Raw genomic sequence first — 112400 nt, 5'->3', positions numbered from 1 at the left:
TAGAGCCAGTAGCCCAGCTCCGCCCGCCGGTGAGTCGGGTCGACATCGTTGTAACCGATGGCGCCGAGCGGTTCGCCCGTGTGCCGATCGCGAATGAGGTGCCAGGCGCCACGGCCGGTGCGGATCAGCTCGGCATACCAGGCCATCTGGGCCTGGCACGCCGTCAGGCTGTCGTAGCTGACGCCGTAGTAGGCGACGACCCGCCGATCCGACAGGCCGCGATAGATGTGGGGCAGATCGGCGTCGCTGACCGGATCCAGCCTGATGTGGGGTTGTTGCGTTGCTGTCATGGTGGCTCCTTGCGGCCAACCGGAGTTGGCCGCGAGTGTTGAGTCAAACAGGGATGGCTGGCAGAGCCGGTTGATGGCTCTGCTCATGATCCGACCAGCCCGAGCTGGTCGGTGAGCCTGGTCAGCTCGTCGCGCCACTGCTGCTGCAGGCGCGGGGTCTGGTGCCTGGGCTTGCGGGCCAGATCGGCGGCGAGCAGGGCATCGAGTTCATACCAGCGTGCCAGCAGCGCCTCTTCGTCATCCGCCGGGCTGGCCGGGACCTGCCCCATGGCGGGGGCGGCCAGGTTTGCCTTGTCTGCTGCCGGCGAGGGCGCATCGCCGAGCAACTCGGCATAGGCCCGCTCGGCGCTGTGAGCCTCCTGGATGAGGCCGTCCTTGATCAGCCAGAAGCGGTTGCAGCTGCGCTCGATCAGCTCCCTGTCGTGGGAGACCAGCAGCACGCCGCCCGGGAAGGCGGCAATGGCCTCGGCGAGCTCCTCCTTGCCCGCCAGATCCAGGTGGTTGGTGGGCTCGTCGAGCCAGAGCATGTGGTGGCTGCCGAGCGACAGGGCGAGAAACAGCAGCCGTGCCCGCTCGCCACCGCTCAAGGTGTGCACCTGCTGGCCGTGGCGGGCATAGGGGAAGCCCGCCCGGATCAGCGCCTGACGCCGGGTGGTCTCCGGCAGAGGGGCCAGCGGGTAGAGGGCGTCGCTCAGGGTGGCGCCGTCAGCCAGCTGCTGCAGGGACTGATCGTAATAGGCGATGCTGGCGCCGGGGTGGCAGTACCAGCCCGCCTGCGGGCTCTGCGCGGGCAGTTCGCGCCAGCACTGGCGCAGCAGGGAGGACTTGCCGGTGCCGTTGGCACCGAGCAGGGCGACCCTGTCCCCCGCCCGCAGCCAGAGCCCTTCTGCCCGCAGCAGCGGCGGCAATGCGGGTGCCGGCGCCACGTCGAGGGCCTCCAGCCGCAGCAGAGTGTCGGCGGGCAGGCTCAGTCCGCGCAGTTCGAGCCGCCAGGGGGCCAGCGCCGCCACCTGGCTCTGCTCCTCCTGCAGGCGGGCGATGCGTTTTTCCATGGATTTGGCCTGGCGCACCAGCTTCTCGTTGTCATGCTCCCGCCCCCAGATGGCGAGGCGTTTGCTGCTGGCGCTCAGGCGGTCGATCTCCTTCTGTTCGTCGGCCCGGCGTAGACGGGCCTGCTCGTCCTCGGCGGCCAGCGCCGCCCGGGCCTGGCTGCAGGGCAGGGCGAAGCGGTGCAACTGGCCATCGCGCAGGATCAGGGTCTGCTCGGTGACCCGGTCGAGCAGGCGACCGTCGTGGGAGACCAGCACGAAGGCGCCGCGCCAGCCCAGCAGAAACTGCTCTAGCCAGAGCAGGGCGGGCAGATCCAGGTGGTTGCTGGGCTCATCGAGCAGCAGCAGGTTGGGTTGGCGCAGCAGGGCACGGCCTATCTGCAGCCGGCTGTGCTGGCCGCCGCTCAGCGCACTGACCGGCAGCGCGGCCTGGACCTCCAGCTGCAGCTCGGCCAACAGCTTGTCCACCTGCCATTCGGCGCTCGGGTCGTTGCCCAGCGCATCCAGCAGCACGGCGCGGGTGTTGAGGGTTGAAAGCCTGGCCGGCAGTTGCTGGGCCACGAACTCGCAGCGACAGGCGGCAGCCTGTATGACCCGGCCGGCCTGGGGCGTGCGCTCGCCCGCCAGCAGCGCCAGCAACGTGCTCTTGCCGCAGCCGTTGGCACCGACCAGGCCAAGCCGGTCGCCCGCGCGGATGCCGAGTTCGAGGTGGTCAAATAACGGAAGGTGCCCCGCACTCATCTGCAGGGAATGGGTACTCATCAGGGTTGTCATGCTCTTGCTCTCTTAAATCGCGGGATCAAAAATCCCTGTCATCAGGAGCGCTGGCGACAACGGCAGAGTCGAGAAAGGTCTCGGTATGGAAGGGAGTCGGCTTTGCTCGAACCCGCTATCGCAGCGCGATGGTATGCAGGCAAGAGCACGCGAATGTGCCGAACAGGCGAGCCGAGAACATCGGACACGCTTGGATAACCATTTTTTACCTCCTTGTGTTTCGTGATGGCACGGTGCGGCGATTATAAGCGCAGAAAAAATAACCGTCTATCCATGGCGGTGCCCTGCGGGTGAGGCGGGAAGGCGCGTTGTCAGCGGCGGGACAAAAAAACGCCCCGCTGGGCGGGGCGTGGTGATGGGGGTCAGTCGCGCGGGGTCTTGAGCGCCTGGATCACATCTTCATTGGGGGCCAGCCCCTCCACATGGTTGAAGCTGTCCAGCCCCTCCTGCGGGTTGATGGTGAAGGCGTCGGCGCTCAGGTAGCTGCCGCTGCCGGCACTCTCGACCACGACGATGAGCTCGGGCTGCTTGTCGCCGTTGAGATCCAGCAGCTTGAGCTCCTTGATGCTGCCATCGCGCGGCAGCACCTTGCCGTCGATGAACTGATCCAGCGGGAACTGGGGGTTGGCGCCGGAGTAGAGGCGCACGTCGTAGCTGCCGGTGGAGGCAGGTTCACCGCGCCCTTCGCTGACGGTCACTACCTGGCCTGAGGGGAGCGTCAGCTGTTTGAAGAACCCGTCCGCCGCCTGGCTGGCGAGGGGCAGGGTGAGCAGGCCGAGTGTCATGAGCAAGGCTTTCATCGGTTTGACCCTTGTTACTGTGGCGGCGGTTGCCCGCCACCTGTGTCACTGTGCGAACCGGCCGGGAAGCCCCCGCCGGTTCGCGTCATCCGCCCCTCATCGGGGCGGTCATTACCAGATCTTGACCCGTTTGGCCGGGTCCAGATAGAGCTTGTCACCCGGCTGAATCTTGAACGCCTCGTAGAAGGCGGGGATGTTCGGCACCACGCCGTTGACCCGGTATTCCGGCGGCGAGTGGGGATCCGAGGCGAGCAGCATCTGCATCAGCTCGGGGCGATACATGCCCTTCCACACCTGGGCCCAGCCGAGGAAGAAGCGCTGCTCGCCGGTGAAGCCGTCCAGCACCGGGGCCTCCTTGCCATCCAGCGACAGCAGGTAGGCCTTGTGGGCGATGGTGAGGCCGCCCAGATCGCCGATGTTCTCCCCCAGGGTGAACTGGCCGTTGACGAACTGCCCCTTGATGGGCTCGAAGCGGTTGTACTGGGCCACCAGCCGGCTGGTGCGGAAGCGAAACTCCTTGAGATCCTGGGGAGTCCACCAGTCACGCATCACGCCGTCCCCGTCGGATTTGGCGCCCTGATCATCAAAACCGTGGCCCATCTCGTGACCGATCACCCCACCGATGGCGCCGTAGTTGACCGCATCATCCGCCGTCATGTCGAAGAAGGGGGGCTGCAGGATGGCGGCCGGGAAGACGATCTCGTTGTTGCTCGGGTTGTAGTAGGCGTTCACCGTCTGCGGCGACATGTGCCACTCGTCTCTGTCTACCGGCTTGCCGAGGCGCGCCAGGTTGTCGGCGTATTCGAAGGCGCGGGCCCGCTGCAGGTTGCCCACCAGATCGTCGGCACGGATCGCGATGGCGCTGTAGTCCTTCCACTTGTCCGGGTAGCCGATCTTGGGGCGGAACTTGGCGAGCTTCTCTTTGGCCTGGGCCTTGGTGGCCGGCGACATCCAGTCCAGCTCCTCGATACTCTGGCCGTAGGCGGTGCGCAGGTTCTCCACCAGCTGCTCCATGCGGGCCTTGGCCTGGGGCGGGAAGTAGCGCTCCACGTAGAGTTTGCCTACCGCCTCGCCCAGATGATCGTCCAGCACGCCGAGGGCCCGCTCCCAGGGGGCGCGCTGCTTGGGCGTGCCGCTCAGGGTGGTGCCGAAGAAGGCAAAGTTCTGGGCATCGGTCTGGCTGTCGAGGTAGGGGGCGTAATCGGTGATGAGGTGCCACTTGAGGTAGGCCTGCCAGTCGCCGACCGGGGTCTGCTGCATCACCTCGTTCAGGGCCGCGAGATAGGTGGGCTGGCCGATGATGAGGCTGCTCTGGCCGGCGAGACCGGCCTGGGTCAGGTAGGCATGCCAGTCGATGGCGGGAGCGAGGCGTTTGAGCTCGCTCTGGGGCCCCTTGTTGTAGTTCTTTTCCCGATCCCGCAGGGTGACGTTGTCCCACTGGATCCGGGCGAGTTTGCTCTCGAGGGCCAGGATGCGTTTGGCCTTGGCCCCCGCATCCGCCTCGCCGAAGCGGCCCAGCATGGTGGCGATGTGCTGCTCGTATTTCTGGCGCAGCGCCTGGCTGGCAGCATCCGTCTTGAGGTAATAATCCCGATCTGGCAGACCGAGCCCGGCCTGGTAGAGGTAGATCGCATAGCTGTCCGGCGCTTTGGCGTCGGCATCGACCCAGAAACCGAACGGGGCACCGCCGCCGTTGCGACCGCTCTGGGCGAAGGCCCGGGCCAGATCCTGCGGCGTGCGGATCTGCTCGATCTCGCTCAGCATCGGCATCAGCGGCGCCGTGCCCTTGGCGTTGCGGGTCGTCTGATCCAGGTAGCTCTGGTAAAGATCGTGGATCTGCTGGGCCGGTGTGCCGGCGGCGGCCTTGCTGTCCAGCCCTTCCACCAGCACCCGCACGTCCGCCAGGGATTTGTCGCGCAGCATGTAGAAGGCGCCGTCGGCGGGCCTGTCGTCCGGGATCTTGGCGGTGGAGAGCCAGTGGCCGTTCACGTAGCGAAAGAAGTCGTCACCGGGTTTGACGCTGGTGTCCATGTTGGCCAGCGCGAGGCCGGAGTGTTTGTCTGCGCCGTCCGGGGCCTGACTGCAGCCGGCCAGCAGGGCCAGCCCGACGAGGGCGGCCAGTATGCTTTTTTTGTTGTTCATTATGTTGGATTCCAATTCGGGTTATGCGGCTTCCTTGCCCACGCAGGGAGCGTCTCACTCTAGCAGCCGGGTTAGCGCTTGATAAGCCCGAGTCTGCTAAGATCGGCCTGGTCGTATTGGGGAAGCCTATGATTTCTCGTATTTATTCTCGTTTTTGTCAGACTCTGCCCGCGCCGGAAGGTTCCAGTGGTCTGCTGGTGGCCTTCAGCGGTGGGCTCGACTCCACCGTGCTGCTGGTGCTGGCGGCCCGCTTTGCCGGCGCCCACGGCCTTGCCCTGCGCGCGCTGCACGTCCATCACGGCCTGAGCCCAAATGCCGACGAGTGGGTGGCTCACTGCGAAACGGTGTGTCAGCAACTGGCGGTGCCGCTGCTGGTCGAGCGGGTGCAACTGCAGCGGGATAGTGGCGACAGCCTGGAGGCGCAGGCGCGGGAGGCCCGCTATCTGCATCTCGCCGCTCAGCTGGGGGAGGGGGAGTGGCTGCTCACCGCCCATCATCAGGACGATCAGCTGGAGACCCTGCTGCTGGCGCTCAAGCGCGGCGCCGGCCTGCGCGGGCTGGCGGGCATGGTGCCGAGCCAACCCTTTGCCGCTGGCCTGCTGCTGCGCCCCTTGCTCGAGGTGAGCCGGGCCGAGCTGGCCGATGCGGCGGCCAGCCTCCCCTATGGCTGGGTGGAGGATGAGAGCAACCAGGATGTGAGTTATGACCGCAACTTCCTGCGCCAACGGCTCATTCCCCAGCTCAAGGCCCGCTGGCCCGCCATGGCCCAGACCGCGGCGCGCAGCATGGCGCTGTGCGCCGAGCAGGAGGCGCTGCTGGAGGAGCTGGCAGAGGCCGACTGGCGGTTGGCGGCGGCAGGAGAGGCGCTGCAGATCGCGCCGCTGCTGGTCCTGTCAGGCACCCGGCGCAACAACCTGCTACGTTACTGGATCCGCCGCCAGGGGGGCGAGATGCCCTCCCGCGAGCAGCTCGGTCTGCTCTGGCAGGAGGTGGCGCTGGCACGGGAAGACGCCAATCCCCAGCTCAACTGGGGCGGGCAGAGCTGCCGCCGCTTTCAGGGCCGGCTTCATCTGGTGCGACCCGGGCTGCAGCCTCGCCATGAGCAGCTGACATTGGCTGTGGGGGAGACGCTGATCCTGCCGGACGGGCTGGGGGAGGTGCGCTTGCTGCCGCGGCTGGAAGGGGAGGGGCTGCGGCTGCCAAGGGCGGACGAGCCGCTGTCGGTGCGCTTCGGGGTGGCCGCCGGCAGCATGCTCAGGCCGGTAGGGCGTGGCGGCAGCCGGCGCCTCAAGAAGCTGCTGCAGGAGTACGGGGTTCCCTCCTGGCAGCGCGGCCGCATTCCCATCCTCTATTATGGCGAGCAGGTGGCGGCGGTGGGCGAGCTGTTCCTCTGTGACGGATTCATGACGCAGGGCGCCGGTCTGGCCTGGCACTGGCTGCCGGCGGCGGCCTGTCAGCCCCCGGCGTGACGCTCTCATTTGCCAACGCGGATAACGGACAAGGCCGGCATATGCCGGCCTTGTCGTATTCAGCGGCTGGTCGGTTCAGTCCAGCAGGCCGGCCTTGCCCGCCTTCTTGCGGGCATAGAGGTGGGCATCGGCGGCCTCGTACAGGCTGTGCACGTCCACCCCGGACTGCCAGCTGGCGGCTCCCAGGCTGCAGCCGACCGAGAAGGTACTGAGCTCCTTGTGAGTCAGCAGCATGTGCTGCAGACGCAGCCAGACCGGGCGCCAGGCCTCGGGCTCGGCGGGTTGCAGCAGCAGGGCGAACTCGTCGCCGCCGAGGCGAAACGCCTGATCCGTGCTGCGGATGCAGTGGGTCAGCAGTTGGGCGAAGCGGCTTAGCACCAGATCGCCGACCGGGTGGCCCCAGGTGTCGTTGATCTGCTTGAAGTTGTCGAGATCCAGCAGCACCAGCACCAGGCCGTGGGATTCCCGGCTGTGCTGCTCTACCGCCCGGCCGATGGCTTCGTCGAAGTAGGAGCGGTTGCCGAGCCCGGTCAGGTGATCGAGCCTGACCTGCAGCTCCAGCTGTGACAGGCGCAGGTAGAGGGGCAGGGGCAGGCAGAGCAGCTGGTGATACTGCTGCAGGATCCGCTGCTGGCTGCCGCTCAGGGCATGTTCCAGGGTGTAGTGCAACTGGCCGATCAGCTGGCCATGTTGGCCGCGCAGCTCGAACGGGTAGCTGTGCAGGGTCAGGCTGGCCTGGGGCGGATGCTGGATCAGGGTATGAGGTTGGCCGCAGTCGAAGTGCAGGCTGTGGATCCGGACAATTCTTGCCGCACGATCGGCAAAGGTTGCCAGCAGGCTGCCGAGGTCCATCTGCACCAACAACAACTCGAGCAACTGGTTGCGATCCTGACTGGCCAGCGGCGTGAGCCGCTCCATCTGGCGAACCCACTGCTCGATGCCATGTCCCAGACCATTCAATGATGATGTGTTTTCCACGGTACAGCCCTCAAACAACCTACTTCCTGACTCTTACTTGCAATCCTTGTGCCCAAAATATGTTCGATGCGAACAAGAGTGGCTGGCTAGGCTTAAGTAGATAAAAAGGGAGGAAATATTGTACGCAGATGTGTTGATCCTGCTGCTTGCCGCCGTCTTGTTGGTGGCGATTTTCCGGCGCCTCGGCCAGCCGGTGATCCTCGCTTACCTGCTTGCCGGGGTACTGCTCGGCCCCTATGGCGTCGCCGTGATCACCGGCCAGGCGATCATGCAGACCATCGCCGAGCTCGGCATCGTCTTTCTGATGTTCTCGCTCGGGCTCGAATTCTCGCTGCCCCGGCTCATCGCCATGCGCCGGCTGGTGATCGGGGTGGGCGGTCTGCAGGTGCTGCTCACCTCCCTGCTGTTTTTCGCCATCGCCTGGTGGTGGGGCCTGAGCCTGCCCCAGGCGCTGGTGGTATCGGGCACCTTGGCGCTCTCCTCCACCGCCGTGGTGATCAAGCAGCTGGGGGAGCAGAAGCAGCTGCACACCCGCCGCGCCCAGCTCGGGGTGAGCGTGCTGCTGTTTCAGGATCTGGCGGTGGTGCCGCTGTTGGTGATGATCCCCATCCTGGCCAGGCCCGAGATCCAGGGCAGCGCCCTGCTGGCGGAGATCGCCTGGGCCACCCTCAAGGGACTGTTTGCCCTGTTGAGCCTGCTGGCTGTGGGCAAGTGGCTGCTGCCGCTGCTGTTTCACGAGGTGGCGCGGGCCCGATCCGACGAGCTGTTCGTGCTGAGCGCCCTGCTGGTGGCGCTGCTGGCCGCCTCGCTGACCCAGTGGATGGGGCTCTCCATGGCGCTGGGGGCCTTTCTGGCGGGCATGATGCTGGGGGAGTCCCACTATCGCCATCAGCTGGAGGTGGACATCCGGCCGTTTCGGGACGTGCTGATGGGGCTCTTCTTCATCACCATCGGCATGACCATGGACTGGCAGCGGGTGGCGCAGGACTGGTGGTTGGTGGCCACCAGCGTGCTCTGCCTGATCCTGTTCAAGTCCCTGCTGGTGCTGCTGGCCGGCCGGCTGATGGGGGAGCGCAAGCGCGATGCCATGGCGGCGGGGATCATGCTGAGCCAGGTGGGGGAGTTCGGCTTCGTGCTGCTGGCGCTGGCCAACCACCACGGTCTGCTCGACCATCGGCTGGTCTCCCTGCTCATCGGCATCGGCGTTACCTCCATCGCCATGACGCCCTGGCTGGTGTTGCAGGCCCATCATCTGGCCCGCTCCCTCACCGATCCGGCCCTGCTCACCCGCTCCGAGGTGGCCCAGTCGGGACTTAGCAAGAGCCAGCACGTGATCATTGCGGGCTTTGGTCGGGCCGGTCAGACCTGCGCCCGTTTTCTCAAGCAGGAGGAGATCCCCTTCCTGGCGCTGGATCTCGACCCGGAGCGGGTGAGCGAGGCCAAGTCGGCGGGGGAGCAGGTGGCGTTCGGCGATGCCAGCCGCCGCGACATCCTGCTGGCCGCCGGCCTGCTGCGGGCCCGGCTGGTGATCATCACCTTTGACGATCACAAGCGGGTCGAGGCCATGCTGGCGCTGATCAGAGAGCTGGCGGGGGAGGTGAAGGTGCTGGTGCGCACCCGGGATGACAGCTTTCTGGAGGCGTTCAAGCGGGCGGGTGCCTTTGCGGTGATCCCCGAATCCCAGGAGGGGGCCCTGATGCTGGTCTCCCACTTGCTGCTCAACTGCGACATTCCCATCGGCCGGGTGATCCGGCGCATGGAGCACGAGCGCAGCAGCCAGTACCGCTTTTTGCACGGTTTCTACTGGGGGGATCAAAGCGCCGGCAATCTGGAAACGGATCAGCTGCTCGAGCGGCTGCACCCCGTGCTGCTGCACGAGCAGGCCTGGGCGGTGGGGCGCAGCGTGCAGGCCCTGGCGCTGGAGACGGTGCGGATCAAGGAGGTACAGCGCGGCGAGCTGCGGCTGGAACCCAAGCCAGAGCTGGTGCTGGCGACAGGGGATCGGCTGGTGCTGTTCGGCAATGGGGTGGCGGTGGAGCAGGCGGAGCAGCGCCTGCTGGAGGGGCGTTAGCCCTCCCTCAAGGTGTGTTCACCCTCGCCACAGGTGAGTGAACCGCTTGCTGGCGTGCCGGCTCCCCCTTCAAGGGCCCAATTCAAGCTTCGACCGGTACCGCCTCTTCTATCCCCAGAAACGCTTCGACCCGCCGGCGCTCGTTCAAGGTATCCAGGTAGCCCAGCTTGATCAGCTGCTGGCAGTAGCCGGGATAGAACATCAGGAAACTGGCCAGGCTGCTGGTCTCGTCCCCCGTCACCCCCAGTACCCGCAGCAGGCGGCGCAGGTGTACCGGCAGCTTGCGCAGATAGGCCAGCGCCAGCAGATCGAGATCCTGGCTCGGCTTGAGCACGCAGGTCTCCACCCGTTTGAGTTTCAACCGGTTGCGCTCCCGCTCCGGGATGAGATCCAGGGTCTGGTTGATGCGCCACAGCCGCTCCAGATCCGAGTTGAGGGTGTCGGTGAAGACGGTGTCCAGCAGGTGGCTGGCGATGTTGGAGCTGGTCAGGTGGCCATGGTGGAAGGTGGGGGCCGTGTGCGCCGGCGGATCCAGGGTGATCAGCAGGATCCGCTCCGCCCCCAGGTGGATGGCGGGGCTGAGCGGGCTCAACTGATGGATGGAGCCGTCGCCGTAGAACTTGTCGCCGATGTGGGTGGCCGGGAAGACGAACGGCAGCGCCGAGGAGGCGAGCAGGTGATCCGAGGTGAGCAGGGTGCGCAGCCCGCGCCGTCTGGCCCGCTCCCACGGCAGGTGCTCCGCTCGCCCCTGAAAGAAGGTGGTGGAGAGGCCGTCGTCGTAGTCGGAGGCGGTGATGGCCAGCGCCTCCAGACTGCCGTAGAGGATGTTGTCGTCGATGCGGTGATAGTCGATGAGCTGATCCAGCAGGCGGCGCAGCGGCGCGTTGTCGAACAGGTGAAAGGCGTGGTTGGTGTGGGGATTGATGAGCCCCGCCGAGCCCTCGTACATCAGCCGCCACAACAGGCGCCCCGGGTGAAAGTCAAAGATGTGGTGGGTCTCGAAGCGGCGCCAGACCCACTCCAGCTTGCGTACCCCCAGATGAAAGCAGGAGGCGTAGCAAGCCAGCGCGGTGACATTGATGGCGCCGGCCGAGGTGCCGCACAGGATGGGAAACGGAATGCCGAGATTGCGGGGATAGAACTCGGCGATCGCCTTGAGGGCGCCGACCTGATAGGCGGCGCGGGCACCACCACCGGTCAACAGAAGAGCTGTGTTGGGTTTGGCCATGATACTGCGCCTTATGCATGCCACTGGGGGTGTTGCCACCGAGCAATTTAACTATAAGACGCTGCATCAAATATAAAAACAGGCCTGCCAACCATTTTTTGCAGGCCCTTTTTGAGGCTGTTCAGTTGGCGCGGCGGACGGCGCTCAGCTGATCGAACGCGGCGAATGCGGGGGCACTGGCGAGGATGCGGCCATGGCCGAGTCCGCGGGTGCTCACCAGCCGGGTGCGGCCATCCTGGGTGGCGCGCAGGGAATCACCATGCGGGGCGAAGCGATCCTCCTCGTCGTGCACTATGATGGCGGGCCCGCTGCGGCCGGCGAGCCGCCCCAGCGGGTCGACCGTGCTCAAGGGGTGCTGGTACTCCTGTTCAATCTCCTTGACCACCGCATCGAACAGCCGGATGGAGTAGCCGGAGCGCGCCACCATGCCGTAGAGCTGGGGCACGTAGTCGAGCACCGGCGAGATGAGCAGCAGCGGCAGGGCATCCAGCTCGCGTCGGCGGCTGGAGAGGGTGACGGCGCCCCCCATGCTGTGGGCGATGACGCCCTGCAGCGGGCCGTACTCCGCCGTCATCTTTTCCACCAGTTCGTCGAAGGCGCGCACGAAGCGGGGCAGGTGGCCGGTATGGCCGGCGCTGTGGCCGTGGGCCGGGTGATCGTAGGCAATGGCCGTGAAGCCCTGGGCCGCGATGTGGCTCATCAGCGGGTAGAACTGGCCGGCGCTGCCTGACCAGCCGTGCATCAGCAGCCAGACCGGCCCCTGGCCGAGCCGGTAGCTCATCAGGGTGCCTTCGCTGGTGTGTACGGCCTGTTTGACCAGTCCGGCCGGTGCCGTGTCATCCCGCTGGTTGCGCTGGGGGGTGAGCAGCAGCTTGCTGGCGGTGCGCTTGGCATGAGCGGGGGCCAGGATGTGATGCAAGCGGGTGCCAAGGCCAAGCAACCATTTGCTCGGGCTGAAGCGGCGGGTGTTGAAGTAGATCTTGCTGCTCATGGTCATCCTGTGGTTTTTATGTGCGAACGGTCGTGCTTTTTTGTCGGTTTTAAAAAAGAGAGGTCAATCTATCAGCGCCAGCCATCCAGCAGCGTCTCCACCTCGGGCCAGAAGTGGCGGGCCGGATCCTGACACAGATCGAGGGCATTGAACACCTGATCCGCCAGATAGAGGCCATAGAGGCGATAGACGGCGCGCCAGGGATCCATGTCGCTGCGCCACTCGCCCTCGCTCTGTCCCTGCACCACCTGACGGGCCAGGTAGTCGAGCCAGAAGCGCACCAGCTGGCGGGCGGCCTGCTGCACCTCCCCCTCCTGGGCCGAGGTCCAGGCGTCGAGGAACATGCAGCGGCCGGCGAAGCACTGGTTCCAGGCCAGCCAGGCCTGCAGCAGGGCAGTCAGCTTCGCTCGCTGGCTGCCGTGCTGCTGCTGGCGCACCGGCTGGATCACCCGCTCCCGGAACACCTCGGCGGCGTACTCCAGCACGGCGATCTGCAGGTTGTCGCGGGACTGGAAGTGGGCAAACAGGCCGCTTTTCGACATCTCGCAGGCGCTGGCAAGGGAGCCGATGGTGAGGCTCTCCAGCCCCTGCTGGCTCGCCTGCTCGAACGCAGTCTGCAAAATGTTGTCGCGGGTCAGCCGGCCCTTGCTCATCGCACTCTCCTTCATTGACCGGAGCAGCATAAAGTACGACCGTGCTATTTGTCGAGCAACGAATCGGCCTGCAAGTGGGGATGAGGCGGACTCAGTCGCCCTTGATATCCATCTGCTGCAGGGCGATGACCGCCTGGGTGCGGTTCTTGACACCGAGTTTTCTGAAGATGGCGGTGATGTGGGCCTTGATGGTGGCCTCGGAGACGTTGAGCTCCCAGGCGATCTGCTTGTTGAGGCTGCCGTCACGCAGCATCACCAACACCTTGTACTGCTGGGGGGTGAGGCTGGCCAGCTTGCTGGCAAAATCGGTGCCCTCACTGGGCTCGGGGTGGAGCGAGATGCCGGCCGGCACCCAGTTGTCACCCCCGATCACCGTATTGAGGGCGTTGACCAGCTCCTTCATCGGCGCCGATTTGGGGATGAAGCCGAGCGCGCCAAGGCGCAGCACCTGCTGGATGATGGCGGGTTCTTCCGAAGCCGACACCACCACGATGGGCAGGTCGGGATACTGGCCGCGCAGGTGGGCGAGACCGGAGAAGCCGTTGGCCCCCGGCATCTTGAGATCGAGCAGCAGCAGGTCGACTTCCGGGTGCTCACCCAGCAGGTGGGCCAAGCTGTCGATGGAGTCCGCTTCCAGCAGCTGGGCATCGTCGATGGCCATGTGCACCGCTTGATAGAGGGCGCCCCGAAACAGGGGGTGGTCATCTGCGATGACGATGGTAAATTGGCTGTCCATTGCTCACATTGTTGCTAACTGATTGTTTTGGAAAATCAAACTAGCACCGCTCCCGGAGAGGGTCAAACCTGCCGGCGTGCAAATGTGAAGCGACCGTCGGATGTCGTGCCATTGGGGCAGATGGGATGGTCATGAACAACCCATGCAGGAGGCAATAGATGGGATCTCTGGTATTGACGGTGGGCACGGGCTCCACTTGGGCGATGCGGGCAGCGCTGGTGCTGGCCATGAGCGGGCTGGAGTGGCAGGAGCAGGTGTTCGACCTGGAGGATGCCAAGGAGCTGCAGCGGCTCAAGCGGCTGGCCCCCGCCGGCCTGGTGCCCTGGCTCGATCACGACGGCGTGCGGATACACGACTCGCTGGCCATCGCCGAGTACCTGCACGAGCTCTGCCCCGCGCGCCGGCTCTATCCAGAAGCGCGAGCCGAGCGGGCGCTGGCCCGCAGTCTCTGCGCCGAGCTGCACGCCGGTTTTCGCCAAATTCGCACCCTGCTGCCCTTCTTCCTCGGCGCCCCGACCCGCAGCGAACCGCCGGTGGAGGCCATCGGCGAGCTGGCCCGGCTGCAGACCATCTGGTCCCAGGCACGGGGCCCCTTCTATTTTGGCGAGGCGGGGATCCTCGATGCCTTCTATGCGGTGATGGCCTACCGGCTGGCGAGCTACGGCATCCAGCTGCCGGGGCTGGCGGGCGCCTATCAGCAGGCGCTGCTGGCCTGGCCGCTGTGGCAGCAGACCCTGGTCAAGGCGCGTCTGCAGTGGCCGGCGGCCGCTCATCAGCCGCAGTGAACCCGCGGGCATAACCGCTGTAAACAGCTTGTGTAAACAGAGAGGGGAGCCACTGGCTCCCCTCTCTGTTTGGGTTTGATTCCTTAAGCTGGATTACGGCTGGCGGCCGGCGAACACCACCACCACCTTGTCATCTCCCTTCTCCCGCACAAAGGCATAGGGGCTGTCGGCCAGTTTCTTGTGGCTGCCCGCCGCCACGGCCGGGTGGGCGGCGCGGAACTGGCCGAGCCGCTGCCAGTGCTTGACCAGCTCGGCCTTCTCGCCGCTGGCCAGCTCCTGCCAGTTCATGTCGGAACGCAGCGCCTGATCGAACACGCCGCCATCTTTGGCGAGCCCGCGGCCGGACTCATCGCCGTAGTAGATCTGGATGCCGCCCGGCAGCAGCATGAAGCTGCTGGCAACCCGGCGCTGCAACGGCACGTCCTGATAGTCGCCGAAGAACAGCTTGGTGTCGTGGGAGCTGATGTAGCTCAGCACGTTGAACTCGGGATCCTGATTGATGCGGCTGGCGTAGCTGGCATAGGTGGGCTCGGCGCTGGCCAGACACTGGGCCTGGGGCAGGGCGAACTCGCGCTGGTAGTCGAAGTTGATCAGCGAATCGAAGCCGTGTCGGTACCAGAAATCCTTGGCAACCCCGTGATCCCACACCTCACCCACCATGTAGAAGGGGAGGTCGTCGAGCTTCTTGGCCGAGTTGGCTGCCTTCCACTCCTTGAGTGCGGCAGTGCCCGCCTGTTTTAGCTTTGCCCACACCTCGGGCTCCAGATGCTTGACGGTGTCGGCCCGAAAACCGTCGATGCCAAAGCGGCGCACCCAGTCGGTGTGCCAGGCAATGAGATAGTCGCTCACGGTAGCGTTGGGCAGCGGCTTGGCTTTGGTATCTTTTTTCGCCGTCAGCAGCGGCGGCAGCCCCACCGGCTTGGTTGATTCGGTCAGGAAGTCCGGCAGCCCCGCCACCGAGCCGGTGACGTCGTCGGTGCCAGGTTGCGGATAACCGGGCAGACCGGCACGCACCCAGTCACCGCTCCACCACTTGTCCCACTTCGGCGACTGGTAGTCGATGAACTGGTTGTAGCCATGCCAGTTGAGGCCACCGCTCGGGCGCCACTGGTTCCAGACGGTCGGCAGCTTGTCTGTGTTCTGTGTGAGATCGGTGAGCCCAAAATCCTGCAGGTCGGCGAGGGTGGCGTAACCGGCGTGGTTCATCACCACGTCGAGGATGATGCGCATGCCGCGCTTGTGGGCCTCGTCCACCAGGGTCTTTAGACTCTCTTCGTCGCCGTAGTTGGGGTCAATTTTGGTGAAGTCGAGCGCCCAGTAGCCGTGATAGGCGTAGAAGGGGAAGTTGCCCTGCTCGCCGCCGCCGATGAAGCCGTGCACCTGCTCCACCATGGGGGTGATCCAGATGGCATTGATGCCGAGCTGCTTGATGTAATCGAGCTTGGCGGTCAACCCCTTGAAGTCGCCGCCGTGCCAGGTGGCCACTTCATCCTGACCATCCTTTTGGCGCCCGAAGCTGTGGTCGTTGGCGGGATCGCCGTTGTTGAAGCGGTCGGTCAGCAGGAAATAGACGCTCGCCTGATCCCAGCTGAACGGCGCTGGCTTGGCCGCCTTGACCGGCTCGAGCAGCAGCAGGCCACCGCTCTCTTTACTCGGCGTCAGGGTCAGCTTGCCACCCTTGACCACCCCTTGCTGGTCGGAGTAGGCGTCCCGCAGCTGGGTGCCGTCGGGCCAGACCCCTTTCAGGGATACGGTGACCGGGCCGCCATCCCAGCTGATGCAGGGCTCCGCTGGCGGCTGGCGTTTGAACTCGCTCTTCTTGGTGGCTCGCAGTACCTTGAGGCTGGGAGTATCCGGGTTGAAGGTGAACTGATAGTCCCCCGCCAGCATCACCCGCAGGTTGAAGTGCTGCCCCTTGCTGCACTTGTCCATGGGCTGGGCGGTGCCGAAGGGGAGAGGCTTGGCCTCGCTCGGGCCGAAGCTGGTGCCGCAGCTGTTGCCTGCGTCGCTGATGCGGATCTGGTGGCTCCCCTTGGTGAGCGGATGGGTCATCTGCACCGCCCCCTTGTCCAGTGTCAGCGGTGCGCCGACCGGCTGGTCATCCACGTAGAGGCGCACCTCTGCGGCCATGGCCTGATGGAGGAAGAGGGGGCTGGCCAGCAGGGCGAGCCAGAGGGAAGAAACCGAGGGAGTGCGACGCATAAGCCATTCCTTGCTGGGGTTAAGCGGACCAGATTGCCGTCAATGGGGCTCATTCTAGGAGGCATGAGGGCGGGCTTGGACAGGCAAACCGTCGATTTGTGACATCAGTTCAAATGGTTACGTTTTCAAGAATGGAAAAGTGTGAGCGGGGTGTCGCGCCCATAAAAAAAGCCGGTCGATAGACCGGCTTGTTGCATTGCCACCTTCGTCACACGGTGAAGAACTTGAAGTTGACGAAGGCCACCGCGATGAAGGAGGCCACCATGCCGCTCAGGCAGAGCACGGCCGGGCGAATGGCCGGCCAGCGATGGGTCAGCAGTATGATCGCCAGCATGGTCGGATAGAGGCCGAACATGTAGCGCGGCATGGCGTTGAGCCCTGTCATCAGCGGAATGGTGCAGCAGATGAACATCAGGGTCGCCTCGGCCCAGCGCTTCTGGCTGAACAGATAGAGGTTCAGAGCCCAGCCGAACATCACCATAATGGAGAGGTAGGATTTGCGTCCGCCCAGTTCGAAGCCGCTCAGCCACCAGTCCAGCGGGCTGTCCATGTAACGGCCCCAGGCCACCTGGATGTGCTTGAACGCCAGCGCGTCACCGGTGAGGTGATAGAGGTAGAACATGTAGGCGAACAGGCCGAGCGGGATCATCCAGAGGGTGAACACCACCTTGAAGGCGCGCTCGGTGAAGCGGAAGAACTCGCGCCAGCCGTAGGCCTGCAGCGCCAGGATCAGCACCGGGAACACCATCATCACCCCCAGGTTGCGGGTGGCGGAGATGAAGACGCCGAGCAGCGCCACCATCAGCCACTGCTGGCGATAGGCGAACAGGAACATGCCCAGCATCAGCGCCATGAACATCGACTCGGTATAGCCGGAGACGAAGTAGGCGGAGAAGGGGGAGAAGGCGAGCAGCCAGACGCCGAAGCGGGCGGTGTCGTCACCCAGCTTGAGCTGACGCAGCACCAGCAGCATCAGCGGCAGGCTGATGAAGAACGCCAGGTTGGCTACCAGCATCAGGCCGATCAGACTCTCGACGTTGAGCAGGTTGGAGATGGTGCCTGAGATCATCGGGTAGAGCGGCATGAAGGCCCAGTTGGCCGCATTGCCCTTGCTCAGCCAGCGCGGGTAGAGATCGTAGCCGTTCTCGATGATGCGCTGGAACCAGACGCAGTCGAACTGGCAATAGGCCTGCAGCGGGCCTATGTCGGGGGAGCCGTAGAGCTGCACGCCGAAATAGCCCATGCCGTAGAGGGCGGCCCGGCTCAGCACGAAGGCGGCGATGATAATCAGCCAGTCACGGCTGCTGATGGCCAGTGACGGGCGATAGGGGCCCGCATTGTCAGGGGTGATGGAGGTAGTCATGTCATTCATCAGGCAAATACCCAGATCCTGGAGAGGAGGTAGGTGAGCACGGTGACCGTCAGGGTGGCGATCACCACCGGCAACAGACCGGAAAGACCCGCAAACAGCAGACCGCTCAATATCAGGTTACGCACCGCCAGCGAGAAGAGGGCAACCAGCAAGAACTTGCTGGCGGCACCCTGCTTCTGGAAGGTGATGTAACGGTGACCGAAGAAGGAGAACCAGAAGGCGATGGCAAAGGCCAGCGTCGTCACCAGGTGCTCCGAGATGGTGGGCCAGGTGTGAAACAGGGTGATGGAGGTGCCCAGATCGACGAGGGTGGCCCCCCCGCCGACAAACCCGAAACGTACCAGCCGCCAGAATTCCTCGCGGGAGATCATTGAGACGCCTGCTCCTGCTGGTCATCAGCGGCTTTCGCAGCAGCAGCCTTCTTGCCGGCGCTCTTCTTGCTGCCGGTGGCGGCGTCCTGCTTCGGCTCTTCATCCTGCTTGGCATACTGGCCGTACACCCCTTCGATGAGGTAGACAGGGCGCTGCTTCACTTCCACGAACATGCGGCCGATGTACTCACCGATGATACCGAGCGACAGCAGCTGGATACCGCCGAGGAACAGCACCACCGACATCAGGGAGGCGTAACCCGGCACGTCGATGCCGAAGAAGACCACCTGAGTGACGATCTTGAGGATGTAGAGGAAGGCGACAAAGGAGACGCCGACGCCGACGTAGCTCCATACCCGCAGCGGCCAGCTGGAGAAACTCATCAGGCCGTCGAGGGCGAAGTTCCACAGCTTCCAGTAGTTGAACTTGGTCTCGCCGGCATGGCGGGCGGGGCGCTCGTAGGGCACACCGACGGCACGGAAACCGGCCCAGGCGAACAGCCCCTTCATGAAGCGGTTGCGCTCCGGCAGCTGCTTGATCGCCTCGACCACCTTGCGGTCGATCAGGCGGAAGTCACCGGCGTTCTCCGGCAGCTTGGTGCTGGTGGAGAGGGCGTTGAAGAAGCGGTAGAAGCCGCCGGCGGTGAGGCGCTTCATCGGGGTGTCGGCACTGCGATCCACCCGGATGCCGTAGACGGTGTCGTAGTCGCCGGTCTGCCACAGTTTGACGAATTCGAGAATGAGTGCGGGCGGATCCTGCAGATCCACGTCCATCGGCACCACGGCATCACCCTTGGCGTGATGCAGGCCGGCGGTCATGGCCGCTTCCTTGCCGAAGTTGCGGGCCAGGTTGACCAGGGTGACGCGCGGGTCGCGGGCGATGGCCTGTTCGACCACCTCACGGGTGCGGTCGCGGCTGCCGTCGTTGACGAATACTATTTCCAGCTGATCCTTGAGCGGCGCCAGTTCGTTATCTATCGCGTTGATGAAGGCATCTATGCTCTCTTCCTCGTTGTAAACGGGAACGATCAGAGAGAGTCGAAAATCGGCATGCGACATGAAAACTTCCTTATTTGGAAAATTATTTTATAAAACAGCGTATTGGAGAATACGTCTTATTGGGCGACGGTCAAGCGCACCGACTGGACATTGAGCGGAGTCGGGGCGGAGAGCGCCAGAAAGTTGGGACGCTTGGGGTCCGAGGTCAGCGACTCGCCCGGCAGGCTGAGACGGATCTCGTTGATGCCGGCCTTGGCCAGCTTGACGGTGGTGGTGAAATCGTGACCCAGTGCCACCTTGAGCAGAGCACCGGCCTGCGGGCTGTTGACCCGGGCCTGGATGGTCAGCTGTTCCGGCTGTGCCTGCTGCTTGGGCAGTACGAAGTAGAGGCCGCCCTGGCCGCTCAGTTCGGTGCCGTCCGCACTCGGTTTCTTGGCCCAGCCTTCGCTGGAGAGGAAACGGCTCGGTTTGGTCAGATTGAGCTCGTTGCCGGGTTGGTAGGTCATGCTGGAGTTGTGCTCCCAGAAGCGGGTCTTGCCTTCCAGGTAATAGAGCTTGTAGGCCAGGCTCACGTTGGGGTGGGCGGCCAAGTAAAGGGTATAAAGGTAGAAACCACTCAGCGCCATGATGGCGGTCAGAAAACCAAACTTTTTGTACGTCATATCACTCTCTGCGCCTCACGGTTTGTAGGCTGATTTCGCGCATATGCTAATCCAATTGCAAAAAAAGCATAGTGGATCACAAAAATATATTTGGTCACATATTAACCCCTTTTCGGCCGGTGTTCCAAATGTTGCTGTTCCCGCTTTTTACCTGCCCTGGCGAGCCGGAGATCCGGCGCAGGCCGGGGGCATTTCAGGCCCGGCTTCTACAAGCATAAACGAGGGTGCCGCTCACACGGCCGGGAGCCTGCATCGCTGTGGCAGGATCTGTCGCCATTTTGCCAAGGCCGATTTATGATGGCGTATCACGCAGTCAAGGATGACCCATGAAGCTGAAACTCTGCTGCTGGATGCTCTGCTTGCTGGCGCCGCTGGCCTCTGCAAACAGTCTGTGTCCCTCGCCCTTGCGGGTCGGTTTTGACAACTGGCCGCCTTATCACTATTACACCGGCACGGCGGCCGGGCAGAAGGAGCTGCGCGGCTTTGCCGTCGAGGCGCTCACCGCCATGCTCAAGCGGCTCGATTGCAAGGCCAGCTATGTGGAGATGCCCTGGAAGCGGGTGCTGCACGGTCTGTCACTGGGCTCGGTCGACATCGCCATGGAGGCTTATTTCAACGAGGATCGCGCCCACTATGCCTGGTTCTCCGATGCCTACAATCCGGGCCGCAGCGCGCTCTGGATCCGCAAGTCATCCTCCTACCCCGAAACCGATCTGGCCAGCTGGCTGGCCAGCGGCCATACCCTGGGCATCACCAAGGACTACTACTATGGGGCGGAGATCAGCGAGTTGCTGCGTCGTTATGCCGCCCAGGTGAGCGTGGTCAATGACGAGCAAAACTATGGCAAGCTGGTGCTGGGACGCATCGACGGCTTTCTCGGCGATGTGCTGGCCACCCCCTGGGGCCTGAAGGAGGAGGGGCTGAGCGATCTGATCGTCCCCCACACCATGGCCGTATATGAAGCGCCGACCTTCTTCATGTTCAGCAAGAAGCGGCTGTCACCCGAATTTGTCAGCGCGTTCAATCGCGAACTGGCTGAATTTAAAGCAACAAATGAGTATGACATTATCTGGCGGCGCTACGCGCCCGCCAGCTAGTAAAGTCGCGGGCATTCACGCATCATGAGCGCCTTGACCGCCGGGTCTGACAGGCTGAAGTGAACCGATCTTGAGGTAAGCATGGGGAAGAAGTATTGGCTGGCATTGGCAAACCTGATCTGGCTGGGCTGCTGGCCGGCGGCCATGGTACAGGCCAGCGAGGGCCAGGTGGTGGTGAGCAATGCTGCGATGCAGCACGACTGGTATCAGAACAGCACGGCGGAGCAGGCCAGGCGTGAGCTGGAGCTGCAGCTGCAGGAAGCCGTGCTGGCCCAGTTGCACCCGGATTTTTACACGCTCTGGAAGAAGTTGCAGGCCAAGCCGGCGGATCAGCGTGGTGCCCTCTATGACGAGGCGTTCGGCAAACTGGCCCGGTTCCAGCAGGCGTGGCGTGCCATGGATCTGGTCTCCCGCGAGCAGATGCAGACCCTCAAACTCAACCTCAGCAAGCCGCTGGCCCACGAGCCGGCCGGCGACAATCTGCTGGAGCAGGTCAGGCAGCTCAGACCCCAGGTCGCGGAATATGACGCGGTGCGCGAAGAAGTGCGCAAGCTGCTGGCGCTGCCCATGGCCAAGAAGTGGCCGACCCTGACCATGCCGACCCTGCGGGCCGGTGAAGTCTCCCCGGAGCTGGGCCAGATCCGCTCCATCCTCAACGAGCTGGGCGACACGGCCCCGCGCCATGATGACGCCACCTACGACGCCGAGACCCTGCAGGCCGTCAAGCAGTTCCAGCGCCGCCACGGCCTGACCGCCGACGGCATCATAGGCCGGCAGACCCGTAGCTGGCTCAATACCGGGCCCGAGGTGCGTGCCAGCCTGCTGCTGCGCAACCTGTGGCGACGTGACCTGGTGGATCAGCTCTCCGGCGCCCGTTACGTGCTGGTCAACATCCCCGACTATCGGCTGAGCGTGGTGGAGTCCGGCAACGAGGTATTCACCAGCCGGGTGATCGTGGGCAAGGAGCAGCGGGCGACCCCGATCCTCGCCAGCGAGATCCGCTCCATCGTGCTGAACCCGGCCTGGCACGTACCGCGCTCCATCCTGAGCAAGGACATTCTGCCCAAGCTGGGACGGGATCCCGCCTACCTCAATCGTGAGCAGTTCGAGGTGATCGACGGCGAGGGCAATCCGGTGCAGTTCACCGAAGAGGGCTGGCAGCAGGCGCTGGCGTCCGGCTTCCCCTACCGTCTGCGGCAAAAGCCGGGCGATCACAACGCGCTGGGTCGTTACAAGTTCTATCTGCCCAACAACGAGGCCATCTATCTGCACTCCACCCCGCGCAAGGCGCTGTTCGAGCAGGGCGCGCGCGCCTTCAGCTCAGGCTGCATCCGGGTGGAGCATGCCGACGATCTGGCCGAGCTGCTGCTGGCGGACTCCCGCTATCAGCCGGACAAGGTGGCCAGCATCCTGAAAGAGACCCAGACCAAATGGCTGCCGCTGACCACCCCGATCCCGGTGTTCACCGTCTACTGGAGCAGCTGGATCGACGAGGATGGACGTCAGCAACTGCGCAACGACATCTATGGATTTGATCGAGTCAGCTACCAGAGTCGCTTGCTGTGATCCTCGCCACAGAGTGAAAAGCCCGGCCTGCGCCGGGCTTTTTCATGGCCCCTTGCGGTTTGACAGCGGCCGGCTCGGCGGGTAGTTTCAAGCGCCTGTATCAAATTCATTCAACGGTTTCACCTCAACATAGCGATGGACGGACAAGGGATGCTTGATCAAGAGATAAGCCGACGTCGCCTGCTGCTGGGTGCCGGTTGCCTGCTGGGGGGCTCGCTGCTGTCCTTTCCCGCCACGGCGAGCCGCAGTACGGCAGGACGTGAACTCAGTTTCTTCAATCTCAATACCGGCGAGCGGGTGCGCGCCAGCTATTGGGAAGACGGCCGCTACCTGAAAGACGGGCTGGCCGAGCTCAACCACATCTTTCGCGACTACCGTCGCAACGAAGTGTTCAACATCGACCGCAAGCTGTTCGACCAGCTCTACCTGCTGCAGCACAAGCTGGGTCGCCACGGTGAAATCCAGCTCATCTCGGGCTATCGCTCGCCCGTGACCAATCGCCAGAAGCGCAGCCGCAGCCGCGCCGTGGCCAAGCACAGCTACCATACCCTGGGGCAGGCGGTGGATGTGCGCATTCCCGGAGTACAGCTGGCGCACCTGCGCAAGGCGGCGCTCCATCTCAAGGTGGGCGGCGTCGGTTACTACCCGAGCGACAACTTCGTGCACCTCGACACCGGGCCGGTGCGCAGCTGGTAACGGCCGGCTGCCTGCCACCGCTGCCCGGCGGGTGACTGGTCAGCGGGGTGGCCGAGCTGGTAGGCTCTGGACACCATGCAGAGGAGAACCAGATGAAACATATTTTGCTTGGCGGGCTGATTGCCCTGCTGCTGACCGGTTGCGGCAAGCTCAACCGTGAAAACTACGACAAGCTCAAGATGGGGATCAGCTACGCCGAGGCGAGCAGCATCCTCGGCAAGGCCGAGCGTTGTGACGATGCACTGGGAACCACCAGCTGCATCTGGGGTGACGAGGGCAAGAACATCAAGATCCGTTTCATCGCCGACAAGGCGACCTTCTTCAGCTCGGAAGGGATCAACTGAGGCAGCCACAGCCCGGTTGCCCATATAAAAAAGCGCCTGACCGGCGCTTTTTTGTTGGCTGCAATCCGTACCGGCTTGCCAGAAGCTGGCGCGCTCAGTGCGTGGCGTACTGGTAGTGGAAGGTAGGCAGCCCCCACTTGAAGCGCACTGCCAGGAGGCGCAGCACGAAACCGATGCCGATGGCGCCGAAGGCGGCCCAGTCGTTGGGCAGGCCCTGATCGAGCGCCAGGCAGTAGATGGCGGCCGTCACCAGCGAGATGGCGGCATAGAGCTCGCGGCGAAACACCAGCGGAATGCGCTGGCAGAGCAGGTCTCTGAGCACGCCGCCGAAGGCCCCCGTCACCACCGCCATGATGCAGGCGATCCCGGCGCCGTGGCCCATCTCCAGCGCCCTTGCCGCGCCGAAGATGGAAAAGACCACCAGCCCCAGGGCATCGAGCGCCATGAACAGCTTGCCGAGGTAGCGCATCAGCGGCGCCGAGATGACGCCGGCCATGGCCGCGCCGGCGACCAGCAGCACATACTCCGGGTGTTCGACCCAGAGCAGGGGGTAATGGCCCAGCAGCACGTCGCGAATGGTGCCGCCCCCGATGGCGGTCGCCGATGCAATGATCACCACGCCAAACAGATCCATCCGTCGCCGGCCCGCGGCCAGCGCGCCTGTCATCCCTTCGGCCACCAGGCCCAGCAAGAAGAGTGCATGTAACATGAGATATCCCAGGGTGCGAGAAAGCTCCGCATCCTATCAACTCGCGCTATAGGGGACAAGCAATGAAGGCTATGCATTATTTTTTATAATGCAAAAATGAAACGAGGCCCCCAAGGGAGCCCCGTTGTCACCACCAATCGGCTCAGCGTCTGAGCTGTTCGGCGCGGTAGTGATCGACCCACATGGCGGTGGCGCCGCAGATGGCCACCGGCATCACGAACAGGTTCACCACCGGGATGGCGGAGAAGAGGGTGACCAGGGCGCCGAAGCTCAGGCACTTGCCGCGCCGCTGCTTGAGGGCGTCGCGCATGGTAATGAAGTCGATCTTGTGGTTGTCGAACGGATAGTCGACGTACTGGATCGCCATCATCCAGGCGCTGAACAGGAACCAGAGCACCGGCGCCAGGGTCTGGCCCACCACCGGAATGAGGAACAGGATCAGGCAGCCGATGGCCTTGGGCAGGTAGTATTTGAGCTTGGTCCACTCGCGGCCGAAGGTGCGCGGCACGTCCTTGACGATGTCCAGCATGCCGGTATCGCTGACGGTCTCGCCGGTGAGGGCCTGTTCTACCTTCTCCGCCAGCAGGCCGTTGAAGGGCGCTGCTATCCAGTTGGCCACCGAGCTGAACAGGAAGGAGAAGACCACCAGGATGGTGATGAGGGCGATGGGCCAGAGCAGATAGTCCAGCCAGTCGAGCCAGCTCGGGATCTGCTGGTGCAGCCAGCCAAACAGGCCGTCCAGCTGCAGCAGCAGGGCGTAGAAGGCGCCGGCAAACAGCACGAAGTTGACCAGCAGGGGGATCAGCACGAAGGTGCGGATGCCGGGCTGGCGAATGAGCGAGAAGCCGCGCAGGAAGTAGTCTGCGCCGCTGATCGAGTCTTTTACCATACGGGGTGAGTGGCTCATCTGAGCTCCATCTGTTCATGGGAAACTGCCTGCATATTACAAACAAGCTTTTGATTTGGTAAAGTCGCCTGCCCGCCTCCTCTTTATTTCGTTACCCACATAGGCCGCCATGCGTCTGAAATTGATCAAACTCGCCGGTTTCAAGTCGTTTGTCGAGCCGACCCGCATCGAGCTCAACGCCGACATGACCGCCGTGGTGGGCCCCAACGGCTGCGGCAAATCCAACGTCATCGACGCCGTGCGCTGGGTGCTGGGGGAGAGCTCCGCCCGCCATCTGCGCGGCGAAAACATGACCGACGTCATCTTCAACGGCTCCGTCAACCGCAGCGCCCACGGCCGTGCCTCGGTGGAGCTGGTGTTCGACAACCCCCACAACCGGGTGCCCGGCGAGTTCGGCCGCTTTACCGAGATCTCGGTGCGCCGCGAAGTGCTGCGCGACGGCTCCAACCACTACCAGATCAATGGCCAGAAGTGCCGCCGCAAGGACGTGACCGACCTCTTTCTCGGCACCGGCCTTGGGCCCCGCAGCTACGCCATCATCGAACAGGGCACCGTCAGCCGGCTGGTGGAGTCCCGCCCGGCCGATCTCAAGCTGTTCATGGAAGAGGCCGCCGGGGTTTCCCGCTACAAGGAGCGGCGCCGCGAGACCGAGCAGCGCATCCGCCATACCCAGGAGAACCTGGAGCGCCTCGGCGACATCCGCGGCGAACTGGGCTCGCGCCTCGAGCATCTCAAGGCCCAGGCCGAGACCGCCGAGCGCTATAAGCAGCTCAAGAGCCGTTCGCGCGCCGCCCGCGCCGAGCTGATCGGCTCGGAACTGTGGGCGCTGGAGACGCGCCTCGGCGAGGCCAAGACCGAACTGGCCCAGACCGAGCAGGCGCTGGCGGCGCTCGATGCCAAGCGCACCGCCGACGAGGGGCGTCACGTCACCCTGTCGGTGGCCCGCCAGGAGGCGCAGGCCGAGCAGGCCAGCCGCCAGCAACAGATTTTTCTCGGCGGGCAGGCCATCGCCCGCCTCGAGCAGCAACAACTGCACCAGAGCGAGCTGGGCCGCGACTGGCAGGCGAGGCGGCAAGCCCTCGGCGAGCGTATCGAGGGGCTCAAGGCCCAGTTGGCCGGCCAGCTGGAACAGCTGAGCGAAAGCACGTTGCAGGGCGAGGTGGCGTCGGCGCGCCTCGAGCAGTGTGAGCAGTTGCTTACCGACCAGCAGAGCGTGCGGGCGGCGGCGACCGAGCGGCTCGAGCAGGCGCGCCAGCGTCAGCAGCAGTGGCAGCAGCAGCTGGGCCAGTTACAGGGACGGCTAAACCAGACCCGCGCCGAGGTGAACGGTCTGCAGGAGCTGCAGGCCAAGACCCGGCTGGCCCGTCTCAAGCTGGAAGATGAACAGGCCGGGCCCCTTGGCGGGGAAGGGGAGAACCTGCAACCGGCGCTTGATGCGCTGGCGGCGGAGCTCGCGCTCTCCCGCGCCCGCCATGAGCAGTCCGAAGCGGCGTGGCAGGCCGCCGTGGCCCGCCACGAAGCACTCAAGACAGAGCAGGGTCACCAGCAGGGCTTGCTGCGCGAGCTGGAGGCTCGCCTCGCCACCCTGGATCAGATCCTGGGGGAGCAGATGGCGGGCGCCACCCTGGCGGATCGGCTGCAGGTACCCCCCGAGTGGGCCCGAGGGCTGGACAAGGTGCTCGGCCGCTGGCTCACCGCCACCCCGGCGGATGAGTGCAATCTGACGCAATCCGGCCTCTGGATCGGCCCGGCCCAGCCGGCGGTTGCCGGTACCCTGGCGGCGCAGCTGGGCGGCGAGCACATTCCTTCCTTCCTCAATGCCATCTGGCTGGTGGAGAGCCGGGAAGCGGCATTGGCCCGCCAGCCGAGCCTGGCGGCCGGTGAGTCGCTGCTAACTCCTGCTGGCGACTGGTTTGGTACCAACTGGGCGGATCTGGGGGAGGGCATGGCCCTCGGTACCCTGGCGCTGCTCGGCGAACGTGAGCGGTTGCACACCGAGCAGGTCGCAGGCCGGGAGGCGCTGCGCCGGCGCGATGAGCAGCTTGCCGCCGCCGATGCGACGCGGGCCCAGCTGCACGGCGCCCATGAGCTGGCTCAGCGTACCCTGCGCGAGCAGGAGCAGCAGTGGCAGCAACTGCGCGAAGCCTGGAGCCTGCGCGAGGGGCAGCGGCAGGAGCGGTTGCTGCGCTTCGGCCAGCTGGGGGAAGAGCTGATCAGGCTCGACCAGGAGCAGGCCGAGGAGGCCAAGCGGCTGGCGTCGGCCGGGGAACGGCTTGAGCAGGGCGAGGCGGCCCTTGGCGAGTTGCAGGAGCAGGGCGAGGCGCTCGCCGAGGCGCTGTTGCTCGCCCAGGAGCAGGCAAGCGGGGCGGAGCGGGCGCTGGAGGAGGCGCGCCTGCGCCGGGAGCAGCAGCAGGCCGCCTGCCAGCGGCTGCAACTGGAGCAACAGAACCTGCGCCAGCTCATCGCCCTGCGCGAGCAGGAGCTGGCCCGTCTCGGGTTGGAGCTGGCCGAGCTCAAGGAGCCGGGGGCTGCGCCGGGTCAGGATCTGTCGCCCCTGCTGGCCGAGCAGCGCAATCTTGAGGCGCAGCAGCTTGCCTGTCATCAGCGGCTTGCGGAGCTGGAGCGTCAGCTGACCGAGCTGGAGCAGGCCAGAAGCGTCGATCACAAGCAGCTGGTGCAAATTCAGGAGAAGCTGGCGACCCTGCGCCTTGAGCGTGAACGCAACCTGACGCGCCGGCAGGGGTTGCACGAGCAGTTCGAAGAGCTGGGCGTGCGACTGGTGGATCTCGATCAGGCGGTGCTGATTGCCGCTGATCGCGGCAAGCTGCGCCAGGAGATCCAGACCCTGGAGGCACAGGTGGAGGCACTTGGCGCCATCAACCTGGCGGCCCTCGAGGAGTATGAAGAGGCGAAAACCCGCTCAAGCTACCTGGAAAACCAGTGCCAGGATCTGGAGCAGGCGCTGGAAACCTTGAGCCAAGCCATTAAAAGAATTGATAAAGAGACACAAATACGGTTCCGGGATACTTTCGATAAGGTCAATGAAGATTTAAAATCCCTCTTTCCGAAAGTGTTCGGGGGGGGCAGTGCCTGGCTTGAGCTCACCTCCGATGATCTTTTGGAGGCCGGAGTGAGCATCATGGCGAGACCTCCGGGTAAGAAGAATGCTACCATTGCCCTGCTTTCCGGGGGGGAGAAGGCGTTAACCGCACTTGCGCTGGTTTTTGCCATCTTCAGACTCAACCCAGCACCATTTTGTCTGCTGGATGAGGTGGATGCACCGCTCGATGAAGTGAACGTCGGTCGCTTCTGTTCTCTTGTCAAAGAGATGTCGAGCACAGTACAGTTCGTTTACATCAGTCATAATAAGGTCTCCATGGAGATGGCTGAGCAGCTGGTTGGCGTCACGATGCAAGAGCCCGGGGTTTCGCGCATAGTGTCGGTCGATATCGGTGAAGCCGTCGCTTTGGCTGAGCAAAACTAGAAAGAGAAGCAGCTAATGCAGGAATTGCGTTACATCTTGGTTGCCCTGGGCGGTATTGCCATCGCGGCATTGCTCATTCACGGGTTGTGGAGCAACAGAAAGAATCGTCAGGCACCGATCAAAGAGAAACCTCTGGGCCGGATGGAATCCAAATCACGGGATCGTGACAACGACGCCTTCGACAGCGATGGCATCGGTCAGGTGCGAGTGGTCAGCGGTGGCCGTCGTGCCGAGCCCAAACTCCACCATGATGAGCCCCGCCAGCCGGAAGTCAGCCGTCGTGCGCCCGCGCCCGCCTTCGATGATGAAGATGACGACGCCGATCTGCCGCCGCCCGTGGTACGCAAGCCTGCCGCCCGCCCCGTGCCGCCGCCCCCCGTCTATGAAGAAGACGAGGAGGAGTTCGAGGAGCCGGTTGCCGCAGCCGTCGAGGAAGTGCCTGCCGCGCCGGTGCGCAAGCCCGCCCAGGTCATTCGCCGTACCCCGGTCCACCGTTCCCGTCCCCAGCGCGAGCCGCTGCTGCAACCGCTGGACGAAGAGCCACTGGTCGAGCCCGCCTACGCGACCGCACCCACTTTCGGTGCCCGCGAGCCGGCTCCGGTCGCCGCTCCCGAATACCAGGCACAGCCCCGTCATGCAGCCCCCGAGCCAGCCTACGAGGAGCCCGTCTATGAAGAGCCGGTACGTGCCGCGCTGGTCGAGAAGATCTGGCAGGATGTCTATGTCATCAACCTGATGGGCCGTCCGGGTCATGATCTGCAAGGGGCCACCCTGCTCTCTTCCCTGCTGGCGTTGGGCTTCAAGTTTGGCGAGATGGACATCTTCCACCGTCACGAAGACCCGAACGGCAAGGGAGAAGTGCTCTTCTCCATGATCAACATGGTCAAGCCGGGCACCTTCAACCCGTATCGGATGGAGCAGTTCGCCACCCCGGGCGTGTCGCTCTTCATGCAGCTGCCGCTGCGCAGCAACGCTGCGTTTGCCTTCGAGGACATGCTGCAGGCCGCCGATCAGCTGGCCAGCGATCTCGATGCCATGCTGACGGATATGGATCGCAGCCCGCTGAGTGACGAAACCATCGCCCGTTACCGGCATGAGCTGGCCGCCTACGAGGCCAGTCGCGACTAATACGCCATGCGGGTCGAATGAATGAAAAGTGCGGTACCCAGGTGCCGCATTTTTATTGGTCCGCTGGCCGGTTTTTCCATCACACTTCGAGACTTTTTCATGAGCGACATCCTCTCCCGCCACCGTCAACTGTGTGAGCTGCTGATCGAGTACGGTCATCAGTACTATGTGCTGGACAACCCCACGGTGCCGGACGCCGAATACGATCGGCTGATGCGCGAGCTGATCGCGCTGGAAGCCGAGCATCCCGAGCTGAAGACGCCGGCCTCGCCGAGCGTGCGGGTGGGCGGCCAGCCGCTGACCGCCTTCAAGCAGGTGCGCCACGAGATCCCCATGCTGAGCCTGGACAACGTGTTCAGCGGCGAGGAGCTGCAGGCCTTCGAGCAGCGGATGCGCGATCGCCTCAAACGGGAGGTGAGCTTTACCTTCTGCTGCGAGCCCAAGCTGGACGGCCTGGCGGTGAGCCTGCTCTATGTGGCTGGCCAGCTGGTGCAGGCCGCCACCCGGGGCGATGGCACCACGGGTGAGGAGATCACCGAGAACGTGCGCACCATCAAGGCCATTCCCTTGTCCCTGCGTGGCGAGGGCTGGCCGGCCCGGCTGGAAGTGCGTGGCGAGGTGTTCATGCCCAAGGCGGGGTTCGAGGCGATGAACGCCAAGGCGCTGGCCGCCGGCGAGAAGGTGTTCGTCAACCCGCGCAATGCCGCCGCCGGCAGCCTGCGTCAGCTCGACTCGCGCATCACCGCCAGCCGCCCGCTGGCCTTCTACGCCTATGGCGTGGGGGTGGGTGGTGAGCAGCTCGGTGGCTCTCACTTCGGTCGCCTCAATCAGCTCAAAGAGTGGGGGCTGCCACTTAGTCCCGAGGTGAAGCTCAAAGAGGGGGCCGCCGGTTGCCAGGCGTTCCACGACGATATCCTGGCGCGCCGCGGCGAGCTCCCCTACGAGATCGACGGCGTGGTCTACAAGGTGGATGCGATTCCCCTGCAGGAGGAGCTCGGTTTTGTGGCGCGGGCACCGCGCTGGGCCACCGCCCACAAGTTCCCGGCCCAGGAGGAGATGACGGAGCTTGAGAACGTCGAGTTCCAGGTTGGCCGTACCGGCGCCGTGACCCCGGTGGCCAAGCTCAAACCGGTGTTCGTCGGTGGCGTCACCGTCTCCAACGCCACCCTGCACAATGCCGACGAGATTGAGCGCCTCGGCGTGATGATCGGCGACACCGTGATCGTGCGCCGGGCCGGGGACGTGATCCCGCAGATCGTGGCGGTGGTGGAGGCGCAGCGCCCGGCGGATGCCCGCGCGATCCTGTTCCCGACCGAGTGCCCGGTGTGCGGCTCGGCGGTGGAGCGGCTGGAGGGAGAGGCGGTGACCCGCTGCTCTGGCGGCCTGTTCTGCGAGGCGCAGCGCAAGGAGGCGATCAAGCACTTTGCCGCCCGTCGTGCCATGGACGTGGACGGCCTCGGCGACAAGATAGTGGAGCAGTTGGTGGACAAGGGGCTGGTGAAGACCCCGGCAGACTTGTTCAGCCTCAACGCCATTCAGCTGGCCGGGCTCGAGCGGATGGGGCAAAAGTCGGCCCTCAATCTGGTGGCGGCCATCGATGCGGCCCGCAGCACCACGCTGCCCCGCTTCCTGTTTGCGTTGGGGATCCGCGAAGTGGGGGAGGCGACCGCCTTGAACCTCGCCAACCACTTCCTCACCCTGGACGCCCTGCGCGCCGCCTCGGTGGAGCAGTTGCTGGAAGTGGCCGACGTGGGGGACATAGTGGCCAAGCACGTTTACTACTTCCTGCGCCAGCCTCACAACATCGAGGTGCTGGAGGCCCTGCTGGCGGCCGGCATCCACTGGCCGGCCATCGAGAAGAAAGAGGCCGCGGAGCAACCCTTTGCCGGCAAGACCTTCGTGCTGACCGGCACCCTCACTACCCTGTCGCGCAACGATGCCAAGGCGGCGCTGCAGGCGCTGGGGGCCAAGGTGGCGGGCTCGGTGTCGGCCAAGACCGATGTGCTGGTGGCGGGGGAGGCAGCAGGCTCCAAGCTGGCCAAGGCCCAGGAGCTCGGCATCACCGTCTGGAGTGAAGAAGAGCTGCAACAGGCGTTGCAGGGCTGAGTCGCTCACGCAGAAAGAGAAACAAAGAACCCGGCATGGCCGGGTTCTTTGTTATGGGGACTCTGATCAGCGCTCAATCACGCCAGAGGATCTTGTAGCGCCATTTGTCGGGCAGGGTGAGCTGCCAGCGGGCCAGCTCGCTCTTGCTGAACACATACTCGCCGCGCAGGGCGGCGCGCGGTGCCAGGGTTTTGGGCTGGGCGCCCGCCAGGATGGCGTTGACCAGCTCGGCCGCCTTGGCCCCCTGATCGCGGCCATCCAGCACCAGGCCACCGATGGCCTTGCCCTTGCCCACCGAAAACTCCCAGAAGCAGAACAGCGGCACCGGGCTGTGGGCGCTGGTCCACTCCAGCAACCTGTTCTCATCCACATGGCGGCCCTGCTCGTCGCTGAGGGTGTGGTAGAGGCCGATGAAGATGGCTTCATAACCACTCTGCTTGGCATTGAGCACGGCTTCCTGCCACAGGCTGTAATCGCCGATGAGCTGGCTGTTGACCCGGGTCTGGCCGACCCGCAGCTCGGTCTGGGTCTTGAACTCATCCTCGATGGCGGTGAGCGCCACGTTGCTCGAGTCAAACAGCACCAGTGCCTTCTTGATCCCCCCCATCAGCTGGCTCATCTCGCTGATGTTGCGTTTGAGCAGGGGGCGCTCCAGCACGCCGGTGATCTTGGGGTGGCCGACCAGCCCCTTGTGGCGCGGGTTCTCGTTCATGCCGAGAAACACTACCGGGGTGCCGAGGGAGGCGATGTCGCTGGCCAGGTAGTTGATGGCGTTGTCATCGCCGAGCACCACCAGATCCGGTTTCACCTGGCGATAGTAGGCGAGCGCCTGCTCAGCTATCTGATCAAACTCCTCGGCGGGGCGGCGCTTGGTATCCATGTAGAAGTGGCTGATGTGGTGGTCGCCCTTGAGGTTGGCGGCCAGGCTGGCGTTGTAGCTCTGATCCCACAGGTATTCGGTGGTAGCTGCTGATCACCAGAATTTCGGCCGCCCACAACCGCAACGGGAGGGCACACAGCAGCAGTAGCAGCAATAGCGGGTTGGTCATGTCGCTTCCCATGGAACAAGAGGAGTTGTCCTTCATTATGTCCATCTTGGTGCAAACCTGTCCCGGTCAATTACTGTCGGAAGGGAAATCTTTTTCCCTCTGGCCGGTATCGGGCGCCAGCCCGCATCAGGCTTGAATTGGGTCTTGTATGGGGCCGTTTGTGACTGGTCGGGAACTGCGCCACTCGCCTCAAAACCTGTTCTGGATCAAGAAATACGGTCACGCTTTGGTGCCTAATAGACACCACATATAGGGCTGCATTCGTTTTTAATCCCTATATGTTGTGTTATTAAGCTGTGTACAAGCTGTTCCTTTCTCATCGTCAGCCCTGGCTTGTCAAGCCTCGGCTGAATTTATTTGCGCCGAGGACGAGGCGTGGAGGAGGGGGCCAAACAAGGGTAAGCCGAGGGCGAGAGCCTGGCCTTTTTAACGGGGAAAATCCATGAAACCGGTTGTGATCAAACGTGATGGATGTCGCGCACCATTCAATGCCCAGCTGATTGCCGAGGCGGTGGGCCGAGCGGCAGAAGCGGTCAATCAGGCCAGTCCGGCGCTGGCCGAGCGCATTGCCGCCGCCGTCACCCAGGAGCTGGAAGGACGGGGGGAAGTGGACATCCACGAGATCCAGAACCGGGTCGAGAACCACCTGATGGCCTCCGACGACAAGGCCATCGCCCGTGCCTACATCGAATACCGTCACGACCGGGATCAGGCTCGCGAGGCCCGCGGCCGGCTGGCCCAGGAGATCCGCGGCCTGGTGGAGCAGACCAACGCGGCCCTGCTCAACGAGAACGCCAACAAGGACTCCAAGGTGATCCCGACCCAGCGTGACCTGCTGGCGGGCATCGTCGCCAAGCATTACGCCACCAGTCACATGCTGCCCCGCGATGTGGTGCAGGCCCACGAGAGCGGCGATCTGCACTTCCACGATCTCGACTACTCCCCCTTCTTCCCCATGTTCAACTGCATGTTGATCGATCTGAAGGGGATGCTGACCCACGGCTTCAAGATGGGCAACGCGGAGATCGACACTCCCAAGTCCATCAGCACCGCCACCGCGGTCACGGCCCAGATCATCGCCCAGGTGGCGAGCCACATCTATGGTGGCACCACCATCAACCGCATCGACGAAGTGCTGGCCCCCTATGTGACCATCAGCTGGGAGAAACACCGGGAAGTGGCGCTGGAGTGGGGTATCAGCGATGTGGACGCCTACGCCATGGCCCGTACCGAGAAGGAGTGTTACGACGCCTTCCAGTCGCTGGAGTACGAGGTCAACACCCTGCACACCGCCAACGGTCAGACCCCGTTCGTCACCTTCGGCTTTGGCCTCGGCGACAGCTGGCAGTCACGTCTGATCCAGCGCGCCATCTTGAGCAACCGCATCGCCGGCCTTGGCAAGAACAAGAAGACCGCCGTGTTCCCGAAACTGGTGTTCGCCATCAAGGATGGCCTCAACCACAAGCAGGGCGATCCCAACTACGACATCAAGCAGCTGGCACTGGAGTGCGCCTCCAAGCGGATGTACCCGGACATCCTCAACTACGACCAGGTGGTCAAGGTGACCGGCTCCTTCAAGACCCCTATGGGTTGCCGCTCCTTCCTCGGTGCCTACGAGGAGCACGGCGAGCTGGTCCACGAAGGGCGCAACAACTTAGGCGTGGTAAGCCTCAACCTGCCGCGCATCGCCCTGAAATCCCGCGATGAAGCGGACTTCTGGGACAAGCTGGACGCCGCCCTGCGGGTAGCCAAGACCGCACTGATGTACCGCATCAAGCGCCTCGACGGGGTCAAGGCCCGGGTCGCGCCCATCCTCTACATGGAAGGGGCCTGCGGGGTGCGCCTGAAGGCCGACGACAATGTCAGCGAGATCTTCAAGCACGGTCGCGCCTCCATTTCGCTTGGTTACATCGGGGTACACGAGACCATCAACGCCCTGTTTGGCGATCAGGTGCACCTGTTTGACAGCGCCGAACTGCAGCAGAAGGCCATCGCCATCATTGCGCGGCTCAAGGCGGCCACCGACGAGTGGAAGGAGGAGACCGGCTACGGCTTCAGCCTCTACTCCACCCCGAGCGAGAATCTCTGCTCGCGCTTCTGCCGCATCGATGCCAAGGAGTTTGGCGTGGTGGCGGGGGTGACCGACAAAGGCTACTACACCAACAGCTTCCACCTCGACGTGGAGAAGCAGGTCAATCCGTACGACAAGCTGGACTTCGAGGCGCCCTATCCGCCCATCGCCAGCGGCGGCTTCATCTGCTACGGCGAGTACCCCAACATCCAGCACAACCTGGAAGCGCTCGAAAACGTCTGGGATTACAGCTATGACAAGGTGCCCTACTACGGTACCAACACCCCCATCGACGAGTGCTACGACTGCGGCTTCACCGGCGAGTTTGAGTGCACCTCCAAGGGCTTTACCTGCCCGCGCTGCGGCAACCACGACCCGGCCAAGGTATCGGTGACCCGCCGTGTTTGCGGCTACCTCGGCAGCCCGGATGCGCGCCCCTTCAATGCGGGCAAGCAGGAGGAGGTGAAGCGCCGCGTCAAGCATATGTAAACAGAGCCAACTGAAGTTCTTTCACGTAGCAATTTGTTAGGAGATGCCTGTATGAGTACTTATGAATTAGTCAAATACGCAATTCTGAATAAAAAACAAATTATTGCTGAATACCAAGGGCATTATCGTGAAATGTGCCCTCATGCAATCGGTACCAAGAATGGGTACCAGCAAGCACTTTTCTATCAGTTCGGTGGTTCAAGTAGCAAAGGTATTGTGACTCCAAACTCTATTTACAATTGGCGCTGTTTGCGGTTGAAGGATCTAAATGATGTTCAGGTTCGTGATGGTGAATGGTTTACTGCGGCCAATCACTCTCAGGCTCAGACATGTATTGATGTAGTTGAGTGTGAAGTGACGTTCTAGATGCACTACCACCAATACTACCCGGTCGATGTGATCAACGGCCCCGGCACCCGCGCCACCCTGTTTGTCTCGGGCTGCAAACACCAGTGCCCAGGCTGCTACAACCAGAGCACCTGGCGGCTCGATGGCGGCAAGCCGTTTGACGAGGCGATGAGCGATCGCGTCATCGCGGATCTCAACGACACGCGCATCAAGCGGCGCGGGCTGTCGCTCTCCGGCGGCGATCCGCTCCACCCCGCCAACGTGACCCACGTGCTGGCGTTGGTGCGGCGGGTGCGTGCCGAGTGCCCCGGCAAGGACATCTGGTGCTGGACCGGCTATCTGCTTGGCGAGCTCAGCCCGGCCCAGCGCGAGCTGGTGGCCTTGCTGGACGTGCTGGTGGACGGCAAGTTCGAGAAGGGGCTGGCGGATCCCGGCCTGCTCTGGCGCGGCAGCAGCAATCAGGTCATCCACGACCTCAACGCCTGGCGGGAAGGGGGTGAGCGCATTCCCTGTCTGGTTTGCAGTTGAAGCCAGGGATGTTTATGGTTAGCCCATTGCTATCCCTGTGACATCGTTGACGAGGAAATCCGAGATGAACAATCTGCTCAAGATCCTGCTGGCCATCTTTCTGCCCCCGGTCTGTGCCTTTCTTCAGGTGGGCTTCAGCCTGCATTTTCTGATCAACATAGTGCTGACCCTGCTCGGCGGCCTGCCCGGCATGGTGCATGCGCTCTGGCTGGTGGTCAGCGACAAGCGCGGCTGACGCTGAGCCGCTTTGCTAAAAGCCAACCCGATGGGGTTGGCTTTTTTTATGCTGCTCAAACGGGTTCCGATTGTTACAGTAACGGGCCGGTAACCCTGCCGGGGAGGGGTGACCCCTCTGATCTGACTCAACAAGGAGTGTTGAATGGGTTTGAAGGTCTTGCTGCTGGGCATTGTGCTCGGTCTGCTGGGGGGCTGTGCCAGCCCCAGTCCCACCGTGAAGCTGAACCAGCCGCCGCTGGAGGTGACCATGGCGGAGCTTGGCAAATACTGGGTGCAGGATGGCGAGGTGCCTCCGTTTGAACCGGTGGGCGGTGCGCCAGCCAAGCGGCCCGTCAAGGGCTATGTGGAGATCCGTTATCTCATCGACTCCAACGGCAATCTGTTCAGCCCAGAGATTGTGGCCTCGGAGCCGCCCGGCGTGCTGGACCTGATCGCCCTGTCGGGGCTGGCCAAGACCCGCTATCGCGTGTCGGAGCAGAACCCGCAGGCCATTCCGGTACGAGTGGTGGGTCGCTACGAGATTGAAGTGGAGTAATGAACAACCCCGGCCTGGCCGGGGTTGTTCATTACTGCTGCTTGCAGTCGTTGTAGACGCTCTGCCACTCGCCATCCTTGTCGCGCATCTCGACAAAGCCTTCATCTCCCTTGTTCCACCAGACGGCCTCATGGTCGTCGGTGTAGCGGGCGCCGGAGGCGGAAACGCTCTGCGGCAGGGTGTAATCCTTGCCATCTGGCAGCGCCAGTTTGACGAAGTTGAGGCTCTGATCGGAGAGGGCGAAGTAGCGTACCTGCACCCGTTGGCCCTGTTCACACAGATAGGTGACGGGGTCGCCACCGGTCACGCTCAGGGTGCCGGCACCGCGTTCGCAGCCGCTCAGCAGGGTCAGGCTCGTGATGCCCAGCAGCAGAAGGTTGGCGTGCTTCATGTTGATTCTCCATCGGTGTCATCCGGGCGTGATCCTAACAGCTTGCCAAAGGGGCGCAATGCGCCTCGACCCGGCTTGCGTCGATATGCGTCCATGGGCTTCAAAAGAAGCGCTAATGAGCAGCGGCTCAATGCAGGCCGAGTCTGGCCTCGAAGGCGCGCACCAGTGCCTCGTAGGTGCCGTTGTTGCGGATCTTCTGCAGCCCCTCCTCGAAGCGCTTGGCCATCGCCTCACCCTGAGGGTGGGCGCGAGAGAAGGCGAGCCAGAAACCGTCGGTGGAGATCTTGCCCACCTTGACCACCTTCCCGCTCAGCTGTTTTTGCTGGATCTTGAGGTAGCCCGGCATCTCGTTCATCAGGATGTAGTCGACCCGGCCGCGCACCAGCATCTCAATGATCTGGGCGTCGGACTTGGCCTGGAAGCGGGTGATCCTGGGGTTTTCCATGAAGTCGGTGGGGTAGGTGTAGCCAAGGGTGATGCCCACCGTCTTCTGTTCCAGCGAGGTGAGCTTGAGATCCCGGCGCGGTTCGCGGGCCAGGGCGAAGATGGCGAGATCCTCCTCGAACATGGGGGTCTCGTGCCAGAAGTACTGGTAGCGGTTCTCCTCGGTGATGGTGGCATCGAAGCAGCCGAGCACCTTGTCGCTGCGTGCCTCGTACATGCAGCGGGCGAAGGGGATGGTGCGAAACTCGACGTCGACCCCCTCGGCGGCGAAGGCCGCCTTCACCAGCTCGGGGGCCAGCCCCTGCGGCTGACCGCTCTGCTTGTCGAGGGCGCAGTAGGGGGCCCAGTCATCCTCGGCGGCAATGAGCACCTGCTCTGCCCGGGCACAGGTCATCCCCAGCAGCAGAGTGATTGCCAACCAGTGGATGTATGCTGCTCGTGCCATGGTCTCTCTCCTGTTGCCGACTGCCCTAGCAAGCATAGTTGCTGGGGCTGGCCGCAGGTGCCGCCAAACGGGAGGCAAAAAAACGCCCCGGTAGGCATAGCGGGGCGAAAGGCAGCACATCCTTGAGCTAACAACAGGGGGTCAATAACCGAACCGAGTGGCCTCGAAGCGGTTAAGCAGCCGGTGGATGAGGTAACAGGCCAGCAGGGTGGCGACGATGGCAAACAAGATGCTGCTGACCCGGTAGAGGGCGCTGAACACCAGATCGTTGCCCGGCGTCAGGTATTGGCCGAACAGGATGCCGAGGGTGGTGAGGGCACCGAAGCCGACCCCGGAGCCGCTCGCCTCCTTCACGTGGGCATGGCTGAACAGCATGGCGCCGAGCCAGAGCATGGGGGCGACCAGCAACAGCAGTCCCGACCAGTCGTATAGCACCAGCTGGCTGACCAGGCCGAAGCTCACCCCGAGCAGGGTGCCCATGGCCCGTTTGCGGGCATAGCTCAGGGCACCGTCCCAATGCATGGGGAAGAGCACCAGCAGGGTCGTGGCCTGGGCCGACATGGAGTCCCGCAGATCGAAGATCTGGAACACCATGAAGGAGAGCGTGGCGATGCTGGCGCCAAGCAGCGCCTCGTGCCGCATCCGGTGCGGGGCCTTGGGGGAGGGAGCCGGTTTGGGGCGCTCCTCCACGTCCGGGATCAATGCCGTCATCAGGTAGGCGATGAGCACCGACAGCACGCTGGCCCACAGGTTGCTGAAGATAAGGTCGTTGAGATCGGTCTGCGGGTAACTGGCAAAGTGCAGCATGATGCTGAGACTCAACACCCCGTTGGCACCGAACAGGAACAGGCTGCCCCGCGACATGGCGGCGAAGCGGTAGAGAAACAGCAGGAAGGCGATGGGAACCATCAGGCCGGGATGGCCGCCAAACAGCCCCCCCAGCAGCCCCACTTCCAGCCCGCAGACCACGGCGGCGGCGATCAGCTGGCGGGCGGCATGGCCGTTCATCACCGGCACCATGCCCAGCAGCAGCACCGGCGTGACGGTGTAGAAGACACCGTAGTTCCAGCCAAACAGCTTGCAGAGCAGAAAGCCGGTGGTGCTGCCAAAGGCGATGCGCAGGCATTGGCGCAGTTCGTTGGCGGTGAGGGGCCTGTGCCATAGCGTCATTGCCGTCACCTCAGTAGATGTAGTGCAGCAGGCTGAGCAGGCGGATCTGGGCGCGGGCCAGCAGTCCGGTCAGGGCGTTGTCGGGCAGCAGTTGCACGGTGGCACGGGCACCGGCCGGCAGATGGGCGGGCAGCTGTTCCAGCGCCAGGTGCAGGCGCAGACGCTGGGCATCGCGCACCCAGCGATCCGACTCGGTAGGGCTGGCCAGGAGGCCGTTGGCATCGAACTGGCCGGCGCTGACCCCGGCATCCAGGCTGGTGACCCGGGCCGGATAGAGGCGACCCGGCTCGCCATCGAAGGCGACCAGTGCCTGGCTGTCCTGATTGACGTGGCGCAGGCTCTTCTCGCGAAAATCGGCGATCACGTCCACCTGCTCGGAGACCAGTGCCAGCAGCGGTGCGCCCGCCGCGGCGAAGCTGCCCGGCTTGAGCTGCAGGTTGGTGATGATGCCATCCTGGCTGGCGTGAACCCGGCTGTAGGCGAGGTTGAGCTCGGCCTGGGCAAGGCGGTTGCGGGCCTGGCGCAGCAGCAGGTTGTCGTCGCCGGGCAGACCGCGGTTGACTCGGGCCTGGGTCATGCGGGCCTTGCTGGCCAGCAGGTTGGCCTGGGCGGTGCGAAACGCGCTGTCGGCGTCATCCTTCTGCTGCTCGGAGACCATGTGGCGGCGATAGAGGGCGTCGATACGTTCCGCTTCCCGCAGCTTGAGGGCGGCCTGGGTCTGCAGCGAACTGAAGTCGGCGCTGGCGGCATTGAGGGTGGCATCGAGCTGGCGATTCTGCTGCTCGGCCTGTGCCAGGGCGAGGCGGGCCTGCTCCACCGCCAGCTCAAAGGGGGCGGGATCGAGTACGAACAGCAGATCGCCCTGTTTGACGTGCTGATTGTTGCCGACGGCCACCTCGACCACCTTGCCGCTGACTTGGGGCGCCATCTTGGTCACGACGCGAGTCGCCATGGCTTGCGGGGTGAGCGGCATCTTGAGGTCGGCCAGCAGGAAGTAGGCAAAGACCAGTACGAAGGCGCCCATGGCCCATTTTATCCAGCGCTTGAATTGTTGATCCGGGGTCATTTCACTCTCTCTCTTCACTCTGTGCACCTATCTTGCCGAGGGCATTGGCGCAGATGCGGTGCACGATATCTTCAAACTGTTCCAGCTCCCGCTGGCTGATGCCGGCGAGCAGCTCCCGGCGTATCTCCATGATGCGATCTTCAATCTGATCGAGCAGCGCCTTGCCGGCCGGGGTCAGGGTGACGATGCGGGCCCGCTTGTCCTGACTGCAGCAGTGGCGCTCCACCAGCCCCTGCTCTTCCAGCTGGCCCAGGGTGCGCATCAGGGAGGGCAGTTCGATCTCCAGCGCTTCGGCCAGGGTCTTCTGGCTGAGGTGGCCACCGAGCCGGCTCAGCTTCCACAGCGCCGTCCAGCGGGGATGGGTGAGGCCGAGGGGGGCCAGTTCGAGATCGGCCACGGTGCGCCACAGCCGATGCAGTCGGCCGACCCGCTCGGCGAGGGACAGCTCGCGCAGCATTTCCAGATCCTTCATCATGAGGCTCTCCATTTATTTAGCTTGCTAAGCATTGTAGTTGTTTAGCAGGCTAAGTAAATAGTGTGATCGCGATCTTGTTTATGAAAATTGGAGGTAGGTTTCTTGTGGAGCTTGCTTGTTGGGTTTGAACGTCCTGTTGGCAGCCACCCGTGTCTGCCGCGAGCCAATTTGGGTGAATCATTCCCGCCATGGGCCGGTGAAATAACCAAATCATCTCACCAATCCGTGCTGAAAATAGCCTTGGAATAGCCATGGCCGATCATGTTGGTGGCAGAAAAATATTATCTGAATTCGGCAGGCTGTTTTTTATCCACTAATATTGATGGGTCAGCTAAACAGGGAGACGATAGCTGTGGAACGATATGAATCGGGTGACCCCCATTTCTCCATCGAGAGCCTGTTGGTGGAGGTAGAATATGTTGCCGATGGCCATTATGGGCTCAGCCTGGAAAGTACCGAAACCTGTCATGAATTTGACCCTGCCAATATTCCACTGTTATTAGCCGAATAGTTTTTCGGTTGGTGTCATGAGGCCGTCATCATCATCTGACGGTCTGTTGCAGGGCCCGCTTGTATCGGCTCAAACGCTCCCCAGAGGCAGGCACGGCCTGCCATGGGCAGATCCTCTTTGCGGGTCTCGGCGTGATCGCCCGCCCACAATCTTCCAGTTGTCTCTTCCGGTCTGCGGCGGTTTATCCGATTGGGATTTACCGATCTTGAGATCGCCACTCAATCCTTGCTTGTGATCTGTCGAAATAGCATGGAGCAGGGCAAGCATGGTTTCCCATTATTGAGAAAGTATGCCGCCCATTATTTAATCGTTATTTGATAATGGCCCCATAAAGAGCCTGCTGGCATTGAGGGATGAGTGCTCACCGGTTTGATTGGCGCGGCACAATAGTGCGCCCGAATAATGCCAATGACAGGTCGGACGGCATCCTCTGCCAGCCATAACGTTTAAGAATTTAATGTTTTTATATGCCTTTGCAGACAGGCTAACCGACAGGGGCGAGAGAGATGGCTAGAGTGGCGCCACACCACACGCTGGAGCATAACAATGAAAAACCTCTCTACCCCACAGACCCGGATCGCGCTGTTTGGCGACCGACAGATTGCCGGCATGCCCATGATGATCTTCCTCGGGCTTGCCACCTGCGTACTCTTCTCGGGCTGGAATGGATCCTTGCCACTCGGCATGGTCGGTGCGCTGGCATTGATGTTCGTGCTCGGCACCCTGCTGACCGAACTGGGGGAGCGCATCACCCCCATCCGTGAATACCTGGGTGGCGGCACCATACTCGCCATCTTCGGCGGCGCCGCCCTGTTTGAATACCGGATCCTGCCCGTCGAGGCGGGCCAGGTGATCATCGGCTTCATGAAGGAGGGGGGCTTTCTCAACTTCTTCATCGCCAGCCTGGTGACCGGCTCGGTGTTCGGCATGAGCGGCGCCCTGCTGAAAAACGCCGCCATGCGCTACCTGCCGGTGATCCTAGGGGGCGTCGCGCTGGCGCTGCTCAGCGTTGGTCTGGTGGGCGCCCTGATGGGGTATGGCTTCAAGAATGCGGTGCTGCTGATCGGCCTGCCCATCATGGGCGGCGGCATGGGGGCCGGCGCCGTGCCGCTGGTGGAGATCCTCTCCGGGCCGCTGCAGATGTCGAGCGCCGATCTGCTGTCGCGCATGGTGCCGGCGGTGGTGATCGCCAACACCCTGGCGATCCTGGTGGGGACCTTGCTGGCCCGCCTCGGTCGCCGCTACCCCTCCCTGACCGGCAACGGCAAGCTGATGATAAAAGAGAGTGCCGCTGGCGTGGCCGAAGAGAAGGTGCAGGCGCCGACCCTGGAGAGCCTGGGCCTCGGGCTCTTCATCAGCTCCAGCATGTTCGTGCTGGGCTCATTGCTCGGCAACTTCATCCCCATGCACCCCTTCGCCCTGATGATCCTGGCGGTGGCCGTCATCAAGGTGAGCGGCCTGCTGCCCCGCCGTTACGAGCAGGCGGCGGCCGACTGGTACCAGTTCGTGGTGAGCAACCTGACGCCCTCCCTGCTGGTGGGGATCGGTGTCGCCTACACCAGCATTCCCGAGCTCATCAGCGCCTTCTCCGTCAGCTACTTCGTGCTGGTGCTGGTGACCGTGGTCGGCGGTGCCCTGGGGGCGGCGCTGGTGGGGCGGATGATCGGCTTCTACCCCATCGAGGCAGCCATCACTGGCGGTCTGTGCATGGCCAACATGGGGGGCACCGGCGACGTGGCCGTGCTCTCGGCGGCCCAGCGCATGACGCTGATGCCGTTTGCCCAGATCTCTTCCCGTCTCGGGGGGGCCGTCATGTTGATCCTGGCCACCCTGCTCATCTCGCTGCTGGCATAAGGAACAAGATAATGAACGACATCATGATGGGCACCAGCCTGCCCTATGCCGAACGCAAGCGACAGGGACTGATGGGGCGCATGCCCCACAAGGAGGAGTCGCTGGCCCAGCAGCGGCGCCGTATCTACCGGCTGGTTTCGGCCATGCAGAGCCCGTTTGATCAGCACCTGCTGCTGCGCCAGCTGCAGGAGGACAACCCGGTGCTGTTCTACGAGCTGGTGCGCCACCACCTGCCCGAGCTGTTGCCCATCATCTACACCCCTGTGGTGGGGGAGGCGTGCCAGCGCCACAGCGACCTTTATCTGCGCAGCCACGGCCTCTACCTCTCCTGGCACGACCGGGACGAGCTGGACGACATCTTCGCGGCGGTGGAGCAGGAGGTGGACGTCATCGTCATCTCCGATGGCGAGCGGGTGCTGGGGCTCGGCGATCTAGGCATCGGCGGCATGGGGATCTGCATCGGCAAGCTGGCGCTCTACTCCGCCGCTGGCGGCATCAACCCGGCGCGCACCCTGCCGCTGTGCGTCGATGTGGGCACCAACAACCCCGAGCTGCTGGAAGATGACTCCTACCTCGGCTGGCAGGCGCCGCGGGTGGATGGCGAGCCCTATTACCAGTTCATGGACAAGGTGGTGGCCGCCATTCGCAAACGCTGGCCCCAGGTGGTGCTGCAGTTTGAAGACTTTGCCGGCAAACATGCCGCCAATCTGCTGGCCCGCTACCGCGATGAGCTGTGCATGTTCAACGACGACATCCAGGGCACGGCGGCGGTGGCGTCGGCCTGCGTACTGGCGGGCCTGCAGCAGGCGGGCAGTGTGCTTGCCGAGACCCCGGTGCTGATCGTCGGTGCCGGCTCGGCTGGCTGCGGCATCGCCGCCATGCTGGCCCAGCTGGCGGGCAGCACGGAGCGGGTGCAGCTGTTTGATCAGGATGGCCTGGTCTGCCTGGACCGCGCCGGGCTCACCCCGGCCCAGCAGCCGTTCGCCCGTCCGGCGGCGGAGGCGTGCAACTCCCTGGCTGCGCTCATCGAGCGTGTGCGCCCCGGGGTGTTGATCGGGGTAAGCGGTCAGGGTGGCCTGTTCGACGAGGCGGTGCTGACGGCCATGGGGGAGGTGTGCGAGCGGCCGGTGATCCTGCCACTCTCCAACCCCACCCGCAGCGCCGAGGCAACCCCGGCCCAGGTGTGGCAGGCTACCGGCGGGCGCGCCCTGCTCGCCACCGGCAGCCCCTTCCCGCCGGTGGCGGTGGACGGGGCGGCGCGAGTGGTCTCCCAGTGCAACAACGTCTATGTGTTCCCGGGCATCGGCCTCGGTGCCTGCGCGGTCAAGGCGCGGCGCATCAGCGACGACATGTTGCGGGCGGCGGTGCAGGCGGTGGGTGCCTATCCGCTGGCCGAAGGGCGGCTGCTGCCTCCCATCGAACAGGTGGGGGAGGTGGCCCGCGCCGTGGCGAGGGCGGTGGCACTGTGTGCCCGTGCCGAGGGGCTGGCGGATTTTGCCGGCGATCCCGCACCTTTGATTGACCAGACTTGGTGGCGCCCGCACTATTGGTCCGCGTCCTGATGTTGCAAGGCTAATCGATGAAACTGCGTCACCAACTGGTCACCCTCTCCCTGGGCCTGTCACTGCTCCTGATCGTGATCCTGGGCAGCCTGCTGGCGCTCTTTATCCGCCACCTGCTGGAAGTGAACCTGGAGGAGAAGGGGGGCGATCTGGCGCGGGTACTGGCGGCGGACAGCCGAGTGGTACAGGCGCTGGAGTGGGGCAGCGATCCGGGTCTGCGCGACTATGTGCAGGGGATCTGCAGCCGCACCGATGCCGCCTACATGGTGGTGACCGACGAGCATGCCCGCCGGCTGAGCCACCCCTCCCCGGAGCTGGTGGGCGGTCTGTTTCGCGGCGAGGATATCTGGCCCTCCCTCAACGAGCGCAGCAGCTACTGCTCCAAGGACGTGGGCACCCTGGGGCCGGCCATTCGCTGCTTCGCCCCGGTGATCGGGGCGGACGGACGCGCCATCGGCGCCGTGGTGGTGGGTTATCTGATGCAGACGGTGGAGGGCATCTATCTGGATCGGATCGCCCTGCTCATCAGCGCCATCGGCGCCGTGCTGGGCTGCGGCCTGCTGCTGGCGCTCTGGATCCAGCATCGGTTGCGCCGCACCCTGCTGGATCTGGAGCCGGAGACCATCGTCAACCGCTTCGTGCTGCAGGAGCTGGTGCTGGAGCACATCTCGGAGGGGGTGATCGCCCTCGACAGCCAGGGCCACATCCGCATGCTCAACAGCGCCGCCTTTTACCAGCTGCGCCTGCCCGGCACCGGCCGCCACTCCCTGCTCGGCCAGCCGCTGGCTGAGCTGTCGCCCCCGCTCGCCCCCGCCCTGACCCAGCTCGAGACCGAGCTCGGCTTCACCGTGCACGGCGAGTCGTTCATCGGGCGCTGGCAGGCGGTGGAGGGCAAGATACCCGGTCGGTTGCTGATCTTCAGCCGCCCCGAGGTGACCGGCAGCCTCGGCATGCAGGTGACTCACCTGCGCCAGTATGCCGAGATGCTGCGGATGCAGACCCACGAGTTCGCCAACAAGCTCAGCAGCCTCTCCGGCCTGCTGCAGCTGGGCCACGTGGATCAGGCGGTGGAGCTGATCCAGCAGGAGAGCGAGGCGTGCCAGACCATGCTGCACGATCTGCTGCGGGCCATCGAGGACAAGCCGGTGGCCGGGCTCATCCTCGGCAAGTTCAGCCGGGCCCGCGAGCTCGGGGTGGAGCTGGTGCTGGATCCCGATTCGGCGCTGGGCGAGTATCCGGCGGCGGTGTCGGCGGATCTCATCACCCTCATTGGCAACCTGCTGGACAACGGCATCCGCGCCGCCTGGGCCCGGCGCAAGCAGTGCCCGCCACGGGTGCTCATCTCCCTCAACGACTTCGGGCGCCGGCTGGTGATCGAGGTGGAGGACAGCGGCGAAGGGGTGGACGAGGCGCTGGCGGACCATCTGTTTGATTACGGCATCAGTCGCCAGACCGGCGATCACGGTGTCGGCCTGTTCCTGGTCAAGGAGACGGTGGCCAGGCGAGGGGGTGTGATAGAATGGCGCCGCACCGCCGAACAGACGACGCTGTTCGGTATCTACTTGAATAAAAACCAATTGGTGTGATCTATGGAGCCCATTTTCACTCTGGTGATCGAGGATGACGAACGGATAGGATCCATTCTGGCCGAGCTGGTCTCCTCCACCCCCGGATTTTCCCTGCTGGGTCGGGCCGAGAGCCTGACCCAGGCCGATCTCATGATGCGCGCGGCCCAGCCGCAACTGCTGCTGGTGGACATCTCGCTGCCTGACGGCTCAGGCCTGGAGTGGGTGAACCGGCTGCGCAGCCACAACCGCGAAGCCTACGTCATCATGGTGACCGCCTCCTGCGACGTGGAGACCATCCAGCAGGCCCTCAATCAGGGGGTGCAGGATTACATCATCAAACCGCTGCGGCTGTTTCGCATCCAGCAGAGCCTGGACGAGATCCTCACCCTGCACCGGCGCATCTGCGAACGCGGTTCCCTCGAGCAGAGCGACCTGGACCGGCTGATGGGCAAGGTGAGGCCCCAGGGGCGCGAGGTACGCGACACCCCCAAGGGGATCGACGCCATCACCCTGCGCCAGGTGCTGGAGCTGCTGGCGGGCGAGCCGGACAGCGCCTTCTCCACCGACACGGTGGCGCTGCGCCTGTCCCTCAGCCGCACCACGGCGCGCCGCTATCTGGAGTATCTGGAGTCGGAGGACCGGGTGGACGTGGATCTCAACTACGGTCAGCGCGGTCGGCCCGAGCGCCGCTACCACTGGCGGCGGGGCAGTTGAGCCGTTTGCCGCACGCAGACCCATGCCAACAAAAGAGGGAGCCTGAGCTCCCTTTTTTGTGTCTGCCGTTGGTGTAAAAACCCATGTTGCCGACAGCTCAGGCCTCTTCCAGCAGGGCCGGGCGGGCCTTCGGCTTGAACTGGGAGAGCATGACCCCCGCCAGGATGAGACCGCCGCCGAGCAGGTGATAGCCATGTATCGGCTCCCCCAGGCTGATGACGGCGATCAGCGCCGTGCACAGCGGCATCAGGTTCATGAACACCGAGGTGCGCTCCGCCCCCATGCAGGCGAGGCCGCGCATCCAGCAGTAGGCGGCGAAGAGGGAGGAGGCGATGCCGGCAAACAGCACCAGGCCCCAGCCTTCGGCCGGCACCGCCAGCGACTCGGCGCTGAGGGCTACCGGGATCAGCAGCAAGACTGCCAGCAGGATCTGCAGGTAGAGGTTGAGCCAGGGGCCGAACGGCAGTTGCCAGCGGCGGATCAACAGGCCATAGAGGGCGTAGCTGGCGGAGCCGAGCAGCATCAGGCCGTCGCCCTGATTGATGCCGTCGTGCAGCAGCGCCAGCGGCTGACCCAGGCTCAGCAGCCAGAATACCCCGAACAGGGAGATACTCATGCCGAGCAGCGCCTGTTTGCCCGGCCGCTGGCCGAAGAAGAGGGCGCTCTGCAGCAGGGTCAGCAGCGGGATGAGGGAGCCGATGACCCCCATGTTGGTGGCCGAGGTGGTGTGGGCGGCGTAGTAGGCGAGGCACTGGTAGAGCACCATGCCAAGGGCCGCCAGCACCAGCAGCTTGCCGAGCCAGGGGCGGATCTCGCCACGGCGGCGCCACAGCTGCGGCAGGCAGAAGGGGGTCAGCGTGAGGGCGGCGATCACCCAGCGGTAGAAGGAGATGGCCGCGGGATCCAGCACATCGGCGGCGGCCTTGGACACCACGGTATTGGTGGCCCAGATCAGCACGGCGAGCAGCGGAAACATCAGCGGGTAGAAGATACGCATCAAAGACTCCTTATTATCGAGGTGACCAGTCTACCCTTGTCTTTCTTATATCAAGTAACGTAAAACTGACAAATCATCCCGCGCAAAGGACAATCCGCCCGCCATGGCCATACGTCACTACCATCCGACGGACCTGCATCTGCCAGAGCCCAATCCGCTCTATCTGCGCTACCAGCAGATCCAGGCCGAGAGCGCATGTGCCCCCCACAGCCACCCCTGGGGCCAGCTCAGCCTCATCAGTCTGGGGGTGATGGAGATAGTACTGGACGATCACCGGCTGGTGGCGCCGGCCGACTACCTCATTTGGGTGCCGGCGGATCTGGAACACGCCTCCTACAACCAGCAGGCCCTCGACTACACCTCCATCTACGTCAATCACGCTCTGGCGGCGCGGCTGCCGGCCGAGCCCAGGCTGCTGCAGATGACCCCGCTGATCCGCGCCATCCTGGCGGATTTTTGCGATCGCAAGCTGGGCCACATGGCGGATGAGTGGGACGTGCGCCAGGCCGAGCTGCTGGTGGAGAAGCTGACCCGCACCCGCTGCCAGGACAGCTACCTGCCCATGAGCCAGGACAAGCTGCTGGCCCCCATGCTGGCGGCGCTCTACAGCGACCCCGCCGATCCGCGCACCCTGGCCCAGTGGGCCGAGCAGCTGCACACCACCGAGCGCACCCTGGCCAGGCGCTGCGTACGGGAACTGGGGATGAACTTCGGCCAGTGGCGGGCCCGCCTCAAGCTGCTCAAGGCGCTGGCCTGGCTCAAGGGGGAGCTGCCGGTGCAGGAGATTGGCTGGCGGCTCGGTTACGGCTCCACCTCGGCCTTCATTGCCATGTTCAACCGGGAGCTGGGCTGTTCGCCCCAGCGCTATCGCCAGCAGCTGGGCATCGGCGCCGGGCAGGCGGCGCTCTAGCTGCGACCACTCTAAGCAATGAAAAGGGCACCCGTAGGCGCCCTGGTTGATCATGGGAGGGGTTTAGAAGAAGCCGAGGGGATTGATGTCGTGACTCACCAGCAGGTTCTTGGTGTTCTGGTAGTGGTCCAGCATCATCTTGTGGGTCTCGCGGCCGATCCCTGACTTCTTGTAGCCGCCAAAGGCCGCGTGCGCCGGGTAGGCGTGGTAGCAGTTGACCCAGACCCGACCGGCCTGGATGCCGCGCCCCATGCGCCAGGCCAGGTTGCTGTCGCGGGTCCACAGGCCTGCTCCCAGCCCGTACTGGGTGTCGTTGGCAATCGCCAGCGCCTCCGCCTCGTCCTTGAAGGTGGTGACCCCGAGCGCCGGCCCGAAGATCTCCTCCTGGAACACCCGCATCTTGTTCTGACCCGAGAAGATGGTGGGCTGGATGTAGAAGCCCCCCTCCAGCCCGCTCACCCTGGCCGGGCCACCGCCGATCAGCATCTTGGCCCCTTCGCCGCGACCTATCTCCATGTAGCTCAAGATCTTGTCGAACTGCTCGCGCGACGCCTGGGCACCGACCTGGGTGGCGGTGTCGAGGGGGTTGCCCTGCACTATGGTGCGGGCGCGGGCCAGCACCTTGTCCATGAAGTCGTCATAGATGCTGGCCTGCACCAGGGCGCGGGAGGGGCAGGTGCACACCTCGCCCTGGTTGAAGAAGGTCATCAGCATCCCTTCCACCACCTTGTCGATGTAGCTGCTCTCGTGCTGCATCACGTCGGCGAAGTAGATGTTGGGGGACTTGCCGCCCAGCTCCACGGTGGAGGGGATCAGCTTGTCGGCGGCACAGCGCAGTATATGGGCGCCGACTTCAGTCGAACCGGTAAACGCCAGTTTCTGGATCCGGTCGCTGGTGGCGAGCGCCTGGCCTGCCTCGGCGCCGAAGCCGTTGACCACGTTGACCACCCCGGCAGGCAGGATGTCCTTGATGAGATCCATCATCAGCATGATGGTGACCGGGGTCTGCTCGGCGGGCTTGAGCACGCTGCAGCAGCCGGCCGCCAGCACCGGGGCCAGCTTCCAGGCCGCCATCAGCAGCGGGAAGTTCCACGGGATGATCTGGCCGACCACCCCGATGGGCTCCTTGAAGTGGTAGCTGACGGTGTTCTGATCCAGCTCGGCGGCCGAGCCCTCCTGGGCGCGAATGCAGCCGGCGAAGTAGCGGAAGTGATCCACCACCAGCGGCAGGTCGGCGGCCAGGGTTTCGCGCACCGCCTTGCCGTTCTCCCAGGTCTCGGCGATGGCGAGCACTTCGATGTTCTGTTCGATGCGATCGGCGATGCGCAGCAGCAGGTTGCTGCGCTCGGTGACGCTGGTCTTGCTCCAGCTGGCGAACGCCTTGTGGGCGGCGTCCAGCGCCAGCTCGATGTCGGCGGCGTCGGAGCGGGCCACCTCGCAGAACACCTTGCCGTCTACCGGCGAGATGTTTTCAAAGTAGCGGCCGGCGCGCGGCGCCACCCACTCACCACCGATGAAGTTGTCGTAACGGGACTTGAAGCTGACCAGGGCACCTGCCTGACCGGGAGCGGTATAAATCATCTCATCATCCTTTATGTGTGTGGTCCTGACCGGGCTGGCGGGCAACCCGGTTGCTGCTGTGTATCGCAAGGGCCATGCCAGAGGGTCTGACCAGCACAGGAAAAGTTACAAAAACGTTATCAAACGGGATGTGGCAGCGTATCTTGGTTAACCAATGACCAGGGCGAAGGTGAGGGAACTGTGCCGATTCTGGACAGTGGCCGTGACAGTCGTGCCGTTTGTGAACAGGAGGCGTGATGAGCGCGTTATCCGCATTTGCCGGCCCCATGCGTGCCGTTTGTGAACAGGAGGCATGATGAGCGAATTATCTCAATCCAGTACCAGCCCGATCGAGCGTTCCTGGCAGCGCTGCCTGCATCAGGGGCTGAGCCGCCGGCAGAGCGCCGAGCTGGACTTGCTGCCCCAGGGGGAGCTGTCGGCCCGCCAAGAGCAGCACAGGGTGCTGATCGCCAGCTTCCAGCGCTTCGTGTTGCCGCTGTTTGGCCAGTTGCTGGCAGGGCGCCCCTGTCGGTTGCTGCTGTGCGATGGTGAGGGCGCCATCCTGGCCGCCAGCGGTGACGACGGCTTCGCCCGCCACGCCGAGCGCATTTTTTTGCGCAGCGGCGCCCGCTGGGGGGAGGCGAGCAAGGGTACCAACGCCATCGGCACCGCGCTGGCCGAGCAGAGCGAGGTACAGGTGCTCGGCAATCAGCACTTCTTCGCCCAGCACAGCTTTCTCAGCTGCAGCGCCTGCCCGCTGCTTGGGCCGGATGGGCAGGTGCTCGGGGTACTGGACATCTCCACCGACGCGGCCCATCACGATGGCGACATGCTGGGCACGGTGCGGCTGTTGGCCATGACCCTGGAAAACGCGCTGCTGGCGCGCCAGCCGGGCTGGCTGGTGGATCTCGAGCCCCAGAGTCTCTGGTCTGCCCGTCTGCTGCTGGGGGAGGAGGGCGAGCTGCTCGGGGCCAACCGGGCCGGTCGGCTCTGGCTCGGCCAGCACCCCTTCGACGGCAAGCAGCTGCTGCGGGATCGACGCGGGCTGCGGCTGGTGCCGGAGGCCAGTCCCGTGATGGCCCAGCCCGGCCTGCCAGCCGATACCGGCGGCTCGCACGGCCGGCAGGTGCCGCTCAAGATGCTGGAGCGCGGCATCTCGCTGCTCATCGAGGGGGAGACTGGGAGCGGCAAGGAGCATCTGGTGCGCGAACTGCACGGGCAGTCGAGCCGGCGGGCGCAACCGCTGGTGTGCGTCAACTGCGGCGCCCTGCCGGCGGAGCTGGTAGAGGCCGAGCTGTTTGGCTATGTCGGCGGGGCCTTCAGCGGTGCCCGCAGCCAGGGCAGCCAGGGGTATCTGCGCGCCGCCCACGGCGGCATCCTGATGCTGGACGAGATCGGCGAGCTGCCGCTGCTGGCCCAGACCCGGTTGCTGCGGGTGCTGCAGGAGCGCGCCGTCACCCCGGTCGGCAGCCACAAACCCGAGGCGGTGGATTTCTGGCTGGTCAGCGCCAGCCATCGGGATCTGGCGGCCATGGTGGCGGCCGGCACCTTTCGCGAGGATCTTTACTACCGTATCTGCGGCTGGCGCCAGCAGCTGGCGCCGCTGCGCGACTGGCCGCCCCGCGAACGGCAGGCGCTGGTCCGGCGGCTGCTGGCCGAGATGGATCCTGCCCTGCATCTGACCGATGAGGCCGAGCGCCAACTGCTGGCCCACCCGTTGCCCGGCAACGTGCGCCAGCTCAAGCAGGCGCTGGAAGTGGCCTGCGTATTGGCGGAGGGGCAGGGCTGGATTGAGCCTGCCCACCTGCATCTGCCGACCGTGGCCGTAGCGCCGGCCGCCACCACGGCAGTGGCGGGCAGCACATTGCGCCAGCAGAACCGGCAACGGGTGCAGCAGACCCTGACGGAGTGCGATGGCAACGTGAGCGAGGCGGCACGCCGGCTCGGCATCAGCCGCACCACCCTCTATCGGGCGCTGCGGGAGGCAGATTGAGGTGTTTGTTACCCGAGCTTTTTCGTGGTTAAGATGGGTCCACAAGAGACCCTTCGATGATTCTTTTGCATGGCATGGAGTGCTTTATGACGCGTACCCGATTTGATTGGCAAGACCCCTTCTTTCTCGACGGCCAGCTCGGCGAAGAGGAGCGGCTCATCCGCGACGCCGCCCGCGACTACTGCCAGGCACGGCTGATGCCCAGGGTGCTGGAGGCGAATCGCCGCGAGCAGTTTGACCGCACCATCATGAACGAGCTGGGGGAGCTGGGGCTGCTCGGCGCCACCCTGCCGGAGCAGTACGGCTGCGCCGGGGTCAATCACGTGGCCTACGGCCTCATCGCCCGGGAGGTGGAGCGGGTCGACAGCGGCTACCGTTCTGCCATGAGCGTGCAGTCGTCCCTGGTGATGCACCCGATCCATGCCTATGGCGACGAGGCCCAGCGCCAGCGCTGGCTGCCGGGGCTGGCCCGGGGCGAGCTGGTGGGCTGCTTCGGCCTCACCGAGCCGGACGCGGGTTCCGACCCTGGCTCCATGAAGAGCCGGGCCGAGCGGGTCGACGGCGGCTATCTGCTGACCGGCAACAAGATGTGGATCACCAACTCCCCCATCGCCGATCTGTTCGTGGTGTGGGCCAAGCTGGATGGCGAAATCATCGGCTTCGTGCTGGAGAAGGGGATGGCCGGGCTCTCTGCCCCCAAGATCGAGGGCAAGTTCTCCCTGCGCGCCTCCATCACCGGCGAGATAGTGATGGAGCGGGTCTTCGTGCCAGAGTCGAACCGGCTTGCGGGGGTGAACGGCCTCAAGGGGCCGTTCGGCTGCCTCAACAAGGCGCGCTACGGCATCGCCTGGGGGGCGCTCGGCGCCGCCGAGTTCTGCTGGCATGCCGCCCGCCAGTACGGGCTGGATCGCCAGCAGTTCGGCCGCCCGCTGGCCGCCACCCAGCTGTTTCAACTCAAGCTGGCCAACATGCAGACCGAGATTGCCCTCGGCCTGCAGGGCTGCCTGCAGGCCGGGCGCCTGATGGACGAGGGACGCTGCCCGGTGGAGCTGGTGTCGCTCATCAAGCGCAACAGCTGCGGCAAGGCGCTGGAGATAGCCCGCGTCGCCCGCGACATGCACGGCGGCAACGGCATCAGCGACGAGTTTCACGTCATTCGCCACGTGATGAACCTGGAGGCAGTCAACACCTACGAGGGGACCCACGACATCCACGCCCTGATCCTGGGGCGGGCCCAGACCGACCTGCAGGCGTTTGAGTGATGGGGCCCCTTGCCGGCGTGCGCGTGCTGGATCTCAGCCGCGTGCTGGCCGGCCCCTGGGCCAGCCAGCTGCTTGCCGATCTCGGTGCCGACGTGGTCAAGGTGGAGGCCCCAGGGCGCGGTGACGACACCCGCCACTGGGGCCCGCCCGAGCTGGTGGCGGGGGAGGCGGCCTACTTTCATGCCGCCAACCGGGGCAAGCGCTCCATCGCCCTCGATCTGGCCCGCGATCGCGAAACCCTGCTGGCCCTGGTGGACCGGGCCGACGTGGTGATCGAGAACTTCAAGGTGGGGGGACTGGCGCGCTACGGCCTCGATTACCCGAGCCTCAAGGCCCGCCGCCCGGCGCTCATCTACTGCTCCATCACCGGTTTTGGCCAAGACGGTCCCTGGGCCCAGCGACCCGGTTACGATCTGCTGATCCAGGGGCTGGGCGGCTTGATGAGCATCACCGGCCAGCCGGACGAGGCCCCCGGCGGCGGGCCGGTCAAGGTGGGGGTGGCGCTCGTCGACATCCTCACCGGCCTCTACGCCACCATCGGCATCCAGGCGGCCCTGCGCCACCGGGAGCGAACCGGGGAGGGGCAGCAGATCGATCTGGCCCTGCTCGACGTGTCGGTGGCGGTGCTGGCCAACCAGGCGATGAACTATCTCGCCACCGGTCAGGCGCCCGGGCGCCTTGGCAACGGCCACCCTAATATCGTCCCCTACGACGTCTATCCCACCCGGGATGGCCATCTGATCCTCGCGGTGGGCAATGACGGCCAGTTTGCCGCGCTGGCGGCCCTGCTGGGGGAACCCGGCTGGGCGACGGACCCGGACTTTGCCAGCAACAGCGCCCGGGTGCGTCAGCGCCACCGGCTCAATGCCCTGATTGCCGAGCGACTGCTGGCGCGCAGCAGTGCCGAGTGGAGTGCCATGCTGGAGGCGGCCGGGGTGCCGGGCGGCCCCATCCTTACCCTGGATGCCCTGTTCGCCCTCGAACAGGGGGCGGTGCGCGGCTGGGTGCAGCAGGTGCAACGCGGCGAGCAGTGCTTGCCCACCCTGGCCAATCCGCTGCATCTGTCGGCCACCCCGGTGCGCTACGGGCGCGCCTCGCCGGCGCTGGACGGAGACCGGGATGGCGTGCTGCGCGACTGGCTCGGGCAGGGCTGAACCGGTTGCTTTAGGCGGGGAAGCTGCGCCTGCCCGACGGGATGCTCCCGCTTTCTACCCTTATGTCCTCTCATCTGCCCCGGTGCTGGAGCCCGGGGCCGTCCCCCGCTATGATGCGCCCCGTCCATTCATCTGTTGAGGAACTTCCCATGGCACAACACATTGGCGCCCTGGCCCTGCTGGTGGCCGATTACGACCAGGCCATCACCTTCTTTACCCAGGGACTGGGGTTCGAGCTGCTGGAAGACACGCCCCTCGACGAGCCGGGCAAACCGGGCAAGCGCTGGGTGCGGGTTGCCCCCAAGGGGGCCCCGGGTTCCGCCCTGTTGCTGGCACGGGCCGCGACCCCGGAGCAGCGGGCCGCCATCGGCCAGCAGGGGGGCGGCCGGGTCTTCCTGTTCCTCGAAACCGACGACTTCTGGGGCGATTACCAGCGCATGCAGGCGTACGGTGTCCACTTTTGTGAACAGCCGCGAACTGAGTCTTACGGCACCGTGGTGGTGTTCGAGGACATCAGTGGCAACCGCTGGGATCTGCTGCAACTCGCTGCTGCCAACTGAATCTGAAAACGTTTATCATCCCGCCTGTCATAAAGTCATAAAAGTGTCACAGAAAGTTCTAATAATTGGCGCACCCATCTTCACAGAGGAGAGAGAAGGGATATGGCTAAGCGAATTCTGGTGGTCGAGGACGAAGCACCGATCCGCGAAATGCTCTGCTTCGTGCTCGAGCAGAAGGGATATGAAACAGTAGAAGCTGAAGATTTTGCCGACGGATTGGCGAAGGTGCGCGAACCCTACCCTGAACTCATCGTGCTGGACTGGATGATGCCAGGCGGCAGCGGCATCCAGTTCATCAAGCAGCTCAAGCAGGATGAGGTGACCCGCCAGATCCCGGTGGTGATGCTGACCGCCCGCGGCGAGGAAGAGGACAAGGTGCGCGGGCTGGAGGCGGGGGCCGATGACTACATCACCAAGCCGTTCTCGCCCAAGGAGCTCACCGCCCGTCTGCATGCGGTGATGCGTCGCGTCTCCCCTACCTCGGTGGACGAGGTGATCGAGGTGCAGGGGCTCAAGCTGGACCCCGTATCCCACCGAGTCAGCGCCGAGGAGAAGGCGCTCGACATGGGGCCGACCGAATTCAAGCTGCTGCACTTCTTCATGACCCACCCGGAGCGGGTCTACAGCCGCGAGCAGCTGCTCAACAATGTCTGGGGTACCAATGTGTACGTCGAGGACAGAACCGTGGATGTGCACATCCGTCGCCTGCGCAAGGCCATTGAAGAGACGGGACACGATCGCTTGATCCAGACGGTGCGCGGCGCAGGCTATCGCTTCTCAACCCGTCTGTAGAGGAAGTTATGTTGCAACCTTATGCCTGGCGGCGCCAGTTGTGGCGAATGGCGTTCTTCTATGCGCCCTTCGCCTTGGTCGGCTGGTTGACGAATACCCTCGCCCTCTGCCTGCTGGTGGCCACCGTGCTGCACTTGGGCTGGCACTATCGCTTCCAGAAGCGGCTGTCTGACTGGCTGTGGCACGATCGCAGCCTGGTGCCCCCCAACGGCAGCGGCAGCTGGGAGTACATCTTCAACGGCATCTACAAGTTGCAGCAGCGCCACCGGGCCCGCCGCCGCGAGCTGGCGGGGCTGATCCGCCGCTTTCGGGAAGGGGCCGAGGCACTGCCCGACGCGGCCGTGGTGTTTCGCACCGACGGCAGCATCCTCTGGTGCAACCGGCTGGCCGAGCAGCTGCTCGGTTTTCGCTGGCCGGAAGATGCCGGTCAGCACATCGGCAACCTCATTCGCCATCCCGCCTTCGGCGCCTACCTCGGCAAGGGGCAGTATGACGAACCGTTCGAGATGACCTCGCCCATCAACGAGGAGAAGTTTCTCGAGTTTCGGATCATGCCCTACGCCGAGGATCAGGCCATGCTGGTGGTGCGGGACGTGACCCGGCTGCGCAGCCTAGAGAAGACCCGCAAGCACTTCGTCTCCAACGTCTCCCACGAGCTGCGCACGCCGCTCACCGTGCTCAAGGGCTATCTGGAGATGACCGAGGAGCCGCCGCCGCCCGCCATGTGGGCCAAGGCGCACAAGGTGATGATGGAGCAGACCATCCGCATGGACAATCTGGTCAATCAGCTGCTCACCCTGTCGCGCATCGAAGCGGCGCCGACCGTGGATCTCTCCCACCTGGTGGACATGCCCGCCATGCTGGGACTGCTGGAGCAGGAGGCGCGGGCGCTCTCCGGCGAGCGGGCCCACCAGATCGAGTTCATGGTGCAGCCCAATCTGTTGGTGCGTGGCGATCAGGATCAATTGCGCAGCGCCGTCTCCAACCTGGTCTACAACGCCATCCACTACACCCCGGCGGGGCGCAAGATCACGGTGGAGTGGCGCAAGCAGGGGGCGATGGCGCTGTTTGCGGTGCAGGACGAGGGGGAGGGGATCCCGCCCGAGCACCTGGCACGGCTCACCGAGCGGTTCTATCGGGTCGACAAGGCCCGCTCCCGTCACACCGGCGGTTCGGGGCTCGGGCTTGCCATCGTCAAGCATGCCCTGAGTCACCACGACTGCCAGCTCGACATCGAGAGCCGGGTTGGCCTCGGCAGCCGCTTCAGCTTTCTCATCCCCGGCCGCATGGTGGTGGTGAAATAGTCTTTTCCGGCAAGGGGTTGGCATCAAATGAGGGCGGCGATGGCGGCCCTTTTTTCATTTGTTCAACAAGCCCGCCATGTCATTAAAGTGTCACATTAAATCCATAAATTTGTCACTGCCAGGTCAGATACTGGCGCCGTCTTGAGAACGGACCTGTCGCCGGTTTGGCGCAGGGAGAGTACGAAACGCGACCGGCCGATCGCAGTGCTCGGGATGTGACCACTTTCGGCCTCAGATTGACGCTTGCCTTCTGCCACCGCAGGACTGGGGGAAGAGGGCAGGAAATGACACTCAGCGCATCGTCTGGCGTGGCCGGCGGTGAGCCAAGTTAACCCGTGTTTTGATGGACTGCGTTCTGCAACCTTGGAGAGATTGGATGAAACTCAACAAACTGGCTGGTGTAATCGGATTCACCGCAGCTACCCTGTTTTCCGTCAGCACCCTGGCTGCCGGTGTGGATAAAAACCTGCCGGATTACACTCCGACCAGCGGCATCTCGGGCAACCTGTCCTCTGTCGGCTCGGACACCCTGGCCAACATGATGACCCTGTGGGCCGAAGAATTTAAGCGCATGTACCCCAACGTCAACGTGCAGATCCAGGCCGCCGGTTCCTCCACCGCGCCGACCGCACTGACCGAAGGCGTTGCCCAGTTCGGCCCCATGAGCCGCGCCATGAAATCCGGCGAGGAAGAGGCATTCGAGAAGCGCTACGGTTACAAGCCGACAGCCATCCGCGTCGCGGTCGATGCCCTGGCGGTGTTCGTCAACAAGGACAACCCCATCAAGGGGCTGACCATGCCGCAACTGGATGCCATCTTCTCCAGCACTCTCAAGTGCGGCGAAGCCAAGGCCGCCACCAAGTGGGCGGATCTGGGTCTGGACGGCAACTGGTCTTCCAAGGATCTGCAACTGTTCGGTCGCAACTCAGTGTCCGGTACCTACGGTTACTTCAAGGAACACGCCCTGTGCAACGGTGACTTCAAGAGCGGCGTGAACGAGCAGCCGGGTTCTGCCTCCGTGGTGCAGTCCGTCTCCTCCTCCCTGAACGGCATCGGCTACTCCGGCATCGGTTACGTCACCTCCGGCGTGCGCGCCGTACCGCTCTCCAAGGATGGCAAGACCTTCATCGAGGCCAGCGCCGACAACGCCATCACCGGCAAGTACCCGCTGTCGCGCTTCCTGTACGTTTACGTGAACAAGCACCCGAACAAGCCGCTCTCTCCGATGGAGCAAGAGTTCCTGAAGATGGTGCTCTCCAAGGCGGGCCAGAACATCGTTGCCAAAGATGGCTACGTACCGGTACCGGCCAAGGTGGTCGAAGCCGACCTGAAGAAACTGGGCATCATGTAAGCCGGTTTCCTTTGTCAGACGGGCCCTGCGGGGCCCGTTTTGTTTTTTGGCCGCCGCATGATGGCGGTATGTGACCGCTTTCGCCAGACCGGGTGATTTGCCGACTTGCACCGGACGCCCGCATTTCCGAAAATAGGGCATCTTTATGGTGAAGGACACCTCCATGACATCTCCCTTGTTCAAGCTTGGCCTGGCGGCACTCTGTTCCACCCTGCTCGCCAGCTGTGCCCAGTCTCCCACCGGCCGCAGCCAGATGCTGCTGTTCTCGCCCCAGCAGATGAGCAAGCTGGGGGCCGACTCCTTCGAAGAGATGAAGAAGCAGGAGAAGGTGAGCACGGATGCGAAGATGAACGCCTATGTCTCCTGCGTCGCCAAGGCGGTGACCGCCCAGGTGCCGAGCCAGTACGGCATCACCAGTTGGGAAGTGGTGGTATTTGACTCCAAGCAGGTCAACGCCTTCGCCCTGCCTGGCGGCAAGATCGGGGTCTACAGCGGCCTGCTCAAGGTGGCCAAAAACCAGGATCAGCTCGCCACCGTCATCGGTCACGAGCTGACCCACGTGCTGGCCCAGCACTCCAACGAGCGTCTCTCCCGCAGCCAGCTGACCGGCCTTGGGCTGGCGGCGGCCGACATCGCCATGGGCAGCAGCGAATACCGCGGTGCCACCATGGCGGCGCTGGGGCTAGGGGTGGAGGTCGGCGTCATGCTGCCCTATGGCCGCGAGCAGGAGAGCGAGGCGGACCGGCTGGGTCTGGATCTGATGGCCCGCGCCGGTTTCAATCCGGCCGAAGCCATTCCGCTGTGGCAGAACATGAGCGCGGCCGCGGGTGGCAATGCGCCGCCCCAGCTGCTCTCCACCCACCCCAGCAACGAGAACCGGATCGCCGAGCTGCAGGCCCAGCAGGCTGAAGCCGTGCCGCTCTACGAGCAGGCCCGCGCCTCCGGGCTGGTACCCCAATGCAAGGCATAAGCCTGCGCATGGCACGGCCCGATGACGCCGCCGCCATGACGGTGATGCAGCGGGCCAGCTGGCTCGCCGCATACGGCGGCGTGCTCGGTGCCGACATGCTGGCTCAGCTGGCGGTGACCGAGCATCTACAGATCTGGCAGCGCCGGCTGGCGGAGACAGGCCCAAGGCCCATGCTGCTGTGTCAGGACGAAGTGGTGATCGGCCTGCTCTACTGGCAGCCGGAGACGACGGGGGAGTACCCCACCGCCTGGATCCGCGCCTTCTACCTGCATCCCGACCACTGGCGTCAGGGCCACGGCAAGCGGCTGTGGCAGGCGGTGGCGATGCAGATGCGGCGCGCCGGCTGTGAAGGCGTCAGATTGTGGCTGCTCGATGGCAACCACATCGGCGAAGGGTTCTACCTGCGCCGCGGCTTCATGTTTGATGGTCAGGAGCGCACCCTGATGAGCCTCGGCCAGCCCTGCCTGCAGCGACAAATGTTTCGTTTGCTTTGATCTCTCTCCCGTTTTTCGCCTCCGGTCACTTTATTTTTTTTGCGAATTAATACAATGTCCCCCTCTGGACAGGCTGAGGTGAGGCGACTCATCGACAAGGGAGTGTGGCATGTATTACGGCTTTGATATTGGTGGCACCAAGATAGCGTTCGCTGTGTATGACGGCGCCTTGAATCTCTGTCATGAGGAGCGCATGAGCACTCCCGGCAATGATTACGAAGGGTTGCAGCAGCTCATTCGCGCGCGGGTCGAACAGGCGGATGCCCGTTTCGGCGCCCGTGGTGCGGTGGGCATCGGCTTTCCCGGCATTCTCAACCGGCACGACCACAGCATAGTGGCGGCCAATCTGCCCTCCATCAATGGTCGCCACCTGGGCGCCGATCTGGCCGAACTGCTGGAGCGTCCGGTCAAGGTGGACAACGATGCCAACTGCTTCCTCTGGTCCGAGGTACATCAGGGGGCGGCGGCGGGAGCCGACAGCGCCCTCGGCGTCACCATCGGCACCGGCATCGGTGGCGCCGTCTATCTGGCGGGCAAGCTGATCCAGGGCCGCAACTGGCTGGCGGGGGAGATAGGCCACTACCCGCTGCCGGCCACCATGCTGATGAAGTACCCCGACCTGCCTCGCCTCCGTTGCGGCTGCGGTCGTCTGGTCTGTTTTGAAACCTATGCCTCCGGCACCGGGCTGGAGCGGCTCTACCATCACTTCCACGGTCAGCGTGCCAGCGGCCATCAGATAGTGGGGCGCTTCGAGGCGCACGAACCCCATGCGGTGGCCACGGCCGACTGCTGGCTCGAAATCATGGCTGCTGGGCTTGCCACCGCCATCTCGGTGGTCGACCCCGACGTGGTGGTACTGGGGGGCGGCCTGAGCGGTCTGCCCGCGCTCTACGAACAGCTGCCGCTGCGCCTGCCTGGCCATCTGCTACCCGGGGTCGCCCTGCCCGAGATCCGCGAGGCCCGCTTCGGTGGCGCCGGCGGGGTGCGCGGGGCCGCCTTGCTCAATTTATGAGATCAGATCCGGGGTCTGATCTCCCCAATAAAGGAGTCCATCATGACCTCTCTTGAAATCTGTATCGACAATCTGGAATCCCTGTTTACTGCCCAGGAGGCTGGCGCGAATCGCATCGAGCTCTGCTCTGCGCTGGGGCTGGGCGGCCTGACTCCCTCCTATGGCTTCATGCAGCTGGCGGCGCGCCATGCCACCGTTCCCGTCTACGCCATGATCCGGCCCCGGGCCGGTGACTTCTGCTTTGGCGACGGGGAGTTCGAGATGATGCTGCAGGATATCGCGGCGGCCCGCGCCGCCGGTCTGCAGGGGGTAGTGGTCGGTCTGCTGGACGAGCAGGGACGGGTGCCTGCCGCCAAGCTCACCCAGCTGGTGGAGGCGGCAGGGCCTCTTGGCGTTACCTTCCACCGCGCCATCGACCTCTCCTCCGACTGGCGCCTCGACTTGGAGACCATAGTCGCCGCCGGCTGCGAGCGCATTCTGAGCTCTGGCCACGCGCCGACCGCGCTGGCGGGGCTGGAGACCCTGCAGGCGATGCAGCAGGCGCTGGCGGGGCGGGCCAGCCTGATGCCGGGCGCCGGGGTCAATGCCGACAACGTGCGCACCATAGTGGAGTTCACCGGGGTGAACGAGGTGCACATGTCCGGCATGGGCTGGCGCGGCGGCATGGTGCCCCATGGCGTCAACATGGGCACCTCGGACGATGGCTGGGTCAATATCACCGACGGCACCAAAGTTGCAGCGGTACGGGCTCTGCTGGACAGGGCCTGATACGGGCCGCGCGGCGACATGGTGTCTCGTCATGGGGCGTCAACATGGGCACCTCGGACGACGGCCGGGTCAATATTACCGACGGCGCCAAAGTTGCAGCGATGCGGGCTCTGCTGGACAGGGCCTGATACGGCTTGAATGTGAGCTGGGGTGATGGTGCTCTGTTTTCCCTCCCTTCTCCCCTTGTGGGAGAAGGGGTGGGGATGAGGGGGCTGATGTGAGACACCTCCCACCTAGTGGCAAAACCGGGGACGGGCCGGCAGCACCTGGCGCAAAAGTCTGATATTATCCCGTCTCTTTTACCCTCAGGACCCGGAGCAACTTCTCAATGTCCCAATACGACTCTATCGAACAGAAGGCCAGCTATGGCATCGGCCGCAACATGGGTGATCAACTGGCGCAGCAAGCCTTCGCCGGTCTGGATATCCCGGCCCTGCAGCAAGGTCTGGCAGATGCCCTGAATGGTCTGGAGTTCGCGGTCAGCCGTGACGATATCAATGATGCCTTCCAGGTCATCACCGCCCGCATGCAGGAAGAGCAGGAAGCCGTCGCCAAGGCTGCCGCCGCCGAAGGCGAAGCCTTCCTGGCCGACAACGCCAAGCGCGCCGAAGTGAAGACCACCGAGTCCGGTCTGCAGTACGAAGTGCTGGTGGAAGGCAACGGTGCCGTACCGGTAGCCGGTCAGTCCGTCCGCGTGCACTACCACGGTACTTTCACCCACGGTGGTGTGTTCGACAGCTCCGTCGCCCGCGGCCAGCCGGCCGAATTCCCGGTCACTGGCGTGATCGCCGGCTGGGTAGAAGCGCTGCAACTGATGCCGGTTGGCTCCAAGTGGAAGCTCTACATTCCGCAGGATCTGGCCTACGGCGCACGCGGTGCCGGTTCCATCCCGCCGTACTCTGCCCTGGTATTCGAAGTGGAGCTGCTGGACATCCTGTGATCCGGCTGGCTTGATTGATACAGACGGCGACCCTCGGGTCGCCGTCTGTTTTTTTGCGCCGCACGCGGCGGGGCATGGGCAGCGCCTGCGCTTTTGGATATAGTCATGGCTCCTGCAGGGAGAGCGCCCATGGCTGCCATCATTGAAGTCGTCGATCTCGTCAAGCACTTCCCCGGCGTCAAGGCGGTGGACGGGCTCAGCTTTGCCATTCCCGCCGGCAGCTGTTTCGGCCTGCTCGGCCCGAACGGGGCAGGCAAGACCACCACCATCGAGCTGCTGGAGGGGATCCTCACCCCGGACAGCGGCCAGATCCTGTTCCACGGTGCCCCGCGCGGCCCCGACTACCGCTCCCGCATCGGCATCCAGTTTCAGCACACGGCGCTGCAGGATTTCCTGACGGTGCGCGATACCCTGCGACTGTTTGCCAGCCTCTACCCGGCCCCCTTGCCCCAGGCCCAGCTCATCGAGTTGTGTGCGCTGGGAGAATTTATCGAGCGGGACAGCCGCAAGCTCTCCGGCGGTCAGCGGCAACGGCTGCTGCTGGCGCTGGCCATGCTCGGCGACCCCGAGCTGCTGTTTCTGGATGAGCCCACCACGGGGCTCGATCCCCAGGCCCGCCACCACTTCTGGCAGCGCATCGAAGCGATCAAGGCGCAGGGCAAGACGGTGGTGCTCACCACTCACTACATGGACGAGGCCCAGCAGCTGTGCGATCAGATCGCCATCGTCGATCACGGCCATCTGCTCAGCCTGGATACCCCGGTCGCCCTGCTGGCCCAGCATTTTGACGGCGTGCTGGTGCGCCTTGTGGCTCACCCGACCCTCGCCAGTCTCGGCTATCCCCTGCGCCCGCTGGGCGAGCAGGTGGAGCTGAGCTGCCCCGACGTGGCGGACTTGCTGCCACGGCTGCTGAGCCTGGGCGTGCCGCTGACCGGCATGCAGGTGCGCTCCCCCAATCTGGAGGATCTCTTCCTCCATCTGACCGGCCACAGCCTGCGGAGCGGTGCATGAAAGCTACCCCGTGGTACCCCGCAGCGGCGCCTGCCGGCATGTCGCCCCAGCCTGCCAGCCCAAGGAGCACCAGATGACGGGATCCCTCAAGCGCATCGGGGCGCTTTTCTATGCCCGCAACCTGGAGTTCGTGCGGGATCGGGCGGCGCTTGTCTGGAACCTGGCCTTTCCGCTGTTGCTGGTGCTGGGGTTTACCCTCATCTTCTCCGGTCCGCCCAAGCCGCTGGTGCAGATGGGCGTGGTGGGGGAGCTGCCCGCAGCCTATGCCCCGCTGCGCGCCGTGCCGCTGCTCAAGATCATCCCCTATGACGAGGAGGAGAAAGGCCGGCTCAAGGTGCGCCACCATCAGCTGGATCTGCTGCTCTCGCCCGGCACGGGCCGTTACTGGATCAATCCGGACGCCCCTCAGGGAGCCATGGCCGAGTACCTGCTGCGCCAGGCCGTGCCGGCGCAGCTGGTGCGGGAGACCCTGAGCGGGCGCGCCATTCGCTACGGCGACTGGCTGCTGCCCGGGGTGATCGGCATGAACCTGATGTTCTCCGGCCTGTTCGGGGTGGGCTTCGTCATCGTCCGTTACCGCAAGAACGGGGTGCTCAAGCGGCTGCGGGCCACCCCGCTCTCGGCTGCCGAGTTTCTCTGCGCCCAGCTGCTGTCGCGCATCCTGATCACCCTGGTGGTGAGCCTGCTGGTGTTTCTGGTGGCCTACGGCCTGCTCGGAGTGCCGCTGCTGGGTTCGGGCTGGCTGCTGCTGTTGATCGCCCTGATGGGCGGGGCGTCCATGGCATCCCTCGGTCTGCTGGTGGCGGCCCGCATCCAGAACGAGGAGCTGGCGAGCGGGCTGCTCAACATCATCAGCATGCCGATGATGTTTCTCTCCGGCGTCTGGTTCTCGCTGGAAGGGGCCCCCGCCTGGCTGCAGCAGCTGGCGGCCTGGCTGCCGCTCAGCCAGATCATCGCGGCGGCCCGCGCCGTCATGCTGGAAGGAGCAGGCTGGGCCGAGGTGGCGGCGCCACTGGGCTGGGTCCTGTTGTTTACGCTCTGCTGCATCACCCTGGGCAGTGCCCTGTTCAAATGGAGTCACCGATGAAGTCACTACCGCTGGTTGGCGGGGCCCTGCTGGCCCTGCTGTTGAGTCTGCCGGCCAGTGCCGGCGCCATGCGCTGCAAGAATGCGCTGATCACCGAAGGGGACAGCACCGCCGAGATGCTGCTCAAGTGCGGCGAACCCATGCTGCGCGAGGAGCTGACCCGCAACGAGGAGAATCAGTTCGGCAACCTGATGCAGGTGAAGTATGGGGAGCGCTGGACCTACAACTTCGGCAAGAACGAGTTCATGCGCTTCGTCACCGTGCGCAACGGGGTGATCACCGACATCGAAAACGGCCCGCGCGGCGAGTAGCCGGCGGGCAAAGACGTGCATGGACGCAGACTACAAAACAGAAAGGACTATGGAAGTTACCCCAACAGCAGGGTGGTGTGACGCAGGCCGCGAACCTCCAGATTGATCTGCCGGGCCAGACTCAGGGTCTGACGGCAGGTCAGGCTCTCCAGATTGATCTCGCCGCCGCTGAACTCGAACCGCCCGTGGGCCTCCACCATGAAGCTGCCGTGATGGAAGCTCTTGATGTAGCGGGCAATCTGGCGGGGAGACAAGTTCTTGAACACCTTCATCACAAAACACCTGTTGCGTGGACAGGGCACACTATGGCGTTGCCAGGTGACACGGATGTGACAGTTTGTGGAGGTTTGTATGAATCCGGTTTTTCTTCTGCCCGCATTGGCCGTCCATGTGAGGCGGGAGTGAAAAAAGGCTGCCATGACAAGCCGTTGCCCCGATATACTGCGGGCAGTTTAACGCCATGAACAAGAAGGGTCTGCGTGTGGAATGGGTGGATGTGGTGGATGGAAACAATCAGGTGGTCGGGGTTGCCGAGCGTGCCAAGGTGCGGCGGGAGAACCTCTGCCACCGCGCCAGCTATATCCTGGTGCTCGACGAGGCTGACCGCATCCTGGTGCAGCGCCGCACCCTCAGCAAGGACTTCTGCCCCGGCATGCTGGATGCGTGTGCCGGTGGCGTGGTCACCACGGGCGAGCTGATGGAGCCCTCCGCCCGCCGCGAACTGGCCGAGGAGCTGGGGATCCGTGATGTGCCGCTGCAGGCATTCGGTGACTTCTATGCCGAAGGGGAGGGGTATCGGGTCTGGGGCGGTCTCTTCAGTTGCCGCTATCAGGGGCCGCTGCAACTGCAGGCCGAAGAGGTGAGCGAGGTGTGCTGGATGAGCCAGGCGGAGATCGCCGCGCGGGCCGCCGAATTTACCCCCGACTCCCTGCTCGCCATCGCCACCTGGCAGGCGCGGCGCTGACGCGTACCCAGCATGTAAAACGGGCAGCCACTGGCTGCCCGTTTTGTTTCGGGGCGGGTGGTGTTAGATCAGCCTCAGCCGGCGGTTGGTGCGCCCGCACGGACTGGCACCGGCGAGCCAGTGGCCCTGCCACTCGGTCACCAGACGCAGCAGCGGGTATTCCAGATCGAGCCGGGTCACCACCAGCTGACCGACGCCATCGCCGATGACCGGCTCGCCGCTGGCCAGATCGATGATCTCGATGAGGCAGCTTTCGTTGACGATGAAGCCCTGGCCGGGCTGGCTCTCATAGGCGATCACCCCCGCATCCTGCAGCAACAGGCAGTTGAGCGCCCGGATGCCGTGCACAGCTTGCAGCGGCCGGGTATCGGGGTGGGAGGATTCGCACAGCAGGGCGCAGCGCAGGCTGTCGCTCGGCACGTCGGCTCGCTCTGCCGCCTCCAGCAGATCCAGCAGCACCGCCAGCGGCCCGACGAACCCGGTCGGCTCATAGCGCTGCAGTGCCTCCAGCTGGCGCCCGGTATCGTGGGGACCGCAGGGCACCACGGGGGCGCCCAGCTGGCGGGCGCCGTTGTCGAAGATGAAGGCGGTGGGGCTGATGTGGTAGTCGTGGCCGTTGAGCAATACCTCCCCGGCCTTGAAACCGGCGGCGAACAGGGCGCGCGCCGCCCCCCACCAGTCGGCGCCGGCGTACTCGGGAATGGCCAGCTGGCCCGGGCAGGCGAAGACCCGCAGCGCCTGGCTGGCGGGGCGGCCGGTGAGGCCGGCAAAGGGCGGGTGAGCCTGTTGGGCGGCGAACAGTTCGCTGGCGTTGAGCAGGGGCAGGCTGGTCAGCTCGCCCAGATCCTGCAGGCGGCGCTGGCGGTAGGCACTGGAATAACCGGCGCAATACTGGCCGACATGGGTAAGCAGGTGATTGAGTTGATCCAGTTGTTGCTGCTCTCGCAAGGCGGAGGGGCGAATTTCCAGTCCATCGTAATAGTGCTGCATGAGGCCTCCTTGGTCGGCTGATCCTGCTCAAGGTTAGTCCAAAAGGCGGACGGGATCGGGGTCTGTGTCACATGACGGGAGTGGGGTAGACTGGAGCCCCTGCCATCCAGTTGAGGACGAGAGATCATGATAGCGATTGGCCAAGCCCTGCCTGCGGGCGAATTCACCTTCATCACCGCCGAGGGCAAGCAGCAGCGGGATAGCCAAAGCCTGTTTGGCGGCAAGCGGGTGGTGCTGTTTGCGGTGCCCGGTGCCTTTACCCCCACCTGTTCCAATGCCCACCTGCCCGGTTACGTGGTGTTGGCGGACAAGTTCAAGGAGAAGGGGGTGGATGCCATCTGCTGTCTGTCGGTCAACGACGCCTTCGTGATGAAGGCGTGGCAGGATGCCCAGAACGCCGAGGCCATCACCATGCTGGCCGACGGCGACGGCAGCTGGACCCGGGCACTGGGTCTGGCCAAGGAGACCGGGGCCTTTGGTGGCGTGCGTGCCCAGCGCTTTGCCCTCATCGCCAACGATGGCGTGGTCGAGCAGCTGTTCGTGGAGGCCCCCGGCAAGTTCGAGGTGTCGGATGCCCAGAGCCTGCTGGCGGCGCTGTAAAATATCAATCGTCGTTTGATTTTCCCTTGAAATGGAAAGTCGGCCCGCTACACTGGGCCCACTTCTGCAAAGAGCCGGGCCATCGCCTGGCTCTTGTGTTTGCTGGCGATGGAATGGAGATGTTATGACCCTGGCTTTTGTTGCCCTGATTGCCGGACTGGCGCTGCTGGTCTGGAGTGCGGACAAGTTTGTCGATGGCGCCGCCGCCACCGCCCGCTATGCCGGCATGCCGCCGCTGCTGATCGGCATGGTGATCATCGGCTTTGGCACCTCTGCCCCCGAGATGGTGGTTTCCGCGCTGGCGGCCTCCCAGGGCAACCCCGGCCTCGCGCTCGGCAACGCCTATGGTTCCAACATCACCAATATCGCCCTGATCCTGGGGCTGACCGCGCTGATCAGCCCCATCGCGGTGGCCTCCCAGGTGGTGCGCAAGGAGATCCCCATCCTGCTCGGCATCACCCTGCTCTCCGGCGCCCTGCTGCTGGACGGTCATCTGGACCGCACGGATGCCGTCATCCTCGGCGTGGTGTTCGTCGGCCTGATGGGCTGGTCGATCCGGGCCGGCATGCGTGGCAAGGGGGATGCGCTGGATGCGGAAACCGAGGAGAGCATCGACAGCGAGGGGATGTCCCTCAAGGCCGCCATCGGCTGGCTCATCGTCGGGCTGGTGCTGCTGGTTGCAGCCTCCCGCCTGCTGGTGTGGGGGGCGGTGACCATCGCCCAGGCGCTTGGCATCAGCGATCTGGTGATTGGCCTCACCATCGTCGCCGTCGGCACCTCGCTGCCGGAGCTCGCCTCTTCGCTTATCGCCATTCGCAAGAACGAGCACGATCTGGCCCTTGGCAACGTGCTCGGCTCCAACCTGTTCAACACCCTGGCGGTGGTGGGGATCGCGGCGGGGATCCACCCGCTCGACGTGGCACCGGAAGTGCTCTCCCGCGACTGGAGCGTGATGATGGGGCTGACCCTGTTGCTGCTGGTGATGTGCCTGGGCCGCAAGGGGCAGGGGCGCATCAACCGGCTGGAGGGGGGCCTGCTGCTCGCCTGCTTCGTCGGCTACACCGGCTGGTTGCTGGCCAGCCAGTTCATCTAGCCGTTTGAACTGGATGAAACGAAAGAGGGGAAGCCGCGGCTTCCCCTCTTTGCATCCGGCCTGTTGTCAGGCGACCGCCACCAGCTTCTGTCCTTTCTGGCTGCTGTCCAGAATGAGGATGCTCGCCTTGGGGAAGAAGTTGAAGGTGGAGGCCGAGGCCCAGGTGTAGGCCCCCATCACCCGGCCTACCACCAGCTCGCCGATGGCCAGATCCGGCAGCATGATGCCGTCACGGATCACGTCCACGCTGTCGCAGGTGGGGCCGGAGAGCACCGAGTTGTGCAGCTCGCCGCGAGCCAGCGGAATGCTCACCGGGTAGGTGACGTGATCGTAGAGCTGGCCGTTGTAGCTGCCGTAGAGACCGTCATCCAGGTAGTACCAGATCTTGTCGCCGCGATGGGCCTTGCCCATCACGCTGGAGACCGAGGTCATGGCCGGCGCGCTGATGAAGCGGCCCGGCTCGGCAATTTTCTGCACCGTGGCGGGCAGCTTGGCCAGGGCCTCGCGGATCGGCGCGCAGAAGCCGTCGATATCGAACTCGCCGCCCTCATAATCCACCGGGAAGCCGCCGCCGATATCCAGTACCCAGGGCTTGAGACCGAGCTCCCAGGCCTGCTCCATGATCTCGCGGCAGGCGTCGATGGCCTGCACATGGCGACGGGCGTGGGGCACCTGGGAGCCGACGTGGAACGACAGCCCCATCACCTTGATCCCCTTGGCGTGGGCCAGTTGCAACAGCGGCAGTGCCTGCTCCGGAGTGCAGCCGAACTTCTTGGATAGATCGACCTTGGTCTCGGGGTTGGGGAAGCTGACCCGCAGCAGCAGTTTCACTTCGTCCTTGTAGGGGATGAACTTCTCCAGCTCCAGCGGGTTGTCGTAGACAAACACGGTGCAGCCGTACTCCAGCGCATAGCGGATGTCGCTGTCGCGCTTGATGGGATGGGTATGAATGCAGCGTCCCGGGCGGACACCCTGACTGCGCACCAGATCCACTTCGCCATTGGTGGCCAGATCGAAACAGGCCCCCTCTTCCTTCAAGACAGAGACCACTGCGTCGTGGGGCAGGGGCTTGAGTGCATAGTGCAATCGTACATCGGGCAGGGCGGCCGCCAGGGCCCGATACTGTTTGCGGACGGCTGCCTTGTCGAGCAGCAGCAGGGGGGAGCCGAACTGTTCAACCAGCTGACGGTAATCTTGTGCTACCAGGGTCTCGTTCATTCTCTTTTGGTCATCCTTAGGGGGCGTGATATGCCCAAGCCATATGGGGTTGAACCGGCGACGGCCGGCTCAGGCGAGCGGTCCGGAGGGACCAACCAGGCACATTGCATAACTCCATTGCAAAGTGCTTAGTTATGCGCGGGATTATCGGATTATTGCGTTTGTGTGCAACCCTTTTGATTGGATATGTCGGCAAGTTTTTCTGGTCGAGACGAAATATCATCTTGATATGGCGGCCGTATCGGCTAGTGAAGCTGGGCCATCTGTGGCAAGTGGGAATAACTTATTGATAGTTAACGAACAAATAACAGATGGTTCGGTACGAAAAAAAACGGCGGCCGGGATGGCCGAGTGGGAGACAGCTCACACTTTTTGGATTACCATGCCCGCTTCCTAATCCAAACTAGTTCGGATGAAGGTAGCAGGAGAGCGATGGGCAACCATCCACCGAAGAAGTGAATCTTTCAGGTACCGGGCAACCGGTGTGGACTGCTACTGGACGATACTCTGGAGAGACCCGTTGAATCGGGCGCCGAAGGAGCAAGGCACCGTGATTGCATCGCAATCTGGCGCCGGAAACTCTCAGGCAAAAGGACAGAGGGGATGGGATGGTTGTACCTGGGCTTGGCCCGCATCCGATCGCCTCTGGCCGATCGCGACACCTATGGGAAGATCATCCTTCTCCTCCTTAATTTTTGTTTCTTAAGGAGGATGCATGTCATCAATTCAATCGGCGCTCGCCGCCATCGATAGCTTTATCTGGGGTCCACCCCTGCTGATCCTGCTGGTCGGGACCGGTATCTACCTTACCCTGCGTCTGGGTCTGCTTCAGGTGGTGCGCTTGCCGCTCGCCCTGCGGCTGGTCTTTGGCCGCGATCAGGGTCAGGGCAAGCAGGGGGATGTCTCCAGCTTCGGCGCTCTCTGTACTGCGCTTTCGGCAACCATCGGCACCGGCAACATCGTCGGTGTGGCCACCGCCATCAAGCTCGGCGGCCCGGGTGCCCTGTTCTGGATGTGGATGGCCGCCCTGTTCGGCATGGCCACCAAGTACGCCGAGTGCCTGCTGGCGGTGAAATATCGCCAGCAGGACGCCAACGGCCAGATGGCCGGCGGCCCCATGTACTATCTGGAGAAGGGGCTCGGCTCCAGGCCGCTGGCCAAGCTGTTCGCCCTGTTCGGCATCGGCGTCGCCTTCTTCGGCATCGGCACCTTCCCGCAGGTGAACGCCATCAGTGACGCCATGAGCCTCTCCTTCTCGGTACCCCGTGAAGTGACCGCCGTGGTGCTGACCCTGATCGTGGCGCTGGTGACTTTGGGGGGCATCCAGTCCATCTCCAGCGTGTCGAGCAAGGTGGTGCCCTTCATGGCCATCTTCTACATCGTCGCCTGTCTGGGCGTGCTGGTGAACAATGCCGCCGCCCTGCCGGAGGCGATCGCCCTGGTGATCGGGAGCGCCTTCACTGGCCATGCGGCCACCGGCGGCTTCGTCGGCGCCGGCATCATGCTGGCGATCCAGTCCGGGGTGGCGCGCGGGGTCTTCTCCAATGAGTCGGGACTGGGTTCTGCGCCCATCGCGGCGGCGGCGGCCAAGACCGACTCCTGTGTGGAGCAGGGGCTGGTCTCCATGACCGGTACCTTCATCGACACCATCATCATCTGCACCATGACCGGCCTGACTCTGGTGGTGACCGGGGTGTGGAGCGGCGATGTGAGCGGCGCGGCCATGACCAGTCTGGCTTTTGCCCAGGGGCTCGATGCCCATGTCGGCCAGTATCTGGTGAGCATCGGCCTGTTGTTCTTCGCCTTTACCACCATCCTTGGCTGGAACTACTACGGCGAGCGCTGCACCGAGTACCTGTTCGGGGTGAAGGCGATCAAACCCTACCGCCTCATCTATCTGGTGCTGGTGGCGAGCGGTGCCTTCCTGCATCTGGACCTGATCTGGCTGTTGGCCGACATCGTCAACGGCCTGATGGCGGTGCCCAACCTCATCGGCCTCATCGGCCTGCGCCACGTGGTGATCGCCGAGACCCGCGCCTACTTCAGCCGGGACCGGGAGACGGAGTCCGAGCCCGAGCCGCAGACGGCCTGATGCCAAGACCACCCATCCAAACGAAAAGCCACGACCCGGGTCGTGGCTTTTTTTATGGGCGTTTTTGATGAGGGGGCAAGTTGTGGTGCCCAGAAGCAGGGCGCTGGGCTCACTCCTGGGTCAGCAGCGCGGTGAGCCGGGCGCGCACCCTCTCCACCAGTTCGCCCTCGCTCCCCTGCCAAGCTATGGCTTGCGCGATGGTGGTGGAGGTGGCGGGGAGAAAGCGCAGCTCGCCGCCCGCCAGCTCGTAGAAGCGGCTAGCCATCCGGGTGCCTTCATCCACATTGCCGGCCACCAGCAGCATGGCCTGGGCCAGCACGGCCCCGTGGTGATCCTGACCCGGCGCCAGCCAGCGCTGGGCGGTGCCGGTCACCTTGCGACCCCCGATCACCAGATTGTACTGGCCATCGCAAAACGAGCCGGGCACGAAGTCATAGCTGCCCACGAGACCGTATTCCCCGAGCAGCGCGAGCAGCGGCGCCCCCAGCAGCCGGTAGTAGTGAGCCAGATCCGTAGTGGTGCGAGGCAGCATGAGCGACAGATTGAGGATGCCGACGCCGTGGGGCACGGCGGTGCCGCCGCTGTCGCGCACATGCACGGGCCAGCCCTCGGCGGCAAGCTGCTCGCAGGCGGCCTGGTAGCGGGGCAAGCGGGTGTCCTTGCGGGTGACGATGAGGCATTGGGGCGCCTGCCAGAGGTGGGCGCGGGGCTGGCGGTCATGGGCGCATTCTCGCAACCAGCGCTGCTCCTCGGCCAGGATCTGATCCGGGGTGTGGCTGCTGGGCAGAGAGGGAAGCAGGGTATAGGGCATGAAAGGCATCCTGAGCAGAGGCTGCCCAGCACACTACCCGTGGCAGCGAAGGAGGTAAAGCCCCGCATGGCGGGGCTTTGGTGCAAGGATGGCGGAGTGTCAGACCTGTGCGGCGGCGCGCTTGGGCAGCAGCAGGTTCATGATGATGGCGGTGAGGCCGCCGGTGGCGACGCCGTAGGAGAGCACGCTCTTGGCCAGATCCGGCAGGTGCTGCAGCACTTCCGGCACCTGCGCCACCCCGAGGCCCATGGCCAGCGACACCGCCAGGATCATCAGGGCGCGGCGATCGAGCTCCTCGCGGGAGATGATGCGCACGCCGGCGGCGGCGATGGTGCCGAACATGACGATGGTGGCGCCCCCCAGCACGGGTTCGGGGATCTGCTGCACCAGGCTCGCCACCGCCGGGAACAGGCCGAGCAGCGCCAGCATGGCGGCGATGAACAGGCCGACGTGACGGCTGGCCACCCCGGTCAGCTGGATGACGCCGTTGTTCTGGGCGAAGGTGGACATGGGGAAGGTGGAGAACACCGCCGCCAGCATGGAGTTGGCGCCATCGGCCAGCACGCCGCCCTTGATCCGCGCCATGTAGACGGGCCCTTCCAGCGGCTCGCCGGAGATGTCGGAGGTGGCGGTCATGTCGCCGATGGCCTCGAGCGCCGTCACCACGAAGATGATGGCGAGCGGCACGAACAGCTGCCAGTCAAAGCCGAGCCCGTAATGGAGCGGGATCGGCACCATCAGCAGCGGGCCGTCGAAGGTGGGGGCGTTGACCTTGCCCAGCAGCAGCGCCACCGCATAGCCCACCAACATGGCGATCATGATGGCGGAGAGGCGCAGCCAGGGGTTGCGGCTGCGCTGCAACAACACGATGAGACCGAGCACCAGCAGGGAGAGGAAGAGGTTGGTGTGGCTGGCGAAGCTGCCGTCTGACAGGGCGCCGTAGCCGCCCCCCATGCTGATGAGGCCCACCTTGATGAGGGTCAGGCCGATGAGCAGCACCACGATGCCGGTCACCAGCGGGGTGATGATCCGTTTGACCAGGTGCAGGAAGCGGCTCATCACCACTATGGTGAGGGCGGCCGCCAGCATGGTGCCGAACAGGGTGCCCAGCAGATCCTCGGTGGGCATGGCCGCCTGCTTGAGGGCGAGGCCGGAGGCGATGATGGGGCCGAGGAAGTTGAAGCTGGTGCCCTGTACCGAGAGCAGGCCGGAACCGAGGGGGCCGAAGCGGCGGGTCTGGATGAAGGAGGCGATGCCGGACATGACCAGCGACATGGAGACGATATAGCGGGTGTCAGCGGCAGGGAGGCCGAGGGCGTTGGCAATGATGAGGGGCGGGGTGATGATGGCGACAAACATGGCGAGCATATGCTGCAGGGCGGCGAACAGGGTCTGGGGCAGGGGCGGGACATCCTCTATGCCATAGACCAGTTCGCTATGGGCTCGTCTGGGGGGATGGGCCTCTCGGGTTGCGCGTACGGCGGCAGCCTGTTCCATAAATACCTCGAATGTGTGGGGGAGGGGGCAGAAAATTGGGCGCTATTTTAGTGATTGAGAGCGGGCTGACCAGCGCTAATTCGGGTTGCAACGGGTTTATTTTTCGATGGGTTGAAACGTTTGCGCGTGGCGATTATGATCCGCCGGTTTGTGTGACGGCGCTCGCCCGGAAATGGGGCCGGTTGCATAGGATTTTGCCGCCGCACGGCGTAGAATGAGCCCTCTGTTGCGATTTGGAGGCTCTGGATGCTGAAGCTGTCGGAGTTCTGGAGTGCCCGTGCCCACTCCGAAGATTTTACCCTGACCCGCATGGGCTTTATGACGGTGCGTCTTCGGCTGCTCACCTGTCTGTTGATGGTGGGCCTGCCTGCCTGGGCGGTGGTGGACTGGCTGACCTTGCCCTCCGCCCAGTTCGATGAACTGTTTCAGGCCCGGATCTTCTGCCTGCTCGCCCTCTCCCCGCTCATCCCCTTCTCCTACCTCATCCACTTCAGACGCGAACGCATGAAGCTGGCGCTCGGCTACCTGATGGCGGTGATGATGCTCTTCTCCCTCATCTGCCTGCACAGCTTCGGCGCGGATCAGGAGCTGCAGGCGGGTTACATGGCGTTCCCCTACCTGCTCATCAGCCTGTTCGCCATCTTCCCCATTCCACTCTCCCTCGGTCTGCAGCTGGCGAGGGGCATTCTGGTCACCATGCTGGCCGGCAACTGGCTGCTGGTGGGGCAGCCGCTCTGGAGCGTGCAGACCCTCAACCAGATCTGGCTGCTGGGGCTGTTTGCCCTGGCCAGCAGCTGGGTGCAGTGTGGCCAGCTCAACATGCTGCTGCAGCTCTACCGGGAGTCCACCACCGACAAGCTGACCGGCATGATGAACCGTCGCCTGCTGATGAAACAGCTGGAGAAGGCGCGGATGAGCATGATCCGCAAGCAGGCGCCGTTCGCGGTGCTGCTGCTGGATCTGGACCGCTTCAAGCGCATCAACGATACCTTCGGCCATCTGGCGGGGGATGCGGTGCTCAAGGAGGTGGCGGCGACCCTGGCGGAGCAGCTGGAGCCCGGCATGGTGCTGGGCCGCTACGGCGGCGAGGAGTTTGCCATCCTGCTGCCCAACTGCGCCGAGCTGGCCCAGGCCAAGCGGGTGGCCGAGCGGCTGCGGGTGGCGGTGGAGGCGCGGCTGGTGAAGAGCCCCACCTCGGACGAACTGCTGGAGGTGACGGTGAGTATCGGCCTGACCCTGGCCCTGCGCGGCGAGGGGGTCGAGGATCTGCTCAACCGGGCCGACGAGTGCCTCTACATGGCCAAGATGGCCGGGCGCAACTGCGTGGTGGGGGAGCTGGGTGGCAAGCCGGCACAGCCTGCCGCCATACAGACAGATGCCGCCTGAGGGCGGCATCTTGCTTGCGCTGGGTTGAGCGGGCTCAGCCCAGCTGGTACTTGCCGGAGAGCTGCTGGGCCAGCAGCTTGAACATGTTGAACACTGCCATGGTCTTGCCGGTCGGGGTGCCATCTTCGGCCAGGAAGAACTCCCCCTTGAACACCAGGATCTCCCCCTTCTGCTCCACCGAGTCGGCACGCATGCCGTGGATGAAGTCTTCGTGTTCCTTGATGATCTTGTTGGCCATCTCCAGCAGGGCAGTCTCGGTGATCAGCTCTTTTTGTGGTTGCATGCTCGTCTCCTTAAACGACTACTGGGCAGGGGCATAATGTCGCTGTACGCGGTGCGCCCTGCCTCTGATTGAAGAGGGGGCCAGCATACTGCAAACGGGGATTTTCTGTCATTGATATGACCCCGCATTTTCCCGCTTTGCTCTCTTCCCTTATCCCAGCACCAGATTTCTGAGCCAGCGGCGCTGGCGAATGCGACGCTGCACCAGCAACACCTTGCTGAGCTCTTCCAGCAACACCACCGCCACCACCCAGGAGAGGGGCCAGCCGAGCAGGTTGACCGCCCCCCAGGCGAGTGGCAGGCCGATGCACCACATGCCGACGATGTCGATGAAGATGCTGTAGTTCACATCCCCGCCCGAGCGCAGCACCCCTATGATGCCCACCATGTTGAACACCTTGAGCAGCATGCCCAGACACATGATGGCGAGCACCTGGCCGGCCTCCGTCATCAGCTCACCCGGCAGGTTGCCGACCCACTGCAGCAGGTGGGTCTGCAGCAGCCAGACCGCAATCCCCACCAGCAGGGCACCGATGGGGGCGAGCAGCAGAAAGAGCTGGGAGTGCTGCCAGGCAACCTCGTACTCTTCCGCCCCGAGCCGGTGGCCGAGCAGGGTGGAACAGGCCACCGCCAGTCCGAAGAAGAGGGAAATGAGGATGCTCTCCAGCGTGCCGAGGGTGGTCATGATGGCCAGCGAGTCGGTGCCAAGGTGGGCGTAAAGAAAACCGTAGAGCAGCATGCCGAAGGCCCAGAGCCCGTCGTGGAACAAGAGCGGCAGGGCGATCAGGGTGAAGCGCACCACCTCCTTGCGCTTGAAGGCGGCCAGCCAGTCATCTTTTCGCGGGATCAGGCGCGCCTCGTAGCGTCTCACGTAGAGCAGCAGCAGGGTCGTTTGCAGCAGCCGTGAAAGGGTGGTGCCCCAGGCCGAGCCGGCCACCCCCATCGCCTCGAAGCCGAAATGGCCGAAGATGAGGGCGTAGTTGAGGATGACGTTGGCAACGATGGCGATGATGCCGATGCGGGTGGGGGCGGCGGCATTGCCGACCGAACGCAGCGCCGACTCCAGCGGTACCACCACGGCGGTGCAGAGGATGGTGGCGCCGGTGATCATCAGAAACTGATCGGCCAGCTCGCGCAGCGCGGGCTCCTGGCTGGCAAAGCCGAGCACACTGCCCGGTGAGAGCACGTAGACGAGGGCAAACGGCAGGCTCACCAGCAGGGCCCCCACCAGCGCCAGCGCCAGCGAGCGGCGCACCCCGGCCATCTCGCCACGACCGTAATACTGTGCCGCCAACACCGAGACCCCGCCCGAGAGTCCCGCTATCACCAGCAGATTGAAGAAGAAGACCCGGTTACCCAAGCCGACCGCCGCCACAGCCGTGGTGCCAAGCTGGCTCACCATCATGATGTCGATGAGGCCGAGCAGGGAGAACATCATGGATTGCAGCGAGACCGGCAGGGCCAGCCGCCACAATCGGGTCATGAACTCACGATCGGTGGTTTGTTTTAAAATCGCTTGCCAATAATTCATTTATGTTAACCGGGTAGATAAAAAGCAAGGTTCGTCATGGGTATGATAAGGGCAGTGGCGAGCGACTTCACTGTGAGCCTCTCTCGGCTTTCTTGTGTAAAACTATCCTGTTGAGGTGTTATGCCGTTTGTCAGCGAGTGTCTGGAAATTGCCCCGGCCTGTGAGGAGCGGATGCTGGGGCGTGAAGGCTTGCCGCTGCTCGGCGAGGCGGGCATCTTCCTGACCGGGCTCTCGAGCATTCGCGATCACTACCTGATCCGTCGCAACCGGCCGGAGTTTCACATCCTGATGGTGAGCCACGACGAGGGGGGCGCTTTGCTCACCGATGGTGGCGAGCAGCCCATCCCGGCCGGTTCGCTCATCTTCTTGCCGGCGGCAGTGCCCGGTGGTCTCAAGCTGGTGGGGGCGCAGTGGCGCACCAGCTGGATCCTGCTGGATGATGTGCCGCGCTGGCAGCACCTGCACCGGCTCGGCCACCGCATCTGGCAGGGGGAGGAAGGGGAGCAGCTCTATCACCTGCTCAGCCTGATGCAGGGGGAAGGCACTCGTTCACCGCTGCAGCCCCAGTTGCTCAGCCTGCTGCTGGCGCTCCTGGAGCGCACCCTGCAGGGGGAGGTGCGCGGCACGCCTGAGCTCAGGCTGCAGGCGCTGTTTCGGCGGGTGGAGGCGCGCCTCGACGAGCCCTGGAGCGTGGCGTTGCTGGCCGATCAGATGGCCTGCTCGGTGCCCCATCTGCATCGGCTCTGCCAGCAGGCGTTCGGCATGGGGCCCATGGCGAAGGTGACCGAACTCAGGATGAACAAGGCGCGCCAGCTGCTGCTCTACACCAACTGGCCCCTCGGCGAGCTGGCTGGCCGGGTCGGTTACAGCGACGGCGCCAACTTTGCCAACCGCTTTCGCCAGCTCACTGGTCTGACCCCCGGCGCCTTTCGTCGCCTGGGTCGCAAACCTTTTGCAACGGATGTGCAAACTCTTTGAAATTAATGGCGCAAGCCCATAGGATCGGCGGACTCCTTCGTCCAGGTCATCGTTTAGGTACCCGATCCATGTTTGAAGATAATAATCAGAAACGTCCCCTCTACATCCCCTATGCCGGTCCGGCCCTGCTGGAGACCCCGCTGCTCAACAAGGGCAGCGCCTTCACCAGCGAAGAGCGCAGCAACTTCAACCTCGAAGGTTTGCTGCCCCAGAATATCGAGACCATCGAAGAGCAGGCCGAGCGGGCCTACCGTCAGTTCATGGCGTTCGGCAACGACATGGACAAGCACATCTACCTGCGCAACATCCAGGACACCAACGAGACGCTGTTCTACCGGCTGCTGACCAACCACCTGACCGAGATGCTGCCGGTCATCTACACCCCGACCGTCGGCAAGGCGTGCGAGGAGTTCTCCAACATCTATCGCCGCGCCCGCGGCCTCTTCATCTCCTATCCGGACAAGGACAGGATCGATGACATGCTGCAAAACGCCACCAAGCAGAACGTCAAGGTGATCGTGGTCACCGACGGTGAGCGGATCCTGGGTCTCGGCGATCAGGGCATCGGCGGCATGGGCATTCCCATCGGCAAGCTGTCGCTCTACACCGCCTGTGGTGGCATCTCGCCTGCCTACTGCCTGCCGGTGGTGCTGGACGTGGGTACCAACAACCAGCAGCTGCTGAATGACCCCTTCTACATGGGCTGGCGCAATCCGCGCATCTCGGGCGAAGAGTATGCCGAGTTCGTCGACGCCTTCATCCAGGCGGTCAAGCGCCGCTGGCCCGACATCCTGCTGCAGTTCGAGGACTTCGCCCAGAACAACGCCATGCCGCTGCTCAACCGCTACAAGAACGAGCTCTGCTGCTTCAACGACGACATTCAGGGTACCGCCGCCGTGACGCTGGGCAGCCTCATCGCCGCCTGCAAGGCCTCCGGCGCCAAGCTCTCCGAGAAGCGGGTCGCCTTCCTCGGCGCCGGCAGCGCCGGTTGCGGTATCGCCGAGCAGATCGTGGCGCAGATGAAAGCCGAGGGGCTGACCGATGCCCAGGCCCGCAGCCGGGTCTTCATGGTGGACCGGTTTGGCCTCATCACCGACAAGATCCCCAACCAGCTCGACTTCCAGCGCCGCCTCTCCCAGCCGGTGGAGCGCATCGCCGATTGGCCGGTGGGGGACAACATCTCCCTGCTGGAGGTGATGGAACACGGTCGCCCGGACATCCTGATCGGGGTCTCCGGCCAGCCGGGGCTGTTCACCGAAGAGGTGGTCAAGACCATGCACAAGCACTGTGCCCGCCCCATCATCTTCCCGCTCTCCAACCCCACCTCCCGGGTCGAGGCGACACCGGCAGACCTCATCCGCTGGACCGACGGCCAGGCGCTGGTGGCCACCGGCAGCCCGTTTGCACCGGTGGAGTACAAGGGCAAGCGCTACGTCATCGCCCAGTGCAACAACTCCTTCATCTTCCCGGGGATCGGCCTTGGCGTCATCGCCGCCGGCGCCACCCGGGTGACCGACGCCATGCTGATGTCGGCCAGCCGTGCGCTGGCGGAGTGCTCACCGCTGGTGAAGGGGGAGGAGGGCTCCTTGCTGCCGGATCTGGCGGACATTCATCAGGTTTCCCGCTACATCGCCAAGATGGTGGCCAAGACTGCCATGCTGCAGGGCAAGGCGGTGCAGACCCCGGACGAGGTGATCGATCAATCCATCGAGGCCAACTTCTGGCGCCCCGAGTATCGTCGCTATCGCCGTACCTCCTTCTGATTTCGGCGGGAAGGCACAAAGCAAAAGGGATGCCTCGGCATCCCTTTTTTGTGCATCGCGTTGTGGGTGGGCTTGCTCACCACCTGTTGTTATCTGCACCTCTTCACACGTCTGGCGCTGTGCTCTCTTCGTAGCTGGAATTACTGCTCGGCCGGGGCAGCGGCTGCCTCGGGGGCACCCTGAGTGCCGGTGACCCTGACTTCTACCCGGCGATCCGGTGCCAGGCAGTCGATGAGGGCGGCCCTGGCCTTGATGGCATCACACTGGCTGCCGGTAACCGGGTTGCTCTCGCCATTGCCCTGGATGCTCACCTTGTCGGCGGGCAGCCCCTTGCCGATCAGGAAGTTGGCGACCGTGCTGGCGCGGGCCTCCGACAGCGCCTGGTTGTTGGCATCCGACCCGATGCGGTCGGTGTAGCCCATCACCACGGCGTTGCCATCCTTGGGCTTGACGTCGGCTATCTGCTGATAGAGCGACTCCAGCGCCTGCATCCCCTCCGGTTTCAGCTCCGCCTTGCCGAACGCAAACAGCACGTCCGAACTCAGGTTGAAGGTCTGATCCACCGGTTCGGGAGCGGGTGGTGGCGGGGGAACGACCATGGGGGCTGGGGCCGGCTCGACTGGTTTGCTGCGGTTGGGGTGGATCACCAGCTCCAGGGTGGCGGTGCTGATGTCGCTGACCCAGCGCTGGGTGCCGCTGCCCACCTTGTCATTGTCGGGATCGTCGCCGACCCGGACCATGTAGCGGTAGCGGGCCTGGATGTCGACCCAGTCGTGCAGCTTGGCGGTGAGGCCGAGGCCGGCCAGCGGCGCCAGGTTGTTGTCGCCGCCGTTGATGGACTTGACGTGGTAGACATAACCGCCGCCCTCGGCGAAAACCGAGAAGATATTCCCCAGTGGCAACCGACCAATCACCGACAGGGTGGCGCCCTGGCTGCTGAAGTCGTTGCCCTGTACGTCCCAGTCTCCGGTGGACAGGTAGCCGAGCTCAGCCCCCAGATTCTCGGTGAAGTTGTAGCCGCCGAACAGGGAGAGCGCGGTGGCGTCCTTGCTCGCATCCTTGCCAAAGTCACCCAGATCGTGAGCGATGGCCCAGCCACCTCCCACCCCGGCGTACCAGTCGTTGTCCGGCGCCGCCTGTGCGCCCGTGGCTGCCAGTGCCAATGCAATCCAAACAGGTTTTACTCTTATGTTCATCGCGTATCCTCGTCGATGTCTGGTGTAGTAGGGCGCAAGCCCTGTTGTGTACAACCACCACTATTTATAGGCGATGCAGGGTTTTTAACCACTTAGGTGGTATCGAGGATGGCAATGAGCGGGATCTGCGGGTCAGCCGAGGTACTCAGGGTGAGCGCCAGGCAATAAAAAAGGAGGCCAGATGGCCTCCTTTTCGGTCACCAAGGTGACTTACTGGGTGACTTGCTGTACGCCGGTGACGCGCACTTCTACGCGACGATCCGGGGCCAGGCAGGCGATCAGCTGGGCCTTGGCCTTGATGCCGTTGCACTGGGTGCCGGTGACCGGGTTGGCTTCGCCACGACCTTCGATGGCTACCTTGCCGGCAGGCAGACCCTTGCCGACCAGGAAGTCGGCCACGGTGCGAGCACGGGCTTCAGACAGCTTCAGGTTGTAGGCGTCGGAGCCGATGCGGTCGGTGTAACCAACGACCACGGCGCTGCCATCTTTCGGCTGTACGTCGACGATCTGTTGATACAGGGTGTTCAGGGCGGCAACGCCTTCCGGTTTCAGGGTGGATTTGCCGAAGGCAAACAGCACGTCTGAGCTCAGGGCGAAGTTCTTGTCGACCACGACTGGCTCAGGAACCGGCTCGGGAGCCGGTGCCGCTACCGGTGCCACGTAAGTGGAGCGGTTCGGGTGCATCACCAGTTCCAGGGTGGCCACGCTCATGTTGGTTTCCCAGGTCTTCTGCTCGTCACCCAGGTTCCACATGTAGCGGTAACGGGCTTGCAGATCGATCAGGTCAGAGAGCTTGGCGGTGACGCCCAGACCGGCCAGCGGCGCGGTGCCGTTGTCGCTGCTGCCGTTGCCGTTGACGTGGTTGAAGTAGGCGCCGCCTTCTGCAAACACGGAGAAGATGTCGCCGAGCGGCAGACGAGCCAGACCGGACAGGGTTGCGCCCTGGGTCTTGAAGTCAACGCCATCGACGCCACCCTTGCCGGCGTAGAGATAACCCAGCTCGGCGCCGAAGTTATCGTTGAAGTTGTAGCCGCCAAACAGGGAGAGCGCGGTGGCATCCTTGTCGGCATCTTTGCCAAAGTCGTTCAGGTCGTGGCCATAAGCCCAACCAGCACCGATACCTGTGTACCAGTCGTTGGCAGCCTGAGCGGTGGAAGTCCCCATGGCCGCGATGGCCAGAGCAATCAGGGCGGGTGCCATTTTCATTTTCATCGTTTTATCCTCGTTGAGTTTGCCGTGCTAGGGCGTACTGCGCACTCTTCAGTTATACCGGTCACAAGTGACAATTCAGCTGCGACCGCCATGGTGAACCACGGTTGGCCTGAATGAAAAAAGAGATGGTTCCTGGATACTCACGAAGCCTTGGCTCCATGGACAACTAACCGGGCCGGAAGCACTTTTAATAGTTCATCCAATGCCTTACAAGCGGGGTTACTGTATTCTTTTGACTCGCGTTGATCAAGTTTCTGTACAGATATCCAGCGCTGGCGCGGCTCTGCACGGGGTGCTAGAAAACTGGCGGAGGGAAACGATTTGACAGAAAGTGACGCGCGTTGCTGTGTTTTTGGTCAGCTGGCGGCGATGAGACAAACAAAAGGGGATGCCGTGGCATCCCCTTTTCGCATCATCTGAACGGAGTCAGATTACTTCTGAACTTCTTGTACGCCGGATACGCGAACTTCAACGCGACGGTCCGGAGCCAGGCAGGAGATCAGCTGAGCTTTGGCTTTCACGCCGTTGCACTTGGTGCCGGTAACCGGGTTGGCTTCGCCACGACCTTCAACAGCAACCTTGCTGGCGGCCATGCCTTTGCTGACCAGGAAGTTGGCAACAGTGCGAGCGCGGGCTTCGGACAGCTTCTGGTTGTAAGCGTCGGAACCGATGCGGTCGGTGTAACCAACGACAACAGCGTTGCCATCTTTCGGCTGGAATTCAACGATTTGCTGGTACAGACCGTTCAGGGCAGCAACGCCTTCCGGCTTCAGGCTGTCTTTGCCAAAGGCAAACAGCACGTCGGAGTTCAGGGCGAAGTTCTTCTCGACAACCTGCGGAGCCGGAGCCGGAGCTTCTTCAACAACCGGGGCCGGAGCCGGGGCTACGTAGGAAGTGCGGAACGGGTGGTATACGGCTTCCAGGGTCGCAACGCTCTGGTTGGACTTGTAGCGTACGTCGTCCGGGGCATCGCCTGCGTGCAGGTCAGCCACGTCCCACATGTAGCGGTAACGAGCTTGCAGATCCAGCGCGTCGTTAACCTTGTAGGTCACGCCCAGGCCGGCCAGCGGGGATACTTTGGTGTCGCTGGTGCCCAGACCGTCGGTGTGAGCCCAGTAGGCGCCGCCTTCAGCGAAGGCTGAGAAGTCGCCGCCCAGCGGCAGACGAGCGATACCGGACAGGGTGGCACCCTGGTTCTCGTAACGCAGACCGTCGGTGTTGCCGCGGCCAGCGTACTGGTAGCCGAACTCGGTACCGAAGTTTTCGGTGAAGTTGTAACCGACGAAGGCGTTGGCAGCAGCAGCGTCTTCAGTACCAGCGTAACCGCCACCACCGATCTTGTTCAGACCGTTGAAGTGGGCAGCACCGGCACCGGCACCGAAGTAGATGTCGTCAGCGGCGTGAGCTGCAGTTGCACCCATGGCAGCCATGGCGATGGCGATCAGGGAAGGAGCCATTTTCATCATAAAAAAATCCTCGTTGAGATGGCACGTTGTTCACGTGCTTCGCACTTTTTAATTTATGTAAGCTGCAGGCTCTGCCGAACAACAGCGTTGAGTCTGGCAGGGATCCCGGATCCATCCGGGAGGCACACATTCCTGGTGCACAAGCGAGCGGGTGGCAGCGTAAGCAATGCCTTCAACCCTTCACGAACAGCCGATGTCATTCCGATGACGTGGCGCACTCTATGCCGATTTCAAAACATGATCAAGCTCACACATAATCCATATGGCAAATTGTGTCGTGTGGATAACTGGCTGTTTATCCAAATTAATTAGTGATCCAAATAGGCTCGGTGCAGTCTCTTCTCGAGTTTCATATAGGCCTGAACCCAGTCAGATTGCGCCATGGCGGGAAATTCCCTCGCCTGGAACACGGCCAGGTAATCGGCCTCGGTTGCTTCGCACAGTAAGGGTGTAAAACTGCACAAAAAATGACGGGCCAGGTAGGGATCGAGCGGCCAGATGTTGAGGATGGCTCGCGCCACAGGCTGTACTGCAGCTGAACAGCAGAAATGCAGGTGGCCTGCTTCGAGCCAGTTGGCCATCTCGGCCAGACCGTTGACGGGGACCAGGCCGCCATCGCCCAGCTCTTTGGCCAGTACCAGATGCTGGCCATTGCCAAGCAGCAGGGTTCCATCTTCCTGCATGATGCCGTCGTGACTGCGCAATGGCAGCCCGGTTGCGGGCCGCTCAAGAAACAGGCTGCTCTTGTCATCGAGCGCAGCCAAAACTGCTGTCGCCTGATCATGCAGCACTGCGGGCAACCAGAAGGCCTCGGCACGAGTCTGCTGGCCTTGCTGCAGTTGACGAGCGAGTTCTGCGGGGATGGTGACAGGGTGTAAACAGGAGATTATGCCGGGAAGCGCCATGAGTTCTTACTCTTAAGGGATAGCCGGCGAATTATACGAGTTATTCCTGTGGCAACAATAAAGGTTTCTTTTCGAGACTGTTTACCTGAGGCGGTTGAGCGATTACCATCCCCGATGTTTGCAAGGGTTGTCGTCGAAAGACGCTGATTAAAGATAGAGGCTCGACCATAACGAGTCCGTTCAAAACTGATACACTTGACTACGAGTCGTCGCGAAAAATAAAGGTGGAGTCAATCCGCCGTACGGAGTATGGAACACATGAATTCAAATATCGTAACTGTTGGCAAGAAGATCCGTCAGATCCGTGAAGCGGTCGGCCTGAGCCGTCCCAAGTTTGCAGATCTGCTGGGCGTTCCCCCGACCACCCTGAAGAACTACGAACTGGGTTATCGTGAAGTTGGTGGCGCCTTCCTGGTGGCACTGGCTCATCACCCGGAACTGCACAAGTTCACCCTCTGGCTGCTGGCTGACAAAAAAGTCGCCGAAATCGGTCAGATCGGCCCGGACGATATTGCCAAGGCTTGATTTGATTGAGCTTTGACAAAAATGCCGCCATCGAGGCGGCATTTTTTTATCCATCAAATAACCAGCGAAATTAATTAAATTTGGCTAATTGTGCTCTCACCAAGGCTTTTCACGAAAATACCTTGGCAAGCCGGATTAATCCTCAGAAAATTCTGACCGCTAAAATTAGCGGTATCCCTCGCATGATGCGCACAGTGAGACAAGCATGAGTCAAATCCCTCCCAAGGCCAGAGATGGCTTTACCAGCAAATTCGGCGTCCTTGCCGCCACCCTGGGCTCAGCCGTCGGGCTGGGAAATATCTGGAAGTTTCCCTACCTGACGGGCGAAAACGGCGGTGCCGGTTTCCTGCTGGTCTATGTCATCGCGACGCTGCTGGTCGGGCTGCCGGTGATGATCTCCGAGATCATGCTGGGGCGCAAAGGCAAGTCCGATGCCGTCACCACCCTCAGCAAGCTGGCCCCCAAGGGGCAGCCCTGGTGGTTGATCGCGGCCATGGGGGTGCTGGCCGCCTTCCTTATCATGTCTTTTTATTCCGAGGTGGCAGCCTGGGTCTTTGCCTACATCTTCAAGGCCGTTGACGGCTCCATCCTGTCGACCGATCCCAAGGTGACCGGGGCGGCCTTCGGGGCGCTGATCAGCGACCCGCTGCAGAGTCTGCTCTGGCAGTGGCTGGTGCTGGCTCTGATGGGCGGCATCCTGCTGATGGGGGTCTCCAAGGGGATCGAGGCGGTGACCAAGAAGCTGATGCCGGTGCTCTTCATTCTGCTGCTCGTTATCGGCATCCGCAGCCTGACCCTGCCGGGTGCGAGCCAGGGGCTGCACTTTCTGTTCTCACCGGATTTTTCCAAGATAACGGCCGGGGTAGTGCTGACCGCCATGGGGCTGGCCTTCTTCAAGCTCTCCATCGGCATGGGTTGCATGATGACCTATGGCAGCTACTTTCGGGATGATCAGAACATCCCGCTGACCACCTTCCGGGTGATGTGCGCCGACCTGTTCGTCTCCATGCTGGCCGGCATCGCGATCTTCCCGGCGGTATTCGCCTTCGGTTTTGAGCCCACCGCCGGTCCCTCTTTGCTATTCATCACCATTCCGGCGGTCTTTGCCAGCATTCCGTTTGGCCACCTGTTCATGGTGCTGTTCTTCGTGCTCTCAGCCATCGCCGCCACCGGCGCCATGCTCTCCATTCTGGAAGTGCCGGTCTCGGTGGTGTCAGAGCGATTTGGCATGAGCCGCCCCAAGGCGACCCTGCTCAACCTGCTGGTGCTGGGGGCGGTGGGGTCGACCTGCGCGCTCTCCAACAGCTCGCTGGCGGACGTTCATATCGCCGGCAAGACCTTCTTCGACCTGTTCGATTTCGTCTCCTCCAACGTATTGATGCCTCTTGGCGGCATCTTCCTCTGCCTGTTCGTGGGCTGGGTGTGGGGCTTCGAGCGAATGAAGGAGGCGCTGACCAACGGCGGCGAGCTGGAGCTGGCGATCCTCAAGCCGCTGTTCTTCATCATCCGTTACGTGTCGCCGCTGCTGATCCTGATCGTGATGCTGAAGGGGTTGGGGCTGTTCTAGCCGGTCGTGCTGGGCCCACAGTTCCCACAGCAAAAGAGCGCCGCAAGGCGCTCTTTTTGTTGGGGATGACGAATCTGGTGAACCGTACTAGAGCACACCGAGGCGGCCGAGTTCATCCTTGAGCTGGTCGAGGTTGCGCTCGACGCAGGCTTCGCCCTCGTTGATGGCGTCGCTGGCGCGGTGGAAATCCATGATGGAGAAGCTGCCAAGGCGCGGGCAGAGCTGGATCTCGGGCGGGTCACCGGCCATCCGGGCGCGGGTGATGCGCTCCTGCATGATGTTGATGGAGCCGGTCATCACGCTCCACATGCCCGGCGTGTTGGGGCTGTCGCCCCGGTTGAACCACTGGCTGAAGCGGTTGCCGCCGCTCGGTTCATCCGGCTCGTCGGTCCAGGGCTGGTGCATGTCGGCGTTGAGGTTGACGGCGATCACCACCTCGGCCCCCATGGCGCGGGCCAGCGAGATGGGCACCGGGTTGACCACGGCACCGTCCACCAGCCAGCGATCCTCGACCCGGGTCGGGGTCAGGATGCCGGGCATGCCGCAGGAGGCGCGCACGCACTGGCGCAGCGGCCCCTGCTGCAGCCAGATCTCGCGGCCGGTGTCGAGCTCGGTGGCGACGCAGGCAAAGGGCAGCGGCAGCGTTTCGATGGCGGGATCACCCAGGTGGTTGGCGGCGATGCCGAACACCTTCTCGCCACGAAACAGGCCGCCGGAGAGGGCCGGATCGAGCAGGCTGACCACCTGCAAGCGGCTGAAGCCGCGTACCCAGCTCTCCAGCTTGTCCAGTTCACCGGCGGCATAGGCGGCGCCGACAAAGCTGCCGATGGAGCATCCCGCCACCAGATCCGGTTTGACGCCGAGCCGCTCCAGCGCCCGTATGATGCCGATGTGTGCCCATCCACGGGCCGCGCCGCTGCCAAGAGCCAGTCCCACACGGGGTTTTCGTGCCACTTTGTCTCTCCAGGAGTGAGTGAGAAAGCCAGCTTACCCGCAGTTGCCGGCGCCGTCATCCTGCCAGCGTTCGCTGCGATTGCGGCCGTTGGCCTTGGCCTGATAGAGCGCCACGTCGGCCCGCCGAATGGCCTCCTGCAACTGGGTATCGGTGGTGCTGTGGTGGTAACCCAGGCTGACGGTCACCGCCAGGGCCGGCGCCAGCTCCTGCCAGGGGTGGCGGGCGATGCGCAGACGCAGCTGCTCGGCCAGCTGGTCGAGTGGTTCGCCCCCTTTGGCCGCCAGCAGCAGAAACTCCTCGCCGCCCCAGCGGATCAGGGCGTCTTCCCGGCGCAGTTGCTGTTGGCACAGGCGCACCAGCTGGATCAGCACCTGATCGCCCACCTCGTGGCCAAAACGGTCGTTGACCTGCTTGAAGTGATCGCAATCGAACATGATTACCCCGACGCTGCCCCCGCGCTGCTGATGGCGGCGCTCAAACTCGTCGAAGTAGTGGCGGTTGAAGGCGCCGGTCAGGGCATCGTGGCGAGAGAGATAGTCCAGCTGCCGGTTCAGGCGGCGAGACTTGAGATTGGCAAGCACGGCCCAGGCCATGAAGAACAGGGCGATCAGGGTCGGAGCGGACTGGCAGAGCAGGGCCCACAGCAGGGAGGGCAGGGGGATGCGGTGGAGCAGGGTGAGCTCGGTGTCAGGAATGGCGTACTGGAACTGAAACGCCCCCTGCTGCCAGCGGTAGCCATCCCGAGCCGTTGATGGCTTTGGGACGAAATCGACCTCCTGATTGCTGCTGGCGAGGATCTGCTGATGCTGGTTGACCAGAAACAGGGTGCCTATGCCGGGGGTGGATTCGCGCAGCAGCTGCTCCAGCCGGGAGAGTAGTACATCGATGCTGATGACGCCCACCAGCACCTGATCCTTCACGATGGGTTGTGACAGGGTGATCATCTGGCCCGCGCCGGCAAAGTCCTCGTAGGGGCGCGAGACGGTGGCGTGCAGGCTCTTCTCCTTCTGTTTCAGGGCATCCTGCCAGTAGGACTTGAGATAGATGTTGCGCCGAAAGTGAAACTGGCTGGCGGGTACCCAGGGGTAGAGATAGACGAAGTCATCGACCCCGGTGAAGTAGAGCCAGCCGACCTTGTCCCCCAGCAGCTTGCTGGCGGTGGAGAGCAGGGGGGAGAGGCTCAGCGCCAGGTGCAGCCTGGCGGCGCGCTGGCTGCCGGGGGCCGGCAGCGGCCCCAGTCCGGTCAGGTTGCCGCTCAGCCCCTTGGGCAGGTTGGCGGGCACCCGATCCAGCGCAAAGCCCTGGTCACCATTCTCTCGCAGGGCGCCGTAGAGCTGCTGGGTGAGGGCGGATTGCGGGTTGCTGCGCAGCCGCTCTTCTGCCTGACCGCGCATGGCCTCGAGAAAGGTTTCCATCTGCTGAAACTGGGATTTCAAGCGGGAGGCTGTGCTGAGGGTGTCGCTCTGATAATGGTCGGTGACCTGGGTCAGGGTCAGCTTGAGAGTGATGGCCAGCAGCAGGGCGACGAAGGCGCAGAGCAGCCATTGCAGACGATAGGTAACAAAATGAGATCTGGGTTCAGGCATAGGCGTTAAGCGGGATCCGGACAGGTTCGGAGCATCAGTTTAGGGCACAATCGTGAAGCCCGTCTTCTGCTACTGCTATTTCAATCAAATATCGCCGTTTCTGTTACGTTTTGTCACATTTATACATAGTCACGGCATAGTCAGGGGGTAACATGGTGACCATCATTGATGAAGTGCCCTCTTTTCTCTTAATTTCATGGATTGCTTGATGAAAATGCGTATATGGCTGGTGCTTGCCTGCCTCTCTCTGCTGATTTCCGCCGGCTGGTATTACCGCCACTCCGCCCCTGCCGGCAAACCCCAGCCACGTCAGGTCAACATCAGGGCGCAGACGGTCAGCCAGAGCCTGGCCGAACCCTCCATCAAGCTGGTGAGCAAGCTGGCCGCCAATCGCTCCGTGGTGATAAGCCCGGAGGTGACCGGTCGCATCGTCAAGATCGCGGTGCGCTCCGGCCAGCAGGTCAAGCAGGGGGACGTGCTGATCGCCCTCGACGCCGGCAAGCAGCAGGCGGAGCTGGCCGAGCAGAGCGCCAGCGTGCGCGACGAGAGCCGCAAGCTGCGGGACATGCGCCGGCTGGTGGCGCGCGGTGCCATCACCACTTCCGAGCTGGAAGGGCAGGAGGCCACGGTCGCCCAGGCTCAGGCCCGCGCCGATGCCGCCAAGTACGAGCTCTCCCTGCGCACCCTGCTGGCGCCGTTCGACGGCTCGGTCAGCCTCATCGATCTGAGCGAAGGGGCCCTGGTCAACAGCGGCGATACCCTGCTCCACCTGGACGAGCTGGCCAAGCTGCGGCTCGATCTGGCGGTGCCTGAGCGCTACCTCTCGCTGCTGCGCCCCGGCATGGCGGTGGCGGCGACCAGTTCGGCCTGGCCGGACCAATCTTTCCGCGGTGTGCTGGAGACGCTGGACAGCCGCGTCTCCAACGATACCCAGAACATCAAGGCGCGGGTGATCATCCCCAATCCAGATGGTCAGCTGCGCCCCGGCATGCTGCTCAACGTCGAACTCTCCCTGCCGCCACAGAAGATGACCCTGATCCCCGCCCAGTCGGTGGAGTATGCCGGCGAGCAGCGCTTCGTCTATCGTCTTGAAGCCAATGGCAAGGTCAAGCGGGTGCCGGTGGTGCTGGGGGATACCCATGGCGAAGAGGTGTGGGTGACCGAAGGGCTCAAGGTAGGCGATCGCATCGTGGTCGAGGGGCTGGTCAACCTGCGTGACGGCGTCAGCGTGCACGATCTGGCGGAGGTCAAAGGCTGATGTGGCTCTCCGATATCTCTGTCCGCCGCCCGCTGGTGGCGGTGGTGCTGAGCGCGCTGCTCACCGTGTTCGGTCTGGTGGCGTTTTCCAAGCTGACGGTGCGGGAGATGCCGGACGTGCAGACGCCGTCCGTCTCCATCACCACCATGTACGAGGGGGCCGCCCCCGCCGTCATGGAGAGCCAGGTCACCAAGCCCATCGAGGATCAGCTCTCCGGCATCAGCGGCATCAAGAACATCAACTCGGTGACCCGCAAGGGGCGCTCGGTCATCACGGTGGAGTTCAAGCTCGGCTGGAACATGGTAGAGGGGATCTCCGATGTGCGCGACGCCATCTCCCGCGCCCGTCCCAAGCTGCCGGACGAGGTGGATGAACCCCTGGTCACTAAGGACAACGGCAACGGCGACGTGGCGGTCTGGCTCAACTTCAGCAGCACCCAGATGGACCGCACCGCCATGACCGACTATGCCAACCGGGTGCTGGTGGATCCCTTGAGCCTGGTGGACGGGGTGAGCGAGGTATCGCTCTCCGGCGACCTGACCCAGGTGATGTACGTGCGACTGCGTCCAGCCGACATGGCGGCGCGCGGCGTCACGGTGGCGGATGTGCAGGATGCCCTCAAGCGCGAGAACATCGAGCTGCCGGGCGGCGAGATCCGCAACAACAGCATGACCATGGCGGTGCAGATCGCCCGCCTCTATCACACCGCCGCCGATTTCCAGGCGCTGCAGGTGCGCACCGCCACCAACGGCCAGAGCATCTATCTGGCCGACATCGCCGATGTGGAGGTGGGGGCCAAGAACGAAGACAGCGCTTACCAGCGCAATGGCCGCGAAAGCTTGGGGATCGGCATCGTCGCCCAGTCCACCGCCAACCCGCTGGCAGTGGCGCAGGGGGTCGAGAAGAAGATGGCTGAGATGCAGCGCTTCCTGCCAGAGGGGGCAACGCTGGAGGTCGACTACGACTCCACCATCTTCATCAAGCAGGCCATCGACGAGGTGTACGAGACCCTCGCCATCTGCGCCGTGCTGGTGGTGGCCGTGCTCTACCTGTTCCTGGGGCAGGGGCGTACCACCCTCATTCCGGCCATCACGGTGCCGGTGTCCCTCATCTCCGCTTTTATCGGCGCCTGGTATCTGGGCTTTTCCATCAACCTCATCACCCTGTTGGCGCTCATTCTCGCCATCGGTCTGGTAGTGGATGACGCCATCGTGGTGGTGGAGAACATTCACCACCATCTGCAGCGCGGCGAACCGCCCCTGCTGGCGGCCTGGCACGGCACCCGCGAGGTGGGCTTTGCGGTGATCGCCACCACCGCCGTGCTGGTGATGGTGTTCGTGCCCATCGCCTTCATGGATGGCATGGTGGGCCGGCTCTTTACCGAGTTCGCCATCCTGCTGTCGCTGGCGGTGCTCTTCTCGTCGCTGATCGCGCTCACCCTGACCCCAGCCATGGGCTCCTGGCTGATGCGCTCGGTGGATCGGCCCAACTGGTTGACGGCGGCGCTCGATCGCGGCCTCGGCTGGGTGGAGACCCACTACCGCCGGCTGCTCGGCGGGATGCTGCACCACTCGCGCTGGACCCCGCTGGTGCTGGTGCTCTGCCTTGGCGGTATTGGCGCCCTGTTTGCCCAGCTGCCTACCAGCCTGACCCCGACCGAGGATCGGGGCGTGCTCTACGTGTTCGTCAAGGGGGCCGAGGGCACCAGCATCGAGCGGATGAAGCGCAACATGCAGCAGGTGGAGGCAGCCATCATGCCGCTGCTTGGCAAGGGGGTGGTGCAGGCCATGAGCTTCAGTACCCCGGCCTTCGGCCGCGGCGGCGATCAGACCGGCATGGCCATCATCCAGCTCACCGACTGGGCCGAGCGGGATGAGACCGCCACCGAATTTGCCAAGTCCCTGAGCGGGCGGCTGGCCGGTATTCCGGACGTGATGATCCGCACCTTCCAGCCGGGCTTTCGCGGCGGCTCCACTGCGGCGGTGCAGTTCGTGCTGCAGGGTTCCGATTACGCCGAGCTCTATCAGCAGGGGTTGGCCCTGAAAGAGGCGGCAGCCCAGAGCGGCCTGATGGAGACACCGGATCTCGACTATGCCGAGAAGACCCCGGAGCTGCAGGTGACCATAGAGCGGGATCGGGCCAACCAGCTCGGCATCCCGGTCTCCACCGTGGCGAGCTCCCTGCAGGCCCTGCTCGGCGGCATCAGCCAGACCACCTATGTCGACAGAGGAGAGGAGTACGACGTCTACCTGCGCGCCAACCAGCGCGACTTCAACGGCGTCTCCGACTTGAGCCGCATCTACCTCAAGGCGGCCAATGGCGAGATGGTGACCCTCTCGACCCTGGCCACCGTCAAGCAGGTGGCGAGCCCGCAGCGCCTCAACCACTACCAGCGTCAGAAGGCGGTGACCCTGACCGCGGATCTGGCGCCGGGCCATACCCTGGGCGAGGCGCTGGATTACCTCGACGGCTGGGCCAGCGCCAACCTGCCAAGCGGCATGACGGTGGATTATGCCGGTGAGTCCAAGGACTATCGCGACAACCAGGGCGAGATGGTGATGGTGTTCGCTCTGGCCCTGCTGGTGGTCTATCTGGTGCTGGTGGCCCAGTTCGAGAGCATGCTGACCCCGGCGGTGGTGATGGTGACGGTGCCGCTCGGCATCTTCGGCGGTCTGCTCGGCCTCTGGTTGACGGGGCAGGAGATGAGCATCTACAGCCAGATCGGCATGATCATGCTGATCGGCATGGTGACCAAGAATGGCATCCTGATCGTCGAGTTCATCAACCAGTTGCGCCAGCGCGGCGAGGGGTTCAACGAGGCGATCATCGCAGGCTCGGTGCGCCGCTTGCGCCCCATTCTGATGACCTCGCTCACCGCCATCATAGGGGCCGTGCCGCTGATGCTCTCCATGGGGGCGGGCTACGAGAGCCGGATGTCGGTGGGGACAGTGGTTTTCTTCGGGTTATCGCTCGCGACCCTGGTGACCCTGCTGCTGGTGCCCGCCATCTACCATCTGCTGGCCAAACGGGCCGGCATGACTGGAGCGCGGGATCAACAGGTGGACGAAGCGCTGGCGGCCAGCGAGGCCGCCTCGCAGCAGGACAAACCGGCGGCCTGATGCCTACACCCATATAGGTGAAAGCAACGCAAGCTGATGGCATCCTCGGGTGAGCAGGTTAATATGTAGCCAGTTTAACGTTGAGGTGAACATATGTTGCCATCAGCCATTTATGAACCGCTGCCCTTTGCCTATATGGGCAGCGGTTTGCTGTTGTTGGGGATTGCCGATCAGCCGGGGCTGTTGCTGGCCGGGTTGGCATTCTATCTGGCCGGTTCGCTGGCCTGGTTTCGACGCGGGGCCTATCGCCGGCCCGACAAGCAGCAGCTGCGAAAGCAGGGCTGGCCGCTGTGGCTCTACGAGAGCCGGCCGTTCGCGCTGATCCTGCTGGGCCTGCTGATGCTGCGCCTCGCCACCCACCCGGTGTTCCTGGCGCCCGCTTTGGTCTGGTGCCTGCTGGGTGGCTATCAGCTGCTGCAGCGTCACTACAACCGCATCGTGCTGGCCCGCGTCCTGGCCTGAGCCAACAATTGACCCGCACTTTTCAGGCGAGCCCCGCTGGCTCGCCTTTTCCGCATCTATCGTAGGGGCAAAAAGCCGTCGCCCCCGCCTTGCTCTGCCGGTATAATGCGCGACCCGAATTGTTCCAGGTGGTCAAAATGCAGCCGGTTACCAACCTCTTCTCCTATCCCCGTTACTGGGCCGAGTGCTACGGCACGGCGCCCTTCCTGCCCATGTCCCGCGCGGAGATGGACAAGCTCGGCTGGGACAGCTGCGACATCGTGCTGGTGACAGGCGACGCCTACGTGGATCACCCGAGCTTCGGCATGGCGGTGATCGGCCGCATGCTCGAATCCCAGGGCTTTCGGGTCGGCATCATCGCCCAGCCGGACTGGTCATCGAAAGATGACTTCATGCGCCTGGGCAAGCCCAACCTCTTCTACGGGGTGACCGCGGGCAACATGGACTCCATGATCAACCGCTACACCGCCGACAAGAAGCTGCGCCACGACGACGCCTACACCCCGGGGGACGTGGGCGGCAAGCGGCCGGACCGCGCCACCCTGGTCTATACCCAGCGCTGTAAAGAGGCCTATAAAGAGGTGCCGGTGGTCATCGGCGGCATAGAGGCATCCCTGCGCCGCATCGCCCATTACGACTACTGGTCCGAGACCATCCGTCGCTCCATCCTGATCGATGCCAAGGCCGATATCCTCATCTATGGCAACGCCGAGCGGCCGCTGATCGAGGTGGCCCACCGCATCGCTGGCGGCGAAACCATCAACACCATGCAGGACATTCGCGGCACTGCGGTCATCCGCAAGGAGCCGCTGCCGGGCTGGCGCGGGGTGGATTCGAGCAAGCTCGACCAGATTGGCCGCATCGATCCCATCCCCAACCCCTATATGGAAGGGGCGCCCTGCGCGGACGACGAAGGTACCGCGCCGGTGGAGCAGGAGGCCAAGCCCATCCTGGTACAACCCCCTAAGCAAAAGCCATGGGAGCTGACCTACGTCAAGCTGCCGGCGTTCGAGCGGGTCAAAGAGGACAAGGTGCTCTACGCCCATGCCTCGCGCATCCTGCACCATGAGACCAACCCCGGCTGCGCCCGCGCCCTCTCCCAGGCCCACGGCGATCGCATTATTTGGGTCAACCCGCCCGCCTTCCCGCTCGAAACAGACGAGATGGACGGGGTGTTCGGCCTGCCTTACCAGCGGGTGCCGCACCCGGCCTATGGCAACGCGAAGATCCCGGCCTACGACATGATCAAGACCTCGGTCAACATCATGCGCGGCTGCTTCGGCGGTTGTTCCTTCTGCTCCATCACCGAGCACGAGGGACGCATCATCCAGAGCCGCTCGGAAGAGTCGATCTTGAAAGAAATCGAAGAGATCCGCGACAAGGTGCCGGGCTTTACCGGCGTCATCTCGGATCTGGGCGGCCCCACCGCCAACATGTACAAGTTGCGCTGCAAGAGCCCCAAGGCCGAGCAGACCTGCCGGCGCGCCTCCTGCGTCTGGCCGACCATCTGCCCACACATGGACACCGACCACAGCCCGACCATCAACCTCTACCGCAAGGCGCGCGATCTCAAGGGCATCAAGAAGATCCTGATCGCCTCCGGCGTGCGCTACGACATCGCGGTGGAAGATCCGCGCTACATCAAGGAGCTGGCCAAGTACCACGTCGGCGGCTACCTCAAGATCGCGCCGGAACACACCGAAGAGGGCCCGCTCTCCAAGATGATGAAGCCGGGCATGGGCAGCTACTACAGCTTCAAGGAGCTGTTTGACAAGTATTCCAAAGAGGCAGGCAAGCAGCAGTACCTGATCCCCTACTTCATCTCCGCCCACCCGGGCACCACGGATGAAGACATGGTGAACATGGCGCTCTGGATCAAGTCCAACCGCTTCAAGCTCGATCAGGTGCAGAACTTCTACCCGTCGCCGCTCGCCAACGCCACCACCATGTATTACACCGAGAAAAACCCGCTCAACAAGGTGAGCCGCCAGGGCGGGGACGTGTTCGTGGTGAAAGGGGAGCGTCGCCGTCGCCTGCACAAGGCGCTGCTGCGCTACCACGATCCGGCCGGCTGGCCGATGATCCGCGAAGCCCTGCTGGAGATGGGCAAGGGTCACCTGATCGGCAACGGCCCCGACTGCCTGGTGCCGCCGGAAGGCCGTGGCGAAGCCAAAGCCGAGCGCAGCCGCAGCAAGGGCCTCAAGCCCGCGCTGACCCGCCACAGTGCCATCACTCATCAGCGCAGCAACGGGGCGGGCAACAAGGCCGCCCGCAGCGAGGCCGGTGCAGCCAATGCCCCGGCAGCCAGCAGAAATGGCGGCAAGGCCGGTAATGGCAAACCGGTGGGTTCTCAGCTCCAGAAAGGCTCGGGCAACGGCAAGTCTGCTGCACAGGGCGTAGGGCAGGGCACTGGTCAGGGTAAACCGGCAGGGCAGGGGAAACCCGCTCACAAAGGCAAGGCCCCGAGCCGCGCAGGCACTGCCAAGCCGGGCGCCAAACCCGCCACTCTAGGCGGCAAGCCTGCGGCCAAAGGAAATGGCGCCAAGCGACCGGCGCGGTAATATTTCCTGATTGGAAAGCGACAGAAATAAAAGGCGACCGGATGGTCGCCTTTTATTTATATTATATTTGATATTTAAATTATTACGGCAACATAGAACTAGCTTTCTGATAGTTCATCAACAGGACTATCCTTTAATAAATCCTCTAGCGACATAGATTTATTATTATCATGTTCTAAGTATTCGTTAAAAAATTCGCTAAAGTTTATATTTCTATATCTAACAATGCCTGGACCCATTCGTCCCATTTCTGATATTGCCTCAAATATTATACGGCGCACATCTGGGGTTAAAGTAATAAAACTAGCCCAATCAATATTTAGAGCGTTTATAAAGTCGATATTAAATCTTAACTCATAGTAAGTTCCATCAGCCTTCACCAAGGCTGTTCTGCCAAGTGAATTTCTTGGCTCTGGTATTTCTCTTACTTCAATAATTCCAGCGTAATGCAGTAGTTCCTCAAATTTCATCTCCCCTTCCATGACAATATCGAAGTCAGGAAATGTAATCCCGGACAGAAAATCTGATAGGCGTCTGAATCTAATAACTCCACGAGCTACATCTCTATTCTGAGCGTTGCCAATTGTTGAAATCATTGCAGCCTTAAGCTCTTCTATTTGCTCGCTAATAGTAAAGACCTTTCTGGTCTCAATATCTTGCTGCCGTTGCTCTCGAAGGAGACGTTGAAAAAGAGAGCCCCATTGTTTTTTTAGATGATTCTCAATGTCTTCAATTTTACCAAATGGAATGACACTATTTCCTTTATTTCTATGTGATAAGAATGTAATGAATTCGAATATATATTTAGCTGTTTCAGGTTTATCAATAGACGGAAATTTTATCTTATCTACAAGCTCTTTGTTTTTTTGGTATACATAGTGGTCATGCATAACTTTTTCATCAACAAAGGCAAATACAGGAACGCCAGAATCTATGGCCTTCAATACTTCTAATTGTGTGATTGATAGTTTTTCTGGTTCTTTTAAAACAGTTACGTCAAAGCTGGATTTAATTAGATTTTCTAAATCTATATTCGACAACGCGTCAGGGATAGCTTTTCCTCCAAAGCGAGAGCCGATAAGTACGACAACGATATCAGCATTGGGTACTTCTTGTATACAGCTGGTGTGAGTATGTGTTCTGGGATCATATAGAATATCTGAATATTCACTTAAGACTGGTTCATAGCCTATTTTTAATAGAAATGATCGAAGTTGCTCCCTTGCCATACCAAGATCATAGCAAGTTGATGACACAAATACTTTAGGGCTTGGCACAGGTACTCCTTTAATTTTTTAATATTATATAAGGATGAATTTTATCGAAAATCTGGGGCACCCACCTTTCTGTGTGAGGCGTAAGACCACCAAAACCCACGCTACCGCCCGTGGATGACAGATTTCAAAATGCTCCATTGACCGGTGAGGGCTGTCACCCATCGCAGTTCAACAGGCTCTGGATGGACATGGTAAGCCAAATGAAACTGGCTAGGCTAGCCTTTAAATAATGCAACCATCAGCATCTCATCGTTTTTTGAACTGGATCAGCAAATGGATTTGAAAGGGTATATGTAGCTATTTTCATCCCCTAAAAAGATGACTGTCCCCATTGTGGGAGGCTTTGTTATCTTGCCGGGGATGTCTGCAGGGGTGATGTGTGTCCCCTATCTTATCTCAACAGGAGCAATCAGATGACGTTAAAGATGCGATCCCGCAGGGAGAAGGTGGGCAGCGGGCTCGGGCTGGTACTGGGGATCATCGGCTTCAACCTTATGGTGCCCCTGCTGTTTGAAAAGCAGGCGGGCTTTGATGGCAACCAGATGCTCTGGGCCGCCGTGACGGCGCTGGCCTGCTCCGAGCTGGGGGCTAGGATGGGCAAGTGGCTGGATTGCCGGGAGCAAACGAGAGCCGGCGACTGATTTAGGAGGCGGCCGACAGGTCGCGCGTTGCTCTGAACTGGCTGGGAGTCAGGCCGGTGATGCGTTGAAACTCGCGATTGAAATTGGATTTGGTCTGAAAACCGGCGCTCATCAATATCTGGGTGATGCTCTCATCCGTGTTCAGCAGGGCCTGCCTGGCATGGGCAATCCGATATTCGTTGATGACCCTGGGGATGCTCTGCTGGCGCACCAGATTGACGGCACTGGAGATCTGCTTGGCGGGAATGCCCAGTTTGCGTGAGAGACGGGCCAGGGTCAGCTCAGGATCCAGATAGCAGGCTTTCTCTTTCATCAGGTTATCGAGCAGTGCCACTATCTCCCGGGCGCGATCTTCGTTCAGCAGCGGCGCTTTCTCAGCAGGCTCGGGAACGGAGGCTGGCATCTCCTCCTCTTCTGCGTCAGGGGTATTGACCCCTACCATCACCACGGCCGCCGCCAGCATGGGCACCAGCATCAGGTGACCCAGCGACAGGATATAGGGCGCCAGCTGGCCTTGATTGAAGGCGAAGTCGAGGGAGACGGCTGCATCGATGGCCGCCGAAAACAGCAGCATCCAGCCCGCGATATGTTCCGCTCGCCTGACCCCCTCCCACTCATTGAATGAGACATAGAGCAGCAGCTGCGTCTTATCGGAAAAGCGCACCAGCGCGATGCCGTAGCAGAGATAGATGGCGGTCAGCAGGCCATCCAGCGGCAGTGGCAGCCAGTTGTGGGTCAGCATGCCGAGGGCAATCAGCGCAGGGCCGACGCCGTGCAGCCAGGAGACGCGGGCCCCTGGCGTTTTGGCCCGGCTGAAGATATGCCAGGCGGCCACCGGAATAAGTGAGGCGAGGATCGGCTGCGCGAGACTGAGCAGCGCCAGATCGAAGGTCCAGCGCAGCCCCACCACGCCGGTGGTGATGGCGCACAGCAGCAAAAAGAGGGCGGTCGTTCTGGCTGCCCTGCCGAGGCGCGCCAGCAGCACGGCGGCCAGCAGAGCCAGCAGCAAGGAGACGATAAAGGGTATGGGTATGGCCAGCATCATGTATCCCGTGTGCAAAGAGTGGCCGTTGACCGGCGGCGGCATGCCAGCATAACGGCTTGGGTCAGGCGAATGAAGCCCATGATGGCGCGGGCGCGGTTCGAGGACGACCTGAAACCGGTTTGAGGACGCCGGGGGGCGCTTTGCTCCCCATGATAAGGGCTCTCAATCACCATAACAGGCAGGTATCCATGTTCTCTTTCTACTGGCTGGGGTGGCAACGCGCCCTGGATTTTTCGGGTCGCGCCACCCGGGCCGAGTGTGGGTGGTTCATGTTGGGCCATCTGCTGATCACCCTGATCTGCATCTGGCTGGACGTGCTGCTTGCCAACCTGGGCTGGCTGGATCTGAGCTACGGCCTGGTGAGCAGCGTGCCCCTGATTGCGCTGATCGTGCGTCGCTTGCACGACACCGGCCGCTCCGGTTGGTGGGGCTGGGTGTTTCTGGTGCCGGCCGTGGGGCCCTTGCTGCTTATCTATTTGCTGGCGCAGCAAAGCGGGGCAACCCATGTTGGCAAGGAGGCATCGGCATGAGACACGCACTCTGGTTGTTTATGCTGTGCTGCTCGCTGACGGTGGCTGCCGTCAACAATCCCCACGATTTTCCCAAGGGGGCGCTGGGCCTGCTGCAGGTCGACAGCCTGATCCGTGGCGAGCTGCTGTGGATGCAAGGGCGGGTGGGGGAGGGAACCTATACCACCACTGATGCCGAGGGGCGTCACTGCGCCATCCGGGTGCCGGTGGCGGTCGGCAAGGTGGCGAGCAGCGGCCTTGGCATCGACTCCACCGCAGGGCTGGCCATCGTCGTCATGACGCCGCGGCTCGATGCGGCGCTCAGCAAGGGGGAGCGGGTGAACAGCAGCGACTTCACCTTCTCCCGCGAGGCAGCTGACCCCGCGGCCGACGGCTATATCGTCAGCGGGATCGCGGCAGACGAAGGGTTTGTGCTGAACTCGCGGCGGCGCTGGATAGCCTGGTTGCTGGAAGACAAACCGGTGCTGCGCTGTCAGTAAGGTCTCCTCGTCGGAAGGATGCGCCGGCCAAGGAAGGTCCACTGGCCGGTGTGCCTACTGCCACACTTCCTGCCCCTTGGCATTGAGCAGGGTGTGAAAGAGATAGTGATCGTCCCGATCGTAATAGACGGTGAGGGTGTGCTGCTCGGTGTAGTCCGCCGCCACGCTGGCCACCGTCATGGGTATCAGGATCAGCTCCCCCAGCCCCATGGTCACGGCGCTCGCCGTGGCCTGGCCATTGCCGTCAGCGCGCTTGTGGATCTTGCCTAGCACGGTAAAGCGATCGCAGCCCTGCACTTTATCCTCGGTCAGAAAGGTGGCCTGCTGGCAGAGCTGGGGCTTGCCCAGTTCGGCGCGAATGGTTTCGCGGGTCTGCCCCGCGGCCAGGGTGCTGCGAAAGCGCCCCGAGTAGTGGTCGATGGCGGCGGCGCAGCCGCTTAGCAACCCAATCAGCAGCAGCGGTGTGAACCGCAAACAGGCGCGTTTCATGGACGGGCTCCATCATCCGCCAGAGGGGCATCGCCGCGCCGCCCGGGTTCGCTGCGATGCAAAAAGGTGGTCAGGGTATCGCGCGGCGGCGTGATGCCGCACTGCACCAGAATCCGCCCGATCGCCCCCCTGTGATAGCCGCCGTGGGTCACCAGGTGCAACAGCATCTCGGCGCGGCTCATCTGCCCCCTGTCGCCATCCACGAAGTTGAACGAGAGCACGGCCTCGCCATCTGCCTGGCTCAGGCCGGCGACGTAATCCAGATACCAGGCATCCAGCTTGCCGATGGCGCTGCGCAACATCGCCAGAGTCGGCGTCTCCGGGGTATTGGTGGCGGTAAAGTCGTGGCGTTCCCCCAGCAGATTGGCCTTGAAGATGGCATCGACCATATGGATATGGTTGAAGATGCGCAGGGCCGTGTGGTGCGCCTCGCCATCTTGCGCGGCATCCAGGGTGGCGAGGGCATCCAGCAGTTCGCCATCGGCCCAGGCCTTGTAGCGAAACAGCGAGAGCAGGGTTGAGCTTGGCATGGCACTCCTTGGCGCGTCTTATGTCCAAAAGCGGGCATCTTAGCCAGATGGAGCCAAAAATGACACTCCCCGGGCAGAGGGCGGGGGGAGGCCAGCCACCGGCTGTGTCCGGGTCGGTGGGGATGCTACCCTGTCAGCCGTTGCCGGATAAAACGGCGCCCATAACCCGCCGCCACAAGGAGTCCCCATGCGCATTGCCCTCGTAGGTCTTGGTGATATCGCCCAGAAAGCCTATCTGCCGCTGCTTGCCAGTGACGAGCGAGTCACCCCGCTGCTCTGTACCCGCAATCCAGCGGTATTGGCTAAGCTGGCCCGCCAGTACCGGATCGCCGAGTGCTTCACCGAGCTGGGCGACTTGCTGGCAAGCGGCCCGGATGCGGTGATGATCCACGCCGCCACCGCGGTGCACCTTGAGCTGGCCGCCCAGTGCCTGCGCGCCGGCATCCCCACCTTTGTCGACAAGCCGCTGTGCGACACTCTTGCCGGGGTAGAGGAGCTTGCCAATCTGGCGCTGGCGCAGAACCGTCCGCTGTTTGTCGGCTTCAATCGCCGCTATCTGCCCGCCATGAGCGCGGCCCGGGCGCTGCCGCTTGCAGATAATCAGCCGCTTACCGAGCTCAACTGGCAAAAACACCGCCACGCCCTGCCAGGGGCGCCGCGCTCGTTTCTGTTCGACGACTTTATCCATGTGCTCGACAGCCTCTGCTACTACGGCGGCGTGCCAGATGGGGAGGTCCATGCGGTACTGCGGCGCTGTGCCCGTCAACCTGAGCTGCTGGCCGGGGTGAGCGTGGCCTGGCAGAGCGGGCAGGTGGCGGTGAGCGGCAGCATGAACCGCAGCGCCGGCCTCACCGAGGAGCGCATCGATGCCTATGGCGACAACCTCTCCCTGCATATCGAAAACTGCACCCGGGGCACTCTGGCCCGCGATAAAACCGTGCAGACCCTGGCGCCGGACGACTGGCAGCCGGTGCTTACCCAACGGGGCTTTGCCGCCATGCTGGCCCACTGGTATCAGCAGATTGAGGCGGGGCGGGCGGACGGGGCGCTGATTGAGAGTTACCTGCACGGCCACCGGCTGGCAGAGCAACTGGTCACCCTGGCGGGGGAGTGAGGGTGAGCGCCGCGCCGGTTTGCCCAAGTCATCGGCGGGCTGCGGGCGAAAAAATCGCCGGACCACTGTATGAGATGGCGCATCCCTGCGCAGTTGATTGGCGGGGGCGCTGCCGCGCAAGCCAAGCGGGCGCTTGTTTGCTATCTTGGCGGCCATGAACTGCCAGCAGAGCGACAGAGTGTGATGAACCAGCTATTGAAACGGGGTGGCCGGCTGACCGCCCTTGCCAAACGGGAGCGGATCCCCGCCATGATGGCCAGGGTGGCCCGTCCATGAGCATCATTTTGGGGATAGACCCGGGTTCGCGCATCACAGGTTACGGGGTCATTCGCATCGTGGCGGGCAAGGCGGAGTACCTGGGCTCGGGCTGCATCCGCACCGATCTGGGCGAGCTGCCGTCACGCCTCAAGCAGGTCTATGACGGAGTGAGCGAGATCATCACCCAGTTCAAGCCGGACGAGTTTGCCATCGAGCGGGTCTTTATGGCGCGCAACGCCGACTCTGCCTTGAAGCTGGGTCAGGCTCGCGGCAGCGCCATCGTGGCGGCAGTCAATGCCCTGCTGCCGGTGAGCGAATACTCGGCCACCCAGATCAAGCAGGCGGTGGTGGGTACCGGCGGCGCCGCCAAGGAGCAGGTGCAGCACATGGTGACTCACCTGCTCAAGCTCTCGGCCACCCCCCAGGCGGATGCGGCGGATGCCCTCGGGGTGGCGCTCTGCCACTTCCATACCCGCCAGATCCTGATCAAGATGGCCGGGCGCAGTACGGGATCGGTGCGCGGCCGTTACCGCTGAGCCGATATTGCCGGTCTGATACCGGCAATCTCAGGCAACCGGCCCTGTGCCGGCTGGTTGCCTCCTCTGACAGCGGCGACTGTCGGCAAAAGCCTCAACAGAGTCACAAGCTGTCGCACTGCCTTTCCGCCTCATGCTGCTGCCCTCCTGGGTACTACCGACAATCTTCTCAGTTAATCAACAACTTGTGACGTAAGTCACGTTTTTAGACCTTTATCGCTTCCCTTCGCTTGCCCGATCGGGACTCCCATAATGTGCGCCGGTCGCGTGGTGCGGCCCGGTGAGCCGCAGGCTCCCGCTTCATCCATCATTGGGAGAGTTGAGAAGTGAAACCTTTTGCAGCTGAATTCATGGGCACCTTCTGGCTGGTGCTGGGGGGCTGCGGCAGCGCCGTGCTGGCCGCCGCCTTTCCGAACGTCGGCATCGGCCTGCTCGGCGTGGCACTGGCGTTCGGTCTGACCGTGCTGACCATGGCTTACGCCATCGGCCATATCTCTGGCTGTCACCTGAACCCGGCCGTGACCATCGGGCTCTGGGCCGGTGGTCGTTTCCCGGCTTCCGGCGTGCTGCCCTACATGGTCGCTCAGGTATTGGGCGGGATTGCGGCAGCGGCGGTGCTCTATGTGATTGCCAGCGGTCAGGCCGGTTTCGATCTGGCGGCGGGCTTTGCCTCCAACGGCTATGGCGAGCACTCCCCGGGCGGCTACAGCATGCTGGCGGCGCTGGTGTGTGAAGTGGTGATGACCGGTTTCTTCCTGTTCGTCATCATGGGCGCCACCGACAGCCGGGCCCCGGCCGGCTTTGCTCCCATCGCCATCGGCCTGTGCCTGACCCTCATTCACCTCATCAGCATTCCGGTGACCAACACCTCGGTCAACCCGGCGCGCAGTACGGGCGTGGCCTTCTTCGTAGGGGACTGGGCACTGGGTCAGCTGTGGCTGTTCTGGGTTGCGCCCATCGTCGGTGCCATTCTGGGTGCATTGGCCTATCGCGCGATCGCGACCAAAGCCTGATCCGTCAGGGCAACAAAGTGTGGTATCGACACGCCCCCGGGCGTGTTTTTTCGTTTCTGGCGGGCACGAAAACGGGCCACAAGGGCCCGCAGGGTTGTTTGGTCGTTGGCAAGAGGGGAGGGGCTACAACCCCTTGGCGCTCAGCATGTCCTTGTAGCGCTGGCGCAGCAGCTGCACCCGCTCTACGTAGGCGCGAGTCTCAGCATAAGGGGGAATGCCCCCATGCTTTTGCACCGCGCCGGCACCGGCGTTATAGGCGGCGGTGGCCAGTGCCACGTTGCCGCCATACTGCTTGAGCAGCCCCGCCAGGTATTTCACCCCGCCGAAGATGTTCTGCTCCGCCAGCAGGGCGTTGCCCACTCCCAGCTCCCGCGCCGTGGCAGGCATCAGCTGGGTCAGCCCCATGGCCCCTTTGCGGGACACAGCCAGCGGGTTGAAGGCGGACTCGGCGTGGATCAGTGCCCGGATGAGGGCCGGCTCCACCTGATAGGCCTTGGCCGCCGCCTGGATGGTGCTGGCGTAGTCATAGAGAAACAGGCCGGTAGTGTGCCAGTTGACCTTGGAGTCGGGGTCGCAGGCGTAGCAGTCGTTGAACAGCAGCAGCTCGTAGTGACCCTGCTCCGGCATCATGTCGGAGTAGCGCACCACGCCGTTTTTCTGCACCGACTTGTAGACCTGGATCTGGCGGGTGCCGGGCGGCAGCGGAGGGCTGGCCGGCTCGGGGGGCGGCAGCACGCCCGGGGTGTGCATGGTGACGGGGGGCGCCGCGGGCGGCGGTGCCGGCGGCTCGGCAGTGAGGATCACCACCTCGGCCGGGGCGGGTGTCTGGCTCCAGCCGGGTGCGGAAAACAGCGGGATCAATCCCATCAACATCCATGCTTTCAACGGCTTGCTCCTTCAGCCTCGTTAGCCTTGTTGAGTAAAGCATCACGGCGCGGGCAGAACAAGCCCGCCCTGACCGACCCGTGCTCTCGGCCGAGAAAATAGCGGCAGCAGAGCAAATAAAGAGGCCGCCCAGTGGCGGCCTCGCGCGGCAGTGGCCGGTTTACTCCTGCAGCCAGAGGCGGGCGCTGCGGGCGGGAATGGCGACCCGCACCCACTGGCTCTGCACGTTGACCACGGCGCTTTGGTCGAGCAGGTCCCGGTAGTTGCGATACCAGTTCATCTCGAACTTGGCGGTATCGAGCCAGTACTCCTGCTCGTAGTCGCACTTGTTGATGCCGACCAGCCCCTGCTTGCCGCGCTTGAACAGCACGAAGCAGTCGCCGCTGCCGACCAGCTGCATGGGCTGGCCCTGCACCGCGTTGTGGAAGCGGATCATTCCCTTGAGGTCGCTGCGCAGGTAGTAATCCTGCCAGCGCAGCCCGTCCTTGGCCTGGGTTTCGCCGTGATCCGAATAGACCAGCGGCGAGCCGCCGTCACGGCCGAGCAGGTAGGCATAGGCCAGCTTCTCGTCGGTCGGGTTCAGGATCTGGTAGCGAAAGCCGTCGTTGGTGGGGATGTCGTGGGTGATGGCAAAGGTGACCGCCCGGCTGCCCGGCAGCGCCTGGCCGTAGGCCCCCGGATCCGCCAGCTGGTTCATGCTGCCGCCATAGCCGAGCGCTCCGCGCAGGGAGGCAAACAGCGGGAAGTCATAGGCCCCCTGACCGCTGCTGTCGAGATAGGGCTTGAGGAAGCGCTCGTAATCGTTGCTGCCGGCGCCGCCGGTGGTGATCACCTCGCCGAACACGTGCATCCCCTGCTTTATCTCGGGGGTGAACACGGCGTTGATCTGGTAATCGCTCATGTGCTTGACCGCATCGACCCGAAAGCCCTTGATCCCCATCCCCTTGAGCGCCTTGAGGTAGGCCTGCTGCTGGCTCACCACCCAGTTGTTGGGGTCAAGATCCGGCAGCCCCTTGTCGCCCGCGCCGCCGCACAACCGCCAGTACTGCACGTTGCCCGGATCGTTCCAGTCGCTGATGCACCCTTCCGGGTGGAAGTCCTGGCCGGCGAGCAAGTTCTGGCCCAGATCGCCAAACAGCTTCTGCCGCTCGAAGTAGCCGGGGTTGGCGGCATAGCTTTGCAGCAGCTCGCTGCCGGGGTAGTTGAGATCGCTGCGCTTCCAGCTCTCGTTGGCCATGTGGTTGAGCACCACGTCCGCATAGACGGCGATGCCCCGCGCCTGCATGGCGGCGATCAGCTGCTCGAGATCCTGCTTGTTGCCAAGGGGGGTGTCGATGAGGCGCAGATCCTGGGGTTGGTAGCGTGCCCACCACTCGTTGCCCGATGACTTGAGGGGCGGCGAGATGAGCACCTGTTTGTAGCCGGCGGCCTTGATGAGATCGGCCTTGGCGGTGACTTCACTGTATTTCCAATTGAAGGCGTGCAGTATGACGTCGGCATGTGCCAAAGGCGCGATCAGCATGCCTGCGATCGCCCAGATTCCCGCTGTGTGTTTCATTATTGTCAGTCCTTGTTTTGGGTGCCCAGATGGGCACCCAGAGCCTCACACCGGCCTGTCTTGCCAGCAATCGCCGGGCGGCGATTTTGTGAGCACTTTCAAAGCGGACTGTGCGGATCTGTGACGGCTTGCAAAAAACCACGCAGGCCGCGTCATTACTGACTTTTCAATCACTTAACCGGGCTTTTTTCGGCTCAGTCAACCCCGTTGTTGTAGAGCGGCTGCCAGGCGCAGTAGCGCTGGCCATTGCGCTGGTTGTAGAGCCAGAAGCGGTTGCAGTTGTCGTCGTAGTTGCTGGCGCCGACGTTGACGGCATAGCTGCTCAGCCGCTGCCCCTGCAGGGACTGGAACACCCCGTTGTAGAGCAGGGAGAAGTGCAGGTGCGGGCTGGTGGAGGAGCCGCCCTCGCACAGCGCCTCGTTGCGGTTGCTGGCATAGGTGCCGATGGGGGTGTCGGCGGCCACGTAGTCGCCGCTGCGCACCGAGATCCCGCTCATGTGGTAGTAGTTGGTGGCCCAGCCGTTGGGGGCGGTGACGCGCACCTGGCAGCGGGAGAAGACGGTGACGGTGCCGCTGTTGGCGGCGGTGACCGTGTAGGTGGCGCCGCCCCAGCCCGGCCAGTCGTAGGAGACATCGATGGAGGAGTAGGGGTAGCCGGAGCCGGTGTGGGAGTGGGCGCCATTGGCCTTCCAGCTGTAGCCCTGGCGCCAGGGCAGCTGGAACTGACCGCCGGCCAGCGGTGCGGCGGGGGCGGCCGCGCCGCCCCTGGGGGAGGTCATGGCGTCCTGGCCGAACAGGGTCCGCCACTGCTCACCGAGCTGGCGCTGTACCGACGTGCTCAGCATGCTGGCGAGAGCGGCCTGGTGCGGGGCCTGGGGCACCAAGGTGGGGGTGCTGCGTTGCATAAGCCTTTGCTGGACGCGGACCTGATAGAAGCGCTCGGAGAGCTGGCGCGCCATCAGCTCCAGCTGATTGTCAAAGCCCCTGGCCTTGACCAGCTTGGCGAACGGCGCAGCCATGGCCTGCTCGGAGGGAGCCGAGATGAGCTGGCTGCTCGCCTCCATCAGGGCCAGCAGCAACTGGGGGTTGAGGCTGGTGATGCCGCTCCAGTGCAGGATCACCTCCTCCTTGGGCAACAGGTGGGGCGCCTGTTGCAGCAAAAAGTCGTGCAGATCGAAGGCCATGGCCGCCTCGCCGAACACGAAGTGGGCCTCATCCAGGGGGAGGGCCGGGGTCTGACTGGCGGCAAGCTGCTGCGCCGTAAAGTGATAGGGGGCAAGCGGGGTATGGATGTCGCCGGCCCAGCCGGCGGCGGGAAGCAGGGCCAGCATCAGCAGGGAGGGGATCGGTCTGGACATGATAACTCCTTGGCAAAGTGGTGAGGTGTCGGGGTGGGGATGGACCCACGCGGGCAACAACAGCGCGAGGCTATGCCAAGGCTTCACCATAGGGGTAAATGTCAAAGTTGCTATTCAAATGGGGCTTTTTATGCGGATGGATAGCGGCATTTGTTTGTTAACAAATGTTTACGGAAATGGTTTGTAGAGCCAAATCAGTGAGTTGCGGGCCAAGAAATGGCGGGCTGCCGTAAAGGGCGGGGAAGAGGCGCAAACAGTGTCTGCCACTGGCTTGCCGTGATAGGATCGCCACTGGCCAGACCGGCTGACGGCATGTTAAAAATTATGCAACTCGGTGTGGTTATTGGCTTTTTTGTTATTAAAAGCCGTGATATCGTCAATCTGGTCGGATCTCTGCGACCGACATCAATGTATGAGGACCGGGCCGAATGGCCATGGATGGAACGGGTGTGATAGGCAAGCGGGCGATGGAACTCACGTTCGAAGAGTACTGTGATGCAGACCTTTCCCTGATCAGGGATTACTACGAAACCACTTTCTCCCACTACGTGCCGGATCTGGCCGAGCGGATCTTCGTGGTACGCGACGCCCACTGGCTGGTGGGAGCCGTGCGCCTGCGCGACGAACAAGATTACTACCACCTGTGCGGTTTTCGTCTGCTGCCCCACTACCAGTCGCTGGGGCTGGGCTCGCGCCTGTTGCAGCACGCCTGCAACGATCTGCAAGACAAGCCGGTGGTGTGTCAGGCCTTGCCGTTTGAAAAGCCGTTCTACCTCAAGGCCGGCTTCGCCGACCTGCCCCTGCATGAACTGGAGGGGCCGCTCTTCTCGCTGTATGACCAGCAGCGCGAACAGGGTTACCAAATCGAGCTGCTGGTGCGCCAGGCCAAGGCCCCGGTCTACAACTGACGACTCACTGGGGCTTGGTCAACAGATGGATCTTGCCCGGTGACAGCTCCAGCCCCAACAGATTCTCTTTCAGCCAGGCCTGGTTCGGATCCTTGTCGTTGAGCCGATAGACCGGCTGGGTCTCCAGCCGCTTCTCCATGCTCTGCAGCAGCATGCCGAGCATGAAGCCGAACTTCTGCTGCGCCGCCTCCGGCTCCAGCTTGTATTCAATCAACTTCATGTTGTCGAGGAACAGCGCGCTCTGCGCCTTGTCATAGCGCGGTCTCGCCTCATAGGTCATGTTCAGCCGTGCGTCGTACTCGCTCTGATCCGGCAGGGCGATCTTGAGCTTGCCCTTGCCATAGACCCGGGCGGTGTCCGGGCTCTGGCGCCCGATCTGGACATCGCTCTGTTCGAGCTGCACATGGGCCTTGATGATGCCGGGCAGCTCCAGCTGTTTGTTCACTTGCACCTGGGATTGCAGGTACTGGTTTATCTGTTGCTCATTGATGTCATATGAGCCTTGACCTAGCATGGCCAGACTGAGCAGCATAGATTGCAGGATCATGCTAACGACCTGATAGAATGGGTGTGTTTTACAGCATACCATCCTGGCTTCGCGGGATCTGCCCACCGCATTTCACTCGTCTGTAAAAGGAGTTCTCGTGATCAACGGTCTGGAGCACGACATCCAACTGCTGTTTTCCCAGTTCCTCGGCTGGTTGCTGCTGCTGTTTCACACCGTGATCGTGGCGGGGGTCTCCTTTCGGGTGGTGATGAAGCGGCGCCCCATCGGGGTCTCGCTGGCCTGGCTCGCCCTCATCTATGCCATCCCGTTTGCCGGGGTCGGTTTCTACGTGCTGTTCGGCGAGATCCGCCTCGGCCGGCGCCGCGCCGAGCGGGCGCAGGCCATGTACCGCCCTTACGCCATCTGGATCCGCCAGCTGGCCCGGCTCTTCCCCCAGCACTGCTGCGAGGTGGGGGAGAAGGCCCAGCCGCTGCACGATCTGATCCAGGGCCGATTGGCCATGCCCATGCTCTCCGGCAACCGGATGACGCTGCTGAGCAAGCCGGAAGCCATCCTGCGCGAGATAGTGCGCGACATCCGCCAATCCTCCCAGTCCTGCTACCTGGAGTTCTACATCTGGCACCCGGGCGGCGACACCGACGAGGTGTGCGAAGCGCTGATGGAAGTGGCGGCGCGCGGCGTGGATTGTCGCTTGCTGCTCGATTCCATGGGCAGCAAGACCTTCTTCCGCTCGTCCTGGCCGAAAAAGCTGCGCAAGGCCGGGGTCAAGCTGGTGGAGGTGCTGCCGGTCGGGGCCTGGCGCATCCCGTTCCAGCGCCAGGACCTGCGCATGCACCGCAAGCTGGTGGTGATCGATGACCGGGTCGGGTACACCGGCTCCATGAACATGGTGGATCCCCGCTTCTTCAAGCAGAACGCCGGGGTCGGCCAGTGGGTCGACATCATGATCCGGGTGCAGGGGCCCATGGTGCCGCTGATGTGGTCCATCTTCGTCTGGGACTGGGAGATGGAGACCGGCGAGCGGCTGCTCGACAGCCTGCAACACGAGCCGGAGGCCTGGCCCCAGAGCAACTACCGGGCCCAGCTCATTCCGTCCGGCCCCTTCGTCGGCGGCGACTGCATCCAGCAGAGCCTGTTGCTGGCCATCTATCAGGCCCGCCACCATCTGGTGCTGACCACGCCTTACTTCGTGCCGGACGATCCGCTGGCGGCGGCGCTCTCCTCGGCGGCGGCCCGCGGCGTGCAGGTGCAGCTGGTGCTGCCGGCGCGCAACGACTCCCTGATGGCCAATTACGCCTGCAACGCCTTCATGGAGGAGCTGCTGGAGGCGGGGGTGGAGGTCTATCGCTACGACGCCGGCCTGCTGCACACCAAGAGCGTGCTGGTGGATGACGACTTCGCCCTGGTGGGTACGGTCAACCTGGACCGGCGCAGCCTCTGGCTCAACTTCGAGGTGACCCTGCTCATCGACAACCCGGTGTTCGTCGCCGAGATGACCCAGCTGGTGCAGGGCTACATGATAGAGGCGACCCCCATGTCGCTGGCCAAATGGCGGGCACGTCCCTGGTACAAGAAGGTGATGGAGAACATGTTCTACCTGTTCAGCCCCTTGTTGTGACATCACTTAATTGCGGCAGGCGCCGAATTGCGCTTGCCTAGCCCCAAGCTGGCCCCGTAGAGTGCGGCAATCACTCCCTGGAGAAACAGAAGAAG

At 63.4% G+C, this 112400-nt stretch carries 101 protein-coding genes, 2 pseudogenes and 1 riboswitch (1 of these 104 cut by a window edge); of the genes and pseudogenes, 58 read left to right on the top strand and 45 right to left on the bottom strand.

The features are described from left to right. The 4 genes from PG881_RS09155 to PG881_RS09140 form a co-directional block, all read right to left on the bottom strand. Positions 1-290 carry the 5' portion of a GNAT family N-acetyltransferase gene (locus PG881_RS09155; RefSeq protein WP_270799460.1) on the bottom strand. Its footprint begins 250 nt before the window's first position, so 290 of the gene's 540 nt are visible here — the first part of the coding sequence; it begins with the start codon at positions 288-290; its stop codon lies off the left edge, out of view. An 83-nt stretch (positions 291-373) separates the two neighbouring features. Further along, positions 374-2113, bottom strand: a complete 1740-nt coding sequence (locus PG881_RS09150; RefSeq protein ID WP_270799458.1) for an ABC-F family ATP-binding cassette domain-containing protein — start codon at positions 2111-2113, stop codon at positions 374-376. 362 nt (positions 2114-2475) lie between these two features. Then, complete coding sequence (locus tag PG881_RS09145) at positions 2476-2913, bottom strand: PliI family lysozyme inhibitor of I-type lysozyme (RefSeq protein ID WP_016349890.1); 438 nt, start codon at positions 2911-2913, stop codon at positions 2476-2478. Positions 2914-3024: 111 nt separating this feature from the next. Continuing rightward, positions 3025-5055, bottom strand: a complete 2031-nt coding sequence (locus tag PG881_RS09140) for a M13 family metallopeptidase (RefSeq protein WP_270799456.1) — start codon at positions 5053-5055, stop codon at positions 3025-3027. A 128-nt stretch (positions 5056-5183) separates the two neighbouring features. On the opposite strand from PG881_RS09140, the gene tilS reads away from it, so the two are divergent. Further along, a complete protein-coding gene (gene tilS, locus PG881_RS09135; protein ID WP_270799454.1) occupies positions 5184-6524 on the top strand; it encodes a tRNA lysidine(34) synthetase TilS in 1341 nt (446 codons plus the stop codon). 75 nt (positions 6525-6599) lie between these two features. On the opposite strand, the gene PG881_RS09130 is transcribed toward tilS, so the two are convergent. Next, a complete protein-coding gene (locus PG881_RS09130; protein WP_043163089.1) occupies positions 6600-7520 on the bottom strand; it encodes a GGDEF domain-containing protein in 921 nt (306 codons plus the stop codon). Between the two features lie 100 nt (positions 7521-7620). Here PG881_RS09130 and PG881_RS09125 point away from each other — a divergent pair, with 100 nt between their 5' ends. Continuing rightward, positions 7621-9573, top strand: coding sequence for a monovalent cation:proton antiporter family protein (locus PG881_RS09125; RefSeq protein ID WP_043167091.1), 1953 nt, complete (start codon positions 7621-7623; stop codon positions 9571-9573). An 82-nt stretch (positions 9574-9655) separates the two neighbouring features. Here PG881_RS09125 and PG881_RS09120 read toward each other — a convergent pair whose 3' ends face one another. The 4 genes from PG881_RS09120 to PG881_RS09105 all read right to left on the bottom strand — a co-directional run bounded on the left by PG881_RS09120 (position 9656) and on the right by PG881_RS09105 (position 13181). Then, complete coding sequence (locus PG881_RS09120; RefSeq protein ID WP_039213379.1) at positions 9656-10801, bottom strand: patatin-like phospholipase family protein; 1146 nt, start codon at positions 10799-10801, stop codon at positions 9656-9658. 121 nt (positions 10802-10922) lie between these two features. Further along, positions 10923-11792: an alpha/beta hydrolase gene (locus tag PG881_RS09115; protein WP_270799445.1), complete on the bottom strand. Its 870-nt coding sequence runs from the start codon at positions 11790-11792 to the stop codon at positions 10923-10925. A 71-nt stretch (positions 11793-11863) separates the two neighbouring features. After that, positions 11864-12445: a TetR/AcrR family transcriptional regulator gene (locus PG881_RS09110; RefSeq protein ID WP_017408581.1), complete on the bottom strand. Its 582-nt coding sequence runs from the start codon at positions 12443-12445 to the stop codon at positions 11864-11866. A gap of 91 nt (positions 12446-12536) precedes the next feature. Continuing rightward, the gene (locus PG881_RS09105; RefSeq protein ID WP_270799439.1) at positions 12537-13181 is read right to left on the bottom strand and encodes a response regulator transcription factor; all 645 of its coding nucleotides are present in this window, start codon (positions 13179-13181) and stop codon (positions 12537-12539) included. A gap of 158 nt (positions 13182-13339) precedes the next feature. On the opposite strand from PG881_RS09105, the gene PG881_RS09100 reads away from it, so the two are divergent. After that, positions 13340-13966 (top strand): glutathione S-transferase, encoded by a 627-nt coding sequence (locus PG881_RS09100; RefSeq protein WP_270799437.1) that lies wholly within the window; start codon positions 13340-13342, stop codon positions 13964-13966. 93 nt (positions 13967-14059) lie between these two features. Here PG881_RS09100 and PG881_RS09095 read toward each other — a convergent pair whose 3' ends face one another. The 5 genes from PG881_RS09095 to PG881_RS09075 all read right to left on the bottom strand — a co-directional run bounded on the left by PG881_RS09095 (position 14060) and on the right by PG881_RS09075 (position 19571). Beyond that, a complete protein-coding gene (locus PG881_RS09095; protein ID WP_270799435.1) occupies positions 14060-16168 on the bottom strand; it encodes an alpha-amylase in 2109 nt (702 codons plus the stop codon). A gap of 208 nt (positions 16169-16376) precedes the next feature. Further along, a complete protein-coding gene (locus PG881_RS09090) occupies positions 16377-17540 on the bottom strand; it encodes a hypothetical protein (protein ID WP_270799433.1) in 1164 nt (387 codons plus the stop codon). Beyond that, the gene (locus PG881_RS09085; RefSeq protein ID WP_077096227.1) at positions 17540-17911 is read right to left on the bottom strand and encodes a GtrA family protein; all 372 of its coding nucleotides are present in this window, start codon (positions 17909-17911) and stop codon (positions 17540-17542) included. Before PG881_RS09085 ends, PG881_RS09090 begins: the two co-directional genes overlap by 1 nt. After that, the gene (locus PG881_RS09080) at positions 17908-18969 is read right to left on the bottom strand and encodes a glycosyltransferase family 2 protein (RefSeq protein WP_029301561.1); all 1062 of its coding nucleotides are present in this window, start codon (positions 18967-18969) and stop codon (positions 17908-17910) included. The genes PG881_RS09085 and PG881_RS09080 overlap by 4 nt, the downstream gene beginning before the upstream one ends. Before the next feature lie 56 nt (positions 18970-19025). After that, positions 19026-19571, bottom strand: coding sequence for a hypothetical protein (locus PG881_RS09075; RefSeq protein WP_016349902.1), 546 nt, complete (start codon positions 19569-19571; stop codon positions 19026-19028). A 326-nt stretch (positions 19572-19897) separates the two neighbouring features. On the opposite strand from PG881_RS09075, the gene PG881_RS09070 reads away from it, so the two are divergent. The 4 genes from PG881_RS09070 (at position 19898) to PG881_RS09055 (ending at position 23274) form a co-directional block, all read left to right on the top strand. Then, positions 19898-20668, top strand: coding sequence for a substrate-binding periplasmic protein (locus PG881_RS09070; RefSeq protein ID WP_270799431.1), 771 nt, complete (start codon positions 19898-19900; stop codon positions 20666-20668). Positions 20669-20749: 81 nt separating this feature from the next. Next, positions 20750-22234, top strand: coding sequence for a L,D-transpeptidase family protein (locus PG881_RS09065; protein ID WP_017408576.1), 1485 nt, complete (start codon positions 20750-20752; stop codon positions 22232-22234). Between the two features lie 150 nt (positions 22235-22384). Continuing rightward, positions 22385-22930, top strand: coding sequence for a DUF882 domain-containing protein (locus PG881_RS09060; protein WP_029301559.1), 546 nt, complete (start codon positions 22385-22387; stop codon positions 22928-22930). Positions 22931-23022: 92 nt separating this feature from the next. Further along, positions 23023-23274, top strand: coding sequence for a hypothetical protein (locus PG881_RS09055; protein ID WP_005303367.1), 252 nt, complete (start codon positions 23023-23025; stop codon positions 23272-23274). A gap of 94 nt (positions 23275-23368) precedes the next feature. On the opposite strand, the gene PG881_RS09050 is transcribed toward PG881_RS09055, so the two are convergent. Together PG881_RS09050 and cysZ are read right to left on the bottom strand one after the other, a co-directional pair. After that, a complete protein-coding gene (locus tag PG881_RS09050; RefSeq protein WP_011705141.1) occupies positions 23369-23983 on the bottom strand; it encodes a trimeric intracellular cation channel family protein in 615 nt (204 codons plus the stop codon). Positions 23984-24125: 142 nt separating this feature from the next. Then, positions 24126-24890: a sulfate transporter CysZ gene (gene cysZ, locus PG881_RS09045; RefSeq protein ID WP_011705142.1), complete on the bottom strand. Its 765-nt coding sequence runs from the start codon at positions 24888-24890 to the stop codon at positions 24126-24128. A 109-nt stretch (positions 24891-24999) separates the two neighbouring features. On the opposite strand from cysZ, the gene PG881_RS09040 reads away from it, so the two are divergent. The 3 genes from PG881_RS09040 to ligA all read left to right on the top strand — a co-directional run bounded on the left by PG881_RS09040 (position 25000) and on the right by ligA (position 31608). Next, positions 25000-28374: an AAA family ATPase gene (locus PG881_RS09040; RefSeq protein WP_270799427.1), complete on the top strand. Its 3375-nt coding sequence runs from the start codon at positions 25000-25002 to the stop codon at positions 28372-28374. 15 nt (positions 28375-28389) lie between these two features. Continuing rightward, positions 28390-29502 (top strand): cell division protein ZipA, encoded by a 1113-nt coding sequence (zipA, locus tag PG881_RS09035; RefSeq protein ID WP_270799425.1) that lies wholly within the window; start codon positions 28390-28392, stop codon positions 29500-29502. A 99-nt stretch (positions 29503-29601) separates the two neighbouring features. Beyond that, entirely contained in the window at positions 29602-31608 is a 2007-nt protein-coding gene (gene ligA / locus PG881_RS09030) for an NAD-dependent DNA ligase LigA (RefSeq protein ID WP_270799423.1), read from the top strand. Between the two features lie 73 nt (positions 31609-31681). Here the strand turns inward: ligA and PG881_RS09025 are convergent. Then, positions 31682-32657 (bottom strand): annotated as a pseudogene (locus PG881_RS09025) (ABC transporter substrate-binding protein). Positions 32658-33099: 442 nt separating this feature from the next. On the opposite strand from PG881_RS09025, the gene nrdD reads away from it, so the two are divergent. From nrdD to PG881_RS09000, 5 genes are all read left to right on the top strand, one after another. Beyond that, complete coding sequence (gene nrdD, locus PG881_RS09020) at positions 33100-35217, top strand: anaerobic ribonucleoside-triphosphate reductase (RefSeq protein ID WP_016349909.1); 2118 nt, start codon at positions 33100-33102, stop codon at positions 35215-35217. A gap of 51 nt (positions 35218-35268) precedes the next feature. Continuing rightward, the gene (locus tag PG881_RS09015) at positions 35269-35583 is read left to right on the top strand and encodes a hypothetical protein (RefSeq protein ID WP_270799421.1); all 315 of its coding nucleotides are present in this window, start codon (positions 35269-35271) and stop codon (positions 35581-35583) included. Then, positions 35584-36093 (top strand): anaerobic ribonucleoside-triphosphate reductase-activating protein, encoded by a 510-nt coding sequence (gene nrdG / locus PG881_RS09010; protein WP_270799418.1) that lies wholly within the window; start codon positions 35584-35586, stop codon positions 36091-36093. Between the two features lie 64 nt (positions 36094-36157). After that, positions 36158-36328 carry a YqaE/Pmp3 family membrane protein gene (locus tag PG881_RS09005; RefSeq protein ID WP_005303354.1) on the top strand — a complete coding sequence of 57 codons (171 nt, stop codon included), beginning with the start codon at positions 36158-36160 and terminating at the stop codon, positions 36326-36328. Between the two features lie 144 nt (positions 36329-36472). Beyond that, positions 36473-36865 carry an energy transducer TonB gene (locus PG881_RS09000; protein ID WP_043161294.1) on the top strand — a complete coding sequence of 131 codons (393 nt, stop codon included), beginning with the start codon at positions 36473-36475 and terminating at the stop codon, positions 36863-36865. Between the two features lie 31 nt (positions 36866-36896). Here the strand turns inward: PG881_RS09000 and PG881_RS08995 are convergent, their stop codons facing one another. From PG881_RS08995 to slyA, 5 genes are all read right to left on the bottom strand, one after another. Then, positions 36897-37256 (bottom strand): MliC family protein, encoded by a 360-nt coding sequence (locus tag PG881_RS08995; RefSeq protein WP_029303683.1) that lies wholly within the window; start codon positions 37254-37256, stop codon positions 36897-36899. 127 nt (positions 37257-37383) lie between these two features. Beyond that, positions 37384-38145 carry a substrate-binding periplasmic protein gene (locus PG881_RS08990; RefSeq protein WP_029301550.1) on the bottom strand — a complete coding sequence of 254 codons (762 nt, stop codon included), beginning with the start codon at positions 38143-38145 and terminating at the stop codon, positions 37384-37386. A 141-nt stretch (positions 38146-38286) separates the two neighbouring features. Continuing rightward, positions 38287-39315, bottom strand: coding sequence for a DUF2955 domain-containing protein (locus PG881_RS08985; RefSeq protein WP_011705154.1), 1029 nt, complete (start codon positions 39313-39315; stop codon positions 38287-38289). A 10-nt stretch (positions 39316-39325) separates the two neighbouring features. Beyond that, positions 39326-40381 (bottom strand): HlyD family secretion protein, encoded by a 1056-nt coding sequence (locus PG881_RS08980; protein ID WP_016349913.1) that lies wholly within the window; start codon positions 40379-40381, stop codon positions 39326-39328. A 1-nt stretch (position 40382) separates the two neighbouring features. Next, complete coding sequence (gene slyA / locus PG881_RS08975) at positions 40383-40856, bottom strand: transcriptional regulator SlyA (protein ID WP_010634735.1); 474 nt, start codon at positions 40854-40856, stop codon at positions 40383-40385. A 319-nt stretch (positions 40857-41175) separates the two neighbouring features. Here slyA and PG881_RS08970 point away from each other — a divergent pair, with 319 nt between their 5' ends. From PG881_RS08970 to PG881_RS08950, 5 genes are all read left to right on the top strand, one after another. Further along, positions 41176-41367 carry a hypothetical protein gene (locus PG881_RS08970; protein WP_073349272.1) on the top strand — a complete coding sequence of 64 codons (192 nt, stop codon included), beginning with the start codon at positions 41176-41178 and terminating at the stop codon, positions 41365-41367. 546 nt (positions 41368-41913) lie between these two features. Then, positions 41914-43221, top strand: a complete 1308-nt coding sequence (locus PG881_RS08965; protein ID WP_039213362.1) for a 2-hydroxycarboxylate transporter family protein — start codon at positions 41914-41916, stop codon at positions 43219-43221. Positions 43222-43232: 11 nt separating this feature from the next. Beyond that, entirely contained in the window at positions 43233-44783 is a 1551-nt protein-coding gene (locus PG881_RS08960) for an NAD-dependent malic enzyme (protein WP_270799412.1), read from the top strand. Between the two features lie 17 nt (positions 44784-44800). Then, complete coding sequence (locus tag PG881_RS08955) at positions 44801-46369, top strand: ATP-binding protein (RefSeq protein WP_011705160.1); 1569 nt, start codon at positions 44801-44803, stop codon at positions 46367-46369. 3 nt (positions 46370-46372) lie between these two features. Beyond that, on the top strand, positions 46373-47065 hold the full coding sequence (locus tag PG881_RS08950) for a response regulator (protein ID WP_011705161.1): 693 nt from the start codon (positions 46373-46375) through the stop codon (positions 47063-47065). A 97-nt stretch (positions 47066-47162) separates the two neighbouring features. On the opposite strand, the gene PG881_RS08945 is transcribed toward PG881_RS08950, so the two are convergent. Continuing rightward, positions 47163-48062 (bottom strand): DMT family transporter, encoded by a 900-nt coding sequence (locus PG881_RS08945; RefSeq protein ID WP_270799409.1) that lies wholly within the window; start codon positions 48060-48062, stop codon positions 47163-47165. A gap of 103 nt (positions 48063-48165) precedes the next feature. Between PG881_RS08945 and PG881_RS08940 the strand changes: the two genes are divergently transcribed. Beyond that, positions 48166-48972 carry an AraC family transcriptional regulator gene (locus tag PG881_RS08940; protein WP_044799451.1) on the top strand — a complete coding sequence of 269 codons (807 nt, stop codon included), beginning with the start codon at positions 48166-48168 and terminating at the stop codon, positions 48970-48972. Between the two features lie 63 nt (positions 48973-49035). On the opposite strand, the gene exaC is transcribed toward PG881_RS08940, so the two are convergent. Further along, entirely contained in the window at positions 49036-50553 is a 1518-nt protein-coding gene (gene exaC, locus PG881_RS08935) for an acetaldehyde dehydrogenase ExaC (protein ID WP_270799406.1), read from the bottom strand. 295 nt (positions 50554-50848) lie between these two features. Between exaC and PG881_RS08930 the strand changes: the two genes are divergently transcribed. From PG881_RS08930 to PG881_RS08855, 16 genes and pseudogenes are all read left to right on the top strand, one after another. Next, positions 50849-52525 (top strand): sigma-54-dependent Fis family transcriptional regulator, encoded by a 1677-nt coding sequence (locus tag PG881_RS08930; RefSeq protein ID WP_270799404.1) that lies wholly within the window; start codon positions 50849-50851, stop codon positions 52523-52525. 86 nt (positions 52526-52611) lie between these two features. Next, entirely contained in the window at positions 52612-53787 is a 1176-nt protein-coding gene (locus PG881_RS08925) for an acyl-CoA dehydrogenase (RefSeq protein ID WP_270799402.1), read from the top strand. Continuing rightward, positions 53787-54941, top strand: coding sequence for a CaiB/BaiF CoA transferase family protein (locus tag PG881_RS08920; RefSeq protein ID WP_270799399.1), 1155 nt, complete (start codon positions 53787-53789; stop codon positions 54939-54941). Before PG881_RS08925 ends, PG881_RS08920 begins: the two co-directional genes overlap by 1 nt. Positions 54942-55090: 149 nt before the next feature. Next, a complete protein-coding gene (locus PG881_RS08915; RefSeq protein WP_270799397.1) occupies positions 55091-55501 on the top strand; it encodes a VOC family protein in 411 nt (136 codons plus the stop codon). Between the two features lie 102 nt (positions 55502-55603). Beyond that, positions 55604-56293 (top strand): phosphate regulon transcriptional regulator PhoB, encoded by a 690-nt coding sequence (phoB, locus tag PG881_RS08910; RefSeq protein ID WP_005298527.1) that lies wholly within the window; start codon positions 55604-55606, stop codon positions 56291-56293. A gap of 8 nt (positions 56294-56301) precedes the next feature. Further along, positions 56302-57597 carry a phosphate regulon sensor histidine kinase PhoR gene (gene phoR / locus PG881_RS08905; protein WP_270799395.1) on the top strand — a complete coding sequence of 432 codons (1296 nt, stop codon included), beginning with the start codon at positions 56302-56304 and terminating at the stop codon, positions 57595-57597. Between the two features lie 376 nt (positions 57598-57973). Then, a complete protein-coding gene (locus PG881_RS08900) occupies positions 57974-58948 on the top strand; it encodes a PstS family phosphate ABC transporter substrate-binding protein (protein WP_017408555.1) in 975 nt (324 codons plus the stop codon). A 163-nt stretch (positions 58949-59111) separates the two neighbouring features. Beyond that, positions 59112-59918: a M48 family metallopeptidase gene (locus PG881_RS08895; protein WP_011705171.1), complete on the top strand. Its 807-nt coding sequence runs from the start codon at positions 59112-59114 to the stop codon at positions 59916-59918. Then, positions 59906-60412 carry a GNAT family N-acetyltransferase gene (locus PG881_RS08890; protein WP_011705172.1) on the top strand — a complete coding sequence of 169 codons (507 nt, stop codon included), beginning with the start codon at positions 59906-59908 and terminating at the stop codon, positions 60410-60412. The genes PG881_RS08895 and PG881_RS08890 overlap by 13 nt, the downstream gene beginning before the upstream one ends. 109 nt (positions 60413-60521) lie before the next feature. Beyond that, the gene (locus PG881_RS08885) at positions 60522-61424 is read left to right on the top strand and encodes an ROK family protein (RefSeq protein ID WP_270799393.1); all 903 of its coding nucleotides are present in this window, start codon (positions 60522-60524) and stop codon (positions 61422-61424) included. A 42-nt stretch (positions 61425-61466) separates the two neighbouring features. Further along, complete coding sequence (locus PG881_RS08880) at positions 61467-62192, top strand: copper homeostasis protein CutC (protein WP_270799391.1); 726 nt, start codon at positions 61467-61469, stop codon at positions 62190-62192. A gap of 29 nt (positions 62193-62221) precedes the next feature. Next, a pseudogene (locus PG881_RS08875) lies at positions 62222-62320 on the top strand (copper homeostasis protein CutC); the annotation flags it as partial. 200 nt (positions 62321-62520) lie between these two features. Then, positions 62521-63132 carry an FKBP-type peptidyl-prolyl cis-trans isomerase gene (locus PG881_RS08870; protein ID WP_005298548.1) on the top strand — a complete coding sequence of 204 codons (612 nt, stop codon included), beginning with the start codon at positions 62521-62523 and terminating at the stop codon, positions 63130-63132. 129 nt (positions 63133-63261) lie between these two features. Continuing rightward, positions 63262-64143: an ABC transporter ATP-binding protein gene (locus tag PG881_RS08865; protein ID WP_270799388.1), complete on the top strand. Its 882-nt coding sequence runs from the start codon at positions 63262-63264 to the stop codon at positions 64141-64143. Between the two features lie 73 nt (positions 64144-64216). Continuing rightward, on the top strand, positions 64217-65230 hold the full coding sequence (locus PG881_RS08860) for an ABC transporter permease (RefSeq protein WP_270799386.1): 1014 nt from the start codon (positions 64217-64219) through the stop codon (positions 65228-65230). Continuing rightward, entirely contained in the window at positions 65215-65541 is a 327-nt protein-coding gene (locus PG881_RS08855; RefSeq protein WP_029303666.1) for a DUF2845 domain-containing protein, read from the top strand. The genes PG881_RS08860 and PG881_RS08855 overlap by 16 nt, the downstream gene beginning before the upstream one ends. A gap of 56 nt (positions 65542-65597) precedes the next feature. Here the strand turns inward: PG881_RS08855 and PG881_RS08850 are convergent, their stop codons facing one another. Beyond that, on the bottom strand, positions 65598-65813 hold the full coding sequence (locus PG881_RS08850) for a DUF1107 domain-containing protein (protein ID WP_016349931.1): 216 nt from the start codon (positions 65811-65813) through the stop codon (positions 65598-65600). 188 nt (positions 65814-66001) lie between these two features. Here PG881_RS08850 and yfcD point away from each other — a divergent pair, with 188 nt between their 5' ends. Next, complete coding sequence (gene yfcD / locus PG881_RS08845) at positions 66002-66505, top strand: NUDIX hydrolase YfcD (RefSeq protein WP_016349932.1); 504 nt, start codon at positions 66002-66004, stop codon at positions 66503-66505. A 63-nt stretch (positions 66506-66568) separates the two neighbouring features. Here the strand turns inward: yfcD and PG881_RS08840 are convergent, their stop codons facing one another. After that, a complete protein-coding gene (locus PG881_RS08840) occupies positions 66569-67495 on the bottom strand; it encodes a phenylacetate--CoA ligase family protein (RefSeq protein WP_029301530.1) in 927 nt (308 codons plus the stop codon). Between the two features lie 126 nt (positions 67496-67621). Here PG881_RS08840 and PG881_RS08835 point away from each other — a divergent pair, with 126 nt between their 5' ends. Continuing rightward, the gene (locus PG881_RS08835; RefSeq protein WP_011705182.1) at positions 67622-68095 is read left to right on the top strand and encodes a peroxiredoxin; all 474 of its coding nucleotides are present in this window, start codon (positions 67622-67624) and stop codon (positions 68093-68095) included. Between the two features lie 124 nt (positions 68096-68219). Continuing rightward, complete coding sequence (locus tag PG881_RS08830) at positions 68220-69188, top strand: calcium/sodium antiporter (protein WP_270799384.1); 969 nt, start codon at positions 68220-68222, stop codon at positions 69186-69188. 66 nt (positions 69189-69254) lie between these two features. Here the strand turns inward: PG881_RS08830 and PG881_RS08825 are convergent, their stop codons facing one another. Continuing rightward, positions 69255-70406, bottom strand: coding sequence for a type III PLP-dependent enzyme (locus PG881_RS08825; protein WP_270799383.1), 1152 nt, complete (start codon positions 70404-70406; stop codon positions 69255-69257). A gap of 497 nt (positions 70407-70903) precedes the next feature. Continuing rightward, positions 70904-71014, top strand: a riboswitch (glycine riboswitch). Positions 71015-71121: 107 nt separating this feature from the next. On the opposite strand from PG881_RS08825, the gene PG881_RS08820 reads away from it, so the two are divergent. Continuing rightward, entirely contained in the window at positions 71122-72498 is a 1377-nt protein-coding gene (locus PG881_RS08820; protein ID WP_257684636.1) for an alanine/glycine:cation symporter family protein, read from the top strand. 109 nt (positions 72499-72607) lie between these two features. Here PG881_RS08820 and PG881_RS08815 read toward each other — a convergent pair whose 3' ends face one another. Beyond that, complete coding sequence (locus tag PG881_RS08815) at positions 72608-73309, bottom strand: lipoyl protein ligase domain-containing protein (RefSeq protein ID WP_202002748.1); 702 nt, start codon at positions 73307-73309, stop codon at positions 72608-72610. A 99-nt stretch (positions 73310-73408) separates the two neighbouring features. Next, a complete protein-coding gene (locus PG881_RS08810; RefSeq protein ID WP_085734677.1) occupies positions 73409-74806 on the bottom strand; it encodes a nucleobase:cation symporter-2 family protein in 1398 nt (465 codons plus the stop codon). A 246-nt stretch (positions 74807-75052) separates the two neighbouring features. Between PG881_RS08810 and PG881_RS08805 the strand changes: the two genes are divergently transcribed. After that, a complete protein-coding gene (locus PG881_RS08805; protein WP_270799377.1) occupies positions 75053-76192 on the top strand; it encodes a GGDEF domain-containing protein in 1140 nt (379 codons plus the stop codon). Between the two features lie 34 nt (positions 76193-76226). Here PG881_RS08805 and PG881_RS08800 read toward each other — a convergent pair whose 3' ends face one another. Together PG881_RS08800 and PG881_RS08795 are read right to left on the bottom strand one after the other, a co-directional pair. Next, positions 76227-76475, bottom strand: a complete 249-nt coding sequence (locus PG881_RS08800) for a YciN family protein (protein WP_005298586.1) — start codon at positions 76473-76475, stop codon at positions 76227-76229. Positions 76476-76625: 150 nt separating this feature from the next. Next, positions 76626-78005 carry an MATE family efflux transporter gene (locus PG881_RS08795; protein ID WP_270799374.1) on the bottom strand — a complete coding sequence of 460 codons (1380 nt, stop codon included), beginning with the start codon at positions 78003-78005 and terminating at the stop codon, positions 76626-76628. Between the two features lie 120 nt (positions 78006-78125). Here PG881_RS08795 and PG881_RS08790 point away from each other — a divergent pair, with 120 nt between their 5' ends. Together PG881_RS08790 and PG881_RS08785 are read left to right on the top strand one after the other, a co-directional pair. Further along, positions 78126-78983, top strand: a complete 858-nt coding sequence (locus PG881_RS08790) for a helix-turn-helix transcriptional regulator (RefSeq protein ID WP_270799372.1) — start codon at positions 78126-78128, stop codon at positions 78981-78983. Positions 78984-79051: 68 nt separating this feature from the next. Further along, the gene (locus PG881_RS08785) at positions 79052-80746 is read left to right on the top strand and encodes an NAD-dependent malic enzyme (protein ID WP_011705191.1); all 1695 of its coding nucleotides are present in this window, start codon (positions 79052-79054) and stop codon (positions 80744-80746) included. A 140-nt stretch (positions 80747-80886) separates the two neighbouring features. Here PG881_RS08785 and PG881_RS08780 read toward each other — a convergent pair whose 3' ends face one another. The 4 genes from PG881_RS08780 to PG881_RS08765 form a co-directional block, all read right to left on the bottom strand. Further along, positions 80887-81942 (bottom strand): OmpA family protein, encoded by a 1056-nt coding sequence (locus PG881_RS08780; protein WP_270799370.1) that lies wholly within the window; start codon positions 81940-81942, stop codon positions 80887-80889. Between the two features lie 210 nt (positions 81943-82152). Then, on the bottom strand, positions 82153-83154 hold the full coding sequence (gene ompA / locus PG881_RS08775) for a porin OmpA (protein ID WP_016349943.1): 1002 nt from the start codon (positions 83152-83154) through the stop codon (positions 82153-82155). A gap of 431 nt (positions 83155-83585) precedes the next feature. Continuing rightward, the gene (locus PG881_RS08770; RefSeq protein ID WP_011705194.1) at positions 83586-84620 is read right to left on the bottom strand and encodes an OmpA family protein; all 1035 of its coding nucleotides are present in this window, start codon (positions 84618-84620) and stop codon (positions 83586-83588) included. A gap of 308 nt (positions 84621-84928) precedes the next feature. Continuing rightward, positions 84929-85525: a hypothetical protein gene (locus PG881_RS08765; RefSeq protein ID WP_039215332.1), complete on the bottom strand. Its 597-nt coding sequence runs from the start codon at positions 85523-85525 to the stop codon at positions 84929-84931. Between the two features lie 258 nt (positions 85526-85783). Here PG881_RS08765 and PG881_RS08760 point away from each other — a divergent pair, with 258 nt between their 5' ends. Together PG881_RS08760 and PG881_RS08755 are read left to right on the top strand one after the other, a co-directional pair. After that, the gene (locus PG881_RS08760; protein ID WP_005298604.1) at positions 85784-86050 is read left to right on the top strand and encodes a helix-turn-helix domain-containing protein; all 267 of its coding nucleotides are present in this window, start codon (positions 85784-85786) and stop codon (positions 86048-86050) included. A gap of 205 nt (positions 86051-86255) precedes the next feature. Next, positions 86256-87617 carry a sodium-dependent transporter gene (locus PG881_RS08755; RefSeq protein WP_039215335.1) on the top strand — a complete coding sequence of 454 codons (1362 nt, stop codon included), beginning with the start codon at positions 86256-86258 and terminating at the stop codon, positions 87615-87617. 87 nt (positions 87618-87704) lie between these two features. Here PG881_RS08755 and PG881_RS08750 read toward each other — a convergent pair whose 3' ends face one another. Further along, a complete protein-coding gene (locus tag PG881_RS08750) occupies positions 87705-88571 on the bottom strand; it encodes a patatin-like phospholipase family protein (RefSeq protein WP_011705198.1) in 867 nt (288 codons plus the stop codon). Between the two features lie 33 nt (positions 88572-88604). Then, positions 88605-90158, bottom strand: coding sequence for a sensor domain-containing diguanylate cyclase (locus tag PG881_RS08745; RefSeq protein ID WP_270799365.1), 1554 nt, complete (start codon positions 90156-90158; stop codon positions 88605-88607). Between the two features lie 208 nt (positions 90159-90366). On the opposite strand from PG881_RS08745, the gene PG881_RS08740 reads away from it, so the two are divergent. The 4 genes from PG881_RS08740 (at position 90367) to PG881_RS08725 (ending at position 97558) form a co-directional block, all read left to right on the top strand. Further along, complete coding sequence (locus PG881_RS08740; protein ID WP_270799363.1) at positions 90367-91416, top strand: efflux RND transporter periplasmic adaptor subunit; 1050 nt, start codon at positions 90367-90369, stop codon at positions 91414-91416. Beyond that, positions 91416-94535: an efflux RND transporter permease subunit gene (locus tag PG881_RS08735; protein WP_270799361.1), complete on the top strand. Its 3120-nt coding sequence runs from the start codon at positions 91416-91418 to the stop codon at positions 94533-94535. The genes PG881_RS08740 and PG881_RS08735 overlap by 1 nt, the downstream gene beginning before the upstream one ends. Positions 94536-94628: 93 nt before the next feature. Continuing rightward, positions 94629-94997: a hypothetical protein gene (locus PG881_RS08730; protein ID WP_011705202.1), complete on the top strand. Its 369-nt coding sequence runs from the start codon at positions 94629-94631 to the stop codon at positions 94995-94997. A 137-nt stretch (positions 94998-95134) separates the two neighbouring features. Next, positions 95135-97558 carry a YgiQ family radical SAM protein gene (locus PG881_RS08725; protein ID WP_270799359.1) on the top strand — a complete coding sequence of 808 codons (2424 nt, stop codon included), beginning with the start codon at positions 95135-95137 and terminating at the stop codon, positions 97556-97558. A gap of 98 nt (positions 97559-97656) precedes the next feature. Here PG881_RS08725 and PG881_RS08720 read toward each other — a convergent pair whose 3' ends face one another. Then, the gene (locus PG881_RS08720; protein WP_270799357.1) at positions 97657-98835 is read right to left on the bottom strand and encodes a DUF4062 domain-containing protein; all 1179 of its coding nucleotides are present in this window, start codon (positions 98833-98835) and stop codon (positions 97657-97659) included. Between the two features lie 413 nt (positions 98836-99248). Here PG881_RS08720 and PG881_RS08715 point away from each other — a divergent pair, with 413 nt between their 5' ends. Next, positions 99249-99476 (top strand): hypothetical protein, encoded by a 228-nt coding sequence (locus tag PG881_RS08715; RefSeq protein WP_135320340.1) that lies wholly within the window; start codon positions 99249-99251, stop codon positions 99474-99476. A 1-nt stretch (position 99477) separates the two neighbouring features. Here PG881_RS08715 and PG881_RS08710 read toward each other — a convergent pair whose 3' ends face one another. Further along, positions 99478-100518, bottom strand: coding sequence for a helix-turn-helix domain-containing protein (locus PG881_RS08710; protein WP_270799354.1), 1041 nt, complete (start codon positions 100516-100518; stop codon positions 99478-99480). A 191-nt stretch (positions 100519-100709) separates the two neighbouring features. Here PG881_RS08710 and PG881_RS08705 point away from each other — a divergent pair, with 191 nt between their 5' ends. Then, positions 100710-101051, top strand: coding sequence for a DUF805 domain-containing protein (locus tag PG881_RS08705; RefSeq protein WP_201880488.1), 342 nt, complete (start codon positions 100710-100712; stop codon positions 101049-101051). Then, the gene (locus PG881_RS08700) at positions 101048-101530 is read left to right on the top strand and encodes a hypothetical protein (RefSeq protein WP_270799348.1); all 483 of its coding nucleotides are present in this window, start codon (positions 101048-101050) and stop codon (positions 101528-101530) included. Before PG881_RS08705 ends, PG881_RS08700 begins: the two co-directional genes overlap by 4 nt. Positions 101531-101584: 54 nt before the next feature. On the opposite strand, the gene PG881_RS08695 is transcribed toward PG881_RS08700, so the two are convergent. Then, positions 101585-102019: a hypothetical protein gene (locus PG881_RS08695; RefSeq protein ID WP_270799346.1), complete on the bottom strand. Its 435-nt coding sequence runs from the start codon at positions 102017-102019 to the stop codon at positions 101585-101587. Further along, positions 102016-102549, bottom strand: coding sequence for a DinB family protein (locus PG881_RS08690; protein ID WP_270799345.1), 534 nt, complete (start codon positions 102547-102549; stop codon positions 102016-102018). Before PG881_RS08690 ends, PG881_RS08695 begins: the two co-directional genes overlap by 4 nt. Positions 102550-102736: 187 nt before the next feature. On the opposite strand from PG881_RS08690, the gene PG881_RS08685 reads away from it, so the two are divergent. The 3 genes from PG881_RS08685 to aqpZ all read left to right on the top strand — a co-directional run bounded on the left by PG881_RS08685 (position 102737) and on the right by aqpZ (position 105470). Continuing rightward, entirely contained in the window at positions 102737-103663 is a 927-nt protein-coding gene (locus PG881_RS08685; protein ID WP_270799343.1) for a Gfo/Idh/MocA family protein, read from the top strand. Positions 103664-103935: 272 nt separating this feature from the next. Continuing rightward, positions 103936-104457 carry a crossover junction endodeoxyribonuclease RuvC gene (gene ruvC / locus PG881_RS08680; protein ID WP_005298649.1) on the top strand — a complete coding sequence of 174 codons (522 nt, stop codon included), beginning with the start codon at positions 103936-103938 and terminating at the stop codon, positions 104455-104457. Between the two features lie 326 nt (positions 104458-104783). After that, complete coding sequence (gene aqpZ, locus PG881_RS08675) at positions 104784-105470, top strand: aquaporin Z (RefSeq protein WP_011705214.1); 687 nt, start codon at positions 104784-104786, stop codon at positions 105468-105470. A 123-nt stretch (positions 105471-105593) separates the two neighbouring features. Here aqpZ and PG881_RS08670 read toward each other — a convergent pair whose 3' ends face one another. The 3 genes from PG881_RS08670 to PG881_RS08660 all read right to left on the bottom strand — a co-directional run bounded on the left by PG881_RS08670 (position 105594) and on the right by PG881_RS08660 (position 109271). Beyond that, on the bottom strand, positions 105594-106343 hold the full coding sequence (locus PG881_RS08670) for a lytic transglycosylase domain-containing protein (protein ID WP_167297678.1): 750 nt from the start codon (positions 106341-106343) through the stop codon (positions 105594-105596). Between the two features lie 172 nt (positions 106344-106515). Continuing rightward, entirely contained in the window at positions 106516-107913 is a 1398-nt protein-coding gene (locus PG881_RS08665) for an alpha-amylase family protein (RefSeq protein ID WP_270799340.1), read from the bottom strand. Positions 107914-108107: 194 nt separating this feature from the next. Further along, positions 108108-109271 (bottom strand): M23 family metallopeptidase, encoded by a 1164-nt coding sequence (locus PG881_RS08660; RefSeq protein WP_270799338.1) that lies wholly within the window; start codon positions 109269-109271, stop codon positions 108108-108110. A gap of 428 nt (positions 109272-109699) precedes the next feature. Between PG881_RS08660 and PG881_RS08655 the strand changes: the two genes are divergently transcribed. Next, positions 109700-110179, top strand: coding sequence for a GNAT family N-acetyltransferase (locus tag PG881_RS08655; RefSeq protein WP_011705218.1), 480 nt, complete (start codon positions 109700-109702; stop codon positions 110177-110179). Between the two features lie 4 nt (positions 110180-110183). Here PG881_RS08655 and PG881_RS08650 read toward each other — a convergent pair whose 3' ends face one another. Beyond that, entirely contained in the window at positions 110184-110726 is a 543-nt protein-coding gene (locus tag PG881_RS08650) for a DUF1439 domain-containing protein (RefSeq protein WP_043161222.1), read from the bottom strand. Positions 110727-110823: 97 nt separating this feature from the next. Here PG881_RS08650 and cls point away from each other — a divergent pair, with 97 nt between their 5' ends. Next, positions 110824-112305 carry a cardiolipin synthase gene (gene cls / locus PG881_RS08645; RefSeq protein ID WP_011705220.1) on the top strand — a complete coding sequence of 494 codons (1482 nt, stop codon included), beginning with the start codon at positions 110824-110826 and terminating at the stop codon, positions 112303-112305. Positions 112306-112400 lie beyond the last annotated feature (95 nt).

Source organism: Aeromonas sp. QDB54 (assembly GCF_027707385.1).
In the GTDB taxonomy this organism is placed as follows: domain Bacteria; phylum Pseudomonadota; class Gammaproteobacteria; order Enterobacterales; family Aeromonadaceae; genus Aeromonas; species Aeromonas hydrophila.
This window is presented reverse-complemented; position numbering and strand designations above follow the sequence as displayed.

What these genes read in the sequence shown, in the direction of transcription:
- PG881_RS08930 (WP_270799404.1), top strand. Translation starts at nt 50,849, where the DNA reads ATGAGCGAATTATCTCAATCCAGTACCAGCCCGATCGAGCGTTCCTGG.
- PG881_RS08715 (WP_135320340.1), top strand. Translation starts at nt 99,249, where the DNA reads ATGACGTTAAAGATGCGATCCCGCAGGGAGAAGGTGGGCAGCGGGCTC.
- PG881_RS09120 (WP_039213379.1), bottom strand. Translation starts at nt 10,801, where the DNA reads ATGGCCAAACCCAACACAGCTCTTCTGTTGACCGGTGGTGGTGCCCGC.
- PG881_RS08665 (WP_270799340.1), bottom strand. Translation starts at nt 107,913, where the DNA reads ATGAAACACACAGCGGGAATCTGGGCGATCGCAGGCATGCTGATCGCG.
- cysZ (WP_011705142.1), bottom strand. Translation starts at nt 24,890, where the DNA reads ATGAGCCACTCACCCCGTATGGTAAAAGACTCGATCAGCGGCGCAGAC.
- PG881_RS08695 (WP_270799346.1), bottom strand. Translation starts at nt 102,019, where the DNA reads ATGAAACGCGCCTGTTTGCGGTTCACACCGCTGCTGCTGATTGGGTTG.
- phoB (WP_005298527.1), top strand. Translation starts at nt 55,604, where the DNA reads ATGGCTAAGCGAATTCTGGTGGTCGAGGACGAAGCACCGATCCGCGAA.
- ruvC (WP_005298649.1), top strand. Translation starts at nt 103,936, where the DNA reads ATGAGCATCATTTTGGGGATAGACCCGGGTTCGCGCATCACAGGTTAC.
- PG881_RS08650 (WP_043161222.1), bottom strand. Translation starts at nt 110,726, where the DNA reads ATGATCCTGCAATCTATGCTGCTCAGTCTGGCCATGCTAGGTCAAGGC.
- ligA (WP_270799423.1), top strand. Translation starts at nt 29,602, where the DNA reads ATGAGCGACATCCTCTCCCGCCACCGTCAACTGTGTGAGCTGCTGATC.
- PG881_RS08890 (WP_011705172.1), top strand. Translation starts at nt 59,906, where the DNA reads ATGCAAGGCATAAGCCTGCGCATGGCACGGCCCGATGACGCCGCCGCC.
- PG881_RS09040 (WP_270799427.1), top strand. Translation starts at nt 25,000, where the DNA reads ATGCGTCTGAAATTGATCAAACTCGCCGGTTTCAAGTCGTTTGTCGAG.
- PG881_RS08655 (WP_011705218.1), top strand. Translation starts at nt 109,700, where the DNA reads ATGGCCATGGATGGAACGGGTGTGATAGGCAAGCGGGCGATGGAACTC.
- PG881_RS09015 (WP_270799421.1), top strand. Translation starts at nt 35,269, where the DNA reads ATGAGTACTTATGAATTAGTCAAATACGCAATTCTGAATAAAAAACAA.
- PG881_RS09075 (WP_016349902.1), bottom strand. Translation starts at nt 19,571, where the DNA reads ATGACGTACAAAAAGTTTGGTTTTCTGACCGCCATCATGGCGCTGAGT.
- PG881_RS08780 (WP_270799370.1), bottom strand. Translation starts at nt 81,942, where the DNA reads ATGAACATAAGAGTAAAACCTGTTTGGATTGCATTGGCACTGGCAGCC.
- PG881_RS08915 (WP_270799397.1), top strand. Translation starts at nt 55,091, where the DNA reads ATGGCACAACACATTGGCGCCCTGGCCCTGCTGGTGGCCGATTACGAC.
- PG881_RS08755 (WP_039215335.1), top strand. Translation starts at nt 86,256, where the DNA reads ATGAGTCAAATCCCTCCCAAGGCCAGAGATGGCTTTACCAGCAAATTC.
- PG881_RS08945 (WP_270799409.1), bottom strand. Translation starts at nt 48,062, where the DNA reads ATGCGTATCTTCTACCCGCTGATGTTTCCGCTGCTCGCCGTGCTGATC.
- exaC (WP_270799406.1), bottom strand. Translation starts at nt 50,553, where the DNA reads ATGATTTATACCGCTCCCGGTCAGGCAGGTGCCCTGGTCAGCTTCAAG.
- PG881_RS08895 (WP_011705171.1), top strand. Translation starts at nt 59,112, where the DNA reads ATGACATCTCCCTTGTTCAAGCTTGGCCTGGCGGCACTCTGTTCCACC.
- PG881_RS08745 (WP_270799365.1), bottom strand. Translation starts at nt 90,158, where the DNA reads ATGCCTGAACCCAGATCTCATTTTGTTACCTATCGTCTGCAATGGCTG.
- PG881_RS09140 (WP_270799456.1), bottom strand. Translation starts at nt 5,055, where the DNA reads ATGAACAACAAAAAAAGCATACTGGCCGCCCTCGTCGGGCTGGCCCTG.
- PG881_RS09080 (WP_029301561.1), bottom strand. Translation starts at nt 18,969, where the DNA reads ATGTCGCATGCCGATTTTCGACTCTCTCTGATCGTTCCCGTTTACAAC.
- PG881_RS08885 (WP_270799393.1), top strand. Translation starts at nt 60,522, where the DNA reads ATGTATTACGGCTTTGATATTGGTGGCACCAAGATAGCGTTCGCTGTG.
- PG881_RS08820 (WP_257684636.1), top strand. Translation starts at nt 71,122, where the DNA reads ATGTCATCAATTCAATCGGCGCTCGCCGCCATCGATAGCTTTATCTGG.
- PG881_RS08815 (WP_202002748.1), bottom strand. Translation starts at nt 73,309, where the DNA reads ATGCCCTATACCCTGCTTCCCTCTCTGCCCAGCAGCCACACCCCGGAT.
- phoR (WP_270799395.1), top strand. Translation starts at nt 56,302, where the DNA reads ATGTTGCAACCTTATGCCTGGCGGCGCCAGTTGTGGCGAATGGCGTTC.
- PG881_RS09105 (WP_270799439.1), bottom strand. Translation starts at nt 13,181, where the DNA reads ATGGACAGCCAATTTACCATCGTCATCGCAGATGACCACCCCCTGTTT.
- PG881_RS08850 (WP_016349931.1), bottom strand. Translation starts at nt 65,813, where the DNA reads ATGAAGGTGTTCAAGAACTTGTCTCCCCGCCAGATTGCCCGCTACATC.
- PG881_RS09150 (WP_270799458.1), bottom strand. Translation starts at nt 2,113, where the DNA reads ATGACAACCCTGATGAGTACCCATTCCCTGCAGATGAGTGCGGGGCAC.
- PG881_RS08955 (WP_011705160.1), top strand. Translation starts at nt 44,801, where the DNA reads ATGAAACTGCGTCACCAACTGGTCACCCTCTCCCTGGGCCTGTCACTG.
- PG881_RS08950 (WP_011705161.1), top strand. Translation starts at nt 46,373, where the DNA reads ATGGAGCCCATTTTCACTCTGGTGATCGAGGATGACGAACGGATAGGA.
- PG881_RS09100 (WP_270799437.1), top strand. Translation starts at nt 13,340, where the DNA reads ATGGGATCTCTGGTATTGACGGTGGGCACGGGCTCCACTTGGGCGATG.
- PG881_RS08985 (WP_011705154.1), bottom strand. Translation starts at nt 39,315, where the DNA reads ATGACGCTATGGCACAGGCCCCTCACCGCCAACGAACTGCGCCAATGC.
- yfcD (WP_016349932.1), top strand. Translation starts at nt 66,002, where the DNA reads ATGAACAAGAAGGGTCTGCGTGTGGAATGGGTGGATGTGGTGGATGGA.
- PG881_RS08925 (WP_270799402.1), top strand. Translation starts at nt 52,612, where the DNA reads ATGACGCGTACCCGATTTGATTGGCAAGACCCCTTCTTTCTCGACGGC.
- nrdG (WP_270799418.1), top strand. Translation starts at nt 35,584, where the DNA reads ATGCACTACCACCAATACTACCCGGTCGATGTGATCAACGGCCCCGGC.
- ompA (WP_016349943.1), bottom strand. Translation starts at nt 83,154, where the DNA reads ATGAAAATGAAAATGGCACCCGCCCTGATTGCTCTGGCCATCGCGGCC.
- PG881_RS08765 (WP_039215332.1), bottom strand. Translation starts at nt 85,525, where the DNA reads ATGGCGCTTCCCGGCATAATCTCCTGTTTACACCCTGTCACCATCCCC.
- PG881_RS08830 (WP_270799384.1), top strand. Translation starts at nt 68,220, where the DNA reads ATGACCCTGGCTTTTGTTGCCCTGATTGCCGGACTGGCGCTGCTGGTC.
- PG881_RS08660 (WP_270799338.1), bottom strand. Translation starts at nt 109,271, where the DNA reads ATGTCCAGACCGATCCCCTCCCTGCTGATGCTGGCCCTGCTTCCCGCC.
- PG881_RS08790 (WP_270799372.1), top strand. Translation starts at nt 78,126, where the DNA reads ATGCCGTTTGTCAGCGAGTGTCTGGAAATTGCCCCGGCCTGTGAGGAG.
- PG881_RS08700 (WP_270799348.1), top strand. Translation starts at nt 101,048, where the DNA reads ATGAGACACGCACTCTGGTTGTTTATGCTGTGCTGCTCGCTGACGGTG.
- PG881_RS09145 (WP_016349890.1), bottom strand. Translation starts at nt 2,913, where the DNA reads ATGAAAGCCTTGCTCATGACACTCGGCCTGCTCACCCTGCCCCTCGCC.
- PG881_RS08965 (WP_039213362.1), top strand. Translation starts at nt 41,914, where the DNA reads ATGAAAAACCTCTCTACCCCACAGACCCGGATCGCGCTGTTTGGCGAC.
- PG881_RS09065 (WP_017408576.1), top strand. Translation starts at nt 20,750, where the DNA reads ATGGGGAAGAAGTATTGGCTGGCATTGGCAAACCTGATCTGGCTGGGC.
- PG881_RS08840 (WP_029301530.1), bottom strand. Translation starts at nt 67,495, where the DNA reads ATGCAGCACTATTACGATGGACTGGAAATTCGCCCCTCCGCCTTGCGA.
- PG881_RS09115 (WP_270799445.1), bottom strand. Translation starts at nt 11,792, where the DNA reads ATGAGCAGCAAGATCTACTTCAACACCCGCCGCTTCAGCCCGAGCAAA.
- PG881_RS08800 (WP_005298586.1), bottom strand. Translation starts at nt 76,475, where the DNA reads ATGCAACCACAAAAAGAGCTGATCACCGAGACTGCCCTGCTGGAGATG.
- nrdD (WP_016349909.1), top strand. Translation starts at nt 33,100, where the DNA reads ATGAAACCGGTTGTGATCAAACGTGATGGATGTCGCGCACCATTCAAT.
- zipA (WP_270799425.1), top strand. Translation starts at nt 28,390, where the DNA reads ATGCAGGAATTGCGTTACATCTTGGTTGCCCTGGGCGGTATTGCCATC.
- PG881_RS08705 (WP_201880488.1), top strand. Translation starts at nt 100,710, where the DNA reads ATGTTCTCTTTCTACTGGCTGGGGTGGCAACGCGCCCTGGATTTTTCG.
- PG881_RS08865 (WP_270799388.1), top strand. Translation starts at nt 63,262, where the DNA reads ATGGCTGCCATCATTGAAGTCGTCGATCTCGTCAAGCACTTCCCCGGC.
- PG881_RS08725 (WP_270799359.1), top strand. Translation starts at nt 95,135, where the DNA reads ATGCAGCCGGTTACCAACCTCTTCTCCTATCCCCGTTACTGGGCCGAG.
- PG881_RS09095 (WP_270799435.1), bottom strand. Translation starts at nt 16,168, where the DNA reads ATGCGTCGCACTCCCTCGGTTTCTTCCCTCTGGCTCGCCCTGCTGGCC.
- PG881_RS08810 (WP_085734677.1), bottom strand. Translation starts at nt 74,806, where the DNA reads ATGGAACAGGCTGCCGCCGTACGCGCAACCCGAGAGGCCCATCCCCCC.
- PG881_RS08880 (WP_270799391.1), top strand. Translation starts at nt 61,467, where the DNA reads ATGACCTCTCTTGAAATCTGTATCGACAATCTGGAATCCCTGTTTACT.
- tilS (WP_270799454.1), top strand. Translation starts at nt 5,184, where the DNA reads ATGATTTCTCGTATTTATTCTCGTTTTTGTCAGACTCTGCCCGCGCCG.
- PG881_RS08900 (WP_017408555.1), top strand. Translation starts at nt 57,974, where the DNA reads ATGAAACTCAACAAACTGGCTGGTGTAATCGGATTCACCGCAGCTACC.
- PG881_RS08670 (WP_167297678.1), bottom strand. Translation starts at nt 106,343, where the DNA reads ATGTTGATGGGATTGATCCCGCTGTTTTCCGCACCCGGCTGGAGCCAG.
- PG881_RS08740 (WP_270799363.1), top strand. Translation starts at nt 90,367, where the DNA reads ATGAAAATGCGTATATGGCTGGTGCTTGCCTGCCTCTCTCTGCTGATT.
- PG881_RS08785 (WP_011705191.1), top strand. Translation starts at nt 79,052, where the DNA reads ATGTTTGAAGATAATAATCAGAAACGTCCCCTCTACATCCCCTATGCC.
- PG881_RS08690 (WP_270799345.1), bottom strand. Translation starts at nt 102,549, where the DNA reads ATGCCAAGCTCAACCCTGCTCTCGCTGTTTCGCTACAAGGCCTGGGCC.
- PG881_RS08855 (WP_029303666.1), top strand. Translation starts at nt 65,215, where the DNA reads ATGGAGTCACCGATGAAGTCACTACCGCTGGTTGGCGGGGCCCTGCTG.
- PG881_RS08980 (WP_016349913.1), bottom strand. Translation starts at nt 40,381, where the DNA reads ATGACCCCGGATCAACAATTCAAGCGCTGGATAAAATGGGCCATGGGC.
- PG881_RS09055 (WP_005303367.1), top strand. Translation starts at nt 23,023, where the DNA reads ATGAAACATATTTTGCTTGGCGGGCTGATTGCCCTGCTGCTGACCGGT.
- PG881_RS09085 (WP_077096227.1), bottom strand. Translation starts at nt 17,911, where the DNA reads ATGATCTCCCGCGAGGAATTCTGGCGGCTGGTACGTTTCGGGTTTGTC.
- PG881_RS08920 (WP_270799399.1), top strand. Translation starts at nt 53,787, where the DNA reads ATGGGGCCCCTTGCCGGCGTGCGCGTGCTGGATCTCAGCCGCGTGCTG.
- PG881_RS08825 (WP_270799383.1), bottom strand. Translation starts at nt 70,406, where the DNA reads ATGAACGAGACCCTGGTAGCACAAGATTACCGTCAGCTGGTTGAACAG.
- PG881_RS09060 (WP_029301559.1), top strand. Translation starts at nt 22,385, where the DNA reads ATGCTTGATCAAGAGATAAGCCGACGTCGCCTGCTGCTGGGTGCCGGT.
- PG881_RS08685 (WP_270799343.1), top strand. Translation starts at nt 102,737, where the DNA reads ATGCGCATTGCCCTCGTAGGTCTTGGTGATATCGCCCAGAAAGCCTAT.
- PG881_RS08710 (WP_270799354.1), bottom strand. Translation starts at nt 100,518, where the DNA reads ATGCTGGCCATACCCATACCCTTTATCGTCTCCTTGCTGCTGGCTCTG.
- PG881_RS08995 (WP_029303683.1), bottom strand. Translation starts at nt 37,256, where the DNA reads ATGAAGCACGCCAACCTTCTGCTGCTGGGCATCACGAGCCTGACCCTG.
- PG881_RS08730 (WP_011705202.1), top strand. Translation starts at nt 94,629, where the DNA reads ATGTTGCCATCAGCCATTTATGAACCGCTGCCCTTTGCCTATATGGGC.
- PG881_RS09110 (WP_017408581.1), bottom strand. Translation starts at nt 12,445, where the DNA reads ATGAGCAAGGGCCGGCTGACCCGCGACAACATTTTGCAGACTGCGTTC.
- PG881_RS09090 (WP_270799433.1), bottom strand. Translation starts at nt 17,540, where the DNA reads ATGAATGACATGACTACCTCCATCACCCCTGACAATGCGGGCCCCTAT.
- PG881_RS09050 (WP_011705141.1), bottom strand. Translation starts at nt 23,983, where the DNA reads ATGTTACATGCACTCTTCTTGCTGGGCCTGGTGGCCGAAGGGATGACA.
- PG881_RS08990 (WP_029301550.1), bottom strand. Translation starts at nt 38,145, where the DNA reads ATGGCACGAGCAGCATACATCCACTGGTTGGCAATCACTCTGCTGCTG.
- PG881_RS08860 (WP_270799386.1), top strand. Translation starts at nt 64,217, where the DNA reads ATGACGGGATCCCTCAAGCGCATCGGGGCGCTTTTCTATGCCCGCAAC.
- PG881_RS08805 (WP_270799377.1), top strand. Translation starts at nt 75,053, where the DNA reads ATGCTGAAGCTGTCGGAGTTCTGGAGTGCCCGTGCCCACTCCGAAGAT.
- PG881_RS09070 (WP_270799431.1), top strand. Translation starts at nt 19,898, where the DNA reads ATGAAGCTGAAACTCTGCTGCTGGATGCTCTGCTTGCTGGCGCCGCTG.
- PG881_RS08940 (WP_044799451.1), top strand. Translation starts at nt 48,166, where the DNA reads ATGGCCATACGTCACTACCATCCGACGGACCTGCATCTGCCAGAGCCC.
- PG881_RS08835 (WP_011705182.1), top strand. Translation starts at nt 67,622, where the DNA reads ATGATAGCGATTGGCCAAGCCCTGCCTGCGGGCGAATTCACCTTCATC.
- PG881_RS08770 (WP_011705194.1), bottom strand. Translation starts at nt 84,620, where the DNA reads ATGATGAAAATGGCTCCTTCCCTGATCGCCATCGCCATGGCTGCCATG.
- PG881_RS08960 (WP_270799412.1), top strand. Translation starts at nt 43,233, where the DNA reads ATGAACGACATCATGATGGGCACCAGCCTGCCCTATGCCGAACGCAAG.
- slyA (WP_010634735.1), bottom strand. Translation starts at nt 40,856, where the DNA reads ATGATGAAGGATCTGGAAATGCTGCGCGAGCTGTCCCTCGCCGAGCGG.
- PG881_RS08795 (WP_270799374.1), bottom strand. Translation starts at nt 78,005, where the DNA reads ATGAATTATTGGCAAGCGATTTTAAAACAAACCACCGATCGTGAGTTC.
- PG881_RS09000 (WP_043161294.1), top strand. Translation starts at nt 36,473, where the DNA reads ATGGGTTTGAAGGTCTTGCTGCTGGGCATTGTGCTCGGTCTGCTGGGG.
- PG881_RS08735 (WP_270799361.1), top strand. Translation starts at nt 91,416, where the DNA reads ATGTGGCTCTCCGATATCTCTGTCCGCCGCCCGCTGGTGGCGGTGGTG.
- PG881_RS09005 (WP_005303354.1), top strand. Translation starts at nt 36,158, where the DNA reads ATGAACAATCTGCTCAAGATCCTGCTGGCCATCTTTCTGCCCCCGGTC.
- PG881_RS08760 (WP_005298604.1), top strand. Translation starts at nt 85,784, where the DNA reads ATGAATTCAAATATCGTAACTGTTGGCAAGAAGATCCGTCAGATCCGT.
- PG881_RS08870 (WP_005298548.1), top strand. Translation starts at nt 62,521, where the DNA reads ATGTCCCAATACGACTCTATCGAACAGAAGGCCAGCTATGGCATCGGC.